Annotated in this window: 109 protein-coding genes and 2 pseudogenes (1 of these 111 cut by a window edge); 53 read left to right on the top strand and 58 right to left on the bottom strand. The window is 70.9% G+C overall.

Annotation, left to right across the window (positions count from 1 at the left end; genetic code table 11):
• The 3 genes from H8B08_RS00550 to H8B08_RS00540 all read right to left on the bottom strand — a co-directional run.
• Positions 1-122: the 5' portion of a hypothetical protein gene (locus H8B08_RS00550; RefSeq protein WP_187448283.1), read on the bottom strand. Its footprint begins 223 nt before the window's first position; 122 of the gene's 345 nt are visible here — the first part of the coding sequence; it begins with the start codon at positions 120-122; its stop codon lies beyond the left edge, outside the window.
• On the bottom strand, positions 119-397 hold the full coding sequence (locus H8B08_RS00545; protein WP_187448282.1) for a DUF2312 domain-containing protein: 279 nt from the start codon (positions 395-397) through the stop codon (positions 119-121). Before H8B08_RS00545 ends, H8B08_RS00550 begins: the two co-directional genes overlap by 4 nt.
• Positions 398-508: 111 nt before the next feature.
• On the bottom strand, positions 509-2,254 hold the full coding sequence (locus tag H8B08_RS00540) for a DUF885 family protein (RefSeq protein ID WP_187448281.1): 1,746 nt from the start codon (positions 2,252-2,254) through the stop codon (positions 509-511).
• 196 nt (positions 2,255-2,450) lie between these two features.
• Between H8B08_RS00540 and H8B08_RS00535 the strand changes: the two genes are divergently transcribed.
• Together H8B08_RS00535 and H8B08_RS00530 are read left to right on the top strand one after the other, a co-directional pair.
• The gene (locus H8B08_RS00535; RefSeq protein WP_187448280.1) at positions 2,451-2,633 is read left to right on the top strand and encodes a hypothetical protein; all 183 of its coding nucleotides are present in this window, start codon (positions 2,451-2,453) and stop codon (positions 2,631-2,633) included.
• Between the two features lie 123 nt (positions 2,634-2,756).
• Positions 2,757-3,320, top strand: a complete 564-nt coding sequence (locus H8B08_RS00530; RefSeq protein WP_187448279.1) for a PH domain-containing protein — start codon at positions 2,757-2,759, stop codon at positions 3,318-3,320.
• Between the two features lie 4 nt (positions 3,321-3,324).
• On the opposite strand, the gene H8B08_RS00525 is transcribed toward H8B08_RS00530, so the two are convergent.
• The 3 genes from H8B08_RS00525 to H8B08_RS00515 are packed head-to-tail and all read right to left on the bottom strand — an operon-like array spanning position 3,325 to position 4,969.
• A complete protein-coding gene (locus H8B08_RS00525) occupies positions 3,325-4,107 on the bottom strand; it encodes a sulfite exporter TauE/SafE family protein (RefSeq protein WP_187448278.1) in 783 nt (260 codons plus the stop codon).
• A gap of 2 nt (positions 4,108-4,109) precedes the next feature.
• Positions 4,110-4,640 carry a rhodanese family protein gene (locus H8B08_RS00520; RefSeq protein ID WP_222934242.1) on the bottom strand — a complete coding sequence of 177 codons (531 nt, stop codon included), beginning with the start codon at positions 4,638-4,640 and terminating at the stop codon, positions 4,110-4,112.
• Positions 4,641-4,642: 2 nt separating this feature from the next.
• Positions 4,643-4,969 carry an ArsR/SmtB family transcription factor gene (locus H8B08_RS00515; protein WP_370545364.1) on the bottom strand — a complete coding sequence of 109 codons (327 nt, stop codon included), beginning with the start codon at positions 4,967-4,969 and terminating at the stop codon, positions 4,643-4,645.
• 63 nt (positions 4,970-5,032) lie between these two features.
• Between H8B08_RS00515 and H8B08_RS00510 the strand changes: the two genes are divergently transcribed.
• Positions 5,033-5,899, top strand: a complete 867-nt coding sequence (locus H8B08_RS00510; RefSeq protein WP_187448275.1) for an MBL fold metallo-hydrolase — start codon at positions 5,033-5,035, stop codon at positions 5,897-5,899.
• Here H8B08_RS00510 and H8B08_RS00505 read toward each other — a convergent pair.
• The gene (locus tag H8B08_RS00505) at positions 5,889-7,691 is read right to left on the bottom strand and encodes a cation:proton antiporter (RefSeq protein ID WP_187448274.1); all 1,803 of its coding nucleotides are present in this window, start codon (positions 7,689-7,691) and stop codon (positions 5,889-5,891) included. The genes H8B08_RS00510 and H8B08_RS00505 overlap by 11 nt on opposite strands.
• A 183-nt stretch (positions 7,692-7,874) precedes the next feature.
• On the opposite strand from H8B08_RS00505, the gene H8B08_RS00500 reads away from it, so the two are divergent.
• The 4 genes from H8B08_RS00500 to H8B08_RS00485 all read left to right on the top strand — a co-directional run bounded on the left by H8B08_RS00500 (position 7,875) and on the right by H8B08_RS00485 (position 14,437).
• Complete coding sequence (locus H8B08_RS00500) at positions 7,875-10,004, top strand: M13 family metallopeptidase (RefSeq protein WP_187448273.1); 2,130 nt, start codon at positions 7,875-7,877, stop codon at positions 10,002-10,004.
• Between the two features lie 237 nt (positions 10,005-10,241).
• The gene (locus H8B08_RS00495) at positions 10,242-12,368 is read left to right on the top strand and encodes a M13 family metallopeptidase (RefSeq protein ID WP_187448272.1); all 2,127 of its coding nucleotides are present in this window, start codon (positions 10,242-10,244) and stop codon (positions 12,366-12,368) included.
• Between the two features lie 109 nt (positions 12,369-12,477).
• On the top strand, positions 12,478-13,584 hold the full coding sequence (locus tag H8B08_RS00490) for a helix-turn-helix domain-containing protein (protein ID WP_187448271.1): 1,107 nt from the start codon (positions 12,478-12,480) through the stop codon (positions 13,582-13,584).
• 37 nt (positions 13,585-13,621) lie between these two features.
• Positions 13,622-14,437, top strand: a complete 816-nt coding sequence (locus H8B08_RS00485) for a CPBP family intramembrane glutamic endopeptidase (protein WP_187448270.1) — start codon at positions 13,622-13,624, stop codon at positions 14,435-14,437.
• 268 nt (positions 14,438-14,705) lie between these two features.
• Here H8B08_RS00485 and hisS read toward each other — a convergent pair whose 3' ends face one another.
• Together hisS and pgi are read right to left on the bottom strand one after the other, a co-directional pair.
• Complete coding sequence (gene hisS, locus H8B08_RS00480) at positions 14,706-16,193, bottom strand: histidine--tRNA ligase (RefSeq protein WP_187448269.1); 1,488 nt, start codon at positions 16,191-16,193, stop codon at positions 14,706-14,708.
• Between the two features lie 214 nt (positions 16,194-16,407).
• The gene (pgi, locus tag H8B08_RS00475) at positions 16,408-18,021 is read right to left on the bottom strand and encodes a glucose-6-phosphate isomerase (RefSeq protein WP_187448268.1); all 1,614 of its coding nucleotides are present in this window, start codon (positions 18,019-18,021) and stop codon (positions 16,408-16,410) included.
• Positions 18,022-18,123: 102 nt separating this feature from the next.
• Between pgi and H8B08_RS00470 the strand changes: the two genes are divergently transcribed.
• On the top strand, positions 18,124-18,576 hold the full coding sequence (locus H8B08_RS00470; protein ID WP_187448267.1) for a hypothetical protein: 453 nt from the start codon (positions 18,124-18,126) through the stop codon (positions 18,574-18,576).
• A 4-nt stretch (positions 18,577-18,580) separates the two neighbouring features.
• Here the strand turns inward: H8B08_RS00470 and H8B08_RS18980 are convergent, their stop codons facing one another.
• Both H8B08_RS18980 and H8B08_RS00465 read right to left on the bottom strand, forming a co-directional pair.
• Complete coding sequence (locus H8B08_RS18980; protein ID WP_255500601.1) at positions 18,581-18,709, bottom strand: hypothetical protein; 129 nt, start codon at positions 18,707-18,709, stop codon at positions 18,581-18,583.
• Positions 18,706-20,829, bottom strand: coding sequence for a protein-disulfide reductase DsbD family protein (locus H8B08_RS00465; RefSeq protein ID WP_370545363.1), 2,124 nt, complete (start codon positions 20,827-20,829; stop codon positions 18,706-18,708). The genes H8B08_RS18980 and H8B08_RS00465 overlap by 4 nt, the downstream gene beginning before the upstream one ends.
• Before the next feature lie 212 nt (positions 20,830-21,041).
• On the opposite strand from H8B08_RS00465, the gene H8B08_RS00460 reads away from it, so the two are divergent.
• The gene (locus H8B08_RS00460) at positions 21,042-21,413 is read left to right on the top strand and encodes an acyl dehydratase (protein WP_187448605.1); all 372 of its coding nucleotides are present in this window, start codon (positions 21,042-21,044) and stop codon (positions 21,411-21,413) included.
• A 60-nt stretch (positions 21,414-21,473) separates the two neighbouring features.
• Here H8B08_RS00460 and H8B08_RS00455 read toward each other — a convergent pair whose 3' ends face one another.
• Together H8B08_RS00455 and H8B08_RS00450 are read right to left on the bottom strand one after the other, a co-directional pair.
• Positions 21,474-22,256 (bottom strand): SapC family protein, encoded by a 783-nt coding sequence (locus tag H8B08_RS00455; protein WP_187448266.1) that lies wholly within the window; start codon positions 22,254-22,256, stop codon positions 21,474-21,476.
• Positions 22,257-22,468: 212 nt separating this feature from the next.
• Positions 22,469-24,454 (bottom strand): TonB-dependent receptor, encoded by a 1,986-nt coding sequence (locus tag H8B08_RS00450; RefSeq protein ID WP_187448265.1) that lies wholly within the window; start codon positions 24,452-24,454, stop codon positions 22,469-22,471.
• Between the two features lie 97 nt (positions 24,455-24,551).
• Here H8B08_RS00450 and H8B08_RS00445 point away from each other — a divergent pair, with 97 nt between their 5' ends.
• Positions 24,552-25,037, top strand: coding sequence for a Fur family transcriptional regulator (locus H8B08_RS00445; RefSeq protein WP_187448264.1), 486 nt, complete (start codon positions 24,552-24,554; stop codon positions 25,035-25,037).
• Positions 25,038-25,170: 133 nt separating this feature from the next.
• The gene (locus H8B08_RS00440) at positions 25,171-26,073 is read left to right on the top strand and encodes an alpha/beta fold hydrolase (protein ID WP_187448263.1); all 903 of its coding nucleotides are present in this window, start codon (positions 25,171-25,173) and stop codon (positions 26,071-26,073) included.
• Here the strand turns inward: H8B08_RS00440 and H8B08_RS00435 are convergent, their stop codons facing one another.
• The 6 genes from H8B08_RS00435 to H8B08_RS00410 form a co-directional block, all read right to left on the bottom strand.
• On the bottom strand, positions 26,074-26,994 hold the full coding sequence (locus tag H8B08_RS00435; RefSeq protein ID WP_370545362.1) for a thioesterase family protein: 921 nt from the start codon (positions 26,992-26,994) through the stop codon (positions 26,074-26,076).
• Positions 26,995-27,054: 60 nt separating this feature from the next.
• Positions 27,055-27,993 (bottom strand): magnesium transporter CorA family protein, encoded by a 939-nt coding sequence (locus H8B08_RS00430; RefSeq protein ID WP_370545361.1) that lies wholly within the window; start codon positions 27,991-27,993, stop codon positions 27,055-27,057.
• The gene (locus H8B08_RS00425; protein ID WP_187448261.1) at positions 27,959-28,564 is read right to left on the bottom strand and encodes a CHAP domain-containing protein; all 606 of its coding nucleotides are present in this window, start codon (positions 28,562-28,564) and stop codon (positions 27,959-27,961) included. Before H8B08_RS00425 ends, H8B08_RS00430 begins: the two co-directional genes overlap by 35 nt.
• 76 nt (positions 28,565-28,640) lie before the next feature.
• On the bottom strand, positions 28,641-29,270 hold the full coding sequence (locus H8B08_RS00420; protein WP_187448260.1) for a CHAP domain-containing protein: 630 nt from the start codon (positions 29,268-29,270) through the stop codon (positions 28,641-28,643).
• A 77-nt stretch (positions 29,271-29,347) separates the two neighbouring features.
• Positions 29,348-30,442, bottom strand: a complete 1,095-nt coding sequence (locus tag H8B08_RS00415; protein ID WP_187448259.1) for an acyltransferase — start codon at positions 30,440-30,442, stop codon at positions 29,348-29,350.
• 80 nt (positions 30,443-30,522) lie between these two features.
• Complete coding sequence (locus tag H8B08_RS00410; RefSeq protein WP_187448258.1) at positions 30,523-30,954, bottom strand: hypothetical protein; 432 nt, start codon at positions 30,952-30,954, stop codon at positions 30,523-30,525.
• Positions 30,955-31,039: 85 nt separating this feature from the next.
• On the opposite strand from H8B08_RS00410, the gene H8B08_RS00405 reads away from it, so the two are divergent.
• Positions 31,040-31,462, top strand: a complete 423-nt coding sequence (locus H8B08_RS00405; protein WP_222934241.1) for a hypothetical protein — start codon at positions 31,040-31,042, stop codon at positions 31,460-31,462.
• A 9-nt stretch (positions 31,463-31,471) separates the two neighbouring features.
• On the opposite strand, the gene H8B08_RS00400 is transcribed toward H8B08_RS00405, so the two are convergent.
• Positions 31,472-31,972 carry a COG3650 family protein gene (locus H8B08_RS00400; RefSeq protein ID WP_187448256.1) on the bottom strand — a complete coding sequence of 167 codons (501 nt, stop codon included), beginning with the start codon at positions 31,970-31,972 and terminating at the stop codon, positions 31,472-31,474.
• A gap of 26 nt (positions 31,973-31,998) precedes the next feature.
• Entirely contained in the window at positions 31,999-32,469 is a 471-nt protein-coding gene (locus tag H8B08_RS00395; protein WP_187448255.1) for a hypothetical protein, read from the bottom strand.
• A gap of 75 nt (positions 32,470-32,544) precedes the next feature.
• Here H8B08_RS00395 and H8B08_RS00390 point away from each other — a divergent pair, with 75 nt between their 5' ends.
• The gene (locus H8B08_RS00390) at positions 32,545-33,669 is read left to right on the top strand and encodes a DNA cytosine methyltransferase (protein ID WP_187448254.1); all 1,125 of its coding nucleotides are present in this window, start codon (positions 32,545-32,547) and stop codon (positions 33,667-33,669) included.
• Between the two features lie 34 nt (positions 33,670-33,703).
• Positions 33,704-34,033, top strand: a complete 330-nt coding sequence (locus H8B08_RS00385) for an SMR family transporter (protein ID WP_187448253.1) — start codon at positions 33,704-33,706, stop codon at positions 34,031-34,033.
• Positions 34,034-34,040: 7 nt separating this feature from the next.
• Here the strand turns inward: H8B08_RS00385 and H8B08_RS00380 are convergent, their stop codons facing one another.
• On the bottom strand, positions 34,041-35,519 hold the full coding sequence (locus H8B08_RS00380) for a CYTH and CHAD domain-containing protein (protein ID WP_255500620.1): 1,479 nt from the start codon (positions 35,517-35,519) through the stop codon (positions 34,041-34,043).
• A gap of 122 nt (positions 35,520-35,641) precedes the next feature.
• A complete protein-coding gene (gene glmM, locus H8B08_RS00375) occupies positions 35,642-36,994 on the bottom strand; it encodes a phosphoglucosamine mutase (RefSeq protein WP_187448251.1) in 1,353 nt (450 codons plus the stop codon).
• A 179-nt stretch (positions 36,995-37,173) separates the two neighbouring features.
• On the opposite strand from glmM, the gene glmS reads away from it, so the two are divergent.
• Entirely contained in the window at positions 37,174-38,988 is a 1,815-nt protein-coding gene (gene glmS, locus H8B08_RS00370) for a glutamine--fructose-6-phosphate transaminase (isomerizing) (protein ID WP_187448250.1), read from the top strand.
• A 9-nt stretch (positions 38,989-38,997) separates the two neighbouring features.
• Here the strand turns inward: glmS and H8B08_RS00365 are convergent, their stop codons facing one another.
• Both H8B08_RS00365 and H8B08_RS00360 read right to left on the bottom strand, forming a co-directional pair.
• Positions 38,998-39,273, bottom strand: coding sequence for a hypothetical protein (locus H8B08_RS00365; RefSeq protein WP_187448249.1), 276 nt, complete (start codon positions 39,271-39,273; stop codon positions 38,998-39,000).
• A gap of 18 nt (positions 39,274-39,291) precedes the next feature.
• Complete coding sequence (locus H8B08_RS00360) at positions 39,292-39,624, bottom strand: hypothetical protein (protein WP_187448248.1); 333 nt, start codon at positions 39,622-39,624, stop codon at positions 39,292-39,294.
• A gap of 141 nt (positions 39,625-39,765) precedes the next feature.
• Here H8B08_RS00360 and galU point away from each other — a divergent pair, with 141 nt between their 5' ends.
• Complete coding sequence (gene galU / locus H8B08_RS00355; protein ID WP_187448247.1) at positions 39,766-40,644, top strand: UTP--glucose-1-phosphate uridylyltransferase GalU; 879 nt, start codon at positions 39,766-39,768, stop codon at positions 40,642-40,644.
• A 45-nt stretch (positions 40,645-40,689) separates the two neighbouring features.
• Here the strand turns inward: galU and H8B08_RS00350 are convergent, their stop codons facing one another.
• Together H8B08_RS00350 and H8B08_RS00345 are read right to left on the bottom strand one after the other, a co-directional pair.
• The gene (locus H8B08_RS00350) at positions 40,690-41,868 is read right to left on the bottom strand and encodes a sensor histidine kinase (protein ID WP_187448246.1); all 1,179 of its coding nucleotides are present in this window, start codon (positions 41,866-41,868) and stop codon (positions 40,690-40,692) included.
• A 112-nt stretch (positions 41,869-41,980) separates the two neighbouring features.
• On the bottom strand, positions 41,981-42,412 hold the full coding sequence (locus H8B08_RS00345; protein ID WP_187448603.1) for a MarR family winged helix-turn-helix transcriptional regulator: 432 nt from the start codon (positions 42,410-42,412) through the stop codon (positions 41,981-41,983).
• 121 nt (positions 42,413-42,533) lie between these two features.
• Between H8B08_RS00345 and H8B08_RS00340 the strand changes: the two genes are divergently transcribed.
• Positions 42,534-42,959, top strand: coding sequence for an organic hydroperoxide resistance protein (locus tag H8B08_RS00340; RefSeq protein WP_187448245.1), 426 nt, complete (start codon positions 42,534-42,536; stop codon positions 42,957-42,959).
• A gap of 123 nt (positions 42,960-43,082) precedes the next feature.
• Complete coding sequence (locus H8B08_RS00335) at positions 43,083-44,306, top strand: NAD-dependent epimerase/dehydratase family protein (RefSeq protein ID WP_187448244.1); 1,224 nt, start codon at positions 43,083-43,085, stop codon at positions 44,304-44,306.
• Here the strand turns inward: H8B08_RS00335 and H8B08_RS00330 are convergent.
• The gene (locus tag H8B08_RS00330; RefSeq protein ID WP_187448243.1) at positions 44,303-44,914 is read right to left on the bottom strand and encodes a TetR/AcrR family transcriptional regulator; all 612 of its coding nucleotides are present in this window, start codon (positions 44,912-44,914) and stop codon (positions 44,303-44,305) included. The genes H8B08_RS00335 and H8B08_RS00330 overlap by 4 nt on opposite strands.
• Before the next feature lie 58 nt (positions 44,915-44,972).
• Positions 44,973-45,629 (bottom strand): TetR/AcrR family transcriptional regulator, encoded by a 657-nt coding sequence (locus H8B08_RS00325; RefSeq protein WP_187448242.1) that lies wholly within the window; start codon positions 45,627-45,629, stop codon positions 44,973-44,975.
• A 306-nt stretch (positions 45,630-45,935) separates the two neighbouring features.
• On the opposite strand from H8B08_RS00325, the gene H8B08_RS00320 reads away from it, so the two are divergent.
• Together H8B08_RS00320 and H8B08_RS00315 are read left to right on the top strand one after the other, a co-directional pair.
• Positions 45,936-46,142 (top strand): twin transmembrane helix small protein, encoded by a 207-nt coding sequence (locus tag H8B08_RS00320; protein ID WP_163261333.1) that lies wholly within the window; start codon positions 45,936-45,938, stop codon positions 46,140-46,142.
• The gene (locus H8B08_RS00315) at positions 46,142-46,720 is read left to right on the top strand and encodes a cob(I)yrinic acid a,c-diamide adenosyltransferase (protein WP_187448241.1); all 579 of its coding nucleotides are present in this window, start codon (positions 46,142-46,144) and stop codon (positions 46,718-46,720) included. Before H8B08_RS00320 ends, H8B08_RS00315 begins: the two co-directional genes overlap by 1 nt.
• Positions 46,721-46,723: 3 nt before the next feature.
• On the opposite strand, the gene H8B08_RS00310 is transcribed toward H8B08_RS00315, so the two are convergent.
• Positions 46,724-47,026: a hypothetical protein gene (locus H8B08_RS00310; protein ID WP_187448240.1), complete on the bottom strand. Its 303-nt coding sequence runs from the start codon at positions 47,024-47,026 to the stop codon at positions 46,724-46,726.
• Between the two features lie 164 nt (positions 47,027-47,190).
• Here H8B08_RS00310 and H8B08_RS00305 point away from each other — a divergent pair, with 164 nt between their 5' ends.
• Both H8B08_RS00305 and H8B08_RS00300 read left to right on the top strand, forming a co-directional pair.
• Positions 47,191-47,940: an electron transfer flavoprotein subunit beta/FixA family protein gene (locus H8B08_RS00305; protein WP_187448239.1), complete on the top strand. Its 750-nt coding sequence runs from the start codon at positions 47,191-47,193 to the stop codon at positions 47,938-47,940.
• Entirely contained in the window at positions 47,940-48,884 is a 945-nt protein-coding gene (locus H8B08_RS00300; RefSeq protein WP_187448238.1) for an electron transfer flavoprotein subunit alpha/FixB family protein, read from the top strand. Before H8B08_RS00305 ends, H8B08_RS00300 begins: the two co-directional genes overlap by 1 nt.
• Before the next feature lie 62 nt (positions 48,885-48,946).
• Here the strand turns inward: H8B08_RS00300 and H8B08_RS00295 are convergent, their stop codons facing one another.
• On the bottom strand, positions 48,947-51,205 hold the full coding sequence (locus H8B08_RS00295) for an MHYT domain-containing protein (RefSeq protein WP_187448237.1): 2,259 nt from the start codon (positions 51,203-51,205) through the stop codon (positions 48,947-48,949).
• Between the two features lie 168 nt (positions 51,206-51,373).
• Positions 51,374-54,349 carry a TonB-dependent receptor domain-containing protein gene (locus H8B08_RS00290; protein WP_370545360.1) on the bottom strand — a complete coding sequence of 992 codons (2,976 nt, stop codon included), beginning with the start codon at positions 54,347-54,349 and terminating at the stop codon, positions 51,374-51,376.
• Positions 54,350-54,683: 334 nt separating this feature from the next.
• On the opposite strand from H8B08_RS00290, the gene H8B08_RS00285 reads away from it, so the two are divergent.
• From H8B08_RS00285 to H8B08_RS00230, 13 genes and pseudogenes are all read left to right on the top strand, one after another.
• The gene (locus H8B08_RS00285; RefSeq protein ID WP_187448236.1) at positions 54,684-55,562 is read left to right on the top strand and encodes a 3-hydroxybutyryl-CoA dehydrogenase; all 879 of its coding nucleotides are present in this window, start codon (positions 54,684-54,686) and stop codon (positions 55,560-55,562) included.
• Entirely contained in the window at positions 55,559-56,197 is a 639-nt protein-coding gene (locus H8B08_RS00280) for a phthalate transporter (protein ID WP_187448235.1), read from the top strand. Before H8B08_RS00285 ends, H8B08_RS00280 begins: the two co-directional genes overlap by 4 nt.
• Before the next feature lie 92 nt (positions 56,198-56,289).
• Complete coding sequence (locus H8B08_RS00275) at positions 56,290-56,625, top strand: hypothetical protein (RefSeq protein WP_187448234.1); 336 nt, start codon at positions 56,290-56,292, stop codon at positions 56,623-56,625.
• A gap of 24 nt (positions 56,626-56,649) precedes the next feature.
• Complete coding sequence (locus tag H8B08_RS00270; RefSeq protein WP_187448233.1) at positions 56,650-56,937, top strand: hypothetical protein; 288 nt, start codon at positions 56,650-56,652, stop codon at positions 56,935-56,937.
• Entirely contained in the window at positions 56,937-57,257 is a 321-nt protein-coding gene (locus tag H8B08_RS00265) for a hypothetical protein (RefSeq protein ID WP_187448232.1), read from the top strand. The genes H8B08_RS00270 and H8B08_RS00265 overlap by 1 nt, the downstream gene beginning before the upstream one ends.
• Positions 57,258-57,387: 130 nt before the next feature.
• Positions 57,388-58,191, top strand: coding sequence for a hypothetical protein (locus tag H8B08_RS00260; protein WP_187448231.1), 804 nt, complete (start codon positions 57,388-57,390; stop codon positions 58,189-58,191).
• A gap of 134 nt (positions 58,192-58,325) precedes the next feature.
• Positions 58,326-58,517: pseudogene (locus tag H8B08_RS19495) on the top strand (response regulator transcription factor); the annotation flags it as partial.
• A 169-nt stretch (positions 58,518-58,686) separates the two neighbouring features.
• Positions 58,687-58,908, top strand: a complete 222-nt coding sequence (locus H8B08_RS18975; RefSeq protein WP_255500599.1) for a hypothetical protein — start codon at positions 58,687-58,689, stop codon at positions 58,906-58,908.
• Positions 58,909-59,038: 130 nt separating this feature from the next.
• A complete protein-coding gene (locus H8B08_RS00250; protein WP_187448229.1) occupies positions 59,039-59,713 on the top strand; it encodes a hypothetical protein in 675 nt (224 codons plus the stop codon).
• Positions 59,714-59,804: 91 nt separating this feature from the next.
• Positions 59,805-60,239 (top strand): hypothetical protein, encoded by a 435-nt coding sequence (locus H8B08_RS00245; protein WP_187448228.1) that lies wholly within the window; start codon positions 59,805-59,807, stop codon positions 60,237-60,239.
• Positions 60,236-60,676, top strand: coding sequence for a hypothetical protein (locus H8B08_RS00240; protein ID WP_187448227.1), 441 nt, complete (start codon positions 60,236-60,238; stop codon positions 60,674-60,676). Before H8B08_RS00245 ends, H8B08_RS00240 begins: the two co-directional genes overlap by 4 nt.
• The gene (locus H8B08_RS00235) at positions 60,673-61,134 is read left to right on the top strand and encodes a hypothetical protein (protein WP_187448226.1); all 462 of its coding nucleotides are present in this window, start codon (positions 60,673-60,675) and stop codon (positions 61,132-61,134) included. Before H8B08_RS00240 ends, H8B08_RS00235 begins: the two co-directional genes overlap by 4 nt.
• Positions 61,131-61,577 (top strand): hypothetical protein, encoded by a 447-nt coding sequence (locus H8B08_RS00230; protein ID WP_187448225.1) that lies wholly within the window; start codon positions 61,131-61,133, stop codon positions 61,575-61,577. The genes H8B08_RS00235 and H8B08_RS00230 overlap by 4 nt, the downstream gene beginning before the upstream one ends.
• 1 nt (position 61,578) lies before the next feature.
• Here the strand turns inward: H8B08_RS00230 and H8B08_RS00225 are convergent, their stop codons facing one another.
• Positions 61,579-62,172, bottom strand: coding sequence for a TlpA disulfide reductase family protein (locus H8B08_RS00225; protein ID WP_255500598.1), 594 nt, complete (start codon positions 62,170-62,172; stop codon positions 61,579-61,581).
• 31 nt (positions 62,173-62,203) lie between these two features.
• Here H8B08_RS00225 and argH point away from each other — a divergent pair, with 31 nt between their 5' ends.
• From argH to H8B08_RS00205, 4 genes are read left to right on the top strand one after another with little or no spacing between them, the layout of a single operon-like run.
• The gene (gene argH / locus H8B08_RS00220) at positions 62,204-63,628 is read left to right on the top strand and encodes an argininosuccinate lyase (RefSeq protein ID WP_187448223.1); all 1,425 of its coding nucleotides are present in this window, start codon (positions 62,204-62,206) and stop codon (positions 63,626-63,628) included.
• Positions 63,625-63,909: a lipoprotein gene (locus tag H8B08_RS18970; RefSeq protein WP_163261465.1), complete on the top strand. Its 285-nt coding sequence runs from the start codon at positions 63,625-63,627 to the stop codon at positions 63,907-63,909. Before argH ends, H8B08_RS18970 begins: the two co-directional genes overlap by 4 nt.
• Positions 63,906-65,186, top strand: coding sequence for a diaminopimelate decarboxylase (lysA, locus tag H8B08_RS00210; protein WP_187448222.1), 1,281 nt, complete (start codon positions 63,906-63,908; stop codon positions 65,184-65,186). The genes H8B08_RS18970 and lysA overlap by 4 nt, the downstream gene beginning before the upstream one ends.
• 13 nt (positions 65,187-65,199) lie before the next feature.
• On the top strand, positions 65,200-65,928 hold the full coding sequence (locus H8B08_RS00205) for a DUF4175 family protein (protein WP_187448221.1): 729 nt from the start codon (positions 65,200-65,202) through the stop codon (positions 65,926-65,928).
• Here H8B08_RS00205 and H8B08_RS00200 read toward each other — a convergent pair.
• On the bottom strand, positions 65,868-66,404 hold the full coding sequence (locus tag H8B08_RS00200; protein ID WP_187448220.1) for a phosphoribosyltransferase: 537 nt from the start codon (positions 66,402-66,404) through the stop codon (positions 65,868-65,870). The genes H8B08_RS00205 and H8B08_RS00200 overlap by 61 nt on opposite strands.
• A complete protein-coding gene (locus H8B08_RS00195) occupies positions 66,397-67,365 on the bottom strand; it encodes a DUF3426 domain-containing protein (RefSeq protein ID WP_187448219.1) in 969 nt (322 codons plus the stop codon). The genes H8B08_RS00200 and H8B08_RS00195 overlap by 8 nt, the downstream gene beginning before the upstream one ends.
• A 57-nt stretch (positions 67,366-67,422) precedes the next feature.
• On the opposite strand from H8B08_RS00195, the pseudogene ftsE reads away from it, so the two are divergent.
• The 5 genes and pseudogenes from ftsE to H8B08_RS00170 form a co-directional block, all read left to right on the top strand.
• A pseudogene (gene ftsE, locus H8B08_RS00190) lies at positions 67,423-68,157 on the top strand (cell division ATP-binding protein FtsE); the annotation flags it as partial.
• A gap of 116 nt (positions 68,158-68,273) precedes the next feature.
• Positions 68,274-69,170, top strand: coding sequence for a cell division protein FtsX (locus H8B08_RS00185; protein WP_370545359.1), 897 nt, complete (start codon positions 68,274-68,276; stop codon positions 69,168-69,170).
• The gene (locus H8B08_RS00180; protein ID WP_187448217.1) at positions 69,167-69,796 is read left to right on the top strand and encodes a YdcF family protein; all 630 of its coding nucleotides are present in this window, start codon (positions 69,167-69,169) and stop codon (positions 69,794-69,796) included. Before H8B08_RS00185 ends, H8B08_RS00180 begins: the two co-directional genes overlap by 4 nt.
• A gap of 8 nt (positions 69,797-69,804) precedes the next feature.
• Complete coding sequence (locus tag H8B08_RS00175) at positions 69,805-70,515, top strand: 1-acyl-sn-glycerol-3-phosphate acyltransferase (protein ID WP_187448216.1); 711 nt, start codon at positions 69,805-69,807, stop codon at positions 70,513-70,515.
• Between the two features lie 82 nt (positions 70,516-70,597).
• Positions 70,598-71,302 (top strand): glutathione S-transferase N-terminal domain-containing protein, encoded by a 705-nt coding sequence (locus tag H8B08_RS00170; protein WP_187448215.1) that lies wholly within the window; start codon positions 70,598-70,600, stop codon positions 71,300-71,302.
• 204 nt (positions 71,303-71,506) lie between these two features.
• Here H8B08_RS00170 and hisC read toward each other — a convergent pair whose 3' ends face one another.
• From hisC to H8B08_RS00155, 3 genes are read right to left on the bottom strand one after another with little or no spacing between them, the layout of a single operon-like run.
• Positions 71,507-72,622 (bottom strand): histidinol-phosphate transaminase, encoded by a 1,116-nt coding sequence (gene hisC, locus H8B08_RS00165; RefSeq protein ID WP_370545358.1) that lies wholly within the window; start codon positions 72,620-72,622, stop codon positions 71,507-71,509.
• 9 nt (positions 72,623-72,631) lie between these two features.
• Complete coding sequence (locus H8B08_RS00160) at positions 72,632-73,336, bottom strand: chorismate mutase (protein WP_187448214.1); 705 nt, start codon at positions 73,334-73,336, stop codon at positions 72,632-72,634.
• A gap of 3 nt (positions 73,337-73,339) precedes the next feature.
• Positions 73,340-74,380, bottom strand: a complete 1,041-nt coding sequence (locus tag H8B08_RS00155; protein ID WP_187448213.1) for a DUF2125 domain-containing protein — start codon at positions 74,378-74,380, stop codon at positions 73,340-73,342.
• 93 nt (positions 74,381-74,473) lie between these two features.
• On the opposite strand from H8B08_RS00155, the gene H8B08_RS00150 reads away from it, so the two are divergent.
• Together H8B08_RS00150 and H8B08_RS00145 are read left to right on the top strand one after the other, a co-directional pair.
• Positions 74,474-75,628, top strand: a complete 1,155-nt coding sequence (locus tag H8B08_RS00150; RefSeq protein WP_187448212.1) for an iron-containing alcohol dehydrogenase — start codon at positions 74,474-74,476, stop codon at positions 75,626-75,628.
• On the top strand, positions 75,625-76,044 hold the full coding sequence (locus tag H8B08_RS00145) for a thioesterase family protein (protein WP_255500597.1): 420 nt from the start codon (positions 75,625-75,627) through the stop codon (positions 76,042-76,044). The genes H8B08_RS00150 and H8B08_RS00145 overlap by 4 nt, the downstream gene beginning before the upstream one ends.
• A gap of 106 nt (positions 76,045-76,150) precedes the next feature.
• Here the strand turns inward: H8B08_RS00145 and H8B08_RS00140 are convergent, their stop codons facing one another.
• On the bottom strand, positions 76,151-78,976 hold the full coding sequence (locus H8B08_RS00140) for an ATP-dependent DNA helicase (protein WP_370545357.1): 2,826 nt from the start codon (positions 78,974-78,976) through the stop codon (positions 76,151-76,153).
• Between the two features lie 126 nt (positions 78,977-79,102).
• Here H8B08_RS00140 and H8B08_RS00135 point away from each other — a divergent pair, with 126 nt between their 5' ends.
• A complete protein-coding gene (locus H8B08_RS00135; protein WP_222934255.1) occupies positions 79,103-81,565 on the top strand; it encodes a ligase-associated DNA damage response DEXH box helicase in 2,463 nt (820 codons plus the stop codon).
• The gene (pdeM, locus tag H8B08_RS00130) at positions 81,565-82,299 is read left to right on the top strand and encodes a ligase-associated DNA damage response endonuclease PdeM (protein ID WP_370545356.1); all 735 of its coding nucleotides are present in this window, start codon (positions 81,565-81,567) and stop codon (positions 82,297-82,299) included. Before H8B08_RS00135 ends, pdeM begins: the two co-directional genes overlap by 1 nt.
• Positions 82,300-82,310: 11 nt before the next feature.
• On the opposite strand, the gene H8B08_RS00125 is transcribed toward pdeM, so the two are convergent.
• The 4 genes from H8B08_RS00125 to H8B08_RS00110 form a co-directional block, all read right to left on the bottom strand.
• Positions 82,311-82,763 carry a DUF3429 domain-containing protein gene (locus H8B08_RS00125; protein ID WP_187448210.1) on the bottom strand — a complete coding sequence of 151 codons (453 nt, stop codon included), beginning with the start codon at positions 82,761-82,763 and terminating at the stop codon, positions 82,311-82,313.
• Positions 82,763-83,530, bottom strand: coding sequence for a TIGR02186 family protein (locus H8B08_RS00120; RefSeq protein WP_187448209.1), 768 nt, complete (start codon positions 83,528-83,530; stop codon positions 82,763-82,765). The genes H8B08_RS00125 and H8B08_RS00120 overlap by 1 nt, the downstream gene beginning before the upstream one ends.
• A 10-nt stretch (positions 83,531-83,540) precedes the next feature.
• A complete protein-coding gene (locus tag H8B08_RS00115) occupies positions 83,541-84,461 on the bottom strand; it encodes a sulfite exporter TauE/SafE family protein (RefSeq protein ID WP_187448208.1) in 921 nt (306 codons plus the stop codon).
• Positions 84,462-84,525: 64 nt separating this feature from the next.
• On the bottom strand, positions 84,526-87,129 hold the full coding sequence (locus tag H8B08_RS00110) for an SEL1-like repeat protein (protein ID WP_187448207.1): 2,604 nt from the start codon (positions 87,127-87,129) through the stop codon (positions 84,526-84,528).
• A gap of 234 nt (positions 87,130-87,363) precedes the next feature.
• Between H8B08_RS00110 and H8B08_RS00105 the strand changes: the two genes are divergently transcribed.
• On the top strand, positions 87,364-87,567 hold the full coding sequence (locus H8B08_RS00105) for a hypothetical protein (RefSeq protein WP_163261068.1): 204 nt from the start codon (positions 87,364-87,366) through the stop codon (positions 87,565-87,567).
• Here H8B08_RS00105 and H8B08_RS00100 read toward each other — a convergent pair.
• Positions 87,551-89,239, bottom strand: coding sequence for a phosphatidylglycerol lysyltransferase domain-containing protein (locus H8B08_RS00100; protein ID WP_187448206.1), 1,689 nt, complete (start codon positions 89,237-89,239; stop codon positions 87,551-87,553). The genes H8B08_RS00105 and H8B08_RS00100 overlap by 17 nt on opposite strands.
• A gap of 122 nt (positions 89,240-89,361) precedes the next feature.
• Here H8B08_RS00100 and H8B08_RS00095 point away from each other — a divergent pair, with 122 nt between their 5' ends.
• Positions 89,362-89,859, top strand: coding sequence for a pyridoxamine 5'-phosphate oxidase family protein (locus H8B08_RS00095; RefSeq protein ID WP_187448205.1), 498 nt, complete (start codon positions 89,362-89,364; stop codon positions 89,857-89,859).
• A 4-nt stretch (positions 89,860-89,863) separates the two neighbouring features.
• Here the strand turns inward: H8B08_RS00095 and H8B08_RS00090 are convergent, their stop codons facing one another.
• Genes H8B08_RS00090 through H8B08_RS00080 form a run of 3 tightly spaced genes read right to left on the bottom strand, consistent with a single transcriptional unit; the run spans position 89,864 to position 92,484 of the window.
• Positions 89,864-90,313: a DUF421 domain-containing protein gene (locus H8B08_RS00090; protein ID WP_187448204.1), complete on the bottom strand. Its 450-nt coding sequence runs from the start codon at positions 90,311-90,313 to the stop codon at positions 89,864-89,866.
• A 9-nt stretch (positions 90,314-90,322) separates the two neighbouring features.
• Positions 90,323-90,832 (bottom strand): hypothetical protein, encoded by a 510-nt coding sequence (locus tag H8B08_RS00085; protein ID WP_187448203.1) that lies wholly within the window; start codon positions 90,830-90,832, stop codon positions 90,323-90,325.
• 50 nt (positions 90,833-90,882) lie between these two features.
• The gene (locus H8B08_RS00080) at positions 90,883-92,484 is read right to left on the bottom strand and encodes an FAD-dependent oxidoreductase (RefSeq protein ID WP_187448202.1); all 1,602 of its coding nucleotides are present in this window, start codon (positions 92,482-92,484) and stop codon (positions 90,883-90,885) included.
• 129 nt (positions 92,485-92,613) lie between these two features.
• Here H8B08_RS00080 and H8B08_RS00075 point away from each other — a divergent pair, with 129 nt between their 5' ends.
• Positions 92,614-94,887, top strand: a complete 2,274-nt coding sequence (locus tag H8B08_RS00075) for an ATP-binding protein (protein ID WP_187448201.1) — start codon at positions 92,614-92,616, stop codon at positions 94,885-94,887.
• A gap of 19 nt (positions 94,888-94,906) precedes the next feature.
• Here the strand turns inward: H8B08_RS00075 and cyoD are convergent, their stop codons facing one another.
• From cyoD to H8B08_RS00045, 6 genes are all read right to left on the bottom strand, one after another.
• Positions 94,907-95,341, bottom strand: a complete 435-nt coding sequence (gene cyoD, locus H8B08_RS00070) for a cytochrome o ubiquinol oxidase subunit IV (RefSeq protein ID WP_187448200.1) — start codon at positions 95,339-95,341, stop codon at positions 94,907-94,909.
• Positions 95,338-96,030 (bottom strand): cytochrome (ubi)quinol oxidase subunit III, encoded by a 693-nt coding sequence (locus H8B08_RS00065; protein ID WP_187448199.1) that lies wholly within the window; start codon positions 96,028-96,030, stop codon positions 95,338-95,340. The genes cyoD and H8B08_RS00065 overlap by 4 nt, the downstream gene beginning before the upstream one ends.
• The gene (gene cyoB, locus H8B08_RS00060) at positions 96,027-98,045 is read right to left on the bottom strand and encodes a cytochrome o ubiquinol oxidase subunit I (protein WP_187448198.1); all 2,019 of its coding nucleotides are present in this window, start codon (positions 98,043-98,045) and stop codon (positions 96,027-96,029) included. The genes H8B08_RS00065 and cyoB overlap by 4 nt, the downstream gene beginning before the upstream one ends.
• Positions 98,046-98,963, bottom strand: coding sequence for a ubiquinol oxidase subunit II (gene cyoA / locus H8B08_RS00055; RefSeq protein WP_222934239.1), 918 nt, complete (start codon positions 98,961-98,963; stop codon positions 98,046-98,048).
• A 127-nt stretch (positions 98,964-99,090) separates the two neighbouring features.
• Positions 99,091-100,557, bottom strand: a complete 1,467-nt coding sequence (locus H8B08_RS00050) for an ATP-binding protein (protein ID WP_187448197.1) — start codon at positions 100,555-100,557, stop codon at positions 99,091-99,093.
• Positions 100,554-101,288: a response regulator gene (locus tag H8B08_RS00045; RefSeq protein ID WP_187448196.1), complete on the bottom strand. Its 735-nt coding sequence runs from the start codon at positions 101,286-101,288 to the stop codon at positions 100,554-100,556. The genes H8B08_RS00050 and H8B08_RS00045 overlap by 4 nt, the downstream gene beginning before the upstream one ends.
• 165 nt (positions 101,289-101,453) lie before the next feature.
• On the opposite strand from H8B08_RS00045, the gene H8B08_RS00040 reads away from it, so the two are divergent.
• Positions 101,454-102,071, top strand: a complete 618-nt coding sequence (locus H8B08_RS00040; protein WP_187448195.1) for an EF-hand domain-containing protein — start codon at positions 101,454-101,456, stop codon at positions 102,069-102,071.
• A gap of 162 nt (positions 102,072-102,233) precedes the next feature.
• On the top strand, positions 102,234-103,703 hold the full coding sequence (locus H8B08_RS00035) for an amino acid permease (protein WP_187448194.1): 1,470 nt from the start codon (positions 102,234-102,236) through the stop codon (positions 103,701-103,703).
• Positions 103,704-103,788: 85 nt separating this feature from the next.
• On the opposite strand, the gene H8B08_RS00030 is transcribed toward H8B08_RS00035, so the two are convergent.
• The 5 genes from H8B08_RS00030 to H8B08_RS00010 all read right to left on the bottom strand — a co-directional run bounded on the left by H8B08_RS00030 (position 103,789) and on the right by H8B08_RS00010 (position 108,969).
• Entirely contained in the window at positions 103,789-104,187 is a 399-nt protein-coding gene (locus H8B08_RS00030) for a DUF6491 family protein (RefSeq protein WP_187448193.1), read from the bottom strand.
• 34 nt (positions 104,188-104,221) lie between these two features.
• A complete protein-coding gene (gene mnmD, locus H8B08_RS00025) occupies positions 104,222-106,006 on the bottom strand; it encodes a tRNA (5-methylaminomethyl-2-thiouridine)(34)-methyltransferase MnmD (protein ID WP_187448192.1) in 1,785 nt (594 codons plus the stop codon).
• 65 nt (positions 106,007-106,071) lie between these two features.
• Positions 106,072-106,320, bottom strand: a complete 249-nt coding sequence (locus H8B08_RS00020) for a hypothetical protein (protein WP_187448191.1) — start codon at positions 106,318-106,320, stop codon at positions 106,072-106,074.
• Between the two features lie 323 nt (positions 106,321-106,643).
• On the bottom strand, positions 106,644-107,525 hold the full coding sequence (gene motA / locus H8B08_RS00015; protein WP_187448190.1) for a flagellar motor stator protein MotA: 882 nt from the start codon (positions 107,523-107,525) through the stop codon (positions 106,644-106,646).
• A 112-nt stretch (positions 107,526-107,637) separates the two neighbouring features.
• Entirely contained in the window at positions 107,638-108,969 is a 1,332-nt protein-coding gene (locus H8B08_RS00010) for an LGFP repeat-containing protein (protein WP_187448189.1), read from the bottom strand.
• Positions 108,970-109,174: the final 205 nt, after the last annotated feature.

Below are 109,174 nucleotides of genomic sequence, written 5' to 3'. Positions count from 1 at the left end.
AATTCATCCTCCCACTCGGAGAGGGTGACGCCCGCCTTGTCGGCGGTGCGCTTGGCCTTGGCCAAAGCGCGGAGGGCGGCCCGTCGGGCCGCCGCCTTCCGGTCGGGAAGCTTTCGCTTCAAAGGCCCCCGATGGCGGACAGGTAGAGGTCGACCAGCGCCTCTTCTTCCTGCCGCTTGACCTTGTCCTGCTTACGCAGGCGGATGACCTTGCGCATGATCTTCACGTCGAAGCCTTCGCCCTTGGCCTCGGCGAAGACCTCCTTCATGTCGTTCATGACGGCCTGCTTGTCTTCTTCCAGCCGCTCGATGCGCTCGATGAAGGACTTCAGACGGCCCTGCGCGGTCGCGGTCAGGACGTCGGGATCGGAAGCGGCGGCGGAAAAGACGTCGTCCATCGAGAGATACTCCGGGAAGAAATTCGCGCGGACGCTACTCATCGAACGGACGCCGCTCAACCGCGCCGCCGCCGCAGGCTGCGGACTCGTCGCCGCAGCCTGTGGATAACCCTATTTCTTGCGCTGTTCGGCGATCCAGGCCTCGACCGAGGCGCGCAGCGCCGGCAGCGGCACGACCCCGTCCTTCAGCACCACCTGGTGGAAGGCCTTCAGGTCGAACTTCGGGCCCAGCGCGGCTTCGGCCTGCTTGCGGAGCGCGAAGATCTCCAGCGCGCCGGAGTCGTAGGCGGTCAGCTGGCCCGGCAGCACGGCGATGCGGTCGATGGTGTCCAGCGACTCCTCGTAGGTGAAGCGGCCGGACTCGGCCATGTAGCGCGCCGCCTGTTCGCGGCTCCAGCCGTACAGGTGCACGCCCGGATCCACCACCATGCCGCGCGCCGGCCACAGGCGCCGGCTGACGGCGGCGTAGGGGTTGTCATAGACGCCCGCCTCCTCCGACAGGGCCTCGGCATAGCGCGCCCAGCCCTCGACGAAGGCCGAGTTGAACGACATGCGGGTGAAGTCGTTCGACGGCGTCGAATAGGCGGTGGCGATCTGCATGTGGTGGCCGGGCCAGCCCTCGTGCACGGCTGTGATGGCCGCGCCGCCGCGGGTCTCGCCCTGCCAGTTCTCCGACTGGATGCGGTAGGTGGCGGTCTTGGCCATGTCCGGCGAGGCTTCGTAGTGCGAGCTGACCCCGGTGCCGCGCTGGTAGCTCTCCATCGGCTTCACCTCCATCACCTGCGGCGGCATGCGCTCGAACAGGACGGCGGTCTTGGCGCGGGACGCGTCGACGGTCGCGCGGGTGTAGGCGATCAGCTCCTCTTCCGAGGCGAAGTGGTTGTCCGGGGCCTCGCGCGTCCTGGCCACGATGGTCGCCAAGTCGTCCGAGCCGTAGAGTTTACGCCCCATGGCCTTCACGGTCGCCAGGTTGGCGGCGACGGTCTTCTGGCCCAGCTCGAAGACCGCCTTCGGGTCGCGGTCGAGGGTGGTGTAGGTGCGCAGGAAGGCCCGGTAGCAGGGCACGCCGTCCGGCAGGGCCGACAGGCCCAGGCTCTCGCGCGCCTGCGGCCGGTATTCCTTGGACAGGTAGTCGCTGTAGCGCTTCAGGGCCGGGTTGATCCTGTCGGTGATGACCTGGCGCATGGCGGCCTGGAAGGCCGGGTCGGCGTCGTGGGTGGCCAGCACCCAGAACGGCGACTTCTCCGGATCGGCGGCGATCATGCCGTCGACCTGCTTGACCACCCGGTCGACCACCGACTTCGGCGCCGAATAGCCGTGGGTCAGGCCGGTCTTCAGGTTGGCGATCTCCGTGTCGGCGAAGGCCGGGAGCGAGCCCCAACGCTGCAGGGCCTGGGCGCGCAGCTCGTCCGTGCCCAGCGGCTGCAGGGCGGCGATGCGCGCCATGCCCGTGTGCCAGCCGAACATGTGGTTCACGTCCCACCACTCGGTGTGGCAGACGCGCATGTCGCGGCCCGCCTCCAGCTGTTCCTTCAGGCCGGCGTAGGTGACGAGCGACGGGGACCCGGCCAGGGCGCGGGCGTCGATCCGCGTCAGCTTGGCCAGCAGCTCGTCCTCGCTCTTCTCGTAGGCGGCGAGCCCGGCCGGCGAGCGGTCGACGAAGCGGGCGTGGCTCTGGACCGGCAGGCCGGAGAAGTAGGAGACGGTCGGGTCGGTCTGCAGCTGCAGCTTCACCCAGGCGTCGGCCAGCGCCTCGACCTCGGCGGCGGCGCCCTTGGCCGGTTCGGCGGCGCTGGCGGCCAGCGGCGCGGACAAGGCGGCGGTCGCGGCCAAAACGGTCAGGAATACGGTCTTCATCAGGCGCCCCTCCCCGGGTTCGAACGACCGAGGTTATCCGCGCGAACCCAAGGCGCAAATGAAGTTTCGGAAAGCTCCACGCCCTGGCTGCGACGCCCTGCCGCGGCGCTCCGCCCCCGTCGGCGCCACGAAGTCGCCACATCCCCGCCGCCTCATAGTTAAGGCGTACACAAGCTTACAGTCGGGGAAGCGTCCAATGTCCCAGCACAACATCGTCGGCAGCGAAGCCTTCAACACCGAGCCGGTGCTCTACGTCCGCGTGCTCAAGGCCCGCCGGACGTCGTGGGGCGGCGTGGTCAGCACCCTGCTCGCCGGCGGCGGTCTCGTCGTCGCCGCGGCCTTCGCCGCTGCTTATTTCGGCCAGACCTTCGGCGTCTGACCGGGTTCCGATTTCAAGGAACCTTGCTCCGGCGTCGGATCAGCCCCCCGGCGCCGGAGGCTCTTTCCGCTCCAGTCCGCAAAGGTTAACGTCCCGGCCGAACGACGTTCGGAAGGTGACGCCATGGCGGAAACGAACACCGAGGCCGCGACCGCCGGCGTGAGCGCGGCCCCGGCCGTGACCGCGACCGGCTATCTCGCCAAGGTCCTGGGCAAGGACGAACGCGTTCTGATGATCGTGCGCCGCCACTGGCTGGTGGGGGTCTCCAAGACCGCGCTGTGGGTCGGACTGACCTTCGCCGCCCTGATCCTGGCCGCGGTCCTGCTGGTCCAGAGCCCACGCAGCCCCGCCTTCCTGGCCGCCCTCGTGGCGGCCCTGCTGCCCGCCGTGCTGTGGCTGTGGGAGTGGCTGAGCTGGCGCAACCACATGTACGTCATGACCGACCGCCGCGTGCTGCAGCTGAAGGGCGTGCTCTCCAAGGACGTGATCGACACCCTGCTGGAGAAGTTGAACGACGTGAAGTCGCGCCAGTCGCTGTGGGGCCGCATCTTCGGCTACGGCGACATCGAGATCCTGACCGCGTCGGACGTCGCCATCAACAAGCTGCGCACCATCACCGACCCCCTGCAGTTCAAGCTGGCCATGCTGGAGGCGAAGGACGCGCTGGAAATGGATCACCACGCCTGAGCCGTCACATCCCGGACAGCGCGCGCCAGGCGACGTAGCCGGCCACGATCAGGATCAGCCCTGCGAACAGGGTCCGCCCCAGCGCGGCCCGCGCGCCCAGCGCGTCGGCCGCCTTCAGGCCCGCCGCGCCACCGGCCACGCCGCCGACCAGGAACCAGCCGACCACCGGCCACAGCACCAGTCTGGAGGCCGCGTAGTTGGCCGCCGTCGACATCCCGAACAGCGAGACCGAGACCAGGCTGGACGCCGCGGCGTTGGCCAGCGTCATGCCGGCCGCGGCCATGAGGCCCGGGACGATCAGAAAGCCGCCGCCGATGCCGAAGAAGCCGGCCGCGAAGCCCACGACGAGCCCGGTCGGGGCCAGACGCGCGGCCAGCCCGGGCGTGATGCGCACGGCCGGGTCGCCGCTGTCGCCGCGCTTGCGCAGCATGGAGACCGCGACGGCCGCCATGGCGACGGCGAAGAACAACAGCAACAGCTGGCCGCCGACCTGCTTGGCCAGGCTGGACCCGGCCAGCGCGCCGAGCAGGCCCGAGACGCCGAACACGGCGGCGCAGGGCCACTTCACCCGCCCGCCGCGCCAGTGGCCGACGAGGTTGACCAAGGCGTTGACCGCCACCGCCGCGCTGGAGGTTCCGATCGCCACGTGCGGGTTCGTCACGCCGACAAAGTAGAGCAACAGGGGCGTGGCGAGGACCGAGCCGCCGCCGCCGAACACGGCCAGCAGCAGCCCGACCAGCGCGCCCGAGACGACGGTCGCGCTGGCGGACCACACTGTGAGGTCCATGCTCAGGCCCCCGCCGCCCGGTTCCAGGGCGCGAGCTTGAGCAGGTTGGCCATGCCGCACCAGCCGCTCAATCCGGCGAAGGTCAGTCCGGCGCCGACGAAGGCCGACAGGCCGAAGAAGCCGGGATGCACGAGGAAGCCCAGGACCACCCCGGTCAGCACCAGGGTCCCCGCCGCGATCTGCACCTGACGCATGATCTCGAGCGGCGCCTTGCGGTCGGCGGCGACGGGCAGGCCCGCCTTCTTCCAGGCCTCGATGCCGCCCTCCAGCACGAAGGCCTGGCCGGCGACGGCCGCGGCGAGGCGATCGCAGTGGGCGGTGGTGCGGCCTCCGGATCGGCAGTGGAAGACCACCTCCCGTCCGCCGTCCAACGCGGCGGCGGCCGTTTCGAAGGCGGACAGCGGGGCGGAGACGGCGCCGGCGATGCGCTCGCGCGCCCGCTCGTCGGCTTCGCGCACGTCCACCAGGGTGATCGTCCCGGCCTTCAGCTTGCGGGCGACGGCGGCGGGATCGAGCGGCTTCAGGGACGACATACTCACTCCGTGGGACAGAAGATTTCGGCGAGGGTCCCGATCACCCGCAGGGCCGCCGGGTCGGCGATCCGGTAGAAGATGGACTGGCCCTGGCGGCGGACGTCCACCAGCCCTTCCTCCCGCAGCACCGCCAGGTGCTGCGACAGGGCGGATTGGGACACGTCGAGTCGCTGTTGCAGCGCGCCGACGGACAGTTCACCGTCGCCGAGCAGGCACAGGATCATCAGCCGCCGCTCGTTCGACAGCGCGCGGAGCAGCTTGGCGGCGGCTCCGGCGCTGGCCTCGAAGCGGGCGCGGTCTAAGGAAGCGTGATCGAGCATGAGCCGCATATATAAGAGATTGCTAATTTAGCAATAGCTAATATGTAGGGCGTGCGCATAGGAGCCCCCGCCATGTCCCCTGACGTCCAAGGTTTCTTCGACAAGCGCACCTCGACGGTGACCTACCTGGTGTCCGACCCGGCGACCAAGGCCGCGGCGGTGATCGACCCGGTGCTCGATTTCGACGCCAAGACCGGCAAGGTCTGGCGCGAGTCGGTCGACGCGGTGCTGCAGGCCGCCGACGCCCAGGGCCTGAGGATCGAGCGGGTGCTGGAGACCCACGCCCACGCCGACCACCTGTCCGGCGCCCAGGTGCTGAAGCGCGCGACCGGCGCACGGCTGGGGGTCGGCGGACGCATCACCGAGGTGCAGAAGACCTTCGCGCCGGTGTTCGGGGCCGGCGACGTGGCCGGCGACGGCTCGGCCTTCGACGACCGCTTCGCGGACGGCGAGACCTTCCGGCTGGGCGAGCTGGACGTGAAGGTGATGCACACGCCCGGCCACACGCCGGCCTGCGTGACCTACGTGACAGGCGACGCCGCCTTCGTGGGCGACACGCTGTTCATGCCCGACTACGGCACCGCCCGGTGCGACTTCCCCGGCGGCGACGCGCGCACGCTCTACCGCTCGATCCGGCGCATTCTCGACCTGCCGCCGCAGACGCGGGTCTTCGTCGGGCACGATTATCCGTCGGGCGCGGGGCGCGAGGCCCCAGCCTGGGAGACGACGGTCGCCGCCGAGAAGTCGGGCAACAAGCACGTGGGCGGCGACGCGCCGGAAGACGCTTTCGTGCAGATGCGCACCGAGCGCGACGCCACGCTGGATCCGCCGGCGCTGCTGATGCCGTCGCTGCAGGTGAACATCCGCGCCGGCGCCCTGCCCCCGGCCGAGGCCGACGGGCGCACCTACCTGAAGACGCCGCTGAAGATCAGCCTGTAGAGCGGCGCGGCTCGCGCGCCCGCACCGCCCGGGTCTCGCGCTTGTCCGGCGCGCTCTCCTGGAACAGCTTGCGGAACTCGTCGCGCTTCTCGTGGATCGAGGCGATCACCAGGCCCATCGGCTTGCCCAGGTCGACCAGGGTGTTCTCGGCCAGCTGCAGGCTGGACTCCACCGTCTCCGGCACCGCGTCGGTCGCGCCCAGCTGGTACAGTCGCGCGGCGTGGCGCGCGTCGCGGGCGCGGGCGATCAGGGTGACGTCGTGGCGGGCGGCGCGGACGGTCTGCACCACCTCTTCCACCTTGCGCGGCGCGTCCATGGTCACCACCACGGCGGCGACCTTGTCGATGCCGCAGCGGGCCAGGAATTCGGCCCGGCCGGCGTCTCCGAAATAGACGCGCTCGCCGGCCTTGCGCGCCTCGTCCACCAGCTTGGCGTTCAGGTCGACAGCGGAGAACTCCACGTCGTGCCGGCTGAGCATTTCACCCACCAGCCGCCCGACCCGCCCGTAGCCGACGATCAGCACCCGTCCTTCGCCGTGCTCGAGGTCTTCCGCCGCTTCGTCGATCTGGTCCTGCGGCGCAGGGGTCCGCACGGCCAGGCGCTCGGCCGCCCAGGCGAGGGCGGGCACGGCGAAGAAGCTGAGGGTGGCGCCGATCAACACGGCGCGCTCGAAGCCCGGGTCGACCAGGTGATGGTCCAGCGCGCTGTTCAGGATGACGAAGGCGAACTCGCCGGCCGGGCCCAGCACCATCGCCGTCTCCAGCGCGATGCGCGGGGGCAGGCGGAACGCGCGCGCCACGCCGAAGATGGAGACGATCTTCAGGGCGGTCAGGCCGACCGCCACGCTGAGGATCACCACCGGCTCGGCCAGCACCACGTCCAGGTCCAGCCGGATGCCGACCGAGACGAAGAACATGCCGAGCAGCAGCCCCTTGAACGGCTCGATATTGACCTCGACCTCGCGGCGGAACTCGGTCTCGGCCAGCAGCAGGCCGGCGACGAAGGCGCCGATCGCCATGGACAGGCCGCTGACGGAGGCCGCGACGCCGGCGCCGATCACCACCAGCAGGCAGGCGGCCACGAACAGTTCCTGGCTCTTCGATCCGGCCACCAGCTGGAACAGGGGCCGCAGCACCAGCCGGCCGACCGCGACGATGACCGCCAGCGCGAGCGCGGCGGGGGCCAGGGTCAGCAGGCCGGTCAGCCAGGAGGCGCCGTTGCCGGCCTCCATGCCGCCCAGCACCGTCAGAGTGACCAGGATCGGCGCGACCGCCAGGTCCTGGGCCAGCAGCACCGAGAAGGCCGCGCGGCCGACCCCGGTGTGCAGCCGCTTGCGCTCGGCCAGCACCGGCATGACCAGCGCGGTGGAGGACAAGGCCAGGGCCAGGCCCAGCGCCACCGCGCCGGCTGGCGGCTGGCCCAGCCCCCAGGCGCACAGGCCCAGCAAGCCGCCGCACACCACGACCTGGGCCATGCCGAACCCGAACACCAGCCGGCGCATGGCCCGCAGGCGCTCCCACGAGAGCTCCAGCCCGATCATGAACAGCAGGAAGACCACGCCGAACTCGGCGAACACCCGGATCTCGTCGGCGTCCGAAATGGTGATGGCCGAGATCCAGGGATTGTCGCCGGCCAGCCGGCCCAGCCCGTCGGGGCCCAGCAGCACGCCGGCGAGCAGGAAGCCCAGCACGGGGCTCAACTTGAAGCGATGAAACAGCGGCACGACGATGCTGGCCGCGGCCAGGAAAACGAGTACGTCCTTGTATTCCTGGGGCGCCACTTCCGTCGGCATACGTTCGACCACCTCTCGCCTGAGTTCCCCGCGACTCTAGCGTGGAGTCATGGCGGAAAGTTCACAGACGGAGCGTAGTTCGCCGAGCGCCGCTCGAACATGACAGAATTTTAAGATGCGGTTGGAGCCGCCTGCTCCACAGTCGCGCCAGTCTTTCGAGAACAAGGCGAAGAAGAAATTCCGATGAAGAAGTTCCTGCTCTGCGCCGCCGCCCTGGCGGCGCTGGCGGCCGCGTCTGCCGCGCAGGCCCAAGACCGCGTCTGCCTCGACTCGGTCTGCGACAAGGTCTCGCTGTTTGGCGTCGCCGCCGACGCCGCCGCCCCGGCCGGCTCCGGCTGGACCAGCACCGAAGCGCCGAAGTACGGCACGTGGGGCTTCGACACCGCCGGCATGGACACCAGCGTGAAGCCCGGCGACAGCTTCTTCCGCTACGCCAACGGCAAGGCGCTGGACGCGCTGGTCATCCCGTCGGACCGGTCGACCTACGGCTCGTTCCCGCTGCTGCGCGAACTCTCCGACAACCGCCTGAAGGTGCTGGTCGAGAAGGCCGCCGCGGACACCGGCGCCGCGGCCGGCTCGGACCAGGCCAAGATCGGCGCCCTCTACAACAGCTTCATGGACGAAGCGCGCATCCAGCAGCTGGACGCAGCTCCGCTGGCCAAGGACCTGGCCGCGATCCGCGCCCTGAAGACCAAGGCGGACGTCGCCCGCTCCATGGGCGCCTCCAACGCCGGCTTCGGCCGTTCGTTCTTCGGCGTCGGGGTCTCCGAAGACGCCAAGGATCCGGAGCGCAACACGCTCTATGTCGTCCAGTCGGGCCTGGGCCTGCCGGACCGCGACTACTACCTGAAGGACACCTTCGCCGATAAGAAGACCGCGTACGAAGCCTATGTCGCGCGCATGCTGCGCAACGTGGGCTGGGAGAACGCCGGCCAGGCCGCCAAGGACATCGTCGCGCTCGAAACCAAGATCGCCGAGGCCAGCTGGTCGCGGATCGAGAGCCGCGACCGGGACAAGTCCTACAACCCGATGACCGTGGCCGAACTGGAGAAGTACGCCCCGGGCTTCCCGTGGCGGAGCCAGCTGGCCGCCGCCGGCCTCGGCAAGGTCGACAAGGTGGTCGTCCGCCAGAAGACCGCCCTGCCGAAGATCGCCCAGATCTTCGCGGACACCCCGATCGAGACCCTGAAGGCCTGGCAGGCCTTCCACACCGTCGACCAGGCCGCGCCGTACCTGTCCAAGCGCTTCTCGGACGCCCAGTGGGAGTTCCGCTCGCACACCCTGCAGGGCGCGCCGGAACAACGCTCGCGCGCCAAGCGCGGCGTGTCGTTCGCGGAAGGCGCGATGGGCGAGGCCATCGGCCGTGAATACGTCGCCGCGTACTTCCCGCCGGAATCCAAGGCGAAGATGGAGAAGCTGGTCGCCGACCTGAAGTCGGCGCTGAAGACCCGCATCGAAACCAAGCTCGACTGGATGAGCCCGGAGACCAAGGCCCAGGCGCTCGACAAGCTCTCCAAGTTCGGCGTGAAGATCGGCTATCCGTCCAAGTGGCGCGACTATGCCGGCCTGAGCGTCGACGCGTCCGACCTCTACGGCAACGTGCTCCGCTCCAGCGCCTTCGAGTGGGCCGAGGACGTGGCCAAGCTGGGCAAGCCGGTCGACAAGGAAGAGTGGGGCATGACCCCGCAGACGGTGAACGCCTATTACTCGTCCACCCGCAACGAGATCGTGTTCCCGGCCGCCATCCTGCAGCCGCCGTTCTTCGACCCGAACGCGGACATGGCCGTGAACTACGGCGGCATCGGCGGCGTGATCGGCCACGAGATCGGGCACGGCTTCGACGACCAGGGCCGCAAGTCCGACGGCCACGGCGTGCTGCGCGACTGGTGGACGGCCGAGGACGCGGCCAAGTTCAAGGCCCAGACCGACCGCTTCGGCGCCCAATACGACACCTACGAGCCGCTCCCGGGCGCTCACGTCCAGGGCGGCCTGACCATGGGCGAGAACATCGGCGACCTGGCCGGCATCACGCTGGCGCTCGACGCCTACCACGTGTCGCTGAACGGCGCGGAAGCCCCGGTGCTGGACGGCATCACCGGCGACCAGCGCGTGTTCCTCGGCTGGGCCCAGGTGTGGCGCTCGAAGTCGCGCGACGACGCGCTGAAGCAGCAGGTCGTCTCCGACCCGCACTCGCCGGCCGAGTTCCGCGTGATCGGCCCGATGCGCAACGTCGACGCCTGGTACCAGGCCTTCGGCGTCCAGGAAGGCGACAAGTACTACGTGAAGCCGGAAGAGCGCGTCCGGATCTGGTGATCCGGCGGGCACAGGCCTGACGAAACGATACGGGCCGGAGCGGGAACGCTCCGGCCCTTTTTCGTGACTATCGCCAAATTTTCGCCCGAGGCCGGCGAGAAACTTGTTGGAAGGCCACCGATCTGGCGACTGCCGCCGAGCGGCTGGCGAACATGACAGAATGTTAAGGGACGGCTTGGGGCTTATGCTTCACAGTCGCCGCCAGTCTTTCGAGAATAAGGCGAGGAAGAAATTCCCATGAAGAAGCTCCTGCTCTGCGCCGCCGCCATGGCGGCGCTGGCGGTCGCGTCCGCCGCGCAGGCCCAAGACCGCGTGTGCCTGGACTCGGTCTGCGACAAGGTCTCCCTGTTCGGCGTCGCCGCAGACGCCGCCGCCCCGGCCGGCTCCGGCTGGACCAGCACCGAAGCGCCGAAGTACGGCACGTGGGGCTTCGACACCGCCGGCATGGACACCAGCGTGAAGCCCGGCGACAGCTTCTTCCGCTACGCCAACGGCAAGGCGATGGACGCTCTGGTGATCCCGTCCGACCGCTCGCGCTACGGCTCGTTCGACCTGCTGCGCGAACTGTCCGACAACCGCCTGCGCGTGCTGGTCGAGAAGGCCTCGGCCTCCGGCGCCGCGGCCGACACCGACCAGGGCAAGATCGGCGCGCTCTACAACAGCTACATGGACGAAGCGCGCATCCAGCAGCTCGACGCAGCCCCGCTGGCCAAGGACCTGAACGCGATCCGCGCGATCAAGACCAAGGCCGACATGGCCCGCTCGATGGGCGCCACCAACGGCGTGTTCGGCGCGTCGTTCTTCAACGCCTACGTCGACGCCGACGGCAAGAACCCGACCATGAACGCCCTGTACCTGTTCCAGGGCGGTCTGGGCCTGCCGGACCGCGACTACTACCTGAAGGACACCTTCGCGGACAAAAAGACCGCGTACGAAGCCTACGTCGCGCGCATGCTGCGCCAGGTCGGCTGGGAGAACTCGACCCAGGCCGCCAAGGACATCGTCGCGCTGGAGACCAAGATCGCCGAGGTCAGCTGGTCGCGCATCGATCGTCGCGACGACGACAAGACCTACAACCCGATGACCGTGGCTCAGCTCGAGAAGTACGCCCCGGGCTTCGCCTGGCGCGAGTATCTGAAGGCCGCCAGCCTGCAGAAGGCCGACCGCGCCATCGTGTCGGAAAACACCGCCTTCCCGAAGATCGCCAAGATCTTCGCCGACACCCCGATCGAGACACTGCGCGCCTGGCAGGCCTTCCACACCGTCGATCAGGCCGCGCCGTACCTGTCCAAGCGCTTCTCCGACGCCCAGTGGGAGTTCCGCTCGCACACCATGTCGGGCGCGCCCCAGCAGCGCGCCCGCGCCAAGCGCGGCGTGAGCTTCGCCGAGGGCGCCATGGGCGAGGCGCTCGGCCGTGAATACGTGGCCGAGTACTTCCCGCCGGAATCCAAGGCGAAGATGGAGAAGCTGGTCGGCGACCTGCGCTCGGCCCTGCGGACCCGCATCGAGACCAAGCTCGCCTGGATGAGCCCGGAGACCAAGGCCCAGGCCTTGGCCAAGCTCGACAAGTTCGGCGTGAAGATCGGCTATCCGTCGAAGTGGCGCGACTATTCGGGCCTGACCGTCGACGGCTCGGACCTCTACGGCAACGTCGTCCGCTCAGGTAAGTTCGAGTGGGCGTACAACGTCGAGCGCTTGGGCAAGCCGGTCGACAAGGAAGAGTGGGGCATGACCCCGCAGACCGTGAACGCCTACTACTCCTCGACCCGCAACGAGATCGTCTTCCCGGCCGCCATCCTGCAGCCGCCGTTCTTCGATCCGAACGCCGACATGGCCGTGAACTACGGCGGCATCGGCGGCGTGATCGGTCACGAGATCGGCCACGGCTTCGACGACCAGGGCCGCAAGTCGGACGGCGACGGCGCGCTGCGCGACTGGTGGACGGCTGAGGACGCGGCCAAGTTCAAAGCCCAGACCGACCGCTTCGGCGCCCAGTACGACAGCTACGAGCCGATCCCGGGCAGCCACGTCCAGGGCGGCCTGACCATGGGCGAGAACATCGGCGACCTGGCCGGCATCACGCTGGCGCTCGACGCCTACCACGTGTCGCTGAACGGCGCGGAATCGCCGGTGCTGGACGGCATCACCGGCGACCAGCGCGTCTTCCTCGGCTGGGCTCAGGTGTGGCGTGGCAAGTACCGCGACGACGCCATGAAGCAGCAGGTCGTCTCCGACCCGCACTCGCCGCCGGAGTTCCGCGTCATCGGCCCGATGCGCAACATCGACGCCTGGTACGACGCCTTCGGCGTGAAGGAAGGCGAGAAGTACTACGTGAAGCCGGAAGATCGCGTCCGGATCTGGTGATCCGGGCAGGCTCAGCCCGACGAGACGAGAAGGGCCGGGGCGGCGACGCTCCGGCCCTTTTTCTTTGTCCGCGGCGCCCGTATGCACGAAGGACGGGAGGCGGACGGCTTTGCAAGATCTCGACGTCATTCTGCGCGTGGGCGGCGCGGGCGTGCTCGTCGCCGTCGCCCTGCTGCTGCTGTCCTATGCGCCGCGCGAGCGGCTGTTCCGCTACTTCCTGCCCTTCGCGCTGGGGCTGGCCGGCTTCCTGGGGGTCAACACCCCCGACGACGCCCTTGAGGCCTCGGGACTGGTCCTGAGCGTCGCGCGCGTCTTCAGCGGCAACGCCGTCATCTTCCTCTGGTGGTTCTGCCTTGCGGTGTTCGACGACGACTTCCGCCTGGGCCCGGTGGAGCTCGGCGGCGGCGCGGCCTGGTTTGTCCTGTTCCTGCTGGACCGCGGCTATCTCGGAAGCGGCCTGGAAAACGTCGACCTGTCCTGGCTGCTGATCGGGCTGGGCTCGGCCATGCTGGCGAACCTGGCCTGGCGCATTCTTCGCGGCCTCGAGGGCGACCTCGTCGAGGGCCGCCGCCCGGCGCGGGTGGTCGTGCCGATCGCCGTCGCCGGCCTTGTGCTCACCGATTTCGCGGTCGACGCCTTCCTGGGCTTCAGCTGGATGCCGCACTGGTTCACCCTGGCCCAGAACGCGGCGATCCTGCTCATCGCCGTGCGCTTGGCGCACTGGCTGCTGCGCGCCAATCCCGAGGTCCTGACGCGCCGCCCCGCCGCCACCGCCAGCAGCCCGGCGCCCGTCGCGGCGCCTGCGCCCGCCGCCACGGGTCCGGACGCGCGCCTGCTGCGCCGTCTGCACGCGCTGACGGAGGTCGAGCAGGTCCACCTCGACCCCGAGCTCGACTTCGCGGGCTTCGTCCAGCGCATGGACGCGCCCGAGCCGGCGGTTCGGCGCCTGATCAACCAGCAGCTGGGCCACCGCCACTTCCGTAGCTTCCTGAACGCCTGGCGCGTCGCGGCGGCGAAGCGGGCCCTGCTCGATCCGGCCCTGGCCGACGAGAAGATCGCCTCGCTGGCCTTCGACTCCGGCTTCGCCTCCCTGGCCTCCTTCAACCGCGCCTTCAAGCTGCAGGAAGGCCTGTCGCCCAGCGACTTCCGGGCGCGCGCGCTGGCCTCGGCCGCCGACGGAAATCGTGTTTTGAGGAGCGATCCCGCCGGGATCTGAGGAGCCCCGGCGCGGCGGCCGCGTCTACCGGTCGGGCATGACGACGATCTCCCTCACTCCTCCCGCCTCGACCGGCCGCCGCTGGCTGGTCGCCCTGGCCGCCCTGGCGGTCTTCATCCTGGTCGACAGCATCGGCCTGATCCCCTTCGGCGCCGTCGCGGGCGATTTAACCGGCGTGGCCCGCACGGCGGCCCTGGCCGTCGTCGGCTACGGCCTCTACCTGGCCCTGCCGCTGGCCCTGGCCGCGGCCCTGTTCGGCCCCAGGGCCGCGCCGGGCGCCCTGGGCCTGAACGGGTCCGTCCTTGCCGGCATCGCCGTCGGCGTAGCAGGGACCGCCGTCATGCTGGCCGGCTTCGCCCTGACGGCGCCCTACACGCCGCCGGAAGACCCGTTCAACATCCTGATGCGCCGGGCGCTGCTGCCGGGGATCGCCGAAGAGATCCTCTACCGCGCCCTGCTGTTCGGCTTCCTGTTCCGCTTCGCCCGCTGGGGCTTCTTGCCCGCCGCCCTGGTCGGCGCGGCCTTCTTCGGCGCGGCCCACCTCTACCAGGGCGACACGCCGACGGCGGCGCTGGAGGCGTTCCTGATGACCGGCCTCGGGGCCGTCTGGTTCGCCTGGCTTTATGCCGAGTGGCGCTTCAACCTCTGGGTCCCGATCGCCTTCCACGTGCTGATGAACGGCATGTGGGAGCTGTTCACGTTCGATGAAGCGGCTTTCAGCTCCGCCACGGCGAACGCCCTGCGCCTGGCCGTCATCGTCGTCTCGGTCGTGATCACCGTCGCCGCCGCCCGCCGCCGCGGGGGACGCGTCGTGTGCGGCAAGGCCTGGCTGTGGGGCGGCCCCGCCGACTAGCGACCGCCCCCAAGTTTTGACAGTTTTGTCAATTTAATCTGCACAAAAGAAAGGCCCGCCGCGAGGATCCTCGCGGCGGGCCTTTGCTCTCATTGGAGCGGGCGTTTCCTCCCCGAAACGCCGGAGATCTCGTGCGACTGCGCGCTCGTTGATCTCACGCTGGATACATAAAGCGGTCAAAAAACCGCCATGTCAATCGCCTGCTAAGGCTGTTTCTGCCTCATTCCGTACATGATCAGCGATTAGTTTGCCATATTTGACAAACGCGTCAATTTTGGACGATCCGTCGCACGGTTTCGACCAGGTCGGCGCGGGCGACCGTCTGCTGGCCCGGGCGGGACTCCCGCCATTCCCGGTTGTCGGCCAGGTTCGACGCCAGCTCGCGGCCGAGGTCGAGGTCCTTCACCGTGGCCGTGCCGGCCGCCAGCTCGTCGCCTCCGATGATCACCGCGGCCGGGGACATGCGCCGGTCGGCGTACTTCATCTGCGCCTTCATCCCCGAGGCGCCGAGGTAGACCTCGGCCGGAATGCCGGCGGCGCGCAGCTCGGCGGCGACGGCGAAGTACTCGGCCATGGCCGACTGGTCGAAGACGATCACGACCACCGGCCCGCGCGCGTCGCGCTCCTGGCGGCCTTCCATCAGGGCGATGGCGCGCTGGGCGGCGACCAGGCGGCTGACGCCGAAGGACAGGCCGGTGGCCGGCACGCGCTGACCGGTGAAGCGGGCGACCAGGTCGTCATAGCGGCCGCCGCCGGCGACCGAGCCGAACCTCACCCGCTCGCCACGCTCGTCGACCGTGTCCAGGGTCAGCTCGGCCTCGAACACCGCGCCGGTGTAGTACTCCAGGCCGCGCACCACGGCCGGATCGAACAGGGCGCGCTCCTCGGCCACGCCCATGCCCTTCAGCGCCGCGTCCATGCGGGCCAGCTCGGCGAGGCCCTCCGCCCCTTCGGCCGAGCCGCCGACCACCGGATCCAGACGGTTCAGAGTCTCGGCCCGCGAGGCGCCGACGCCGGCCTGCACGAAGCTGAGAACCGCCTCGATCGCCTTGCCGCCCAGGCCCGCGCCCTTGGTGAAGTCGCCGGATTCGTCCAGACGCCCCTTGCCCAGCAGGTCGCCGACGCCCTTGAGGCCCAGGCGGTCCAGCTTGTCGACCGCGCGCAGCACGATCAGGCGCTGCACCGGGTCAGTGATCTCGGCCTGGCTCATCAGGCCGTTCAGCAGCTTGCGGCTGTTGATCTTCATCACCGCCGAGCCGGCCGGCAGGCCGGCGGCCTCCAGCCCCTCGACGCCCAGCGCCACGATCTCGGCGTCGGCCTCCGGGCGGTCCGAGCCGACCGTGTCGGCGTCGCACTGCAGGAATTCGCGGTAGCGGCCCGGCCCCGGCTTCTCGTTGCGCCACACCGTGCCGAAGGCGTAGCGGCGGAAGGGTTTGGGCAGGCCGTCCCAGTTCTGCGCGGCGAACCGGGCCAGCGGCGCCGTCAGGTCGTAACGCAGCGCCATCCACTGCTCGTCGTCGTCCTGCAGGGCGAAAACGCCCTCGTTCGGACGATCGCTGTCGGGCAGGAATTTGCCGAGCGCGTCGGCGTACTCGAACGACGGGGTGTCCAGCGGCTCGAAGCCGTAGCGCTCATAGACCTTCGACACGGCGTCCAGGATGCGCCGCTCGGCGCGCAGGTCGCGGGCGCGGCGGTCCTGGAAGCCGCGGGGCGAGCGGGCTTCGGGGCGGAAATCGTCGGCGGGTTGGTCGGTCATGGGCGCTCGTCGTCGTTCGGGGAGGAAGTTCGACGGATGGCGCTTCGGCTCAAAGCCCCATCCGCTTTGGGCGGGGGCTCGGCCTTCGGGTCCGGCTTGCTTTAAGCCGCGCGACCCCGGCCCGCGCCCTCCGCAGAGGTCGGGTGGTGGTGGTGCGCGTGATGGTGCGAGCTGCGGATCACGCCGGGGCTATAGCCCACCGGGGCGCGGACGGCTAGCCGCGCCGAAGTCGCGCGATCAGGGCCGTGGTCGACGGATCGTGCGGCTGGGCGGGGCCGCCCTCCAGCTCCGGCAGGATCCGGCCGGCCATCACCTTGCCCAGCTCCACGCCCCACTGGTCGAAGCTGTTGATCCCCCAGACCACGCCCTCGACGAAGGTCTTGTGCTCGTAAAGCGCGATCAGGGCGCCCAGGCGCTCCGGGCTCAGACGATCCAGCAGGATGACGGTCGAGGGCCGATCGCCGGGGAACACCCGCTGGGGCGCCAGCACGTCGATCTCGGCCGCGCTCACGCCCTTGGCCCGCAGCTCCGCGCGCACCTCGGCCTCGCTCCGGCCGACCATCAGCGCCTCGGCCTGGGCCAGGACGTTGGACAACAGCTTGGCGTGCATGCCCGGCGCGCCCTCGCTCGCCTCGGCGACGGCGATGAACTCGGAGGGCACCACGTCCGTGCCCTGATGGATCATCTGGAAGTAGGCGTGCTGGACGTTGGAGCCCTCGTCGCCGAACACCACCGGCGCGGTGCCGTGCGCGACCGGACGGCCGTCCTTGCCGATCCGCTTGCCGTTCGACTCCATCTCCAGCTGCTGGAGGAAGGCGGCGAGCCGGCGCAGGCGATGCGCGTAGGGCACCACCGAGCGGGCGCGGCGGTCCAGGCCGTCGCGGTTGTAGACCTGGGCCAGGGCCAGCAGGGCCGGGGCGTTGCGCTCCAGCGGCGTGGCGTGGAAGTGGGCGTCCATGGCCCGCCCGCCGTCGAGGAAGCCCTGGAAGGCGTCCCAGCCCAGCGCCACGGCCGCCGAGAGGCTGACCGCCGACCACAGGGAATAGCGGCCGCCCACCCAGTCCCAGAAGCCGAACACCCGCTCCGGCGCGATGCCGAAGGCGCCGGTCCTGTCCAGCGCGGTGGAGACGGCGGCCAGGTGCGCCTTGGCCCCCTGCTCGCCCAGCGCGGCGCGCAGCCACTCGCGCGCGGCCTCGGCGTTGGCCAGGGTCTCCTGAGTGGTGAAGGTCTTGGAGACGATCACCACCAGGGTCTCGGCCGGATCGAGGTCGGCGCTGACCAGGGCCAGCTCCGCGCCGTCGACGTTGGCCACGAAGCGCAGGTCGATCTGGGGCTTCAGCGGGCGCAGCGCGTCCCACAGCAGGCGCGGGCCCAGATCGGAGCCGCCGATGCCGATGTGCAGGATCGAGCGGAACGGCCGCCCCGTGGCGCCGCGGATCTCGCCGGAGCGCACGGCTTCGGTGAAGGCGCGCATGCGGTCCAGCACCGCCTGCACCGCCGGGCCGACCGCCTCGCCGGCGGCGCGGAAGCCGTCCTCGACGCGGGCGCGCAGCGCCGCGTGCAGGACCGAGCGTCCCTCGGAGGTGTTGATCGGCTCGCCCGCGAACATGCGCGCGCGGGCTTCCTCGACACCGGCCGCGCGGGCCAGGTTCACCGCCGCGGCCAGGCCGTCGGTCGACCAGGGCTGCTTGGACAGGTCCAGCGTCAGGCCGGCGGCCTCGACCGTCAGACGGTCGAGGCGGTCGGGCTCCTGGCGGAACAGTTCAACGATGGGCGTGCGGGTGTCGGCCGCGCGCTTCAGGCGGGCCCAGGCGTCGGGGAGGCTCATGGGGCCATTCATGCACGCCGTTATCCGAGGCGCCAGTAGAAGCGCGACGTTAAGGAGCCGGCGCTAAGGTTCCCGCGTCCGCACGTTTTTCGGAGCCGCCCGATGTCCTGCGCCCTCGCCCTCGCCGCCGCCCTGGTTGCGACCGACCCCGCCGCCGCGGCGACCCCGGCGCCCCCGCCCGCCTCGCTGGCCACCGAACCGCTCTACGCCGAGATCATCGCCCGCGCCGAGGCGCTGCACGACGAGGTCGCCGCGTTTCGGGGCGCCGGGGTGAAGGGCGCGCCGAAGCCCTGGCCGGGCCTGGCCGGGGTGAAGGCCCAGGCCGCCGCCCTGTCGGAACTGGACATGAAGGGTCACCGCGACCTGGCCGCGCGAGCGGTCGACGGCGACCTGAAGTGCATCCTCAAGGGGATCTCCGAGGACCTGTCGCGCAAGATCGAACAGTTGGAGACCGCGACGACGGGCGCGGACCAGGACGCGGCCCTGTCGGACCTGATCTATCTGCTGGACGACAATTCGGGCGTGCTGCTGGCCCCGCTCAAGCCGCCGGTCTGAGCGACTACGAGGAGCCCAGCAGGGCCGCCGCCAGGGCGGTCAGGCCGAGCGCGAACAGCACGCCGGCGGCGCGACGGATGCGCGGGCGGTAGGGCGACAACGGCGTCGAACGCACGACTCTGGGCTTGATCACGCGGCCCCCTCGAGCGCGTCGATCAGCGCCCCTTCAGTCAACAGTTGCGGCAGCACCACCGGCTCGGCTTCGCCGGAGCGGTACAGCAGGTAAAGCGGCACGCCCGAGCGGCCCTGCTCGGCCAGGGCGGCGGCGATGACGTCGTCGCGACGGGTCCAGTCGGCGACCATGTAGACCACGCCGGTCCGGGCGAAGGCGGCCTTCACCGGGCCGGCCTCCAGCACCCGCTCGTTCACCTTGCAGGTCACGCACCAGTCGGCGGTGAAGTTGACCAGCACCGGGCGGCCCTCGGCGCGCAGCCGGGCCAGGCGCGCGGGCGCGAACGGCTCGGACGGCGTGGCGGTGGCGGCCGCTTCGGCGGGCGTCGCGCTGGGTTCGGCGGCGGCGCCCCAGACGCCCAGGAATATGGCAGCGGCGAAGGCCACGCCCGCTCCGCCCAGCGGCAGGAGGGCGCGGCGGCCCTGGGCGTGCTGGGCCCGGCCGTAGAGGTGCAGCGCCAGGGCCAGCGCCAGCGCCGCCCCGAACAGGAAGGCCAGGCCGAAGTCGCCGCTCTGGCGCGCGAACACCCAGGCCATCCAGGCGGCCGCGGCGTACATCGGGAAGGCCAGCAGCCGGCGGAGCGCATCCATCCACGGCCCCGGCTTCGGCAGGCGGCGCAGCAGGGCGGGCGAGAAGCTTAAGCCCACGAACGGCAGGGCCAGGCCCAGGCCCAGCGCCGTGAACACCGCGAAGGTCAGCACCGGCCCCTGGGCCAGGGCCGCGCCCATGGCCGTGGCCATGAACGGCGCGCTGCAGGGGGCGGCGACCACCACGGCGAGCGCGCCGGTGAAGAAGGCGCCCAGCGCGCCCTCGCGGCGCTGCAGGTCCGCGCCGGCGCCCTGGACCGAGGTCCCGAGCTCGAACACGCCCGACAGGTTCAGCGCCACCGACAGCATCAGCAGCGACAGGAAGGCGGTGGCCCACGGCGACTGCAGCTGGAAGCCCCAGCCGACCGCCTGGCCGGCCGCCTTGGCCGCGATCAGCACCCCGGCGAGCGCCAGGAAGGTGACGACCACGCCGGCCAGGAAGACCAGGGCGTCGCGCCGCGCCGCGCCGGGCGCATGCGCGCGCTCGGCCAGGTGCGCGGCCTTCATCGACAGCACCGGGAAGACGCAGGGCATCAGGTTCAGCAGCAGGCCGCCCAGCAGGGCGAACAGCACCGCGGTCGCGACGCCGAGCCCCGCGCGCGGCGCGGCGGTCGCGCCCGCCTGGTCCGCGCTCGGCGCCGGGCCTTTCCCGGCGGCGATGGCCGGGGCGGCGCCCGGAACCGCGGTGATCTCCCAGGCGCCGGCCTTCGTGGCCAGCACGCCCGCGATCGGGCCGGTCACCCCGGTGAAGCGCGCGTCCGGCTTCAGCGTCAGGGTCAGCCCCTCGGGCCCCCGCTCGATGGTCTGTTCGGCGGCGTGGGCGATCACCCCGCGCTCGTAGGGGAAGAAGTAGGCCCCGGCGGCGTCGGCCCCGGTCAGCGGCCCGCCCCAGGCGGCCAGCTTCAGCGACCCGTTCTGCAGCTGCACGGCGGCATGCAGGCCGGCCGGCTTGGGCGCGGCGGCGAGGGCGTCGGCCACGGCCTGGCCGAAGGTCGCATCCGGCGCGGCCGGGCCCTCGGCGACCTTTACGTCCAGCGCCAGGTCGGCCTGTTCCGGCACGCACAGGGTGTCGCTGCACACGAAGAAGTCCGCGTGCGCCGTCAGGTGCGCGACGTCGCCCGGCTTGGCGTCGGCCGGAACCTGCAGCGGCGTGGGCAGCAGCACCTCGCCGGTGAAGCCGTAGCTCATCAGCTGCTGGGTGCGGATCCGTTGCGGGGCCGGCCACAGGATGTCGCCGGCGCTCCAGCCCTCGGGCAGGGTCCACTTGATCTCGGTCGGGCCGCCGGCGTCGCCTTCGTTGCGCCAGTAGCTGTGCCAGCCGTCGTCCAGCTTCTGGCGCAGCGCCACCCACACGGTGGAGCCCGGCGTCGCGGTCGCCGACATCGGGGCCAGCTCGGCCTCCATGTGGGCCGTGCGCACAGGTTCGGCGCGCGCTGAAAGCGCGCCCGCCAGCGTCGCCGCCGCCGTCACCGCCGCAAGCACCCGTCCGATCACGTCAGGCCCCAAAACCGTCGATAGCTCGACGGCTATATGGCGCGGTTCAGGGCGGAAGGACAGACGACACGGCGCCGTGCGACCTTTCGGAGCGTTGAACCCCGCCAGGCCCGCGACGCCGGGGATTTTCGCGGCCGGGCTCGACACGGGCGCGGCAGGAGCCAAGATGCCGCGCCTGCCGCCTGGAGGAACGCTCGGTGGACTTCGACGAAATGACGATCGGCCAGGTCGCGCCGCTGGGCGCCATCGCGGTCGACGAGGCCGCGGTGGCCGACTTCGCACGCCGCTTCGTGCCCGGCTGGGAGGTCGAAAGCGGCGTCCCGGACGCCATGATCTATGCGGTGTGGACCAAGCTGGAGGCCGACGCCTCGCCGGCCTGGGGGCCGCACAAGCGGCTGGCCGTCGACGCCCTGCGCTGGGCGCGCAACCCGCCCGCCGGCGAACTGCTCCGCGGGCGGATGACCGTGCTGGGCAAGGACAAGGTCGGGGACAACAAGGGGGTGGTCATCGCCCAGCACGACCTGGTCGACGAGGCGGGCCGGCTGGTCTTCTCCTGCCTGACCCGCTCCGTGTTCGCGCGCTAGATGCAAAAAGGGCCTCCCCGACGGGAAGGCCCTTCAGCGTCCGAACTCTGAAGTCGGGACTTAGGCGTTGGCGGCGGTCGGCGCGGCGCGGCTGACGGCCAGGGCGATCAGCTTGTCCCAGCCCAGCAGCGACACCAGGTGGGCGTAGATCTGGCCCAGGGCGCCGTTGTCGCGCAGCTCGGCCAGCTTCTCGATCGGCAGAGCCTTCAGCTTGTCTTCCGAGACGGCGAAGTACTCGGCGATCTTTTGCGGCTGGCCCGGGGTGCCGTCCGGGTTCTGCGGGGTGAACACCGCCTCGCGGACGTCGAACAGGTCGAGGTCCGACAGCAGCTTCACGAAGCTTTCCGTGCGCTGACGCTCGGTCTCGAAGTCCGTGCAGAACTGCATGGCGTTCTTGGTGTAGGCCGACGGCTCGCCATTCTCGAAGAACGGCACGTCCGGCTTGTCGGACACGAACGGCGCGTTGCGGTCCACGCACAGGATCATGCGCTGCTGCTGGTCGTCGTTGGCGAACACGAACGGATAGCGGCGCACGAAGGCCGGGATGTAGGCGTCCATGCGGAACTCGCCGTCGGCGGTGACGAACAGGTTCTCGCCCTGGCGCAGGCCCATGACCGCGATCGGCGACTTCGCGTCGCCCACGAACACGATCGGGTAGGACAGCGAGGCCGGCGCGAACTCCGTGACGGTCAGCGGCACCACGTGCGTCTGGGTGACGAAGCCGTACGGCTTGGCCGTCCGGTTGACGCCGAGCGCGCCGTGCAGCTCGGGATTCAGCGGCTCGGGCTGGCCGTAGAAGAGCACGTTGCCGGTGAGCGCGCCGGCGGCCTGGGTCTGTTCCATGGGACTTTGTGTTCGAAGAATGGCGTAAGGTCGGACTTCGTAGCGGAAGGATCGGCCGGCGGCAACGAAGGTCGCGCCGCGAGCGACCCTAGAGCCTTCCCGTTTCGAATGGGGACCATTCGAAACGGATCAGAAGGCTCTGACTCTTTGGATTAGAGCGCGATGGGTCGCTGAGACCGGCGTCCACTTTCAGCTATCGCGCTCCAGGTCGATCAGAACCGGTAGCTCAGCCCGACGCGCAAGTTGCGGCCCGGCAGGGGCGCGATGTCCTTCAGGAACGAAGCCGCCTCGCGCGCCTCCTCGTCGTTGAGGTTGTGCACCTCCCCGAACAGCACGACCGAATCCGACAGGTTCACCGACCCGGACAGGTTGACCATGGTGTAGGCGTCGGTCGGCAGCTCGAACTGGGCGACCCGGTCCTGCTCGCCGGCGTGGTGGACCTCCAGCGCCGTCTGCCAGCGATCCGTCTCGTACTTCACGCCGACCGTCGCCGACCACGGCGGAATGCGGGCCGGCGGGCCGACGTCGGTCTCGCCGTGCACGTAGTCGCCGGCGCCTGTCAGCGACACGGTCCGCTCGCCGTCGGTCCAGACCCGCCAGGTCATGTCGGTTTCCAGCCCGTAGAAGTCGGCGCCGAGCTGCTGGTACTGGAAGATCTGCAGGCCGGTGTCGGCGTCCACCACTCCGGTCGGCACGGCGTCGATGAAGCCGTCGTAGCGCGCGCCGAACAGGTGCAGGTCGGCGTCGAAACGGTCCGAGACGTAGTGGACCGCCGCCTCGACCGAATTGGCGATCTCGGTGTCGAAGGTCGGGTCGCCGACTTCGAAGGAGGCGGTCGCGACGTGCGGGCCGTTGGCGAACAGCTCGACCTCGGTCGGGGCGCGTTCGTTGCGCGCGAGGGTCAGCCCGAGATAGAGCCCCGTCGCGGGCCGGAAGAACACCCCGCCCGAGGCCGAGAAGTTGGTGAACTCCCGGTCGGCGACGATGCTGTCCAGCTCGCGGCGGTCCAGGCGCACGCCCGCCTCGAAGCCCCAGGCCTGATGGTCGAGCCGCTGGACGGTGTAGATGCCGGCCTCGTCGATGACGGTGGCCGGGACGAAGGCCTCCTCGCCGATGGCGTCGAAGTCGCGGTGCAGGGCCTGCAGGCCGACCGCGCCGTTCCAGCCGCCGCGGGCCTTCTGGACGGCTTCGGCGCGCGCCTCCCAACCCGTGGACAGGAACTCGGTGCCGACCTCGCCGTCCTCCAGCTCGGTGTGCTGATAGTCGGCGTAGCCGGCCGCGCCGGTGAACTTCTCGAACGGGCCGAAGCCGACGTCCAGCTCGCCCTGGGCGTCGTAGCGGGTCTGCTTGAGGTCGATCTTGACGTCTTCCTCGGCGACCGTTCCGTAGCGGCTGTTCGTCTGCGTCACCGCCGCGCCGACATAGCCCAGACCGGTAATGTAGGACGCGCCGGCGCCGTACTCGCTCACGCGCGAGCGGCTGTTCAGCACGATCGACGGGCCGACCCGCGGCACGCCCAGCTCGTTGGCCAGCTGCTGCGAGATGGCCGGGCCGGGGATGTTGTAGTCGTCGGTCTCGCGGTGCATGGCCTCGGCGCCGACCACCCACGGGCCCTCGCCCACCTTGACCGCGCCGCCGACGCTGCGGCCGTTGTCGACGCTGGAGACCTGGGTCGCCAGGCGCCCGTCGGCCAGGCCCTTGGCCGGCTCGCTGGGCACGCGGTCGTCGATGATGTTGACCACGCCGCCGATGGCCGAGCCGCCGTAGGCCAGGGTCGAGGGGCCGCGCACGACCTCCACCCGCTTGGCCCCGGAGGGATCGCTCGCGACCTGGTGGTCCGGGGAGACGGAGCTGGCGTCGATCTGGCCCAGGCCGTTGGTCAGCACCTGCACGCGCGGGCCCGACAGGCCGCGGATCACCGGCCGGCTGGCGCCCGGGGCGAAGGCCGTGGAGCGCACCCCCGGCATGCCGGCGACCAGGTCGCCCAGGCCGACCGACGGCGCGACCGCCAGGTCCTTCTCGTCCAAGACGTCGACGTTGGCGGTCATCGCCTGCTCGGCGACGCCGATGCGCGAGGCGGTGACCACCACCTCTTCGACATTGTCCGACTGGTCCTGCGCGAACGCGGGAGCCACGGTGACGCCGGCGCTCAAAGCGGTGACGGCGACCCCGAACAGGGCGATCCGACAGCTGCGCATCAAACGTTCCTTCCTGCGAAGCTGGAAGTGTTATGAAATAACATTACATCCGGTCAAGTCTGTTGCAGGGCGCGCGGCGCACAGGTAGCCAAGATTCATGGACCACCGCTGTGAACACGTCGCCGCAGGCCGGGTCGGCCTGACCGGCGCGGCCCTGGCCCAGGCGCTCGACCAGGCCGGGTCGCGCTGCGATTCGGGCGGCCAGCGGCTGACCGCGCCGCGTCGTCGCGTGCTGGAGCTGCTGCTCGAGGCGGAAGGCCCGGTGAAGGCTTACGACCTGATCGCCGCCTTCGGCCCGGACGGCGAAGCAGCCAAGCCGCCGACGGTCTACCGGGCGCTGGAGTTCCTGGAGCGCCAGGGCTTCGCCCATCGAATCCAGAGCCTGAACGCCTACGTCGCCTGCCGCCTGGGCGCGGACATCCACGCCGCGGCCTTCCTGATCTGCGACTGCTGCGGCGCCACGCGCGAGATCGAGCCGGCCGGCGCGGACGTGCTGGTCGCCTCGGCCGGGCGCGACGGTTTCGTGGTGGCCAACCTGACGGTGGAGGCGCACGGCCTGTGCGCCGCCTGTCGCGCGAGCTGACTTGCGCCCGGAGCGCGATAGCTGAAAGTGGACGCCGGTTTCAGCGACCATCGCGCTCTAACAAAGGTTCTGGCGCTGGAAAGCCGGTTTCCTGCTTCCTAGCTAACAGTCAACGCGCATTTCGGAGTACGGCATGGACGCCGCCCGATTTCAGGAACCCCGGCGCCGGATGATTCCGATCCGCAGCCCGTGGGGCGACGGCGAGATGGCCGTGCTGGATTTCGGCGATCCGGGCCGGGCGGTCGACGTGGTGTTCCTCCACGCCAACGGCTTCAACGCGCTGACCTACCGCTCCATCCTGGCGCCGCTGTCGGCGTCGCTGCGCATCGTCGCCCCCGACCTGCGCGGCCACGGCGCGACCCGCCTGCCGGCCGAGCCGCGCGGGCGAAGGAGCTGGGACGACTACCGCGACGACCTCGGCGCCTTGCTGGACGTGCTGGGCGGCCCGCCGGTGACCCTGGCCGGCCACTCCATGGGCGGAACCGTGGCCCTGCTGGCCGCGGCCAAACGCCCCCAGCGCGTGTCGAACCTGGTGATGTTCGATCCGGTGATCTGGTCGCCGCTGCAGAGCGCGCTGATGCACCTGCCGGGCGCTCAGACCCTGGGCCGGGCGCGCGCGCCGATCGCCCTGGCCGCAGCGCGCCGGCGCGCCGTGTTCGACAGCCGCGCCGACGCCTTCCAGGCCTACAAGGGCCGCGGCGCCTTCAAGACCTGGCCGGATACGGTGCTGGCCGACTACGTCGCCGGCGGTTTCGTGGAGCGGGCCGAAGGCGGGGTCGAGCTGGCCTGCTCGCCGGAATGGGAGACCTCGAACTTCGTCTCCCAGGCCAACCGCCCGTGGAAGGCGCTCGGCGCCCTGGAGCGGCCGGTGCGCATCCTGCGCGCGCCGCACAGCGTCACCTGCCATGTCGGCGACGCCGCAGCCTTCCGGCGCAAGCATCCGCACGCCACCGTCGAGACGGTGGAGGGATCGCACTTTTTCCCGATGGAACGGGCCGACCTGGTCCGCGACGCCGTCCTCGACGCCGCGGTCTGATTACCAGCCGATCCCCGGCACGAGCCTGGATTCCATCTGGGCGCGCGCGGCCGGGCCGAACGGGGCCAGCTTGCGTGCCTTGAGGTCGAGGCCGGCGGCGACCGCCTCCATCACCGCCCAGGGCTCCCCGCCGACCGGATCCAGCAGCCAGTCGAACCGGCGCGTGGTCTTCTCGGCCACCTCGGCCAGGCCGGCCCGCACGCAGACCTGATCGCCCGCCCGCGGCAGCCGCTCGAACACGAAGCGGCACTCCAGCATCGCTCCACCGCTGGGGCCGGCGTCCGCGGCCGAGGCGTCGAACACGCCCGACAGCAGGTGCCAGGCGGCGTCCGACACGCGCCCCATGAGCGCCTCCGGGCGGGCGCGGCCGAACACGTCGCAATCGCCGGGCCGGACCAGGCCGCGCGCCACGACCGGCAGGCCCAGGCGGTCGGCCTCGGCCCATGAGGCGCTCAGGGCCGCCGGCGCAGGCCCCACGCCGCGGGGCTCGGCCTCGGCCGGACGCGCCACGCGCAGGGCCTCGGCCGCGGCGCGCACCCGCCCCGACCAGGGGAAGGCGCGCCCCTCGGCGGCGGTGACGTGGATCGCGCGCGTGGTGATCGCGGCGCAGGGCTGGCCGGTCAGGCTGTGGGTGAGGATCTGGACGGCGACGAGATCGCTCTCGCCCAGCTCCAGCACGCCCGCGGTCATGTGCAGGGGCGCGCCGACCTGGGCCTCGCGCAGGAAGCGCACGTGGTGCTCGCGGATCAGCAGGGTGGCTTCGGCGTGGGGCGAGAAGGCGTCGGGCATGCCCAGCGCCGCGGCCAGGCCGGCCAGGCCTTCGTAGGCGCGGGCGAGATAGAAGCGCACGTTCAGGTGCCCCATCTCGTCGCATTCCCAGGCGTCGACTCCGCCGCGCCAGACCTCGATCGCCCCGCTCACGCCGACCTCCACCGAAAAGCGCGCGGACTGTGGGCCGCTTCGCCGGCCGGGTAAATCGCTTCAGAGCCAACCTTTGCGGTGGAACCACCACAGCGGCGCCACCGCCGACACGACCATCAGGACGAGCACCGTCGGATAGGCCGCAGCCGAGTGCAGCTCGGGCATGTGCTCGAAGTTCATGCCGTAGATCGAGGCGATCAGGGTCGGGGGCAGGAAGGCCACCGCCGCCACCGAGAAGATCTTGATGATGGCGTTCTGCTCGATGTTGATCATGCCCAGCGCGGCGTCGAGCAGGAAGGTGATGTTGCCGGCCAGATAGGCCGAGTGCTCGATCAGCGACTGCACGTCCCGGGCGGCCGTCCTCAGGCGGTGGCGGGCCTCGACGCTCTTCTCGACGTCGGCGGACAGGGCCGCGAAGCTGGCCATGCGGGAGAGCGTCGCCAGGCTGTCGTGCACCTTGGCGTTGGCGTTCTGGTTGCGCCCCAGCCGGGTCAGGATCTGCTCGAAGCTGGTCGGCCGCCGACGCCCGAACACGGTGCGCGAGATGTCCTCCACCTCGGCCGAGGTGCGCTCCAGATTGTCGGCGGTGCGGTCGACGATGGCCTCGAACAGGCCGACGAAGGTGTCCACGCCCGACTTGCAGGGTTCGGCCTGCCGCTCGAGGTTGGCGACGAAGGTCTTGAACGAGCGCGGCTCGAAATATCGAATGGTCACCAGCCGCCCGCCCGTCAGGACGAAGGTGATCGGGCCCGAGGCCGGCACTTCCGCGTCGACGTTGTAGAGCACGGTTGCGGTCATGTAGGTCGCGCCCTCGTCCAGATAGGCGCGGCTCGAGGCCTCGATCTCGGCCATGTCCTCGCGGGTCGGCAGGGGCACGCCCAGCGCCCGTTCGAGCGCGACGTCTTCCTCGGCGGTCGGGGCGAAGAGATCCAGCCAGACCGCGTCGGCGGGCAGGCTCCAGCCTTCAACCGTCGGATCCACCAGGACGGGCTCCGCCACGCCCGCTCGAACCACCTTCAACATGCGGAACCCCGGTCTCGACGCTGCGGACGGGAGTTGGATAGATGAAGCCGTAGGTGGGGTAAACGCTCCCGCCCAGGTTCCCGGCCGGCTTGTACCAGACCTTCACCCGGCTCCAATCGCCGGCCGGCGAGACGTCCACCATCGTCACGCCCTCCTCGATCTTGCCGCGGCTGCCGCCCCAGTTGGCGTGGCTGACCAGGACGATGCGGTCGGTCAGCACCTGGGTGACCACCGCCACGTGGCCGAGGCGAGCGCCCTTGAACGGCTGGAAGACCAGGACCGCCCCCGACCTGGGCTCGGGGCCGCGTTGATACTTCGCCTTCGCCTGGGACCACCAGGTCCAGGCTTCACCGCGCAGTTGGATGCCGGACTTCTGGCGCGCATAGGGGACGCACTCCCACCAGCTGCGCGAGCCCGGCTCAGCGGCCGGCGGCGGCTGGGCGCGGGCGGACGGGGGGGCGGATCGGGGGATGGGGGACGGGGGCGGCGGGGCGGCGCAGGAAGCCGCCGCGAGCACGCCCAGCACGATCAGGGCGGACGCCTTCATACGCGTACTCTCGGACCCGCAGGGAACGTCCGAGCGTCGGATTGGTGGCGAGAGGCGGGATCCGCCTATCGGCGGATCAGGTACCCGACTTGGCGAGGGCGGCCTTGACCGCGTCGTCCTTGGCGGCGGCGGCCGGCTTGCCCGGGGCCGCCTTCACCGCGGCGTCCTTCGCGGCGACCGGCTTGGCGGCGTCCTTGCCCGCCGGACCGGAAACCTGGGCCATCACCTGGGCGGCCGCGTCCTTGGCCGACTGATAGATGAAGCCGTAGGTCGGATAGACGGTCGAGCCGAGATCGCCGGTCGGGTCGTACCAGACCTTCACCTTCGACCAGTCGCCCTTCTCGGAGACGTCCACCATGGTGACGTTCTCTTCGACCTTGCCGCGGCTGCCGCCCCAGTTGGCGTGGGTGACCTGGACGATCCGGTCGGTCAGCACCTGGCTGACCACGGCCACATGCCCGCGGGTCATCTTGCCGTAGGGCTGGAAGACCAGCACGGCGCCCGCCTGCGGGGTGATTCCGGTGGCGTAGTGGGCGGAGGTCGCCTGCGTCCACCAGGTCCAGGCGTCGCCGAAGATCTGGATGCCGGAGAACGTCCGCGCGAAGGTCACGCACTGCCAGTAAGGATCGGCGTGCGCCGTCCCCACGCCGGCCGTGCCCAGCACGACGGCGCCCGCAGCAACGGCTCCCGCGATCTTCTTCAGCATTCTTCCGGCGTCTCCCCGCCTCGGATCGGAGTCGGATAACCGATAACCGGCAAAGGTTGAAGACCCGTTGTCGCGCTTCAGGCGAGCGCAGGAACCTCCGCTTCGCCCCGGCGGCGATCGGCGAAGGCGCGCATGGCCGCCCGCGCCGGCTTCTCGACCAGGTGGTAGGAGATCATGGCGATCAGCGGAATCGCCGCCACGACCGCAAGCCACACAGGCAGCGGCAGGTGCTCGTCGCCGAGGCCCAGCAGACGCGCGGCGCCGTTCACGGCCAGCAGCTTCCACGGCACGCAGACCATGTAGACCGAGTAGCTGACCTCGCCGAGATAGACGAAGGGCTTGGCCGACAGCACCCGGCCCGCGGCCCCCTTCAGCCCCGCCAGGCCCAGAATCAGCATGCCGAACCAGGCCACGATCAGGGCGTCGGCCAGCTGCAGGGCGGCGCAGGTCACCACGCCGATCAGGGCCGCGGCGCTCAGCAGGGTCGCGGTCGCCGGGCGGCTGGTCGCGCCGGCGCGCCAGGTCAGGTAGACGGCGCAGCCATAGGCGAAGCAGGGCACGATCCGAAGCGCCCCCCAGGCGATGGTCGCCTGGGTCAGCGGGAAGCCGGCCAGGCGCTCGAACCCGGCGTAGAGCAGAGCGATCAGGGCCCAGGCGGCGGCCATCGCCAGCTGCGGCCGGGCGCGCAGGCGCCAGGCGGCCCAGGCGAAGGCGGGGAAGGAGAGATAGGCGAACCACTCGGCCGAGATCGACCAGGAGGGGTGGTTCCAGCCGGCCTGCGGGGCGAAGCCCCAGGCGTGAACCATCAGCAGGTTGGCCGGCAGCGATTCCCAGGACAGCACGTTGGCGTCCACGCCGAAGCCGGCCAGGGTCGCAGCGCCGGCCAGGGCGCCGACGCCCAGCAGGGTGGCCAGATGCAGCGGATAGACCCGCGCCAGCCGCGCCCACAGGAAGCCGCCGTACTTGAACCGGCCCTCGCCCGCCGCCTCCAGATAGACGTGGCAGAGGATGAAGCCGGACAGCACGAAGAACAGCTCCACCCCCAGGTAGCCTTTGGCCACCACGCCCGGCGTGAAGTCGACGGCCAGCTTCGGCCAATAATGGAACAGCACGACCCAGAGCGCCGCCAGGAAGCGCAGCGACGTCAGGGGCTTCAGGTGTTCGGCCGTCATCGGCGCGCGTCCTTGTGTCGAAACGGGTCCGCTCGCGCGGACCAGCTTCGCTCACAGCACGGGCCGTGCCGACAGCCGGTTCAGCGCTTCAGGATGCTGTCGATCCGGCTGTCGACGAGGCCGCCGTCGTTGAGGATACGGTCGATACGACTGTCGGAGGACGCCGGGGCCGCGGCGCGGCGCTTGCGCTTGCGCGGCCGGTCCGGGTCCCACTCGCGCGAACCGCCCTGGGCGCGCATCACCATGGCCGTGATCAACGCGCCCGCGGCGGCGGCGGCCAACATCGGATAGAGCGCGCCCAGGCCGCCGCCGACGATGGCTTCAAGGTCGGCCGCGATCCGGCGGCCGGCCGCAGAGGAGTTCAGATAGATCGACCACGACTGGGTCAGGGATCCCATGCCCAGGTACGAGAGAACGACAGCGGTGCAGGAGATGAAGAGGGCGCCGGCCCGGTTGTGGACGCACAGGCCCACCAAAGCTCCGAACACGGCGACGGCGATAGTGATCCACATGGGTCCACGAGCCTCGGTTACTACGCCCGAGCGTGGACCTGTCGCGGTGCAGGAAGCGTTAAGGTCCGGAGCCGAAAGGGTCGAAATGATCGACGAACTCATCACCCAGGGCGCGGCCCGGACCGGCCTGTCGGAAGCGCAGGTGCGCGCGACCCTGGCGGGCGCGCTGGGGCTGCTGCGCAAGCACGCCGCGCGCGACAAGCTGGACCTGCTGTTCGCTTCCGTCCCGGGGGCCGAGGCGCTGGCGACCTCGCCGGCCGGCCAGATGAAGTCGGGCGGCGGTCTGTTCGGCGGCCTGATGAAGAGCGCCGGCGGGGTGTCCGGGGCGGCCATGGCCGACGCCATGGGCATGCTGGATCGGCTCAAGCGCGACGGCGTCGAGCGCAGTCACCTCAAGGTGCTGATGCCGGTCGCCCAGGACTGGGTGCGCGCGCGCAGCGGCCGCGACCTGCTGCGTGAAACCCTGGAGAGCGTGCCGGGCGTGGGGGCCCTGCTGGCCGGGCGCTAGCGGCCCGGCTCAGCGCACTTCGCCGCTTTCGCCCGAGCGGGCCAGGGCCGCCGTCGACGCGGCGCAGCCCTTCAGGGTCTCCTTGGCCATCGTGACCACCGCGTTCAGCGGATAGGTGCGGTCGCTCATGCCGTCCGAGCACGGCCCGGGCGTGAGGGTCAGGGTCAGGTCGCGCCCGTCGGCGGTGCGTCCGGCGAACACGGCTTGCGCGGCCTGGGCCGTCAGCTTCGGCGACGGGGCCTCGGTCTTCGGCCGGTCGGGACCGGTCAGGGCCATGCCGGCCGCCGTGACGTCCAAACCCCAGAACGGCTCGGTGCCGATCGCCCGCAGCGGCTGGCCCAGGTCGATCCCGGCCAGGCTTGCCGCGACCGGGGCCGGAGCCGGGACGGGCGCCGCCGTCTCGGGCGGGGCGGAGGCCGGCTCGACCGGCGTGGACGGGCTTTCGTGATCGCTGCAGGCGCACAGCAGAAGAACCGCGCCGATGCCGGCGATGGACGCGCGAACGGTCAAGACACCCTCCCTGGAGAGGCGCGCCGCTATCGGCTGCGCCAGCTGCTTTCAACGACGAACTGGCGGGGACCGGCGCAGCCGTTCATGACGTCGCCGGCGAAATTGATCTTGGCCGTGAGCGGATAGGCCCGCGAGCTCAGGCCGTCGGTGCAGGGCCTGGCGACGATCTCCACCTTCAGCGGCGTGCCGACGTCGGCCGTGGTCTCCCAGACCGCCTTGGCCCCCATCAGGACCGGGCCGGGATTGGGCGCGAACAGTTCAGGCCGGTCCAGCCCGGCCATGCGCATGCCGCCCGGGCGGATCTCCAGCCCCCAGAACGACTGGACGCTGATGACGTTGAGCGGCGCGTTCATGTCGACACCGCCCAGCACGATCTGGCCCTTGCCGCGGGTCGGCGGCAGCACGTCGCCCTTCTCGGTCGTGTCCCGCTTCACCGGGGAGCAGGCGCCGAGCGCCGCGACCGCGAGCAGGCAGGAAATCAACAGCCGAGGTTTCATGAGGCGCAACATGCCTCAGCCGCGGATCGGGTCAAGCTGGCGGCGGGTCGCTCCCGACTCGCGTAAGCTGGCGCGATGAACGCGCGCGTCCCCCTCGCCTTCTATGAATTCTTCGCCGGCGGCGGCATGGCCCGGCTGGGCCTCGGGCCGGCCTGGGCCTGCGCCTTCGCCAACGACTTCGACCCTAAGAAGGCGGCCGCCTACCGCGCCAACTTCGAGGCCGAGGACCTGCGCCAGGGCGACGTGTGGGCGCTGAGCGCCGCCGACCTGCCCGGCCGCGCCGACCTCGCCTGGGCGTCGTCGCCCTGCCAGGACCTCAGCCTCGCTGGCGCTCGGGCGGGCCTGGACGGCGGCCGCTCGTCGGCCTTCTGGGGGTTCTGGAAGCTGGTCGAGGAACTGGGCCGCGAAGGCCGCGCGCCCCGCGCCGTGGTGATCGAGAACGTCACCGGGCTTCTGACCTCGCGCCAGGGCGCGGACTTCACCGCCTTGTGCGAAGCCCTGGCGCGCGAGGGCTACCGGTTCGGCGCGATGGAGGTCGACGCCGGCCTGTGGCTGCCGCAGTCCCGCCCGCGCGTGTTCGTGGTGGCCACGCGCGAGCCCTGCCCCATGGGGCGCCCCGGCGCCTTCCACGGCCGCAACGTCATGCAGGCCTTCGAGCGCCTGCCCGATACGCTGAAGGCGGCCTGGGTGTGGTGGGGCCTGGACGCGCCGGCCCGGCGCAACGCCGACCTCGGCGCCGTGCTGGAGCCGGACGCCGCGGTGACGTGGCTGGGCGAAGCGGAGACCGCGCGCCTGATCGAGCTGATGAACCCGGTTCACCGCGCCAAGGTGGACGCCGCGCTGGCCGCCGGCGGCCGTCAGGTCGGCGCGCTGTACCGCCGGGTCCGGGTCGAGCACGGCGTGCGCGCCCAGCGCGCCGAGGTGCGCTTCGACGGCCTGGCCGGATGCCTGCGCACTCCGGCCGGCGGCTCGTCCCGCCAGTTCATCGTCGTGGTCGAGGACGGCCGCGTGCGCGCGCGCCTGCTGACCCCGCGCGAAGCGGCGCGGCTGATGGGCCTGCCCGACGACTACCGCCTGCCGGCGGCGACCACCGCGGCGCTGAAGGTGGCCGGCGACGGCGTGGCCGTGCCGGTCGTGCGCGCCCTGGCCGCCCAGGTGCTGGAGCCGCTTCTGTCGGGCGTCGCCGCCGAAGCCGCCTGAGGAACCCGCCCGGAGCCCCGGTCGCTTGAGCTCGATGAGCTATCTCTTTCTCGCCCTGGCCATCGTCTGCGAGGTGGCGGCCACCTCGGCGCTGAAGGCGTCGGAGGGCTTCACACGCCTGGGACCGTCCGTGGTCGTCGTCATCGGCTACAGCGCCGCCTTCTGGCTGCTGTCGCTGACGCTCAAGACCGTCCCGGTCGGCGTCGCCTACGCAATCTGGAGCGGGGCCGGGATCGTGCTGATCGCGATCATCGGCGCGGTCCGCTTCCGCCAGACGCTGGACCTGCCGGCCGTGGCCGGCATGGTCCTGATCATGGCCGGCGTGCTGGTGATCAACCTGTTCTCGAAATCCACCGTGCGCTGACGGCCGCTCAGAGGAACAGCTTCCGCACCGCGAAATCACGGGCGGCGTTTTCACCGGCCTTCAGCAGGTTGCGCCCCTCGCGGGCCCGGCGGGCGGCGATGGCCCCGGCCGCGAAGGCGGCGCCGGGCGCGGCCCCCTCGCACAGGCCGCGCACCAGCTTTCCCTGCGCGGAGACGTCGTTCATCTGGCCCAGGGCGTCCTGCACCGGCTTCAGGGCGGCGATGAAGTCCCGGGCGCGCTTGCGCCCCTTGCCGCCCGCCGCGAGGCTGCCGAAGAACTCGGCCCCGTAGCGCAGCTTCTTGGCCTGGATGCGCACCCGGTGGCGCGCCTCGGGCGTCAGCTTGTGCAGCTGCGGCCCGCGCTTGCGCAGCTTCTTGCGCCGGCGTTTCAGCTCGTCGGCCGCCAGCTCGAGCACCGGCCGCTGGGCCGCGGGCGTGTCGCGCCAGGCCCCGGCGTGCAGCCAGGCCAGGATGTCGAAGGTCAGGCGCACGAAAGACGCGTCCGCCAGGGCGGCGACCGCGGCGTCGTAGGCGGCCTCGCGCCGGCGCAGGAAGGCCGCGTTCAGCGCCTCCATCTCTTCCGGCTCGGCCCCGTCGGCGTGGAGCTCGCTCTCGAACACGTCCAGGTCGCGGGCGTCGCCGAGCGCGCTCGCGACCCGACGCATCTCGTCCTTCAGGCGGATGGATTCCAGGTCGGTGAACTGGGCCTTGAACAGCGACATGGCCGCCCGCAGCCGGCGTAGCGCCACCCGCGCCTGGTGTACGGCCTCGGGCGCACGCTGCTCGCGCACCAGGCGTTCGTTGCGCAGCAGGTGCAACAGGCAGTTGGCGCCGATGGCGGTGAAGGCCTCGGCCGCGCTCATTTTGCGGTCCAGTTCGAGGGGCGCCGCCTTGGCGAAGCCCTGGCCGTCGCCGATCAGCTCGTAGCCGGCCTCGGACTTGGCGCGGACCGCAAGGCGCAGGGGCACGTCGTCCAGCAGGCGCCGCGCGACCTTCAGCAGGTCCTCCTCGCGGCCCTCCTGCAGTTCCAGCTCCACTTCGATCAGCGGGGTGCGCAGGCCCGGCGCCTCGACGTGGCCTTCGTCCAGGGTGACTTCGAGGCGCGTGCCGCCCTCCTCCATCACCCGCGCCGCCCGCTCGATCACCACGGTGAAGCGCGGCTCGAGCTCGGGCGCCTGGCCGTCGCCGGTCAGCTTGCGCACCAGGTCGCCGCCCGGAAGGCTCAGGTCCGGGGTCTCGCCCTCGATCGGGGCCTCCCACTCGCAGCGCTCGAACAGGCCCGCGCGCGCCGCCTTGGTCTCGGCCTTGATCGTCTGTACCCGGCCGCCGTTCACATGGCGCACGCGCAGGCTGACGCCGGCGTGGTGCAGGGCGTTGTCGGCGGTGTCGAAGTAGGTCGACGACAGCCGCTTGGCCGGCTCCGCCCCCGCGAACAGGGCGTGGCCGCGCAAGGCCGCCAGCTGGCCGGGCGCGACCTCCAGCTTCAGTTCGGTTTCACGCGGCGCGGACTCGGAAATGGCGGTCTCTCCCGGGCTGGGAAAGAGAACTTACACCGCCCCCGCAGGCGCTTCCAAATCAGCTGGACGCTCCGTGACCGGACGAAAACTGGTCAGGCCGCAGCCTTCTTCACCGCGCCGACAATGTCCTTGACCACCTGCGAGACGAGCTTTTCGTCGTCGCCCTCGGCCATGATGCGGATCAGCGGTTCCGTCCCCGAGGCGCGCACCACCACCCGGCCGGTGCCGTTGAGGCGGGCCTCGGCGTCGGCGATGACGTCCTGGACCGACTTGGTCTCCAGCGGCTTGCCGCCGGCGAAGCGGACGTTCTCCAGCTTCTGCGGGACCGGGTCGAACTGGCGGGCCAGCACGCTCATGGGCACGTCCGACTGGACCAGCACGGCCAACACCTGCAGGGCCGACAGCAGGCCGTCGCCGGTGGTGGAGTAGTCGTGCAGGATGACGTGGCCGGACTGCTCCCCGCCCAGGTTGAAGCCGCCCTCGCGCATGCGCTCCATGACGTAGCGGTCGCCGACCCTGGTGCGCTCCAGGCTCAGGCCGCGGCCGGCCATGAAGCGCTCGAGGCCCAGGTTGGACATGACGGTGGCGACGACGCCGCCGCCCTTCAGCAGGCCGTCCTTGGCCCAGGCCCCGGCGATGATGGCCATGATCTGGTCCCCGTCGACCACGTGGCCCTTCTCGTCGCAGATCACCAGCCGGTCGGCGTCGCCGTCCAGGGCGATGCCGATGTCGGCGCGGTACTTCTTCACCGCCTCGGCCATGGCGTTGGGGTGGGTGGAGCCGCACTCCTCGTTGATGTTGCAGCCGTTCGGCGTCACGCCGATCTCGAACACCTCGGCGCCCAGCTCGTACAGAGCGGTCGGGGCGACCTTGTAGGCGGCGCCGTTGGCGCAATCGATCACCACGCGCAGGCCGTTCAGGTTCATCTTCTTCGGGAAGGTCGCCTTGGCGATCTCGACGTAGCGCGCCTGGGCGTCGTCGATGCGCTTCACCCGGCCCAGCGACGAAGGGGCCGCCAGGCCTTCCTGCAGGCCCTCGTCCATGTGCTTCTCGATCTTCAGCTCCATGGCGTCCGACAGCTTGTAGCCGTCCGGGCCGAACAGCTTGATGCCGTTGTCCTGGTAGGAGTTGTGCGAGGCCGAGATCATCACGCCGAGGTCGGCGCGCATGGAGCGGGTCATCATCGCCACCGCCGGGGTCGGCAGCGGGCCGAACAGGCGCACGTCCATGCCCAGGCTGGTGAAGCCGGCCACCAGGGCCGGCTCGATCATGTAGCCGGACAGGCGGGTGTCCTTGCCGATCACCACCAGGTGGCGGCGCTCGTCGGTGGAGCGGAACAGCTTGCCGGCCGCCAGGCCCACGCGCAGCGCCACTTCGGCGGTCATGGGATGCTTGTTGGCCTGACCGCGGATGCCGTCGGTGCCGAAGTAAGCGCGTTGCGTCATCAGGAGGTCTCGTAGGCGGCGCGAAACTTTGCGAAATGGAGATTTAAGTGCGCCGCCGTTTGCGAATGCTAAAGGCGTCGTCGCGGACCTGGTCCGCGCTTCCATAAACCACGACGCCCGCCGCCGGAAAAGCGCTTCCGCTCCGGGCGTTAAAGCGTAACCAAAAGCGGATCCAGCTCATGTGCGGCATCATCGGCATCTCCGGCGTCAGCGCCGTCGCGCCTCGCCTGATCGACAGCCTGAAGCGGCTGGAATACCGCGGCTATGATTCCGCCGGCGTGGCGTCCCAGGCCGACGGCGCGATCGAGCGCCGCCGCGCGCCGGGCAAGATCCGCGCGCTGGAGGCCGTGCTGGCCGAGCGTCCGCTGCCGGGCGTGGTCGGCATCGGCCACACCCGCTGGGCCACCCACGGCGCCCCGAACGAGGCCAACGCCCACCCCCACCAGGCCGGGCGCGTGACCTTGGTCCACAACGGCATCATCGAGAACTTCGCCGAACTGAAGGCCGAGCTGCAGGCCGCGGGCCGCACCTTCACCAGCGACACCGACACCGAGGTCGTGGCCCAGCTGGTCGACCAGCGCGTCCAGGCCGGCGACGAGCCCCTGGTCGCGCTGAAGACCGTGCTGGACCGCCTGCACGGCGCCTACGCCCTGGCCGTTCTGGTCGAGGGCTATCCGGACCTGGTCATGGGCGCCCGCCGCGGCAGCCCGCTGGTCGTGGGCTGGGGCGACGGCGAGATGTTCATCGGCTCCGACGCGCTCGCCGTCGGCCCCTTCACCAACCGCGTGACCTACCTGGAAGAGGGCGACTACGTCGCCGTCGACCGCGACGGCGCGCAGATCTTCGACGCCGAGGGCCGCCCGGCCAATCGCGCCATCACCGTCGTCTCCGCCTCGGCCGCCCTGGTCGAGAAGGGCGCCTACCGGCACTTCATGGAGAAGGAGATCCACGAGCAGCCGGACAGCGTGCAGCACACCCTGTCGGCCTACGTCGATCCGGTGGCAAAGCGCGCGCGCGCGCCCGGCGACTTCGACTTCACCGCCGTCGACCGCATCCAGGTGGTCGCCTGCGGCACCGCCAACTACGCCGCCCAGGTGGCCCGCTACGCCTTCGAAAAGTGGGCCGGCCTGCCGGTCGACGTCGAGATCGCCTCGGAATTCCGCTACCGCGAGCCGGCGGTGAGCGCCGGCACGCTGGCGCTGGCCGTCTCCCAATCCGGCGAGACCGCCGACACGCTCGCCGCGCTGCGCTGGTGCAAGGCGCAGGGGCTGAAGACCGCCGCCCTGGTCAACGTGCACGAGAGCACCATGGCGCGCGAGGCCGACGCCATGTGGCCGACCTGGGCCGGGCCCGAGATCGGCGTGGCCTCGACCAAGGCCTTCACCGCCCAGGTCTCGGCCCTGCTGGCCCTGGCCGTCGCCGCCGGCGTGCAGCGCGGCCGCATTGGCCGCGAGCAGGAGGTCGAGTTCGTCCAGCACCTGATCGAGGCCCCGCGCCTGATCGCCGAAGCGCTCGCCGCCGACGCGCCCATCCGCCAGGTCGCCCACGATCTCGCCAAGGCCCGCGACGTGCTCTACCTCGGTCGCGGCGCCATGTACCCGCTGGCCCTGGAAGGCGCGCTGAAGCTGAAGGAAATCAGCTACATCCACGCGGAGGGCTACGCCGCCGGCGAGCTGAAGCACGGCCCCATCGCCCTGGTCGACGAGGAGACCCCGGTGGTGGTGCTGGCGCCCACCGACGAGCTGTTCGACAAGACCGCGTCCAACCTGCAGGAGGTCGCCGCCCGCGGCGGCCGGGTGATCCTGCTGACCGACGCCAACGGCGCAGGCGCCCAGGCCACCACCCGCGTGGTCGAGGTCCCGGCCTGCCACCCGCTGGTCGCACCGCTGGTCTTCGCCGTGCCGATCCAGCTCTTGGCCTACCACACGGCCGTCCAGAAGGGCACGGACGTCGACCAGCCGCGCAACCTGGCGAAGTCGGTCACCGTCGAGTAAGCGCGAGCCTTACTGCGGCGGCGTCGGCGCGTTCTTCCCCGGCGGCGTGGCCTCGCCCGCGGGCGGGGTCGCCGGCTGGATCGGCGGCGGCGTGGTCGACGGCGCCGCCTCGCCGGCCGGCGGCACGGCCGAGGTGTCCGGATTGGGCGCGGCTGGCGACGGCGCGCCGCCCGCGTCCGGAGGCATGGCCGCGGCGGTCTTCTCCGCCTCCTTCGCCGGCTGGTTGCAGGCCGCGAGGCCGAGCAGGCTCGCGGCCGCCGCAGCGGTCAGGACGGTTCGACGCATCAGGATCTCTCCTTCTCGTTATCCGGCGGGGGCGGCCTTCTTGGCGGCCTGCGGCGCCGTGGCCGATTCCGGCAGCGGCGCGGGCTCGAACGGTTCCGTGTAGGCCCCCTTCGGCAGGGGCGGCAGGTCGGACGCCTTCATCTCGGCCGCCTGGACCGCGTCGATCGGCCGGCCGTCGGGGCCCAGGCCGTTGATTTTCGAGGCACGCGCCGCGTCGGGGGCCGGCATGGCCGCGTTCACCTTCGCCTTGACCGGCTTTTCGGCCTTGCCGCCTTGGCCGCACGCGGCCAGGGCCAGCGCCCCCAGCACGGCGGCGGCGGCAAACGCTCGGCGAACGATATTTTCCGACATGACACGAGTCCGTGAAGCTGATGGGTTAAGGGCTCGCGGCAAGGCAACGAGCCCGAGGGACAGGTGTTCCCGCATCTCGCGCTTGGCGCAACAGCTCAGCCGGCCTAATCGTGCAGCCCGGCAATTCGATCAGGAGCCTTCATGGGTCGCGTCCGCAAAGCCGTTCTCCCCGTCGCCGGCCTCGGCACCCGCGTGCTGCCGGGCACCAAGACGGTGCCGAAGGAACTGCTCAACGTCGTGGACCGGCCGATCCTGTCCTACATCGTCGAGGAGGGCCGCAAGGCCGGCATCGAGCACTTCGTCTTCGTCACCGGCCGCAACAAGGCGGCGATCGAGGACTACTTCGACCATGCGGTCGAGCTGGAGGCCCAGCTCGAGGCCAAGGGCAAGACCGAGTTGCTGGAGCAGCTGCGGGCCGAGCTGCCCAAGGCCGGCGAGATGAGCTTCGTGCGCCAGATGCAGCCGCTGGGCCTGGGCCACGCGGTCTGGTGCGCGCGCGACGTGATCGGCAATGACCCGTTCGCGGTCATCCTGCCGGACGTGATCGTCGACGCCGAGCCCAACTGCCTGGCGCAGCTGGCCGACGCCTTCGAGCGGACGGGCGCCAACATCATCGGCGTCGAGCAGGTCCCGGAGAACGAGACCCACAAGTACGGCATCGTCGCTCCGGCCGAGCGGGACGGGCGGCTGGTGAAGATGAGCGGCATGGTCGAGAAGCCGAAGCCCGGCACGTCGCCCTCGAACCTAGCCATCTCCGGCCGCTACATCCTCACGCCCCAGATCTTCGAGGAACTGGCCCGGCACGAGCCCGGCGCAGGCGGCGAGATCCAGCTGACCGACGCCATGGCCCGGCTGATGGCCCGCCAGGCCTTCTACGCCTACGAGTACGAGGGCGCGACGTACGACTGCGGCGACAAGATCGGCCTGCTGCGCGCCAACGTGGCGCTGGCGCTGAAACGTCCCGACCTGGGCGAAGCGGCGCGGGCGGCGGTGACGGCGGCGCTCGCCGGAGCGGTTTGAGGCGGCCCGACCGCGGCCGCAAGCGGTATCGGCCGCTTGCGCCAATCACTCCACGAGGGGGAACGTCAGACGCACTTCCGTGCCCGCGCTGGAGCTGTCGACCTCAATCCGGCCGCTGAGCTGGTTGGCGAGCAGCTCGACCAGCTTCAGCCCCATCGCGCCGGTACGCTTGTCGCCCATGCCCTGGCCGTTGTCCCGCACCGCCAGCATCGCATCCTTGGTGCCGACGTCGCTCACGAAGCGTACGGACAGCGAGGGCGACGGATGCCCCTTTACCGCATACTTCAAAGCGTTGGTCAGGAGCTCGTTCAGGATCAGGCCCATCGGCACGGCCCGATCGGCCCTCAGCTCCAGCGGCTCCAGGTCGCGCTCGATCCGCAGCTCGCCTTCAAGGCTGCGCTCCATGCTGAGGCAAAGCGCGTCGATGTAATCGGCGGCCTGGACGTGCGTCGAGCCGCCCTCCCGGAAGGCGAGCTGATCGTGGGCGAGCGCGACGGCCGTCACGCGCTCCATCACGTCGGCCAGATCGGCCCGCGCCTGGTCGTTGGCGGCCTTACGGCTCCGATTGGCGAGGATTGCGAGGATCAGCTGGAAGTAGTTCCGGACCCGGTGGTTCTGCTCGCTGAGTAGGGTGTCGGCCTGGCTGACCCGCTTGGCGAGCCGCTCCGCGGTGTGCTCGCGCTCCGACTGCGCCTGGCGGTGTCGGACCGCCAGCGCCAGGATCATGGAGCAGGCCATCAGAAAACATTCGTCGTCGTCGTCGAAGGCGTCCGGCTCCGGCGCGTCCAGTTCGAGCACCCCCCAGACGACGCCGTTGACGCCGATAGGCGCATTGAGCAGGGACACGATGCCGTGCTCCTTGAGGACCTTCGAAGGCCGGAAGCCGCCCTCCTCCAGCAGGTTGCCTATGCTGACGGTGGCGCGGGTCTGAAACGCTCGCCCCGGCGGCGACATCATGTCCGACCCCAGTCGGGCGTGTCCGACCACACCTTCCCGCCAACCCCGGCCGGCGACCATCAGCAGGTCGCCCTTGTCCGCCCGGTATTGCAGGACCTTGGCGTGGGAGACGCCTACGGCGCGGGCCGCGTGTTCGCAGGCCAGATCCAAAAGGCGCTGCAGGTCCGTGGACTCGGCCGCGACCCGCGCGAAGTCGACCAGAATGGTCTGATGGCATCGCACCTTGGCGAGCGAGGCGGCGGCCATGGAGCTGCGACTGTCGGGCATGTCCCCTACCGGACTGGTCAAGGGCAACCCCGGCCCGCACGCCATGTTCCCGCGCCAGACCGCACGGGCCGCTACGGCGTCAGCGGACCGCCCCGGACGTGACGGCCCGCCGTCACCCCAGCTGCGCGATCAGGCCTTCGAGGTCCGCCTTCAGACGCTCGAAGACGGCCGGGCTCATGTCCAGCCGGGCGGCCAGCTGCAGGGGCACCGCCTCGGCCCGTACGCGCAGGTCGCGGCCGGCCTCGGTCAGTTCGACCACGAGCACCCGCTCGTCCCCGGGCGAGCGGGTGCGCTTGACCAGTCCGGCGGCCTCGAGCCGCTTCACCAACGGCGTCAGTGTGCCTGAGTCCAGCTTCAGGCGACGGCCGATCTGGCCCAGGCTGGCGCCGTCGCCTTCCCACAGCACCAGCATGACCAGGTACTGCGGATAGGTCAGGCCCAGCGGCGCGAGGTAGGGCCGATAGGCCTTGGTCACGGCGTTGGACGCCGCGTACAGCGGAAAGCACAGCTGGCGATCCAGCTTCAGGGCCTCGGCGGGCTGCAGGTCCGACACGATTTTTCTCCTTCCCGCGACGATACCGTCCCCGCTCCCTCTTGCGAACGATCGATCGACTTACAATTATATTGTGCACAATTGAATTGCTCACAAGCACGGAGCCCCGAACATGAGCACTCAGGTCCTGTACCGCGCCAAAGCCACCGCCGTCGGCGGCCGCGACGGCCGCGCCGCTTCCGACGACGGCCGCCTGGACGTCGCCCTGTCCCGTCCGGCCGGCCTGGGCGGCGACAACGGTCCAGGGACCAATCCGGAGCAACTGTTCGCGGCCGGCTACGCGGCCTGCTTCGAAGGCGCCCTGCGCTTCGTCGCCCACCAGCAGGGCAAGGCGCTGGGCAAGGCGCAGGTGAGCGCCGAGGTCGGCATCGGCCCGCGCGCGGCCGGCGGCTTCGGCCTGGAGGTGGCGCTGACCGTCGACCTGCCCGATCTCGACCGCGACGCCGCGCAGGTCCTGGTCGACGCCGCCCACCAGGTCTGCCCCTACTCCAACGCCACGCGCGGCAACATCGACGTGAAACTGGCCTTGGCCGCCTAAGCCCCAAGCCCCGCCGTCGCCCGACGGCGGGGCCTCTTACCGCGCCGCTCGGGAACCAGCGTTCTTTCACCGCGCTTGTGCATGCGCTACGCCAAGCACAGCGGTGTCAGGGACGGGTGGACGATGCGGGTTCTCATCCTGGGCGGCGACGGGTTCTGCGGCTGGCCGACGGCGCTTCACCTGTCCGCGCGCGGATGGGAGGTGGCGATCGTCGACAACCTGTCGCGCCGGGCCATCGACAACGAGCTGGAGGTCCAGTCGCTCACCCCGATCCGCCCCATGGGCGAGCGGATCGCCGCCTGGCGGGAGATTTCCGGCCGCAGCCTCGGCTTCCACAACCTGACGCTTGGCAAGGATTACGACCGCTTCCTGGCGCTGCTGAAGGAGTGGCGGCCGAGCGCCGTCGTGCACTTCGCCGAACAGCGGGCCGCGCCCTACTCGATGAAGTCGGCGCGCCACAAGCTCTACACCGTCGACAACAACCTCAACGCCACCAACCACGTGCTGGCGGCGATCGTGGAGAGCGGCCTGGACATCCACCTGGCCCACCTCGGCACCATGGGCGTTTACGGCTACGGCACGGCCGGCCTGAAGATCCCGGAAGGCTATCTGACGGTCACGGTGGAGACGGACCTCGGCCCGCAGGACCAGGAGATCCTGTTCCCGGCCAACCCCGGGTCCATCTACCACATGACCAAGACCCAGGACGCCCTGCTGTTCCAGTTCTACGCCCGCAACGACCGCGTCCGGATCACCGACCTGCACCAGGGCATCGTCTGGGGCACCCAGACGGCCGAGACCCGCCGCGACGAGCGGCTGATCAACCGGTTCGATTACGACGGCGACTACGGCACGGTGCTGAACCGGTTCCTGATGCAGTCGGCGGTCGGCTATCCGCTGACCGTGCACGGCACCGGCGGCCAGACCCGGGCCTTCATCAACCTGCAGGACACGGTGCGCTGCGTGGAGCTGGCGCTGAGCCACCCGCCCAAGCGCGGCGAGCGGGTCGCCATCCTCAACCAAATGACGGAATCGCACCGGGTGCGCGACCTGGCCGAGCTGGTCGGGCGGATCGCCGGCGCGGAGGTCGCCTACGTCACCAATCCGCGCAACGAGGCGGACGAGAACGAGCTGGTGGTCGAGAACCGCAAGTTCCTGGGCCTGGGCCTGGAGCCGATCACCCTGGAGGACGGCCTGCTGGCGGAGGTGACCGAGATCGCCGGCCGCTACGCCGAGCGCGCCGACCTGTCGAAAATCCCATGCGTGTCGCACTGGAACGCCGAGCGCGCGGCGGCGGCGGAGGCGGCGACGCGGCCGCACCTGGCGGCCGTGGAGGGCGGCGCCTAGGCCGAAGCCTTGGCCTCCACGCCCTCGAACAGCAGGGCCAGCTGCCGCTCGGTCAGGGCCGACAGCGCCTCGGGCGTGAGCTTCTCGTAATAGGCCTTGCGGTAGTTGCGCACGTAGACCGCGAACAGCATCTCGGAGAACAGGTCGAGGTCGGCGTCGGTGCGGATCTCGCCCGAGGCCTGGCCCTGCTCCAGGGCGGCGCGGAACAGGCCGAGCAGCCGGCCGTGGCGCTGGTTGCTCTCCTCCTCGATGCGCGCGGGCCAGCCGTGCGAGGCGCCGAGGTGGGAGATCATCAGCTCGAGCTGGCGGGATTCCACGCCGTAGGCGATCGACATCAACGAGGCGATGCGGTCGCGGGTCGAGCCCTTCAGGTATGGCGAGATCTGCTTGAGCTCGCTGAACAGGGCCTCGAATTTCTCGAACAGGATGTGGTTGAAAATGTCCACCTTGCTTTCGAAGGTGGTGAACACGCTGCCGACCGAGACGCCGGCGCGTTCGGCGATCATGCGGATGGTCGTCTCTTCGTAGCCGATCTCTTCGAACAGCTGACGCGCAGCCTCGACGACCTTCTCGCGGGTCGCCCGCTTCTGCGCTTCCCTGACGCCCATCAATTTCCTCCGCGGACAGCACTGGGGCCGGCGCGTCCTCCGCGCCGGCCCCGGCTGTTTATTTGGTTCTCAGCCCCGCGAGGACAAGCTCGATCTGATCGGCCAGTCGGGCCCGCAGGGTGTCCAGGCCCCATTCGTCGTAAACCGCACGACGATAGTTGGCCAGATATCCGTCCCATAGGGTCTCGGAAACCAGGCGCACGTCGAACTCGGCCTGGATCTCACCGGCGCGGGAGCCGTCGCGCAGCGCGTCACCGACAATGCCCAGCAGCACCTTGGCGGCGGCGCGGGCGCGGAGCTCCGCGTTCAGCGGGCGCAGCCACGACTGGGCGATGATCGCCTGCATCAGCGGCAGGTGCTCCAGGTGGTACTCGTAGCCGGCCGAGAACACCGACAGCAGCTTGTCGTTGACCGGGGCTTCGACGGCGGCGGCGGCGCGCATGCGCTCGGCCACCCGCTCCATGTCTTCCATCAACACCGCTTCGAAGAGGTCGGACTTGTCCTCGAAGTTGGCGAACACCGCGCCCGTCGACATGCCGGCGTGCTTGGCGATGTCGCGGATCGTCGAGGCTTCGTAGCCGCGCTCGGTGAAGAGCTGGCGGGCGGCCTCGAGCACCTTTTGGCGGGTGCGGATCTTGGACAGGACACGCCGGTTGGTGGTCACCGGGGCGACCTCGACCGGCTCGTAGGGAACGCGAACGGAAGTTTGCTTCATTTCACCTGCGCCGAGCGACAGAGCCGCCCGCTCATCGAACTTGTTCAACCAATGACGGGCTCGTCGCCCGACCCGAGTCGGATAATGACATTTCGTTGCTGGAAAGGGATGTGTCCAGAGGTCGCAGGTCGCCGAACAGTGCAATTAAATGGCGAGCGACGCCGTTGTGCCAAGTTGGCTGAACTTGCTCGGCGAAATTCGCACGCACGCCCCCTCCTCCTCGTCGCGCGCCGTTGTCGACGGGAAATCGGGCGATTCAATGCCCTCGGCTCCCCATCGGGGGCCAAATTGCTCTAGGGTCGACCCATGGAGACCTTGTTCAACGTCCTGATTCCGCTCGCCCTGCTGGCGGTCACCGCAACCCTGGGGTGGGGAATCTATTCGCTTTATCGCGGCGGCGAGTACGCCCGTTCGCGGTCCAACAAGCTGATGCGGCTGCGCGTGGCGCTGCAGGCGGTGGCCATCATCATCCTGGTCATCGCCTTCTGGTGGCGCAAACAGACCGTCGGCTGATGGTCACCCTGAACCGCATCTACACGCGCACCGGCGACAAGGGCGCGACCCGCCTGGCAACCGGCGAGCCGGTCGCCAAAACTGACGCGCGCGTGGAGGCCTACGGTTCGGTCGACGAGACCAACGCCTGCGTGGGCCTGGCGCGCCTGCACGCCGGCGCCGACGGCTGGCTCGACGCGGCGCTCGGCCGCATCCAGAACGAGCTGTTCGACCTCGGGGCCGACCTGGCCACGCCCGACCGCGGGAAGGATCTGGGCTGGGCGCCGCTGCGCATCCTGGCCGGCCAGGTCGAGCGGCTGGAAAACGAGATTGACGAGATGAACGCCGACATGGCGCCGCTGGACAGCTTCGTGCTCCCGGGCGGGTCCGCGCTCGCCGCCCACCTGCATCTGGCCCGCACCGTCAGCCGCCGGGCCGAACGCGAGGCCGTGCGTCTGGCCGGGACCGAGGGCGAGGCCATCAACGCCGAGGCGCTGAAATACCTGAACCGGCTGTCGGACTGGTTCTTCGTCGCCTCGCGCCGGGCCAACGACAACGGCGCCGCCGACGTGCTGTGGAAGCCGGGCGCGACGCGCTAGGCGTCAGTCCTTCTTGGCCGCCGCCTCTTCCGCCTGGACCTGCGCTTCGCGCTTCAGGCCGGACTTGGCGCGGGCGGCCTCGACCTGCTCGGGCGTGCGCTTGGCGCCGACCGGGCGGCCGGTGACGTCGGACAGGAACACCGGACGCGCGCAGGTGCGGCTGGCGTTGTCCCACCAGGCCTCGGCCTCGGCGCAGGCCTTGGCCGGGCGCGCCCAGAACCACTGGTACGCCCAGACGCCGGCCACGCCGACGCCGAACAGGACCAGGAAGATCACCTTCATGCGGTTGATGAGACGGTCGTTCATGCTCCGCTCTATCTAGCCGCCGAACACGGTTTGCAAGTCGCAGAGCGCCGCTTCCCCTGCGTTACGTTGACAGCCCCCGCCGCCCTCGCCACTTTGCGCGCCGCCTCGCGGGCGCGACCTAATCGCTGCGCCCCGCCTCCCCAATCCTAAGGGCGCAAGCGACCATGAAGGTTCTGGTCCCGGTCAAACGGGTGATCGATTACAATGTGAAGGTCCGGGTGAAGCCGGATCAGTCCGGCGTCGACCTCGCCAACGTGAAGATGTCGATGAATCCCTTCGACGAGATCGCCGTCGAAGAAGCCGTCCGGCTGAAGGAAAAGGGCGTCGTCTCCGAGATCGTGGTGGTCTCGGTCGGGCCGACCCAGGCGCAGGAAACCCTGCGGACGGCCCTGGCCATGGGCGCCGACCGCGGCATCCTGATCCAGTCGGACCAGGACGTGGAGCCGCTGGGCGTCGCCAAGCTGCTCAAGGCCGTGGTGGCCGAGGAAGCGCCGCAGATGGTGCTGATGGGCAAGCAGGCGATCGACGGCGACAACAACGCCACCGGCCAGATGCTGGCCGCCCTGCTCGACTGGCCGCAGGCCACCTTCGCCTCGAAGGTCGAGATGAGCGGCGACAAGGCGGCGGTCACCCGCGAAATCGACGGCGGTCTGCAGACCCTGTCGGTGGCCCTGCCGGCGGTGGTGACCACCGACCTGCGCCTGAACGAGCCGCGCTACGCCTCGCTGCCGAACATCATGAAGGCCAAGAAGAAGCCGATCGACGTGAAGTCGCCGGCCGACTACGGGGTCGACGTCTCGCCGCGCCTGAAGGTTCTGAAGGTGACCGAGCCGGCCAAGCGCCAGGCCGGCATCAAGGTCGAAGGGGCCGCCGACCTGGTGGCCAAGCTGCGTAACGAAGCGGGGGTGCTGTAATGGCCGTTCTCGTCATTGCCGATCACGACAACGCCCACGTCCGCGACACCACGCATAAGACCGTGACCGCCGCCAAGGCGCTGTCGAACGACGTCGACGTGCTGGTGCTGGGCCAGGGCGCCGAGGCCGCCGCGGCCCAGGCCGCCAAGATCGACGGCGTGCGCAAGGTGCTGGTGGCCGAGAGCCCGGCCCTGGGCAAGATGATCGCCGAGGCGGTCGAGGCCGCCATCGTGCCGATGATGGGCGGCTACGACGCCGTCCTGACCCCGGCCACCTCGGCCGGCAAGAACTTCGCCCCGCGCATCGCCGCCAAGCTGGACGTCAGCCAGATCTCCGACATCGTCGAAGTGGTCGACGGCTCGACCTTCGTGCGCCCGATCTACGCCGGCAACGCCATGGAGACGGTGCAGTCGAACGAGGCCAAGAAGGTCATCACCGTGCGCACCACCGCCTTCAAGGCGGCCGGTGAAGGCGGCTCGGCCCCGGTCGAGAAGCTGTCGGGCGGCGAAAGCGCGCCGAAGACCGACTTCGTCGGCGAGGAGATGGTGAAGTCGGACCGCCCGGAACTGGGCGCGGCCAAGATCATCGTCTCCGGCGGCCGCGCCATGGGCTCCGCCGAGGAGTTCAACAAGGTGCTCGAGCCCCTGGCCGACAAGCTGGGCGCCGCCGTCGGCGCCTCGCGCGCGGCCGTGGACGCCGGCTACGCGCCGAACGACTACCAGGTCGGCCAGACCGGCAAGGTGGTCGCCCCGTCGCTCTACATCGCCATCGGCATCTCGGGCGCCATCCAGCACCTGGCCGGCATGAAGGACTCCAAGGTGATCGTGGCGATCAACAAGGACGCCGACGCGCCGATCTTCCAGATCGCCGACTACGGCTGGGTCACGGACTACAAGACCGCCGTGCCGGCCCTGATGGACGAGCTGAGCAAGCTCGGCAAGTAAGCCGTCGGTCAGATCCGACCTTCGATCAGCCGCGCGCCGCCAGGCGCGCGGCTGATTTCGTTTCAGCGACGCGCCAGAGCGCCGATCCGCGCCAGCAGCACCTCGGCCTCGAACGGCTTCTGCAGCAGCCGGCCCCGGTCCAGCCCCGGCGGCAGGGCCTCCAGATCGGCGTAGCCGGTCAGGATCAGAACCGGCGTGCCGGGCCGGACCGTCTCGATCGCCTCGGCGGTCTCCAGCCCGTTCATGTCCGGCATGGCGAAGTCGACCAAGACCACGTCCGGCGCGGGCCCGTCGCGCAAGCGCGCCAGGGCCTCGGCCCCGCAGTCCACCGCCGACACTTCGCAGCCGGCCTCCGTCAGAAGCGCGTTCACGTAACGGCGCACATCGGCGTCGTCGTCGACGACCAGGATCCTGAGCCCCGCCACCGAGGCCGACGGGGCGGGCGTCGCGGTCTCATCCCGCGCCGGCGCCTCCTCGGCCTCGGGCAGGTAGATGCTGACCTTGGCGCCCTGCCCGGCCGCGGTCTCCACCCGCACCCCGCCGCCCATCTGCTTGGCCAGGCCCAGCACCTGGCTGAGGCCCAGGCCCGAGCCCTTGCCCACCGGCTTGGTGGTGAAGAACGGCTCGAACACCTTGCCGAGCACCTCGGCCGGCATGCCGGTGCCGGTGTCGAGCACGCAGACCACCACGTAGCGGCCCGGCTCCGGCGCATGCGGGTCGACCTGCTCGGACACCTGCAGGGTCGAGGTCGAGACGGTGAGCACGCCGCCGCCGGGCATGGCGTCGCGCGCATTGATGGCCAGGTTGAGCACCGCCAGCTCCAGCTGGGTCGGGTCCGCCTTGGCCGGCGGCAGGTCGGGCTTGAGCTCGATCTCGATGCGCACGCCGCCGCCCAGCGTGCTGGTCAGGAGGTCGCGCATGCCCTCGATCATGGCGTTGACGTCGACCGCACGGGTCTCCAGCCGCTGGCGACGCGAGAAGGCCAGCAGCTGGGCGGTGAGCTTGGCCCCGCGCTGGGCGCCTTGCAGCGCGTTGTCGAGCAGCCGGCGAACCCCCTCGTCGTCGACCCGCTTCAAGGCCATGGACACGCTCCCCATGACCGCGGTGAGCAGGTTGTTGAAGTCGTGGGCGACGCCGCCGGTCAGCTGGCCGACCGCCTCCATCCGCTGCGCCCGGCCCAGCGCCGTCTGCGCCTGCATGGCGGCGGTGACGTCCTGGAAGGTGACGACGCCCAGCACGACCTGCCCGGCCTCGTCGCGGATCGGCGCGGCGCTGACCTCCAGGTTCACGACCTCGCCGTCGTCGCGCCGGTAGAGCTGGTGCTCGCGATCCACGCGCTCGCCGGCCACGGCCCGGGCCAGGGCGTGCTCTTCGCCGGTGAGCGCCCGGCCGTCCGGGTGCAGGCTGGCGTACTGCGCATAGTCCGCGGGCGTCGCGGCGCGGATCACCGAATGGCCCATCAGCCGGGCCGCCTCGGCGTTACCGTAGCGGATCGCGCCGGACGGGGCTTCGGCCACCAGCACGCCGAACGGCATCTGTTCAAGGATGGCGCGCAGCTGCTGCTCGCTGCGGCGCAGGCTCTCCGCCTCGCGGTCGGCGGCGGCCTTGCGGCTGCGGTCCACGACCGCCGCGGCCAGCGCCGCGCCCAGCAGCACGGTCGTGCCGCTGGCCACCGCGAGCGCCAGGGCCAGCCGGTCCAGGCCGCCCTCGCCGGGCGCGGCGCCGGGCAGCAGGGTCGCGGTCATGCCGGCCATGCCGGTGAAGTGCATGCCCGCGATCGCCAGCCCCAGGATCAGGGCGGCCGCGGCCTGCCGGCCGAATCCGTCCTCCCGGCCGAGCGACCTCAGGGCCAGGGCCGAGGCGCCGGCGGCGATGCCGTAGGCGGCCAGCACCATGACCGGATCATGGCTCAGGCGCAGCGGCGCCTGCACCGCGGCCACGCCCATGTAATGCATGCCGCAGACCGCTCCGCCCATCAGCAGGGCCGCGAGCCCGACGCCCCAGCGGCTCAGGTGCAGCCGCACGAGGGCGTAGAAGCCGCCGAGCGCGGCCACGATGGCGAGCAGCAACGACAGCGCTGTCAGGTCGACGCGGTAACGGACCGGCGTGCCCGGATCCCAGCCCAGGGTCGCGATGAAGTGCATGGACCAGATCGACAGGCCCAACGCCACCGCCGAGCCGATCAGCCACAGCCGCGCCCGCCCCCGCTCGGCGCCGCTGCGACGCCGGAACAGGTCGAGCGCGGTCCAGGCGCCCAGCACGGCGACCGTGATCGAAAGCAGGACGAAAACCGGGGCGTGCGCCCCCAGATGACCGGGCATAAGCGTGCAGGCCTTGCGCTGCGGCCGGATATTGAGCGGGCCGCCCGACGGAGTCGAGGTCGGCCGCAGAAACGAAAGCGGCGGGCCTTTCGACCCGCCGCTCCGCTCTTTCCGAAAAGGACGGCGGGCCGAAACCCGCCGCCAGGTCTGATCCGATTTCAGTCGGGCTCAGAAGGACTTGCTGACGTTCACGAAGACCGTCCGGCCCACGTAGTCGTAGCCGCTGTAGAGCGGGGCGTTGCCGACCCGGCTGTAGGCGCCCGACGAGATCATCGGCGGCTCCTTGTCGCCGATGTTGCGGATGCCCACGGTCGCGGTCCAATCGTCGGCCGAATACTGGACCGACGCGTTGTGGGTCCAATAGTCCGGTACGTCGAAGTCGTACGCCGTCGTCGCGCGGTTCAGGCCGAAGTAGTCGTAGCTCTGCATGTCGTCGATCCACTCGACGCCGTAGCGGAACTTGACCTTGTCCAGGGCGTAGGTCGCATCGAAGGTCCCGGTGAATTCCGGGTTGCCGATGGTGCCGTTGACGTCGTCCATCGGGTCGTCGGCGAACAGCTTGCTGGACTGGTCGAGGTACTGGGTGACCTGGGCGTTCAGGCGCAGGCTGCCCGGACCGATGTCCTTCACCCAACGCAGGTTGTAGTCGATACCCTCGACGTTCTGCGTGGCGATGTTGGTGTACTGGTCGTGGACGACGAGCTTGGCGCCTTCGCCCCGCTCCTCGATGAACCGGCACCAGCCGCCGCCGGCGCGGAACTCCGGGTCGTTGTAGCAGAGGTCGAGGATCGCGGCTCCGCCGACGCGGCTGACGCCGTTGTTGATCTCGATCTTGTAGTAGTCGACCGCGAAGGCGAACTCGCCGAAGGCGTCCGGCAGCTCGGGCTGGAGGATCAGGCCGACGGTGAAGTTCTTCGAGGTCTCGGCTTCCAGGCCCGCGCCCGCGCCGCCTTCCGACAGGACGGTGACGCCGGAGGTGGCCTTGAAATCGGTGTCGCCGAGTTCAGCGTGGCAGTTCGCGTAGAGGAACGAGTCCGGGGCGGCCTCGGTGCCGTATTCCGAGCACGGGTCGTACGACTGATCCAGGAAGCCGCTGGTGGCCCCTTGGAACTGCTCGAACAGCGCCGGGGCGCGGAACGAGGTGCCGTAGGTGGCGCGCAGCGACACGGCCGGGATCGGCGTCCACACCCCGCCGACCTTGTAGGTCGAGTCAGAGCCGTAGGAGTCGTAGTTCGTGTAGCGGCCCGACACGTTGAGGGTCAGGTCGTGGGCGAACGGCAGGTCGCGCAGGATCGGCACTTCCAGTTCGCCGTAGACTTCCCACACCGAGTCTTCGCCGCGGGTGGGCTCCGACGAGGTGAGGTTCAGCAGGTTGCCCTGCTGGCTGTGGATCGACGGGGTGTCGTCGATCTCGGCCTTGCGGTACTCGACGCCGAAGGCGCCCATGACCGTGCCGGCCGGCAGCTCGTACAGCGGGCCGTCGATCGCGGCCGACAGCACGGTTTCGTCGTACTGGGTGTTGCCCACGACGTTCTGGAAGACGTAGTTCTTCCAGTCGGCCGGGAGAGCGCCGCCGACCACCGCCGGAGTCAGAGCCGGAGCGGCCACGCAGGCCGGGTCCGCGTCACGGCAGGCGAAGACCCCGCCGCCGATGTCGACCACGTCCAGCGACTTCGACAGGCGATCCTTCAGGAACGACATCATGGAGTAGTCGGCGTCGGAACGCGAACGCGTCACCGCCACGTCGTAACGCCAGTCGTTCAGGAACAGGTCGCCGCGAATGCCGGCGGTGCCCTTCCAGAAGGTGACCGACTGCGAGCTCTGGTCCAGGCCGGCGCCGATGAAGGCGCGCACGCCGACGTCTTGGCCGTTGCTGATCTCGGTCGGGCCCATGGCGGTGCTGCCGGCCAGTTCGGCCGGGATCAGCGGGCTGCCCTTCATGTAGTCGAGCGCCAGCTGGCGGTAGCTGGCCTGCGTGGAGTCACGCTGGTTGATCAGCACTTCGCCGTAGACTTCGGCGTTGCCGAGCGCGTGCAGGTCGTAGCCGCCCTTCAGGTAGGCGGTCTTCACCTCGACCGGCGAGATCAGCGACTCGCCCAGCATCTCGTCTTCGAAGGTGTCGCGGACGTTGACGTTGACGCCGGTGCCGCCCACGCCTTCCCAGCCGACGAGGCCGGTGGTCACCGACGAATTCGGCCGCCAGCGGTTGAACTGGGTGACGCTGCCCGGCGCGCCGGCCGCGCCGACGCCGGCCATGTTGCTGGTGCCGATCGTGTTGATCGTCACGCCGTTCGAGCCGGTGCCGGTGATCGGATAGCACTTCGGCCGGCCGGTGGCCGGGTCGATGAAGTCGGTCACGCCGCCGGTGGCGCGGTTGATCCGGTGATCGGTGTTGCAGCGGGTCCAGTCGCGGTCGGCGAGGGTCAGGTCCTGCCGCTCGTAGAACTCCAGAGAGCCCGACAGATTCCAGCGGTCGCCCATGAGGCCGCCGGTGACCGACAGGCGGGTCTGCTCGCCGCCGCCGTTGGTCGGCGCGTTGTACTGGCCTTCGACCGTCACGCCTTCGAACGGCTTGCGGGTGATCACGTTGATCACGCCGGCGATGGCGTCCGAGCCGTAGACCGACGAGGCGCCGTCACGCAGCACCTCGACGCGGTCGATCATGGCGCTGGGCAGCACGTTCAGGTCGGCCGAGCCGACCGAGCCGCGCGAACCGGCCGGGGCCACCCGGCGACCGTCGATCAGCACCAGGGTGCGACCGGCGCCCAGGCCGCGCAGGCCGATGGTGTTGGCGCCCGGACCGCCGTCGGTGACGTAGCCGCCGTAGGCGTTGTTGATCTGCGCCGAACCGCCCGTGACCGCCGTGCCCTGCAGGGCCGCCGTGGTCGAGCTGTAGCCCGCCAGGGTGGTCTCTTCACGGGTCATGATCTGGATCGGCGAGGGCGAGTTGAACGTGTCGCGACGGATGCGCGAGCCGACGACGATCAGCTCCTCCACCGCGGGGTCGCTCGCCGCTTCGCCGGCGGTCGCTTCGGTTTGCTTGGCCGGGGCCGGGGCTTCCTCGCTCTGGGCCCATGCGGCGCCCGCGCCGCCCGTAACCATAAGCGCCGCCGAACACAGCAGCGCGCTACGCCACACCTTCACTCTTACTCTCCCTACGCAGCCCCCGCCGCGCCATGGGCGGTGCTTTAGGGGAGGTGCGCGGGAAGTGCGGAGCTTGAAATGTTAGATTTCAAACAATTGGGCGAGCGCGTGTCGCCAGGGCAACAAATTTGCGACACACCGCCAAAAAGGGTCGGAAAACCGCCCGCTTTCGCCAAATTCGAGTCCAAGTTGGTGAAAAATTCGAGGGAAATTGCTTTGGCGCAACCAATGCAGGCGCGCACGGCCCGATATGGCCAGGACCCGTCGGTGTGCTAGGTTCCGCCAGCGCGGCGGCGGGCTGCCACCGCACTGCACAATTCGAGGCGTAGGCTTGATGACGGATATCAGGACGGTCGGCGTGGTCGGCGCCGGCCAGATGGGATCGGGGATCGCGCACGTCTGCGCGCTGGGCGGCTACGACGTGCTGCTCAACGACGTGGCGCTCGAGCGCGTCGAGGCCGGCCTGGAAACCGTGCGGCGCAACCTCGCCCGCCAGGTCGCCAAGGGCGCCATCGACCAGGCCGCCATGGACGCCGCGCTGAAGCGCATCCGCCCGGCCCCGGCCGGCGACGACCTGCGCGACGCCGACCTGGTGATCGAGGCCGCCACCGAGGACGAAGAGACCAAGAAGGCGATCTTCCGCAGCCTGACGCCGTACCTGAAGCCCAGCGCGTTGCTGGCCTCCAACACCTCGTCGATCTCCATCACCCGCCTGGCCGCGTCCACCGACCGCCCCGGCAAGTTCCTCGGGCTTCATTTCATGAACCCGGTGCCGCTGATGAAGCTGGTGGAGATCATCCGCGGCATCGCCACCGACGCCGAAACCTACGAGACCGCCGTCGCCTTCGCCCAGTCGCTGGGCAAGACCACGGCCAACGCGGAGGACTTCCCCGCCTTCATCGTCAATCGGGTGCTGATCCCGATGATCAACGAGGCGATCTTCACCCTCTACGAGGGCGTGGGCACGGTCGAGGCGATCGACACCGCCATGCGGCTGGGCGCCAACCACCCGATGGGTCCGCTGGAGCTGGCCGACTTCATCGGCCTCGACACGGTTCTGTCGATCATGAACGTGCTCTACGACGGCCTCTCGGACAGCAAGTACCGCCCCTGTCCGCTGCTGGTGAAGTACGTCGAGGCGGGCTGGCTGGGCCGCAAGGCCGGCCGCGGCTTCTACGACTACCGCGGCGAGAAGCCGGTCCCGACCCGGTGAAAATTCCCGGCCTCACCCGCGTCGACTGGCGCGAGGATCCCAAGCTGTGGGTGCCGGTCGCCTGGGCGGCCGGCGTGGCCTGGCCGGGGGTCGTGCTCACCCTGCTGATCTTCCCGCCCTCCGCCCGCGGCGGCGGCTTCGTCAGCGACTGGCGTTTCACCGCCCTGATCGAGGCGGCCGTGGGCATGGCGCTGGCGCTGTACCTGCTGGCCCGCGAGCGTCAGCGGGAACAGACGCCGCGCACCCGCCTGGGGGTGGTGATCCGCTTCCTGGTGTACGGGACGGTGTTCTCGGTCGGGGCGCAGGTCCTGCTGGCGCTGATCGTGGCCCCGTTCGCGCCGCCGCCGGGGGCCGGCTTCTTCCAGACCGTGGGGTCGATCAAGACCACCCTCTGGTTCTTCGTTTTCGCCCTGCCCGGCTCGGTCGCGGTCGGCTTCAGCTACGCGCTCTGGGCCGGGATCATGGCGGCGCTGATCGCCTTCGCGCCGCGCCCGCTCAGCCTGAAGCCGCGCCCGACCGTATTCGAGACCTTCGACGTTCCGGCGCCGCCGACGCCGCCCGCGCCGGCGCCCGAACCGACCCCGCCGGCCCCGGAGACCGAGCTGGAAAAGGCGCTGCGCCCGGAACCTCTCTGAAACTCACGGAAGGCTCACGAATTCGTGTGATCGGCTGCAACCCGTGCCGCCTCACGGCGTTTTGATCGCGGACCCGACAGGAGCCGTCCCCCATGCTGAAGATCTCCGTGACGCCCGTGGCCGCCGCCTTGCTGCTGACGACCGGCGCCCTGGCCGCCTGCCAGCGCCAGGAAACGCCCCCCGCCTCGCAGGCCCAGGTCGACGCCGCCCAGGCCGACGCCGCCGCGGCCCGCGCCGAGGCCGCCAACGCCAACGTCCAATCGCAGGCGGCCCAGGCCGGCCAGCAGATCGAGAACGCCGGCGCCAACGCCGCCGCCGAAGTGAGGCAAGGCGCCGCCGAGGCCAAGCAGGACCTCTCGGAAAGCGCCGAGAAGGCCCGCGAGAACGCCGCGGAAGCCAAGTCCACCACCGATTCCACCAACCGCTGATCCAACCCTGACCCGGAGATCGTCATGACCTTCAAGAACGTCCTCACCCTCGGCGCCGCACTGGCGCTGGCCGGCGGCCTGGCCGCCTGCGGCGAACGCAAGGAAAAGGCCGAGACCGGCACCTCGGAAGCCGAAGTGTCGACCAGCGCGCCCACCTCGCAGGTGAGCGACCAGCAGCTGGAAGCCGCCGCCGCCCAGGCCGCCGCCGACGCCAGCGCCACCACTCCGGCCGCGCCGCCGGCCACCACCACGACCACCACGACCACCCCGCCGCCGGCGAACGGCGCCACGCCGGCCGCCCCGGCCCACTGATGCGGACTGCGTCCTCCGCGCTCGCGCTCGCCGCCGCCCTGGCGTTGGGCGCGGGCGCCCTGGCCGCCTGCGAGAAAAAGCGGGAAGCCGAGCCGGCGCAGGTCCGGACCGACGGACAGACGGTCCAGACCGAAGGCTCGTCCTCCGCGATCGATGAGGCGCAGGTGAAGGCGGCGGCGAAGGACGCGGCGGCGCAAGTGGCCGCCGGCGCCACCGCCGTGGCCGAGGGCGTCAAGGAAGGCGTCAAGGAAGGCCACAGCCAGGCCAAACAGGAACTGCGGGAAGACGAGGCGGCCTCCGCCGCCGCGCCCAGGTCCTGAAAGTGTGAACCGTGCGTCCGGCCGGCCGTCGTTCCCGACGGCCGGCCTTTTTCGCGCGCGCGATGCGAACGACTTGCAACCGCAATCACCGCCGCTATTGTCCCGCCGCACGCTTCAGGAGACCGGCGACATGAGCACGACCTTCCGCCCCCGCGTTTGGACCTCGATGGGCGCCGCCCTGGTGCTGGGCGCCGGCGCGCTGGCGGGCTGCTCGGGCGAGGCCGGCGACAAAGCCGCCGAGACCGCGCCGGGCGCCGCCAACACGGCCGCCGTCGGCGAAGGCGGCGAGGGCGAAGGTGAAGGCGGCGCCGCCGTCGCCTCGGCCGCCGGCGAGAGCGGCGAAGCGGGCGCCAGCGACGCCTACGCCGCCATCCCGGCCGCCAGCCGCACCGCCCTGCGTCTGGCCCAGGTGAAGGGCTTCTTCCTCGTCGCCCAGGCCGCCGCGCCGGCGGAGGGCCAGGAGGCCGCCGCCGCCCTGATCGGCCAGGGCCTGCTGGAAGCCTACGACCCCGCAGCGGCCGAGCTGAAGGCGGCCGGCGTGGACGAGGCGGCCCTGCGCGCCGCCGCCCAGAGTGGCGATCCCGCCGCCATCAAGAAGGCCATCGCCACCCTCGACGCCGCCTCGAAGAAGGCCGGCGGCGACCAGGCCGCGGTCGCCAGGGGCATGACCACAATCGCCTCGGGCCTGTACCAGCACGCGATCGTCGACGGCGCCGTCGACCCGGTCGAGTACCAGCACGCCTACGGCGCGGCCCTGGCCGCCAAGGCCGTGGTCGACGCCGATCCGAAGCTGGCTTCGGCCCGCGACGAGATCGCCGGCCTGGTCAAGCTGTGGCCGTCGGCGACCGCTCCGGAGGATGCGGCCAAGGCCCCGGCCACCGGCAAGGTGCTGGCCCAGGCCTCGCGCGTCGAGCTGGCCCTCTCCGGCGCCTGACAAGGAAAACTTAGGTTTCGCACGCCCGCGGTCGACGATCGCGGGCGTGATTGTTTGCGCGGAAACCGGTTTCGCACGCCTGGAACTCGTGTAAAGCTCAGCCTCGGGGAAAGGTCCGAGTGCGGCATAGAGTCATGCGCGAGGCCATTGGCGTAGGGGAATTGGGCATCGAACGGCTGACGCCGCGCGAACGCGAATGCCTGCGATTGGTCGCCCAGCACCTGCGCTCGAAAGAGATCGCGCGCCGCCTCAACATCTCTCAGCACACGGTCGACGCCCACCTGAACGAGGCGCGCCGCCGGCTGGGCGCCGCGACCCGGCGCGAAGCGGCGCTGATGCTGCTCCTCGCCGAGGGAGGATCCCCCCTCCCCGCCCTCCTAAAAGAGGTGGGAGGCGAACCGGGTGGGATGGCGCCGGTCGTCCCGATCGCGTCCGATGCCCTCGAGTACGGGGGATTCAATGGGCGCTATGTTGAGGATCAATCCGAGCCGGCCGATGCCGGCGTGGACCTGGGACGAGCTGGAGGAAGAGCTGACCCGGCTCGCCGCCAGCCCGGCGCAGCGGGCGATGGTCGAGCCGCTGGTGTCGGCGGTGGCCAAGCGGACGGCGGTGCTCTCCGCCAGCGCGACGTTGCGGGAAATTCTCTGTCTGGCGACGGTGATCGCGGACGAGTCGTTCGAGCCGGTGCTGTCGGACGAGCCGATCGAGACGATCTGAGCGGGGCGCTGAGCGCGCTGGCGCGCATGGCCGTCCTGGCCATCGGCAGCGCCTTCCTGCTGGCCGGCGTGCTGCTCGGCGCCCACCAGGTCCTGGTCGTGATGCAGACCTGGAACGAGGGCGGCCTGCGGTGAGCGTCGACGTTCCGCCCGAGCGGGGCGCCGACGTCCACTCGCTGGTCCGCCTGCCGCCAGCCTGGGCCGCGGCTGAACCTCAAGGGTGGTTCGCGCTCAGGGCGGGGCTGTTCAGCCTCCTCGCGACCGCCGCGCTCGACGCGTTCAGCCACACGTTACCCCCTGGCTACCAGCTGCTTTGGGCGGTCGAGACGAGCTTCATGCTGGCGGCCGGCGCGATCGCGCTATGGCTGGGCGACCGGCCGGCGCGCCTGATCGGGCCTGCGCTCATCCTTAGTGAAATCGCTCAGACGTTCTTGCAGTCATTGGGCGCCGGCTACCGGTCGACGACGTTCACATTGGCTAAGCACAGTCACCTCTTGATCGGGGTCGCTTTCCTCCTGACCCTGATCGCAGTCGCCCTGCGCTGGCCTCGGCCGTGGCTTCTAGCGGCTTGCGCTTTCCAACTGGCCCTCGTCGCCACATTCGTCGCCGCCATGCTGGACCTCAGCATCCGCCCACTGGCGTTTGTGACAGCGGCGAACACATGGATGCTCCTGGGCGGCGTCGCCCTCCTGTGGGGCGCCTTCAGCGCCCGAGCACATTGCATCGACGCCGCTGCGCAGGCGTCGCGCCCTGGCCGGCTGGCGGGTGCCGGCCTCGCCCCGACGCGGAACGCAGGCGTCCTGTGACCCAGTTCCAGTACCACCTTCTGCTGGCTGCAGTGCTCGTGTGGGGCACGGTCGAGGCGTCGCGGATGCACCGCGCTAGCGAGGCGGCGGCGTGACCCACGCGCAGTATCAGATCCTGTTCGCCGTCGAGTGGATCGTGTGGGCCGGCGCAGTGGGCTTCGCGCTCTGGCGCGGCGACATAATCGTGCGCCTGGCGGGGCTTCTTCAGTTCGCGGCGACCGGCGGCATGGCGATCGCTTTCAAGCTGGGCGCCCCGACGGCGCTCTGGGCCTGGGTCGACGCGATCGGATTCGTGCCCCTGCTGCTGCTGGCCCTACGCCGCCCCAGGCCGTGGCTGATCGGCAGCGCCGCCTTCCAGCTGACCACCGTCGCCACCCATGTCGCACGGACGCTGGACGAACGCATCGAGACCACGGCCTACGTCACCGCGCTGAACACCTGGTGGATGCTGCAGCTGGCCGCGCTGGTCTGGGGCACGGTTGAGGCGATGCGACGCCGGACGACCGACGCGGAAGCCGCCGCGTGAGCGCCGCCCCGTCCGAACTGGCCCTGTGGGCGGCCTGGCTGGCCGCCATCGGCTTCGCGCTCTGGCGCGGCGACGGTTTCGTGCGCGCGATCGCCTGTCTCTACTTCGCCGCCACCGCCGCGGCGGTGGCGGCCCTGGCCTTCGGCGCGCCGCCGGCGATCTGGGGCTTCGCCGACATCGTCGTCCTGCCCGTGCTGGCCTGGGCGCTGCTGCGCCAGCCGCGGCGCTGGCTGGTCTGGGCCTGCGCCTTCGAACTGGTGACGGTGGCCACCCACGTCGCCTGGGCGCTGGACCGGCGCATCGAGGACCAGGCCTATTCGGCCGCCATCGACCTGTGGTGGGTGCTGGAGCTCGCCGCCCTGATCTGGGGCGCGGCCGGGTCGCGGCGGCCGGGCCAGACCTCCGACGGCTTCGCACCCGAAACGAGCGTCGCGTGACCCGTCTTCACTACGCCCTGATCGCCGGCGCGGAGTGGAGCCTCTGGGCCGTGGTCCTGGCCTTCGCGTTCTGGCGCGGCGACCGGCTGACCCGGCGTTTCGCCGCGATCATGTTCCTGGGCCAGCTCGCCGCGACCCTGCCCTTCCGCCTCTTCGACCTGCCGCGCTGGTGGTACGGCTTGGTCGACGCCGCCTGCCTGGCCCTGATGATCGCCGCGACCGTGCGCGAGCCGCGGCCCTGGGCGGTGTGGGCCTGCGGCTTCCAGCTGGCCGCGGTGGCCACCGCCGGCGCCTACGCGCTGGACCGCGACATCGGCCCCCTGGCCCTGGCCACCGCCGTCAACATGTGGTGGCTGCTCACCATCGCCGCCCTCGCCTGGGGGACGGTCGAGGCCGTGCGCCGCGCGCCGGCGAAAGCCGCCTCGACCCACCCGGAGCCCGAGCGGGCGGACGCGTGAGCACGCTGCAATTCCAGATTCTCGCCGTCGCCGTGTGGGGCTTCTGGGCCGGCTGCCTGGGCCTGGCGCTGCGGCGCGGCGACCGCCCGGTCCGCCTGTTCGCCGCCACCGCCCTGACGTTCTTCCTGCTCGCCCGGATCGCCCGCTGGCTCTGGCACGGCCCGGCCGTGTGGTCGACCTGGGCGGACGCCGCCATCCTGGTCCCCATGCTGGCGATCGCCCTGCGCTGGCCGCGCCGCTGGCTGGTCTGGGCGTGCGCCTTCCAGTTGGCCACCGTCGCCACCTACGTCGCCCACGCCCTGGACCGTTCGATCGGCGCCCTCGCCTACGCCACCGCCGTCAACCTCTGGGGCGTGCTCGGCCAGTGCGCGCTGCTCTACGGGACCTTCGAGGCGGACCGCTGGCGGCGCGCCCGGAGGGGGACGCTCGTCGGAGTCCCCTGACCTACTTCAGCAGGGCATCGAACAGCTTGTGCGCCTCGGCGCTGTTCCAGTCGGACTCGCCGCTGAGGCGCGCCACCTCGCGGCCCTTGGCGTCCAGGATCAGCGTGGTCGGCATGCCCATCACGCCCAGGTCGTGCGGCAGGGCGAACTTGGGGTCGTGGTACAGCGGCAGCGGCGCGTGCACGTCGATGAAGCTCTTGGCGTCGGCCACGTCGCGGTCGACGCTGACCGGCACGACGATCAGCTTGTCGGCCGGATAGGCCTTCTGCAGGGCCGCGAGCGTCGGCATCTCGGTCACGCATGGGGCGCACCAGGTCGCCCACACGTTCACCACCGTCACCCGGCCCTTGAAGTCGGCCAGGGAAACCGGCTTGCCGTCGCGGTCGTTGAAGTTCACCGCGGGCACGGGCTTCGTCTGGGCGTGCGTCTCCAGCTTGGCCAGGGTCCCGACCGCGTAGGGCGCCAGGGGACCCTGGGTCTTGTCCAGGGCGTCGGCCGCCTGATCTTTCAATTGCACCGCTGCGGAATCCGGGCGGGTGAGGTAGAAGGCGCCGCCTGCGAGCGCCGCGACCACAACCACGGCGGCCGCGATCATGATCGCCGTCTTCTTCCCCGAGCCTTCGCCCATGACCGACCCTTCCGACCTCGTCTCCCCGGACCGCGCGCCTTCGGCGGGCCAGAGCCTTTGGGGCGGGCGGTTCTCCGCGAAGCCCGCCGACCTCATGCAGGCGATCAACGTCTCCATCGACGTGGATCGCCGGTTGTGGGCGCAGGACCTGCAAGGCTCGCGCGCCCACGCGGCCATGTTGGCCGCCACGCAAATCATTTCAAGACAAGACGAACAGGCGATCCAACAGGGACTCGACCGGATCGAGGAAGAAATCCGAAGCGGGGCCTTTCCGTTCCGCACGGAATACGAAGACATCCATATGAATGTCGAGGCCCGTCTTCGCGAACTGATCGGGGCGGCCGCCGGGCGGCTGCACACCGCCCGCTCGCGCAACGACCAGGTGGCCACCGATTTCCGCCTCTGGGTGCGTGAAGCGTGCGACCGCACGGTGGGCCAGATTCAGGCCCTGCAACGCGCGCTGCTGGCCAAGGCCGAGGCCCACGCCGACGCCCTGATGCCGGGCTTCACCCACCTGCAGCCGGCCCAGCCGGTGACCTTCGGCCACCACCTGATGGCCTATGTCGAGATGTTCGGCCGCGACGCCGGCCGCTTCGCCGACGCGCGCCGGCGCATGAACGAGAACCCGCTGGGCTCCGCCGCCCTGGCCGGCTCGCCTTTCCCGATCGACCGGCACATGACCGCCGAGCGGCTGGGCTTCGAGCGACCGACCGCCAACTCGCTGGACAGCGTCTCGGCCCGGGACTTCGCGCTGGAGGCCCTGTCGGCCGCCTCGATCTGCGCCGGCCACCTGTCGCGCCTGGCCGAGGAGATCGTGATCTGGGTGACGCCGCAGTTCGGCTTCGTGAAGCTGTCGGACGCGTTCACGACCGGCTCCTCGATCATGCCGCAGAAGCGCAATCCCGACGCCGCCGAGCTGGTGCGCGCCAAGACCGGCAAGGTCATGGGCGCCCTGGTCGGGCTGTCGACGGTGATGAAGGGCCTGCCGCTGGCCTATTCGAAGGACATGCAGGAGGACAAGGCCGGGGTGTTCGACGCCTTCGACTCCCTGGAACTGGCCCTGCTGGCCATGGCCGGCATGGTCGCCGACCTGGAGCCGGTGCGCGAGCGCATGGCCGCCGCCGCGGGCGCGGGCTTCTCCACCGCCACCGACCTGGCCGACTGGCTGGTGCGCGAGCTGAACCTGCCGTTCCGCGACGCCCACCACGTCACCGGGGCCGCGGTGAAGCGGGCCGAGGCCCTGGGTGTGGGCCTGGAGGCACTCCCCCTGGCCGAACTGCAGAGCCTGCATCCCGGCGTCACGGAAGACGTGTATAAGGTTCTTTCCCCCGAGGCCTCCTGCGCGAGCCGGACCAGCTACGGCGGAACCGCGCCCGTCGGGGTGCGGGCCCAGATCGCGCGTTGGAAGGAAGCCTTGTCATGAGCCTGCGTCTGATCGCCCTGGCCTCGGTGGCCGCTCTCGCCCTGGCCGGTTGCGGCAAACGCGGCCCGCTGGACCAGCCGCCGCCGATGTGGGGCGACAAGGCCAAGGCCGACTACGAGGCGCAGCAGGCCGCCAAGAAGGCCGCCAAGGCCGAGAAGCGCGCGCCCAGCGCCAACGCTCCGCTGCCGGTCGATCCGGCCCAGACCAACGCCAAGATCCGCCAGGCCCCCGTCGAGGGCGGCCCGACGGACCCCTACAAGGGACCCGGCCAACCCCAGTGAACCACTTCCAAGTTCGCGACGGCGAACTCTGGTGCGAAGGCGTCAGACTGGCCGACCTCGCCCGCGAGGTCGGCACGCCGTTCTACGTGTATTCCTCCGCCACCCTGTCGCGGCATTTCGAGGTGTTCCGCGACGCCCTGGCCGCGCACGCGGATCAGCTGGGCGACCCGCTGGTCGCCTTCGCGGTGAAGGCCAACTCGAACCTGTCGGTGCTGGCCACCCTCGCCCGTCTGGGCGCGGGCGCGGACACCGTCTCCGAAGGCGAGATCCGTCGCGCCCTGAAGGCCGGCGTGCCGGGCGACAAGATCGTCTTCTCCGGCGTCGGCAAGACCGACGCCGAGCTGGCCTTCGCGCTGGAGGCCGGCGTCTACCAGATCAACGTCGAGGCCGAGCCGGAACTGGTCCGCCTGGCCCGCATCGCCGCCGACAAGGGCGTGCGCGCGCCCTTCGTGGTGCGGGTGAACCCCAAGGTCGGGGCCGGCGGCCACGCCAAGATCACCACCGGCGGGGCCGGCGACAAGTTCGGGGTCGACGCCGAGGAGGCGCTGCGCCTTTACGCCGAGGCGGCCGCGACGCCGTCGCTGCGGCCGCTGGGCCTGGCCTGCCACATCGGCAGCCAGATCACCGACCTGGGCCCGCTGGAGGCGGCCTTCGGGGTCATGCGCGGCCTGGTCGAGCGCCTGCGCGGCCAAGGCCTGGAGGTCTCGCGCCTGGATCTCGGCGGCGGCCTGGGCGTGCCCTACTTCAACCAGCAGGAGCCGCCCTCGCCGGAGGCTTTCGCCGCCATGGTCGCCCGCACGGTCGGGGGGCTGGACGTGCGTTACGTGTTCGAACCCGGCCGGATGATCGTCGCCAACGCGGGCGTCCTCGTCTCCCGTGTGATACATATCCATGGTCGCCCGGACGGGGGGCGGCGCTTCCTGGTCCTCGACGCGGCCATGAACGACCTGATGCGGCCGGCTCTCTACGACGCCTTCCACGACATCCGCCCGGTGCGGGTGCGCGAGGGCGCGTCGAAGCTGGCCTACGACGTGGTCGGTCCGGTGTGCGAGACCGGCGACACCTTCTCGCGCGACCGCGAACTGCCCGAAGCGGCCGAGGGCGACCTGGTCGCCTTCATGAGCGCGGGCGCCTACGGAGCGGTGATGGGGAGCGAGTACAACACCCGTCCGCTCGCCCCTGAGGTGTTGGTGCGTGAGGGACAGTGGTCGGTCGTGCGACGCAGGCCGACCTACGACGAGATCTTCGCCCGCGAACCCGCGGCCGCCTGGCTCTAACGCAAAAGGACCCATGCCGCAGGACCTGGAACCCCGATCGAGAGCGCGCCTGACCCGGGCTTTGCTGCTCGCCCGGGCGGTCCTGCTTTGGGAGCGGTCCGGCGCGGTGTGGACGCCGCTGGCGCTGGCCGCCGCCCTGGTCGCCGTGGCCGGCCTGTGGGGCGTGTTCCAGGCCGTGCCGGCGGGCTTCTCAGGCTACGCCTTCGCCGCGCCGTTCCTGATCGCCGCCGTCTTCGCCGTGCGCGGCGCGCTTCGCGTGCGCTGGCCCACCCGCGAGGAGGCACGGGCGCGCATCGAGGCGGATTCGCGCCTCGACCACGATCCGCTCTCCGCGCTCGAGGACGCGCCGGCCACCGGCGACGAGGCCCTGTGGGCCCTGCACCGCGCCAAGTCCGCCGAGGCGGTGCAAAAGCTGCGGCCGCTGCGGATGCGCGTCGGCCTCGCCGCCGCCGATCCCTACGCCCTGCGCTATGCGCTGGGCCTGGCCGCGGCGCTGGGCCTGTGGGCCAACGGCGTCGAGAGCGCCGAGCGCGCCTCGCGCGCCTTCGACCCGGGCGTGCGCATGGCCCGCGACAGCGGCGTGCTGGTCAGCACGGCCGCCGGCTGGACGGCCTCGACGGTGCAGCAGATCGTGGCCGGCCTGTCCGGCGCCGAGCGCCCGATGCTGGTGAAGGCCGAGGTTCAGTCCAGGGCGCAGATCGACGGCAGGCCGCGCATCTTGCCGGCCGAATCCAGGCCGTAGCCGACCAGGTAGCGGGCCGGGGCCTCCCAGGCCACGAAGTCGGGCGTGACGGCCCGTTCCGCCGGCCACGGCTTGCGCGCGAACACCGCGGTCAGCACCTCCTGCGCCCCCGCCTCGCGCACCGCACGCACAGCCTCGGCCAGGGACAGGCCGGAATCGAACACGTCGTCCATCAAGAGCACGCGCCGCCCGGTCACCGGCCGCTGCAGGTGGGCGCGCACCTCGACGCGGCCCTTCGAGACCATGCCGTCGCCGTAGGAGGCCAGCCACAGGGCGTCGAAGCGCAGCAGCCGGCCGCGGCGGGCCAGGGCGCGGGTCAGGTCGGCCGCGAACCACAGGCCGCCGGTCAAAAGGCAGACGGCCACGGTCTCGTCGTCGACGCGCGGGGCCAGGGCCTCGGCCAGCGCCTCCACCTTGGAGACGACCTCGGCCTCGCCGAGCAGGATTTCGGGGACGTCGCGCGTCGGATCAGCCATGCGGCGCGGATAGCGCCGGAGCGGCCACGGAGTCGAGGGCGTAAGGATCGGTGGCGGGCAGCGGGCGGGCTTCCACCGGGCGGGGCAGGGCCACGCTGCGCGCCGGGCGCAGGCCGGCGTCGGCCATGTGCATCTGCTGGCCCGCGGGCCTGGCCGCGGCGACCTTGCCGTTCGGCGCGGCCGGGGCCTTCGGCGTCTGAGCGGCGGGTTTGGCGTGCTTTTGAACCTGCGGCTTGGCCGGTTTGGCCGGCTTCGGCGGGTGGTGCAGATCCAGTGCGAAATTCAGGTTCACGTCCGCGGCGGTCGCGTCAGGATCGGCCAGGGCGACCGTGAAAGGCTGGGCCACCCCCGGCGCGACGGTCGCGACGGAGACCTTCACCACACGGGTCGAAATCTTCTTGCCGGCCTTGTCCAGCAGATCCACGCGGATGGGCGGAGCCGAAACCGTTTCGTTCTCGATGTTGCGGACCACGCCGCTCACAATCCAGGCCGGCAGGCCGTCGGCGGCCGGCGTCGTCTTCACCTGCTCGAACTGCAGGCCGGTCGGGTTCACCGGCACGCCCACGGCGGCGTAAGCCCCCGCGGCGCTCGGATACATCTTCACCACCGGCACGCGGAAAAGGTAGGCGGCCGCGAACATGCCCACGAAGCACGAGGCCAGGCCGGCCCAGACCACGCCGGCGACGGCGGCCTCGCGCATCTTGCGCTTCTGCTGCTGGCGGGCGCGGAAGGCCTTGGGCAGCTCCGGCGCGGTCGGCTCGACGTCCTCGTCGGACTTGAACGACAGCGGCTCTCGGGCGATCGCGCCCTCCTCGGCCGAGGAGGTCAGTTCAAGCGGTTCTTCGAGCTGGGCGCGCCAGGCCGAGCCGCAGCTGGCGCAACGCACCGTGCGCCCGCCGGGTCCGATGCGGTCGTCGTCGACAAAATAGCGCGTTGAGCAAGCGGGACAGGTCAATATCATGGCGCGAATCGGAGGTTTGAACCGCCTCCCGTCGAGGTCTCCGATCTTTCGGCCCGTATGTCCCGGAACACTGCCGCCTCCATTTCCGCCGCCGAAGCGGCCGGGCAGTCAGAAGCCCCGTCCACCGGTCCTGTCGTACGTTTCGAGAACGTCGGCATGCGGTACGGCCGCTCGCCTGAAGTCCTCAAGGACGTCGCGTTTACCTTGGCGCCGGGCTCTTTCCACTTCCTTACCGGGGCTTCCGGGGCGGGGAAGTCGTCGCTGCTGAAGCTGATTTACCTCGCTCACCGCCCTTCGCGCGGGCGCATCGAGCTGTTCGGCCACGACGTGGAGAGCGCCTCGCGCAACGACCTGCCGTTCCTGCGCCGGCGCGTGGGCGTGGTGTTCCAGGAATTCCGGCTGCTGGACCACCTGTCGGCCTTCGACAACGTGGCCCTGCCGCTGCGTATCGCCGGCGCCAAGCCCGACGAGTACCGCGACGACGTGGCCGAGCTTTTGACCTGGGTCGGCCTGGGCCAGCGGCTTTGGGCCATGCCGCCGACCCTGTCGGGCGGCGAGAAGCAGCGCCTGGCCATCGCGCGGGCGGTCGTGAATCGCCCCGACCTGCTGCTGGCCGACGAGCCGACCGGCAACGTCGACCACGAAATGGCGCTGCGCATCCTGCGCCTGTTCGTGGAGCTGAACCGGCTGGGCACCACCGTGCTGATCGCCAGCCACGACCAGGATCTGGTGCGCCGCTCGGGCATGCCGGTTCTGCACCTCTACGACGGCAAGCTGACCCGCCACTCCGGCGAGGCGCGGGCCGAACCGCGCTCCACGCGCCCCGCCCCGCGCGACGAAACGCCGCAGGCGGACGAGCAGTCGGAATTCGACCTGGGCGACGAGAACGACTTCGGGGAGGACGAGGCTTGAGCGTCGCCACCGAAGATCCGATGGCCCGCTGGAAGCCGGCCCCGCTGCTGCCCCGCGACGAGGAGCGGGAGTTCTCGCTGCACTTCGTGGTGGCCGTGCTGTGCTTCCTGGCCTGTCTGGCCGCGGTCGCGGCCATCGGCGCCGACCGGGCGGCCAGCGGCTGGGCCCGCGACATCCGCGGCGAGGCGACCGTGCAGGTCCGTCCCAAGCTGGGCGAGACCGGCTCCACCGCCGCCGCCCGCGCGGCCGAGACCCTGGCCGGGGTCAAGGGCGTGACCGAGGCCGCCGCCCTGGAGAAGGAAAAGGCCGAGGAGCTGCTGAAGCCCTGGCTGGGCGACGCCGTGCTGGACGACCTGCCGATCCCGCACCTGGTCACCGTGCGCCTCGATCCGAAGGCGCCGGCCACCGCCGCCGACCTGCACCGCGCCCTGTCGGCGGCCGGCATCGACGGCGACGTCGACGACCACGCCCGCTGGCTGCGCGACGTGGAGCGGGCCGCCGGCCTGGTTCGCTGGATCGCCTTCGGCGTCTTCGTGGTGGTGGCCGCCGCGGCCGGCGCGGTCGTGGCTTTCGCGACACGGGCCGGCATGGCCGCGCAGAAGGACGTGGTCGAGGTCCTCCACCTGTCCGGCGCGCGCGACGAGTTCATCGCCCGGGTGTTCCAGACCCGCTTCGGCCGGCTGGCCTTCGAAGCCGGCGCAGTCGGCGCGCTGGCGGCCATCGTGGTCGCCCTCGCCCTCAAGCTGCTGGGCGGCCAGAACGGCTTCACCCCGGCCCTGCCGCTCAGCTGGTGGGACGTCACGGCGGTCTCGCCATGTCCGCTGATCGCGGCTACGGTGGCGGCCCTGGCTGCGCGGTTAACCACGCTGCGCCTCCTGAGGGGATGGGAATGAAGAGCCTGGCCGCCGTGGCGATCGTGGCGTTGATCTGGCTTGCGGGTCTCCTGGCCTTCGCGGAGCGGGTGCAACGCTCCACGCCCGCCGACGAGCCGCCGCAGGGCGACGGCGTCGTCGTCCTGACCGGCGCCTCGGACGAGCGCATCGTCGCGGCCATGCACCTGCTCGAGCAGGGCAAGGGCCGGCGCCTGCTGGTCTCCGGCGTGAACCGCGAGGTCACCCGCGGCGAGCTGCGCGCGGTGACCCGCGCGCCGGCGCGGCTGTACGACTGCTGCGTGGATCTGGGCTTCGAGGCCGCCGACACCATCGGCAACGCCCAGGAGATCGCCGCCTGGGCCCGGGCCAAGAACTTCACCGACCTGGTGGTGGTCACCTCCGACTACCACATGCCCCGCAGCCTCCTGGAGATCCGCGGGGCCATGCCCGAGGCCCAGCTGGTGCCCTACGCCGTGCGCACGCCCTCGCTGGACACCCGTCGCTGGTGGCGCTCGGCCACCGGCGCGCGGCGCATGACGGTGGAATACTGCAAATACCTGGTCGTTCTGGTGCGCGAGGCGGTTCTCAGCCTCGGCGACGGGAATGAGAAGAACCAGGCCGAGGCGTCGCCGGCCGCGACTGCGTGAGCTAATCCTTGCTGGTTGTGCGTTCCCTGCTGTTCATGGCGTACCTCTACCTGTCCATGGTGTTCATGGGCGTGGTGATGTCGCCGTTCCTGCTGGCCCCCCGCCCGGTCGCCATGCGGCTGGTCCAGGGCTGGGCCCGCTCGGTGCTGGGCGCGGCGCGGATCCTCTGCGGCATCAAGGTGGAGGTGCGCGGCCTGGAGCACCGCCCGAGCGGCGCGGCCCTGATCGCGGCCAAGCACCAGGGCATGCTCGACGTCATCGCCCCCTTCACCTTCCTGGACGATCCCTGCTTCGTCATGAAACAGGAGCTGCTGAACCTCCCGTTCTTCGGCTGGTACGCCAAGAAGCTGCGCATGGTCCCGGTCGATCGCTCGGCCCAGGCCGCGGCGCTGCGCAAGATGGTCAACGACACCAACGAACGGCTGCAGGACGTCCGCCAAGTCGTGATCTTCCCGGAAGGCACCCGCACCGAGCCGGGCGCCGAGCCCGACTACAAGCCGGGCGTGGCGGCGCTGTACCGCGACCTGAACTATCCCTGCGAGCTGGTCGCCACCAATTCCGGCCTCTGCTGGCCGGCCCACGGCTTCATCCGCAAGCCGGGGACCGTGGTGTTCGAATTCCTCGAGCCCCTGCCCGCCGGCCTCAAGCGGGGCCAGTTCATGAGCGAGATGCAGACCCGCATCGAAGCGGCGTCGACGAAGCTGCTGACGGAGGCCTGACAGCCTTCGTCCGACCCGGCCAGGCCGCTTGCAGCTTGACCTTTAATCGCCATCTGAGCGGTCCCGTAGCGAGGAGCGCCCGATGGACCACCTCTCCAGCTTTCCGATCACGCAGAGATGGCCGGCAAAGCATCCCGATCGCCTGCAGCTCTACAGCTTGCCGACGCCGAACGGGGTGAAAGTGTCGATCATGCTGGAGGAGATCGGCCTGCCCTACGAGCCGCACCTCGTGGACATCGGCAAGAACGAGAGCTGGACGCCGGAATTCCTCTCGCTAAACCCCAACGGCAAGATTCCGGCGATCATCGATCCCGACGGGCCCGGCGGCAAACCCCTGGGCCTGTTCGAGTCAGGCGCCATTCTGCTCTACCTCGCCGAAAAGACCGGGAAGCTGCTGCCGTCCGATCCGGTGGGGCGGTACGAGACCCTTCAGTGGGTGTTCTGGCAGATGGCCGCCGTCGGGCCGATGTTCGGCCAAGTGGGCTTCTTCCACAAATTCGCCGGCCGCGAGTACGAGGACAAGCGCCCGCTGGAGCGCTACCGCGCCGAATCCGAGCGGCTGCTCCGACTGCTCGAGACCCGGCTGCAGGACCGGCAGTGGATCATGGGCGACGACTACACCATCGCCGACATCTCGGTGCTGGGCTGGGTGCGTAACCTGGTCGGGTTCTACGGGGCCGGCGAGCTCGTGCACTACGAGCAGCTGAAGGCGGTCCCCGACTGGCTGGAGCGCGCCCTTGCCCGTCCGGGGGTGCAACGCGGCCTGACGATCCCGGCGCGGGGCTAGTCCGGCCGGAGCCTCTCTCCTCCCCTGTGAAGCGCAGCGGAACGGGGGAGGGGGACCGCCCGAAGGGCGGTGGAGGGGGCGAAAAAGCCTCCATCCCGATGCGAACCTTTGAACAAACAAAAGGGGGCGCACCTCGCGGCTCGCCCCCTCCACCACGCTACGCGTGGTCCCCTCCCCCGCTCTGCGGGGGAGGAGATACTTCGCTTAAGTCGCCGCGAACTCGGACAGGGCGTCCAGCAGCGCCCGGTTCTGGTCTTCGGTGCCGACAGTGATGCGCAGGCAGTCGGTCAGGCCGTAGCCGCCGACCGGGCGCACGATCAGGCCCTTGGACTGCAGGTACTCGTCGGCCGCCTTGGCGTTGCGCTTCGGGTCGGGGAAGCGGACCAGCACGAAGTTGCCGGCCGAGGGCATGACCTCGAAGCCGAAGCCGCGGATGGCCTGGGCCAGGCGCGGGCGCCATTGCAGAACCAGCTCCTTCGACGCCTTGACGTGATCGTCGGCCGACAGGGCGGCCAGCGCCGCTTCCTGGGCCGGGACCGAGGCGTTGAACGGCAGGCGGATGCGGTCGACCGCGGCGGCCACCGAGGCCGGCGCGTAGGCCCAGCCGATGCGCAGGCCGGCCAGGCCGTGGATCTTCGAGAAGGTGCGGGTGACGACGACGTTGTCGGCGTTGCGGGCCAGCGGCAGCGAGGTCTCCCAGTCGGGCTCGGCCACGTACTCGGCGTAGGCCTCGTCGATCACCAGCAGGACGTGGGCCGGCAGGCCTTCGTGCAGGCGGCGGATCTCCTCGCCGGAGTTCCACGACCCGGTCGGGTTCGACGGGTTGGAGACGTAGACGATCTTGGTGCGCTCATCGACCAGCTTCAGCAGCTCGTCGACCTCGACCCGGTAGTTCGGTTCGGGGGCCAGCTTGATCTCGGCCTGGTTGGCCTTGGCGCTGATCCGGTAGGCCAGGAAGCCGTACTGGCCGGTGACGATGTTGTCGCCGGGCTCCAGGTAGGTCTGGTTGATCAGGGCGAAGATCTCGTCGGTGCCGGCGCCGAAGATCAGGCGCTCCTGCTCCAGGCCCATCTTCGAGGCGACCGCCTCGCGCAGGCGGCTGGCGCGGCCTTCCGGGTAGATGAAGATGTTCTGGGCGGCGGCGACGTAGGCGTCGCGGGCGGCCTGCGAGGCGCCCAGCGCGTTCTCGTTCGACGACAGCTTGATCGGCTCGGCGACGCCTTCGATCTTCGACTTGCCGCCCACGTAGGGCGCGATGTCCAGGATGCCCGGCTTCGGCGCGGGCTGCGCCGTTTTCGGGGCAGGGGTCATGGTGTTCATACGCGTCGCTCAGAGATCGAATGGGGAGGGCGCGGCGCCGATCACGCCGGAAAGCCGACCAGGCGCGCGGGCGAGCCTGGCGTCTTCAACCTGCACATAGCCCGCCAGGGCGAACAGCTTCAACCCGCCGGCCGCGCTGACGAGCCTTCCGGCCAATCCGTCGCGCCCCAAAGCCTCCTCGATCGTCGCCGGGCTGGCCGCCGCATCGGTGACCCAGAAGGTGTCGTCGCCGCCCGAAGGCTCCAACGCCACGTCGCCGACCGCCAGCGCTCCGGCGTCGCCGTCGGCGGCCAGTTCCGGAAGCGCCGCGAACACCTTCAGCTTCGGCTCGGCCAGCAGGCGCAGCCACCAGGGCGTGGTCGCGTCCAGCGCCAGCACGCCCACGACGCCCGCCGCGCGCGCGGCGCTGAGCGCGTCCTCCGGCTTCTGCACCACCTTGAGCGGCGAGCCCGGGAAACGGGCGGCGGCCAGTTCCAGCGCCTGGGTCCCGCCCCACACCGCCACGCCGACCGGCCGGGCGGTCTCGGCCATCAGGGCGCGCCAGAGCCGCAGCACCAGGCGTGAGGTCGCGGCCGGGCGCGGCTGGTCCAGCAAGGCGCGCAGGACGATCGCCTCCTCGTCGGGGCGCAGGCCGCGGCCTTCGGCGCGGGCGGCGGCGACGCGGGCGTCGACCAGGCGCAGGATCTGGGCGTCCAGTTCGGCGAGGTCCGGCATGGGTCAGAACACCTTCGGGGCGGGCGCGAGGCGGAACGGCCCGACGCGGGTGTCGCCCCCGGCGAATTCCAGCAGCAGGCGCATCTCGCCGCCGCGATCGCCGCGAAGGGCGGCGACGCCGCTGGCCGCCACCGAGGCCGCCGCGGCGGCGCGGCTGTCGACCTGCGGCGCGCGGCCCAGCGCCGCCATGGCTGCGGACGCGTTGTGCAGCTCCACGACCAGCGGGCCCTGCAGGCGCCCGTCCTGGCCCACGGTCAGCCGGTTGCTGGAGGCCACCGCCTTGGAGGTCCCGGCGGTCAGCTCGCCCTTGAGGTTGGTCAGGGCGCCGCCCACCACGCTCCAGGCGCGCACGGCCTGGGCCCAGTTGTCGCCCGAGAAGCGTTCGGCGTTGGTGATCTGGCTCTCCCAGATGGTGGAGAACGGCCGCTCGCCCAGGATGTCGCCGAAGGTGCCGCCGGCGCTGGCGCGGCCGTCGGCGATCTCGAATCGGGCCTCGGCGTCGGTCTGCGACCCCTTGCGCGGGCGCAGCTCGAACGCGACCTTGCCAGCCCCGGCCAGTGGGAAGCGCTCGGCCCCGGCGGCGGGCGTGAACACCGGCTGCAGCAGCTCCAGCGCGAGATGCGGCGACGGCGCGCTGCGCGGAACGGTGACGCTGGCCCGGATCGCCTGGCCGGTGATCCGCACGTCGCCCTTGGCCCCGCGGGTCAGGGTCAGGCCCTCGGGCGCGGCCAGCACCCAGGTCCGCAGCGCATAGGTGTTGGCCTCGGCGTGCAGGCGCGGCATGGCCACCGCGTGGCCGGACGGGGCGGCGATCTTGACGTTCTGCATCTGCACGAAGGTGCGGAACGGCCAGCCGCTGACGCGGCGGTCGGTCCAGCTGACCTGGTAGCCGCCGCGGCGCAGGTTCGCGACCTCGGCGTCCATGCCGGTCTCGAGCTTGTGGGCGACCACGAACCACCAGACGGACCACGCCGCCAGCAGCACGCCGACGATGGCGAACGGCAGGATCAGGCCGAGCTTGCTGGATTTGCGTTCGACGGACATGGCGGTGGGCTCGCTGAAGCTTGCGTCGATATAGAGACCGCGGGTCGGATTCGCAGCTAAATGGAACGCGCGACGGGGAGAGAGCGGCCAGGAATGAGCAATTTCGTGTTCGAGACCACGCCCCGGATCGTCTGCGAGGACGGCGCGGCCGCACGCCTCGGCCAATTCGCCCGCGAGCTGGGCGCGCGTCGCGTGCTGGTGGTCACCGACCGCGGCCTGGTCGAGGCCGGCGTGGTGCGCCCTGCCCTCGAAGGCCTGGACGCGGCCGGCGTCGAGGCGGTGCTGTTCTCCGACGTGCTGGCCGACCCGCCCGAGGCCGCGGTCGAGACGGCGGTGGCCGCCGCCCGCGCGGCCGGCGCGGAAGCGGTGATCGGCCTGGGCGGCGGCAGCTCGATGGACACGGCCAAGCTGGTCGCCCTGCTGGCCTGCGCGAAGCAGGGCCTGCCGGAGATCTACGGGATCGGGCTGGCGAAAGGCCCTCGCCTGCCGCTGATCCAGGTCCCGACCACCGCCGGCACCGGCTCGGAAGTCACCCCGATCGCCATCGTCACCACGCCGACCGACGAGAAGAAGGGCGTGGTCTCGCCCCTGCTCTATCCCGACCTCGCGGTGCTGGACGCGACCCTGACGCTGGGCCTGCCGGCGGCGGTGACGGCGGCGACCGGCATCGACGCCATGGTGCACGCCATCGAGGCCTACACCTCGAAGCACAAGAAGAACCCGGTGTCGGACAGCCTGGCGCTGCGGGCTCTTCGCCTGCTGTCTGAGAACATGCGCGCCGTGGTGAAGGACGGGACCGACCTCGCGGCGCGCCGCGCCATGCTGCAGGGCTCGCTGCTCGCCGGGATGGCCTTCGCCAACGCGCCGGTCGGTGCTGTGCACGCCCTGGCCTATCCGCTGGGCGGGCGGTTCCACGTCCCGCACGGCCTGTCGAACGCCCTGGTCCTGGCCCCGGTGCTCGAGTTCAACCTGCCGGCCGCCGAGACGCTCTACGCCGAGCTCTACGAGGCGGTCGCCCCGGCCGCGCCAAAGCGCACCAGCAACCTGGCGGCGCGCGACTTCATCGAGACCATGGCGGGGCTCGTCGCGGACATGCCGATGGCCCAGCGCCTGCGGGAAGTCGGCGTGACCGAGGCCGACCTTCCCGACCTGGCCAAGGACGCCATGAACGTGCAGCGCCTGCTGGTGAACAATCCGCGCGAGGTCGCCTACGAGGACGCGCTGGCGATCTATGGAGTTGTGCTTTGAGCGCGCGCGACGGCTACCGCCAGTACGTGACCATCGACACGCGCTGGATGGACAACGACGTCTACGGCCACGTGAACAACGTGGTCTACTACAGCTTCTTCGACACGGCGGTGAACCGCTGGCTGATCGAGCAGGGCGTGCTGGAGCCCGCGACCAGCCCGGTGATCGGCCTGGTGGTCGAGACCGGCTGCCGCTTCGCCAAGTCGCTGTCCTTCCCCGACCGGGTCGAGGCGGGTCTGCGCGTGGCGAAGATCGGGACCAGCAGCGTGCGCTACGAGGTGGGACTGTTCCGCGCCGGCGATCCGGAGCCGGCGGCGGAGGGGCACTTCGTGCACGTCTACGTGGATCGCGAGACGCGCCGGCCGACGCCGGTGCCGGCGGACATGCGGAAGGTGCTGGAGGGCTTGCTGGTCTGAGGGCCCGAAAACCTCGTCCTTCGACAAGCTCAGGATGAGGTTTTCTACTGCGCCTCAGTAGCCCTCATCCTGAGCTTGTCGAAGGACGAGGGCGGGCCAGCCTTCCTCAGAGCGCCAAGAACTCCCGCGCCCCCTCCACCGCCTCGACCAGGCCGACGCGCTCGACCGTGATCCCCTCCGGCAGGCTGGCGAACAGCCGCGTGGGCGCAGCGGCGTCGAGCATGACGAACACGCCCTTGTCGTCGGCGCGGCGGATCAGCCGGCCGAAGGCCTGGGCGATGCGGGCGCGGGCGATGGCGTCGTCATAGGCCTTGCCGCCGAAGCGCTGGCGGCGCGCCTTGTGGAGCAGGTCGGGGCGCGGCCAGGGCACGCGGTCGAAGGCCAGCAGCCGCAGCGATCTCCCCGGCACGTCCACCCCGTCGCGCACGGCGTCGGTGCCCAGCAAGCAGGAGTGCTCCTCGGCCCGGAAGATGTCGACCAGGGCGCCGACCTCCAGCGGATCGACGTGCTGGGCGTAGAGCGGCAGGCCGGCCTTGGCGAGCGCCGGCCCCAGCAGTTCGTACACGGAGCGCAGGCGGCGAATGGCGGTGAACAGGCCGACCGCCCCGCCGCCGGCGGCGATGAACAGCTCGCGCATGGCGGCGGCCATCTGGCGGGGGTCGTCGCGGCCGATGTCGTTGACCACGAACACCTTGGCCTGTGAGGCGTAGTCGAACGGCGAGGCGACCTTCAGCTCGCGCGCGGGCTCGGGCAGGCGGGCCGAACCGGTGCGCATGCGGGCCAGCTCGAACGGATCGTCCAGCGCCGGGTCCGACAGGGTCGCAGAAGTGATCATCACCCCGTGGGCCGGAGCGATCACCGCCGCCTCCAGCGGCACGGTCGGGTCGACCCAGTGACGGCGCAGGCCGGCGTCGATCACCCGGCCGAAGGCGTATTCGGCCGAGAACCAGTCGACGAAGTCCGGATCGTCCTCGACGCCCTCCTCCTCCAGCCCCTTCAGCATGGAACGCCAGGCCGGCAGGGTCATGCGGGCGCGTCTGTCGAGCCCACGCAGCGAGCCCTCGATGCGGGCGCGGTCGGCGCCTTCCAGCTCGGCCGCCTCGTCGTCCAGCAGGTCTTCCAGCGCGCGGGCCAGGGCCAGCAGCGGCGCCTCGACGGCGGCGAGCGCGCGGGCGGCGGCGGGCGCGGCGGCGGCCACCGCGTCGGTGATCGGACGGGCCGAGCACTCCATGCCGAGGTCGCCGCCCCTGGGATCGGCGCGGGCGCGCAGCTGGTCCAGCGCCGCGGCCAGCAGGGTCTCGATCGGGCCGATCGGATTGATCTCGCCCGACGGCGGCGCGATGCGGCCCGACCAGCCCTCGCCCGGCAGGGCGGCGGCGGCGCGGATCACCTGGCTGAGCGCGTCGCGCGCGTCGTCGCGGTGGGCGACCAGTTCGCCCAGCCGCTGCTCCAGCCCTCGTCCGCGACGGCCGCGTCCCTCGGGACCGCGGATCCAGCGGCGAAGTTCGGCGGCCTCTTGGCCGGACAGGCAGGCGGAAAACGCGCTGTCGGCGGCGTCGAAGAGGTGGTGGCCCTCGTCGAAGACAACGCGTTTCAGCAGCGTCGTCTCGACGTCGGTCTTCAGGCCGCGCGCGGCGCGGGCCCCGTCGAAGGCGGCCTGGCTCAGCACCAGGGCGTGGTTGGCGACCACCAGGTCGGCCCGGCGCGAGGCGCGCACGGTCTTCTCGACGAAGCAGGTGCGGTAGTGCGGACAGGCCGCGTGCACGCACTCGCCGCGCCGGTCGACCAGGTTGGCCGGCGAGACCTGGGCCGCGGCGCCGACCGCGAACAGGGTCGGCAGCCAGGCCGGGAAATCGCCGCCGGTCATGTCGCCGTCGCGGGTGGCCAGCACCCAGCGGGCGACCAGGCCCACGCCGATCGGATCAGCGGTGCCCAGCGCCGAGGCCTGGGCCATGTCCTGGAAGTTCAGCAGGCAGAGGTAGTTCTCCCGCCCCTTGCGGACCACCGCCTTGCGCGCGCGCACCTCCGGGTCGGGCCACAGGGCGCGGGTCTCGCGGTCGATCTGGCGCTGCAGGGCGCGGGTGTAGGTCGACACCCAGACCGACGGGCCGTTCTTCTCGGCCCACAGCGAGGCGGGGGCGAGATAGCCCATGGTCTTGCCGACGCCCGTGCCGGCTTCGGCCAGCAGCACGCGCGGGGCGCCCTCGCGGTCGCGGGGCATGAAGGCGTAGGCGGCCTCGGCGGAGAAGTCCGCCTGGGACGGGCGGGCCTCGTCCAGGCCGGCGCGATTCAGCAGTTCCTGCAGCCGCCCGCGCGCCTGGTCGGCGTCGACCGGCATGGAGCCCGGCTCGCCCAGCGGCGCCTGGTCCTCCCACTCCGGCAGGCGGGTCCAGACGTCGACACCGGAGCCGCGGTGGCGGCGCTCGCGGATCGGTCCGGACCGGAGGGCCCCGGCCGCCCGCGTGGCCCATCCCCAGCCGGCCCGGCCCAGGGTCTCGGCCAGCTGCAGCGCCTCTTCGCGGTTCGGCCAAGGGCTGGCGGCCAGTTCCTCCAGCAGCACCCGGCAGGCCTCGCGTAAGGCGCTCGCCTGGGCCTCGGCCCCGACCGGCTCGGGCATGCCCAAGGCGAGCGCCAGGCCGGCGGCCGAAGGCGCGCAGAACCTGGCCGGCCGCACGAAGGCGAAGAGCTCCAGCGCGTCGAGGATGTCGGGGGTGCGCCCCGGCGCGGCCAGGCCCAGCCGGCGCGCCGTCAGGCCCGCATGGGCGACGATCACCGGCCCCGTCGTGAACAGCCGCTCCGCCTGCGAGCGCGGCAGGGCGCGCGCGCCGTCCGCGTCGGCCACGGCGCCGGCCCCCGGCGGCACGGCCAGGCACGGCGGCAGCTCGAGCGTCAGCGGCTCGGCCGGAACAGACAGGGCGTCGTCGGGACTCACCCGCCTGAAATAGCCGTTCCGCCCGTGAAACGGAACGGGAACAGCTATATATGCGACACCCTCTCCCCCGCTGGGAGGAGAGGGCGGGGTGAGGCGCGTCTAGCGGGGAGAGGGTTTCAGGTGGCGTTGGTCGAGCCGGCCGCAAATCAGCTGAGCCTCCCCCCACGCTTCGACGCCTGGTTCGCGTCGCGCGGTTGGCGGCCCAGGCGCCACCAGCTGGAGATGGTGGAGCAGGCGCGCGCGGGACGGCACGCCCTGCTGATCGCACCGACCGGCGGGGGCAAGACCCTGGCCGGCTTCCTGCCCAGCCTGATCGACCTGACCGAACGGCCCAGGCCCAACACCCCGCGCGGCATCCACACCCTCTACCTCTCGCCGCTGAAGGCGCTGGCGGTCGACGTCGAGCGCAACCTGATGACGCCGGTGCGCGAGATGGGCCTGGCGGTGACGGTGGAGTCGCGCACCGGGGACACGCCCGTCTCCAAGCGCCAGCGCCAGAAGGTGCGCCCGCCCGACATCCTCATGACCACGCCCGAGCAGCTGGCCCTGTTCTGCGCCTGGGAAGGCGCGCGCGAGTGGTTCGCCGACCTGCATACGGTGATCGTCGACGAGATCCACGCCATCCACGGCTCCAAGCGCGGCGACCTGCTGAACCTGGGCCTGGCGCGCCTGCAGAGCTTCGCGCCGCGCATGCGCCGGGTGGGGCTGTCGGCGACGGTCAACGACCCGGACATGCTGCGCCGCTGGCTGGCCCCGATCGACCACGGGCCGGCCGAATTGGTGCTGGGCGATCCCGGCGCGCCGCCGGTGGTCGACGTGCTCTATTCGCAGGGTCACGTGCCGTGGAGCGGCTGGACCGCGCGCCACGCCATGGACGAGGTCTATGCGGCCATCAAGAGCGCCAAGACGGCGCTGATCTTCGTCAACACCCGCTTCCAGGCCGAGCTGGCCTTCCAGGCCCTGTGGGAGATCAACGACGAGAACCTGCCGATCGCGCTCCACCACGGCTCGCTGGCGGCCGAGCAGCGGCGCAAGGTCGAGGCGGCCATGGCCCGCGAGGAGCTGCGCGCGGTGGTCTGCACCTCGACGCTCGACCTCGGCATCGACTGGGGCGCGGTCGACCTCGTGATCCAGCTGGCCGCGCCCAAGGGCTCGGCCCGCCTGATCCAGCGCATCGGCCGGGCCAATCACCGGTTGGACGAGCCCTCGCGCGCCCTGCTGGTCCCCGCCCACCGCTTCGAGGTGCTGGAATGCCAGGCCGCGCGCGAGGCGGTGGCCGAGAACGACCTGGACGGCGATCCCGAGCGACTGGGGGCCCAGGACATCCTGGCTCAGCACGTCATGGGCGTGGCCTGCGGCGAGGCCTTCCGGGCCGATGATCTGTATGCGGAGGTTCGCACCAGTTCGCCCTATCGCGACCTGAGCCGCGAGGACTTCGACCGGGTGCTCGATTTCGTCTCGACCGGCGGCTACGCGCTGCGCACCTACGACAAGTTCAAGCGGGTGATCCAGACCCGCGAGGGCCTGTGGAAGGTGCGCAACGGCGAGATCGCCCAGCGCCACCGCATGAACGTGGGCGCGATCGTCGACATCCCGATGATCAACATCCGCGTCTCGGGCGGGCGCGGCGGCGGGCGCAAGGTCGGCGAGATGGAGGAGAGCTTCATCGAGCAACTGGCGCCGGGCGACACCTTCCTGTTCGCCGGCGAGGTCTGGCGCTTCCAGGGGGTGGAGGGCATGGACGCCTTCGTCACCCGCGCCCCGCCGGGCGCCGACCCGCGCGTGCCCAGCTGGGGCGGCTCGAAGTTCGCCCTGTCGACCTATCTGGCGCGCCGCGTGCGCCGGATGATCGCCGACCAGAAGGGCTGGCCCAAGCTGACCGGCGAGGTGCGCGAGTGGCTGGAGATCCAGCGCCTGCGCTCGGTCATTCCGTCCGAGGACGAAATGCTGGTCGAGACCTTCCGCCGGGGCTCGCGCCATTACCTGGTCTGCTATCCGTTCGACGGGCGGATCAGCCACGGCACCTTGTGCCAGCTGCTGGCGCGGCGGCTGGAGCGACTGGGCAAACAGCCGCTGGGCTTCGTCGCCAACGACTACGCTCTGGCGATCTGGGGCATGCGGCCGCTGGACGACCTGGATTTGGACCAGCTGTTCCAGGAGGACATGCTGGGCGACGACCTGGAGGCGTGGCTGGACGAAAGCGTGATGATGAAGCGCGCCTTCCGCCAGTGCGCCGTGCTGGCCGGCCTGATCGAGCGGCGCTTCCCCGGCCAGGAGAAGAGCGGCCGGCAGGTCACCTTCTCCACCGACCTGGTCTACGACGTGTTGCGCAAGCATCAGCCCGACCACCTGCTGCTGCGCTGCGCGCGGGCGGATGCGGCGACGGGCCAGCTGGACGTGGCGCGCCTGGCGCGGCTTCTGATCCGGGTGAAGGGCGCCATCCGACACGTCGAGCTCAAGCGTGTGTCGCCCTTCGCCGTGCCGGTGCTGCTGGAAATCGGTCGCGAGCCCGTGCCCGGCGCGGCGGCCGAGGCCATACTGGAAGAGAACGCGGCCGAGCTGATCGCCGACGCGATGGAGTTGGATTAGTGAGCCTGGCCGAGCCGATCCGCTACGAGACCGATCCCGCCCCGCGCCGCGCGGCCTGCGGCGGCGTGGTGGTGCGCGTGGCCGGCACACGGGCGACCCTGCGCGGCTCCGGCGCCCTGTGGCTGGCCGCCTCGCGCACCCTGGTGGTGGCCGACCTGCACTTCGAGAAGGGCTCGGCCTACGGCGTGCGCGGCCAGCTGCTGCCGCCCTACGACACGCGCGCGACGCTGGACCGATTGGAGCGCGAGGTCGAGGCTCTGGCCCCGGCGACCCTCGTGTTCCTGGGCGACAGCTTCCACGACGGCCGGGCGGAAGCGCGTCTGGCCCGCGACGACGCCGCCCGCATCGCCGCCCTGGCGTCCACGCGCACCCTGGTCTGGGCGGTGGGCAACCACGACGCCGACGGTCCGGTCGAGCTGCCCGGCGAGGTCGTCGACGACCTCTCGGTCGAGGGCCTGCTGCTGACCCACGAGCCCCGCCCCGGCCGCGCGCCCGGCGAGGTGGCGGGTCACCTGCACCCGTGCGCCAAGGTGGTGCGCTACGGCCGAAGCGTCCGCCGGCGCTGTTTCCTGACCGACGGCGAGCGGTTGGTTTTGCCGGCCTTCGGCGCCTATGCGGGCGGGCTGAACGCGCTGGACCAGGCCTTCGCCGGCCTGTTCGCCCGCTTCCCGCTGGTCGCGGCGCTGGGCGAGCGCGTGCACGTGCTGGGGCCGGAGGTGTTGTCGGGGGACTGACCCCGGCCCGCTCACATCGAAATCGCCTGCTCCAGCGCCACGGCCAGGGCGATGGCCGCGCCCAGGGTCAGCGGCGTGCGCAGGCGGCGGTACCAGGCCGGCGTGTCGAGCGGCGCGTGGACCTCGCTGGCCCACTGCAGCAGGAAGGCGACGGTGAAGCCACCCAGTTGCCAGGGCGCGGTCAGGAACGGCAGGGCCAGAAGCGCCCAGCCGACGAGCGGCGGCGCGGCGGCCAGGGCCAGACCGCTCCAGCGCGGCTGTTCGCGGGTGATCTCCGCGCCGCAGCGCACCCCGCCCAGGAAGGACAGCACCGCGGTCGAATAGGTCAGCAGGGTCAGAAGCGCCGGTCCGGCCAGGTTCGGCGCGCCCATGGCGTAGACGCCGGCGGCGATCGGGAACGGCAGCAGGGCCAGCCATCCCAGGACCAGGGCTATGGCCGGCGCGCGGCCTTGCATGGCGGTCATCAGCCTCTCCTGAACAGGCTCGACGCGACCCAACCGGTGGCCAGGGCGATCGCCACCGCGGCGAAACCGTACAGCCAGCCGGCCCGATGCGCGAAATTGAAGATCCAGCGCTCGATGCCGACCTTCTCCACCGTCAGGGTGCGGGTGCGCATGGAGACCGGCTCGCCGTCCTGGAACAGCCAGACCTCGGTCTCGTAGCGGCCGATCGGCGCCTCGGTCGGCAGCCTCACCTCGGCCCGGAACAGGCCGGGGTCGACGAAGCGCACGCCGTGCGGGTCGGTGTCGTACAGCCGGGCCCGCTCCTTCAGCCGGATCACCGCGCGGCGCCAGTCGAGGTAGTCGCCGCCCAGCCGGCTGACCACCACGTCCTTCACCCCGAAGCGGGTCTCCACCCGCGCCTCCTCCGGCGCCTCGATCTTCAGGTGGTCGACGCCCAGGCCCAGCCGGCGCAGGGTGCCGAAGTCGGCGATGTCGGACAGCGGCCGGGTGCTGGCGGCCATGTAGAAGCCGGGCGCGCCCTCGAACACCACCGGGCGGCTGTTCAGCCACACGCCGGCCACGCGCGTCTTGCGCACGAGGCGGACGGGCCGCTCGGGCCCGCGCACCACCACCACCACGTCGCTAGGCCGGCGCTGGGGATCGAACACCCCGCCGTACAGCACGATCGCCGCGCCGCGGAAGCTGGACGTCACCTTCACATCGCCGGCGGTCAGGGCGGCCGAGATGTGCGGCTCTTCGGCCGGCGGAAGGGGAACGACCGGGATCATTTCGGCCCCATTATTTCGGACCGGGGGCGAAGGCGAACGGATCGGCGGGCGGCACGAACAGGGTCAGGCCCATCTGCACGCCGACCAGAAGAACGATCAGGGCCAGCACGGCGCGCAGCTCGTCCGCCCGGAACTTGCCCGAGACGCGCGCGCCCAGCTGGGCGCCGACCACGCCGCCGAACAGCAGCAGGCCCGACAGCACGATGTCGACCGTCTGGTTGCGGCCGGCCTGCAGGACGGTGGTGATGGCGGTGGTGATGATGATCTGCAGCAGGCTGGTGCCGACCACCACGCGCGCGCGCATGCGCAGCAGGTAGACCATGGCCGGGACCAGCACGAAGCCGCCGCCGACGCCCATGATGGCGGACAGGACCCCGACGCCGACGCCCAGCAGGGCCGGCGGGATGACGCTGACGTAGAGGCGCGAGCGCGGGAAGCGCATGCGCCACGGCAGGGCGTAGAGCCACATCGGCCGGCGGTTGGCCTGGCGCTTGGGCGGCTCGCCGCGACGCCTGCGGATGATCGTGCCCAGGCTTTCGGTCAGCATCAGCCCGCCGACCACGCCCAGGAAGATCAGGTAGGACAGGGCCACCACCAGGTCGGCCTGGCCCATCAGGCGCAGCCAGCGGAACAGCTCGACCCCGACGTAGGCGCCCAGCGCGCCGCCGGCGGCCATCACCGCGCCCATGCGATAATCGACCGCCTTCTGACGGCTGTAGGAGACCACGCTCGACGCCGACGAGGCCACCACGTGGTTGGCCTGGCTGGCCACGGCCACGGCCGGCGGCACGCCCATGAACACCAGAACCGGGCCCATCAGGAAGCCGCCGCCGATCCCGAACAGGCCGGAGATGAAGCCCACGACGGCGCCCAGCGCCACCAAGAGCGGCGCGTTCACCGAGACTTCGGCGATGGGCAGGTAAATGTCCAAAGGGGCTACGCTTTCGCGCTACGGATCAGTCGCCAGCCTTCCTTGCAAAGGCCGGGCCTTAGCGTCAACGCGCCGCGATCTCGACAGGTTCGTTGGCCGGGCGGAAAGCGGCCGCTTCCCGCTGCCCGCGACGGCGCTGATCCAGGCTCAGCTCGGTTTCCAGCTCGTCGGCGCGGGTCTCGGCCTGGGCGTCGCGATAATGGGCCCCGACCAGGAACCACTTGTAGGCCTCGACCGGATCGCGCTGGTCGGCCAGGGCGTCGTACATCAGGCCAAGGTTGTAATAGCTGTCCTTGTAGCCCAGCTCGGCGGCCTTCTTGAACCAACCGATCGCAGCCTGCGTGTCCCGCGGACCGCCGATCCCGTTGGCGTAGTAGGTGGCCAGCGCGTGCATGGCGGTGCTGTAGCCGCCCTTGGCGGAGCGTTCGGTCCAGCGCCGCGCCGCCGCCGGGTCACGCTCTTCGATCACGTCGGCGAGGTGGTACTGCGCCTCGGGCGAGCCGAGATTGGCGGCGCGCTCAAGCACTTCCATCGCGCGCGGATCCTTGGCCGTCAGCATCGCCTTCGCGTCGGCGTAGGTCTCTTCGGCCTTGGTTGTGTCGGCGGCCGGCGTCGTCTCGATGTTCAGCCCCGGCGCGGTGGCGACCGCGGCCATCAGCGGCGTGGAGGCGGCGGCCGCGGCGCTCGCGGCGGCCGCGTCCTCGTTGGTCTCGGAAGCGACCACCTGGTAGGCGACCACGCTGCTGGTCAGGGTGGCGGCGACGGCGGAGGCCAGCAGGGCCTTCTTCACCGTCGAGGACTCGCGGCGGCGCTCCTTCTCGACCCGCTCCTGCAGGCGGTTCTTGGAGCCCAGCTTCAGGCCGCTGAGACCACCGCCGCCCTCGACGTTGCGCACGCCCAGGCGCGCGGCGGCGCGGGCGGCCTCGATGGCTTCGCGGGTGGAGACCGGCGGACGGGCCGGCGCGGCCTCTTCCTCGTCCGGGAACGGCTGGGCGGCCTGAGGGGTCGGGGCGGCGACGAACTCGTCCTCGGCGGCGAAGTCGTCGAAGCCGGTCAGCGGCGTGCGCACGTCGCCGGCCGGGGCGAACGGATCCTCGCCGAATTCCGGCGCGACGTCGTCGCCGAAACCGGTCTGCGGGGCGTCGAAGATCGGGTCGAAGCCCATGTCCGAGCCGGCGGCGGCCGGGAAGGCGGCTTCCGGCTCCGGGGCCCAGACCGGCTCTTCCGGCTCGGGACGGCGACGGCGGGCCTGCTGGTCCAGCTGCGCCTCGATCTTCAGGCGCGCTTCGTCGAGCAGGCGGGCCGTGCGTTCTTCGCTTTCACGGATGCGCTCGGCGATCTCGCCGGACACGCGCTCGTAGCGGGCCTCGACCTTGTCGGCGAGGCGGCCGACCCGTTCGCCCACGTCGTCGGACTGCAGCGCGGCGCGGCGTTCGGCGTGGGCCAGCTTCTCGGTGAAGCGCTCGGAGATGCGCGCGATCTCGGCGCCCAGGCGCTCCAGGGCTTCGCCCTGCCCGCCCTCGACCTTGCGCAGCCGGCCTTCCATGGCGTCGGCCAGGCGCTGCACGTCGGCGCCCGCCTTCTGGACGGCGGCGGCGCTGGTGGTCTCCACCCCGACCATGCGGCGGTTCAGGTTCTGGCCGATGCGCAGGACCTCGCGGCCCATCTGCTCGACCGCCTTGGCCGAGCGCTTCTCGGAGGCGCCGACATGGGCGGCCAGGTCGCCGACGGCGCGCTCCAGCTGTTCGAACCGCCCCCGGGAGGCGGCTTCGTCGATGCGGCGGATCAGGTCCGAACGGGCGTCTTCGACCTTGCGCGACAGGTCGCCGGCCAGGTTTTCGAGGCGCGCGTCGCGCTCGGGGTCCATGCGGCCCTCGGCCGAGCGCAGGCGCGCGTCGAGGTGGGCGAAGGAGGTCTCCAGCGTGCGCAGGGCGCCGGCCGTCTGGGACTCGGCGCGCTCCAGGCGCTCGGCGATCTTGGCGACCGCGCCCTCGATCAGGGTGGCGTCGCCGGCGCGCTCCTCGGCCTCCAGCCGGGTCAGCCGCCGCGTCACGCCGCCGACGTTCTCGCGCACTTCGGCCAGCGAGGCGCGGGTGCGGGCCTCGCCCTCGTAGAGCTGGTTGGCGATCTTGCCGAGCGCGCCTTCGAGCGCCTTCAGGGCTTCGGTCGAACGCAGGCCGCCCTGGGTGTCGCGCTCCAGGCGGCGCAGACGGTCGTTGCTGTCGCGCGCGTCGCCCAGCAGTTCGCCCAGCTTTTCGGTGTGGACGGCCTGGCCGGCCTCGGCGTCCTCGAGACGCCCCAGGAGGCCGTTGACCGCCTGGCTGACGCCGCTGATGGCCAGCGTCGAGCGGCGCTCGGCCGCTTCGATGCGGGCGGTCAGGGCTTCCAGCGCCAGAGCGATATTGCCGCCCGCGGCGGGCTCGTCTTCAAAACCCTGGAATTCGTAGGCGTCGTCCAGCCGGCGGCCGCGCGCGCGGCGGTCGAAACCAGCGTAGGCGACGGTGCGGCGCGGCAGCGGAGTGACGTTGTCCTCCTCGCCGTCGCCTTCCAGAATCATCTGGTTCAGCCACTCGCCGAGCGTCATGCCGGAGCGCCGGGCGAGATCCTTGGCGATCTCGCGCGCTTTCGGGTCGATCCCCTTCACACTCCAGGGCGCGCCCGCGCTCATGGCGTGATTCCCTTCCCAGCCGACACCTTGGACTACCCGCCCAAGTCTGGGGTGTAAACGAACTGTTAACCCCAACATGTGGGGTCCGCCCAAATCTCCTGTGGACGATTCGCACGACCCCAGGCTCAGTCAGCGCTGCGTCGGTTAAGTCATGGTTAAGCGTTAACGCGCGGCTTAACGCCCGCCTAAGCTTCGCGGCTTGCTAAGGACCGGCGCGCAAGCCATGTGAGCGGCATGAGTTGGACCGCCACCCTCGTCAGTTTAGCCGCCGCCCTGGCGATAGCGACCTTCTGCGGCTGGCGCGGGGCGCAGGCGCCGAACCTGATCCGCGGCCCGCGCCTGGTGCCCTACCGGCTGATCATGGTGCTGTCGTCGGCCTGGATCATGCTGATGCTGGTCCACGTCGTGAACCTGCTGGGCTTCACGACGGGGCGCTGACCCGCTCGCCTTCCTTGGGCGCTTCCTTCGGCTTCGGCCGCCGGGCCAGGCCCGCCACGCCGCCGGACGACAGCAGGGCGACGTCGGCCATCAGCAGCGGGATCGCCCACTTGCGCGCCGCCGCGACGTAGCGCGGCTGCCAGAGCGGGTCGTACTTGTCCTTGAAGCGCCGCACACCCTGGAAGTTGTAGAAGTCCTCGCCCTTCTCGAACACGAAGCGGCCGATGCGCGACATGGTCGGGGCCAGCGGATGGTCCGACAGGCCGGCCAGCGGCGCGCCGCCGAACTCGAAGACGGTGTAGCCCTCGTTCTGGGCCCACAGCAGCAGCTCCACGAACAGGTAGTCCATGACGTTGCGCGGCGCGTCTTCGGTGTAGCGCATCAGATCCATGGCCAGGGACGAGCGCTCCGCCGTCGGCCACAGGCTGGCGAAGGCCACGACGCGGTCGTTCTGGCGCACCAGGGCGCAGGGGAATTCGGACAGGTAGCGCGGATCGAAGCCGCCCAGCGAAAAGCCCTTCTCCCCGCCGGCGTGCATGTCCAGCCAGGCGTCGGAGATCTGCTTCAGCTCCGGCATCAGCGGGGCCACCGCCTCGGCCGGGATCACCTCGAAGCTCGCGCCGGCCTCGGCGACCTTCTTCCAGCTGTGGCGCAGGTTGCCGCGGCGCCGCCCCGCCACCGAGAAGTCGGCGAGCGGCATGATCGCCGACTCCCCGATCTTCTGCAGGGAGAAACCCATGTCGATGAAGTCGGGCAGCAGGTCCGCGCCGACGTTGTAGAAGCCCGGCCGCGCGGCGTGGGCGTCGGCCATCTCGCGGAACCGCCACATCAGCTCGGCGCGCTCGGAGCGCAGGCCCACCGGCCCGCCCACCGCGATCCACGAATGGCCGCGAACGCCGAACATCAGGAAGCTCTTGCCGCTGTCGGAGAACAGGAAGCGCTTGTCGCCCAGCAAGGCCAGGTTGGCGTCCGGCGAGGCGTCCTCGGCGGTGGCCAGCACCGCGCGCACGCGGGTGAAGTCCGGGTCGTTCTCGCCCATGATCGGCGGCGTGGCCGGGGTGGCGGCGAGGCGCCAGACGCCCAGGGCCAGCAGCAGCACGCCGGCGCCGACGGTGGCGCGCAGGGCCCGGCCGGCCTCGCCGCTGGCGTCGGCCATCACCCGCCACCACAGGTCGTCGGAATAGGCCACGTGCTTGAACGACCACCAGGCCAGCAAGCCCATGCCGGCCACCAGCAGGGCGGCGGAGACCATCCAGCCCGGGGTGATCTCCATGCGCGAGACCGCGGCGTGGCGGGTGAAGGCGGGCCGCGCGACCAGCAGGAAAGCGACCAGCGCGACCAGCACCGCGGTCTCTTCCCAGTTCACGCCCTTCAGCAGGGTGACCACGCCGGCCACGACGGCGACGGTGACCGAGGCGGCCCAGGCGCCGTCCAGGCGCCGCTTCAGCCCCCAGGCCAGCAGCACCAGAACCAGGCCCAGCAGGCTGGAGACGAAGTGGCCGAGGTTGATCACCTCGGGCGGCAGTTGCCGCAGCAGCCAGGCGAAGCGCTCCACGGGACTGGGCGTCGCGCCCGACGCCATCAGCATCACCCCGGCAGCCAGGGTGAAGATAGCGGTCAGGGTGGGCGCGACCGCCAGAAAGGCGGGGCGATATTCTCTGATCAGGCGCATGCGGGGCCGAAGCAGTCGACGACCCGCGAGTTATAAGCGGCTTCCTGCGCCGAAGGCATGCGGAACCTCGCCGGAGCGAACCCCGTTCCCGCTGGAGCCTTCCCGAGCGACAGGAGAGCCCCATGGCCGAGGCCTTGTATCCGGCGGAAGTCGAAGTCCGGCTCTGGAAAGCCCTGGAGGACACCAAGGTCGGCATGCTGGGCGTCGCGGGCGAGACCGTGCGGCTGCAGCCGATGACCGCCTTCTGCGATCCGAAGGGCAATCTGATCTGGTTCTTCGCCAGCCGCAGCGCGGACCTGACCCACTTGGTCGGCGACGGCGCCGCCGGGGTGTTCAGCCTGGTGTCGGACGACCACGAGCTCCACGCCTGCCTGACCGGCGACCTGACCACGCGCTTCGACCGCGACGTGATCGACCGCTACTGGAACGGCACGGTCTCGGCCTGGTATCCGAAGGGCAAGGACGACCCCGACCTGGTGCTGCTGGCCTTCCGGCCCGACCACGCCGAGGTGTGGATCTCCAAGCGTGGGCCGGTGAAGTTCGGCTGGGAAGTGGCCAAGTCCAAGCTGACCGGCACGCGCCCGGAATGGGGCCAGCACGCCCGGCTGCACCTGCACTGAAGGCCTACTTCTGATCCTTGGGGATCACGTTGATCCCGCCGGACACCTCCAGCACGGCGTATTTGATCTGATCCAGCCGCTCGAGGCCCTGCTTCTCGCGGGCGGCGTGCAGGATGTCCTCGACCCCGACCCGCGCCTTGCGCATCTCGCGCTCCAGCAGACGGCCGTCGGCCACCAGCACGGTCGGCACGCCGTCGACCAGCTTCTCGACGAAGCGCGAGCGGTCCTTCAGCAGCGAAAGGGCGATGTTCAGGAAGATCAGGGTGGAGATCACCAGCACGCCGTTGGTGACCGAGAAGTCGTCCCCGATCATCGCGTTCTGGGTGGCCTCGCTGATGATCAGCAGCAGGACGAAGTCGAACGTGGTGATCTGACCCAGGGCGCGCCGGCCGGCCACCCGGAAAAGCAGCATCAGGACGAAGTAGACGGCGGCGGCGCGCAGCACGGAGTCCATGGGCGGACCTCAGGGAAACACGAAGGTCGAGATCTCGACCCGCGGCTCGCCGCGCAGGCCGACCTCGGCGCGAATCGGAAAGCCCGGACGCCGCGGCCGCAGGTGCAGGGTCACCCGCTGCTCCGCCTGCCCCGGCCCCGGCTCGAAGTCCAAACTGACCCCGCCCCGGTGCGGACGCTGGGCGACCGGCTCCGGCTGGATGCTCTCGATCAGGAAATCACGGGAGAAGTCGCCGTCGATCTCGACCGTCGCCCGCCGATCGCCCCGCACCCGCAACTCCAACTCGTCGGCCGATTCCATGCGCGCGAACCGCGGATAGTCGACGCTGAGTCCGCCTTCGGGCGTGCGCGTCTGGGCGCGGCTGAACGGTCCGTTTCCGAACACCCCCGCCACCGCGGCCAGCAGGAGCAGCAGCATGATGGCCCAGCCGACCCGCTCCGCGGTCCAGGCGACGTCCTGGAAGCCGGGATCCTCGTCGATCTCGAGGTCGCCGTGCTTTTGGAGGACTTTCTGGGCCATCGCCGTTCCGCCTGTTCAGGGGCAGAACAGCCCAGCCGGAGGCCGGTTCCTCAGAGCGGAGGCGGCGTGCCCGCGGGCCGCTGGCCGGGCTCGCGCTTCAGCGTGCCCTCGACCTCCAGCTCGTGGCGGGCCTCCTTGGCGTCGCCCAGCGCCTGCACGGCCGGCCCGTTCAGGACCTGGCCCTCCACCGAGAACTGCGAGCCGTGGCAGGGGCAGTCCCAGCAGCCCTCGAAACCGTTCCAGTGCACCACGCAGCCCATGTGGGTGCACACGGCCGAGCGCACGTGCAACGCGCCCTCCATGTCGCGGTAGGCGGCCACCTTCTGGTTCTTCACCGCGACCACCGCGCCCTCGCCGGGCGGGATCAGCTCCACCGAGTTCAGCACCGCCGGCATCAGGTGCTCGGCGACGCCCTTCATCATCGGGACCTGTTCTTTGATGTAGCCGCCCAGCCCCCGCGCGCTGGCGCGGGCCGGGGCGTAGACCTCGGCCCAGTCGCTGTGCCGGCCCATCATCATGTCACGCAGGATCAGCGAGGCGGCCACGCCGGTGGTCATGCCCTCGCCGCTGTCGCCGCAGACCAGATAGACCGCGCCGTGGAAGTGGGGGCTGACGCCGATGTAGGGCACGTGGTCGTAGGGTTCGTAGACCTGGCCGGACCAGGCGTAGAGCACCGGCCCCATCTGCGGCCAGCGGGCCCGCGCCCAGCTCTCCAGCCGGCGGATCCGCTCGGCCCCGTCGTCGGCCTCGCCGGTGTGGTGGTCCTCGCCGCCCACGATCAGCAGGTCCTCCTTCGCGCCCGGCTGCAGCCGCACATAGTGGTAGGCCGGCCGCTGGGTGTCCCACAGGAGCACGTCCGGCGCGCCGCCCTTCGGCACGGCCGCGGCCAGGGCGTAGGTGCGGTAGGGCGCCTCCTTGGTGTGGATCGGCGACTTCAGGTGGAAGGGCGTGTTGGTGGCCACCACCATCTGGCGCGCGGTGATCACAGCCCCGCTCTGGGTGTGCGCGCGCAGGTGGCCGTCCTGGTTGGCGAGGTCGACCATCGGGGTCTCGTCGCACAGGCGTGCGCCGCGGCGGCGCAGAGCCTCGACCAGGCCGGCCATGTACTTGGTCGGATGGAAACGGGCCTGGTTCGGGAAACGGATGGCCGCCTCGCTCAGCCAGGGCAGCGCGCCCGGCTCCAGCAGCTCGGCGCCGGTCAGGCCCGCCTCGCGGGCGGCTGGAACCTCGCGCGCCAGCTTCTGCCGATCGCCGGCCGAAGCGGCGACCAGGAAGGCGTCGACCCGGGCGAAGTCGCAGTCGATCCCCTCCTCCGCGCAGATCGTCTCGATGCGGTCGATGGCGGCGGCCTGGCTCTCGTAGTATTGGCGCGCGCCGGCCCGGCCGCGCTTGGCGATCAGCTCGCTGAAAAAGTCGTCGCTCTCGGCGCACAGGTGGGCGGTGGTGCGCGCGCTCTGGCCGCGGGCGAAGCGGCCACGGTCTACGACCGTGACCTGGCGGCCTTCGCGCGCCAGTTCGTAGGCGGTCGACAGGCCCGCTATGCCCGCGCCGATCACCAGCACGTCCGTGTGCGCGTCGCCGTGCAGCGCGCCCAGACGCGGGGCCGGCACCTCCATCCACAGCGACCGGCTGCGTTCCTGCTCGACGTTCATGGCGACCTCCGCACTCCGACGGAAGCTTGAACCGAAGCCGGTCGGACGGGTTCCGGGCGCCTCCATGTTCGACGAACAGAGGAATTTTACTTTTTGGGTGGAGGCTCTCGCCCGAGCTTGGAGACCCTTTTGCCCGGACTGACGCCGATCGCCCTGACCGCGCCTGCGGCGACGCTCACGGTCGTCGCGCTGCTTTGCGGCGCGGCGTGCCTGAGCGCGCTGCGCATCCTGGCGCGCGCACGGCTGGCGACGGGGTCGTTGAAGGCCACCTGGATCGCCTATGCCGGAATCGCCGGCGGGGTCGGCGCCTGGGCCGTGCACTACGCCTTGCTGCTGGGCGGCCACGGGCTGGCGAGCGGTTACGAGGCGTCCGCCACCGGAGGGTCGCTGTGCCTGGCGGTCGGCGGCATGACCGCCGCCTTCGCCGTCGTCGCCCTGACCGCCAGCGTCGAAGCCTTCATCGCCGCGGGCCTGACCGCAGGCGTGGCGGTCGCCGGCAGCTGCTACCTGGGCCTGTCCGGCGCGGTGGTGGACGGCGAGCTGGTGTTCCACCGCGCGGCGGTGATTTTGTCGGTGCTCGCGGCCGCCGGCCTCTCCACGCTGGCCCTGTTCGTCGCGGGGCGTTCGCAGAACTTCTGGCGCCAGCTGGCCGGCGCGGTCCTGCTGGCCTCCGCCCTGATCCTCACCGCGCGGCTGAGCCTGCAGAGCGCCTGGGTCGACCTGAACGGGCCGGCGGCCAATTCCGACGCCCTGCTCGACGACCTGGCCCTGCGCATGGTGGTGATCGGCTTCTGCCTGCTGGTCGTGGTGGGCGGCGCCGGCTCCAGCATCATCTACGCCCGCTCCAAGCAGTCCGCGGCCGAAAAGCTGCGCGCGGCCATCGAGGCCCTGCCGGCGGGCCTGGGCTTCTACGACGCCGAAGACAGGCTGGTGGTCTGGAACCGCCAGTACGCCGAGATCGCCGGCCCCTGCCGCGACCTGCTGGCGGTCGGCGCGCCGTTCAGCAAGCTGCTCGAACGCGACCTGGCGAAGGGCAACTACCGCGACGCGCTGGGCCGCGAGGAGGCCTGGCTGGCCGAGCGGCTGGCCGGCCGCGCGCGCGGCGACTCCACCGAGGAACAGCAGCTGGCCGACGGCCGCTGGCTGCGGGTCGAGGACCGCCGCACCGCCGACGGCGGCGTGGTCACCATCGGCGTCGACATCACCGATCTGAAGCAGAACGCCGAGACCCTGGCCCGCGCCCGCGAGGAAGCCGAGGCCGCCAACCGGGCCAAGAGCGAATTCCTGGCCAATATGAGCCACGAGATCCGCACGCCGCTGAACGGTGTCGTGGGCGTGGCCGACGTGCTGGCCGGCACACGGCTGGATCCGCGCCAGGCCGAGATGCTGGACGTGATCCGCTCCTCGGCGCGCACGCTGGAGCGGCTGCTGTCGGACGTGCTGGACCTGGCCCGGGTCGAGTCCGGCCGGCTGGAGGTCGAGGCCCACCCGTTCCACCTGGGCGAGGCGGTCCGCTCGGTCGCCGGCCTGAGCGAGGCGCACGCGCACGAGAAGGGCGTGGCGCTCAAGGTCGAGCTGCCCCCGGAGGCCGACCGCCGCGTGGTCGGCGACGTGGTGCGGCTGAAGCAGATCCTGACCAACCTCGCCTCCAACGCCGTGAAGTTCACCGACGCCGGCGAAGTCGTCATCGCCGTCGAAGCGGTCGGCCCCGGCGCCTGGCGGCTGTCGGTGCGCGACACCGGCGTCGGCTTCGACCCGGCCGCCAAGGACCGGGTGTTCGGCCGCTTCCAGCAGGCCGACGGCTCCATCACCCGCCGCTTCGGCGGCACGGGCCTGGGCCTCAGCATTTCGCGCCAACTGGCCGAGCTGATGGGCGGCGAACTGGACTGCGACTCCGTCCCGGGCGAAGGCTCGACCTTCTTCCTGACCCTGACCCTGCCGGAGGCGCCGGCCGAGGCCGAGCCGCCCGCCGCCGAACCCGTCGCGACCGAGCCGGAAGCGCGGCCCATGCGGGTCCTGCTGGCCGACGACCATCCGACCAACCGCAAGGTGGTGGAGCTGATCCTGGCCGGGGCCGGGGTCGAGCTGATCTCCACCGAGAACGGCGCCCAGGCGGTCGAGGCCTTCCAGGCCGGCCGCTTCGACGCGGTGTTGATGGACATGCAGATGCCGGTGATGGACGGGCTGTCCGCCACCCGCGAAATCCGCCGTCTGGAGGCGCAGAGCGGCGCGGAGCCGGTGCCGGTGGTGATGCTGACCGCCAACGCCCTGCCAGAGCACGTCGAGGCGGGCCGCGCCGCCGGCGCGAACCGGCACCTGTCCAAGCCGATCACCGCCGCCGGCCTGATCGCCGTGCTCTCCGACCTGGCCGACGAGGCCGAGCGCCGGCGCGAGGCGGCCTAGAGCCCTTCGCCAGTGGATTCTAGAACGCCGGCGGGACCGTGGACGGCGCCGACGGCGGCGCCATGTGCCCCATCGCCTCCGGCGGGGTCGGGGCCATGTAGTGGTGCATGTTGACCATGATCCAGATCGAGCCGATCACCAGCAGGCCGACCATCATCACGCCGAAGGCCAGGGCCAGCACGTTGTTGGTGTTGTCCGGTCCGGTGGTGATGTGCAGGAAGAACACCAGGTGGACGCCCATCTGGGCGATGGCCAGCACGATCAGGGCGACCGGCAGGGACGGCCCCCAGACCAGGCCGAGCGCCGGCAGGATGAAGGAGCCGACGGTCAGGATGGTCGCCAGCGCCAGGCCGATCGAATAGTTCATCACCCAGTGGCCGGCGCTCTCGGGCGGCTCGTCGCCGGGCGCGTGGTCGTGCTCCAGGTCGTGGGGATCGTAGTCGAGCTCGCTCATGTGGCGGCTCCCATCAGATAAACGACCGTGAACAGCGCGACCCAGATGATGTCCAGCGCGTGCCAGAACAGGTTGAAGCAAAGCAGGCGGTGCTGGACCATCCGGCTGAAGCCCTTGGCCTGCACCTGGGCCATCATGGTCCCCAGCCACAGCAGCCCCACGAACACGTGCGCGCCGTGCAAGCCGACCAGGCTGAAGAAGGCGCTCAGGAAGGCGCTGCGCTGGGGCGTGGCGCCCTGGGCGGCGAAACCGATGAACTCGTCGATCTCGAGATAGAGGAAGGTGGCGCCGAGGAGGCCGGTGATCAGCAGGAAGATCTGCGTCCACAGGCGGTTCTTGGCCACCGAGGCGGCGAAGGACAGGCCGCAGACGAAGCTGGACAGCAAGAGGCAGCCCGTCTCGATCGCCACCCGCGGCAGCTCGAACAGCTCCCGCCCGGTCGGCCCGCCGGCCGTGGCGTTCATCAACACCGCGTAGGCGGCGAAGAACGCCGAGAACATCACGATGTCGCTGAGCAGGAAGATCCAGAAGCCGTAGCCGACGATGATGCGGCTGTTGGCGGGACCGGTCTCGCCGTGGCCGGCGCCCATCACCGGGGCGCCCTCGCCGTGGCCGCGGTGGCCCAGCCGGTGAGGGTCTTCGCGGACGCGCCGGACGGCTTCGACGCTGGCGGGGACGATGTCGCTCATGCCGGCTTCCCCTGTTCGCGGGCGACGCGCTCCAGGATGGCGCGGCGCGCGGCCCGGCGGGCGCGGTCGATGCGGGCCACTTCCTCAGCCGGGATCTCGAACTCGTGGATGTCGCGCCAGGCGAACCAGACGAAGCCGGCGAAGGCGCAGACCAGGCCCAGGATCACCAGCCACCAGATGTGCCAGATGAGCGCGAAGCCGGTGACGGAGGCGAAGAAGGCGGTGATCACGCCGACCGGGCTGTTCAGCGGCATGTGGATCGGCTTGTAGACCGGCTCCGGCCCCAGGCGCTGGGTTTCGATGGCGCGGGTCTTGATGCCCCAGTAGGCCTCCTCGCCCTCGACGTTGGGGATGACGGCGAAGTTGAACATGGGCGGCGGCGAGGGCGTGGCCCACTCCATCGAGCGGCCGTCCCAGGGATCGCCGGTGACGTCGCGCAGCTTGTCGCGGTCGCGGATGCTGACCAGCAGCTGGATCACCTGGCAGACCACGCCGACCACCAGGATCGCCACCCCGGCCACCGACACGTAGAGCATCGGCGCCCACTCGGGGTAGTTGATGTGTTGGAGCCGCCGCGTCATGCCCTGCAGGCCCAGGACGTAGAGCGGCGTGAAGGTCACCCAGAAGCCGACGAAGGCGAACCAGAAGGCCGCCTTGCCCCAGCCCGGGTGCAGGCGGAAGCCGAACGCCTTCGGGAACCAGTACTCGAGCGCCGCGAACACCGCGAACACCACGCCGCCGATGATCACGTTGTGGAAGTGGGCGACCAGGAACATGGAATTGTGGGTCACGAAGTCGGCCGGCGGGATGGCCAGCAGCACGCCGGTCATGCCGCCGATCACGAAGGTGACCAGGAAGCCCATCGACCACAGCATGGGCACCTCGAACCGGACCCGGCCGCCGTACATGGTGAAGATCCAGTTGTAGATCTTCACCCCCGTGCCGACCGCGATCACGCTGCTGGCGATGCCGAAGAAGGTGTTCACCGCCGGGCCGGCGCCCATGGTGAAGAAGTGGTGCAGCCACACCATGCAGGAGACCACCACGATGAACAGGGTGGCGGCGACCATGGAGCGATAGCCGAACAGGGGCTTGCCCGAGAAGGTCGAGAAGATCTCCGAGAAGATGCCGAAGGCCGGCAGCACCAGGATGTAGACCTCGGGGTGTCCCCAGGCCCAGATCAGGTTCACGAACATCATCTGGTTGCCGCCAGCCTCGTTCGTGAAGAAGTGGAACCCGAAGTACCGGTCCAGGGTCAGCATCGCCAGGGTGGCGGTCAGGATCGGGAAGACGGCGACGATCAGCAGGTTGGACGCCAGCGTGGTCCAGCAGAACATCGGCATGCGCAGGTAGCTCATGCCTGGCGCGCGCATCTTCAGCACCGTGGTGACCAGGTTCACCCCGGTCATCAACGTGCCTATCCCGGATATCTGTACGGCCCACAGGTAGTAGTCCACGCCGACCCCGGGCGTGTAGGTCGTCTCGCTGAGCGGCGGATAGGGCAGCCAGCCGGTGCGCGCGAACTCGCCGACGAACAGGGAGACGTTGACCAGGAGGGCGCCGGCCGCGGTCAGCCAGAATCCGACCGAGTTCAGCGTCGGGAAGGCGACGTCGCGCACCCCCAATTGCAGCGGCATGACGTAGTTCATCAGGCCGATGACCAGCGGCATCGCCCCGAAGAAGATCATGATCGTCCCGTGGGCCGAGAAGATCTGGTTGTAGTGCTCGGGCGGCAGGTAGCCGGTGGACTCGCCGATCGCCGCGGCCTGCTGCGTGCGCATCATGATCGCGTCGGCGAAGCCGCGGATCAGCATGACCACCCCCAGCAGGATGTACATGATGCCGATGCGCTTATGGTCGACGCTGGTGATCCACTCGTCCCAGATGTAACGCCAGTGGCCCTTGGCCACGACCCAACCGATCACGCCCAGCAGGATCAGGACGACCACCACCGAGGTGATCATCGGGATGGGCTCGTGCAGCGGGACGGCCGCCCAGGACAGCTTGCCGAACATCTAGTTCTCCCCGGAGGCCGGCGTCGTCTCGCGCCCGTATTGCGCCACCGGGCCCGGGCCGGGCGGCGCCTGACGGGTGGCGATGACGTTGAACAGGTCCGGCTGCACCGCGCCGAAGGTGAAGGGCCTGGTGTCGCGGCTCTGGCGGGTCAGCCCGGCGTAGGTTGTCTGGTCGAGCACCGGCCCCGCGCCGCGCGTCGACGCCACCCAGCCCGCATACTGGTCGGCCGGCAGGCTGCGGACCCTGAAGGTCATGTCCGAGAAGCCGTCGCCGCTGAACTGGCCGGAAATGCCGCGGAACTCGCCGGGCTGGTCCGCCTGCAGGTGCAGCTGCGAGACCATGCCGTTCATGGCGTAGATCATCGACCCCAGCTGGGGGACGAAGAAGGTGTTCATCACGCTCGACGAGGTGATCGAGAAGTGCACCGGCCGTCCGGCCGGGATCACCAGCTCGTTGACGGTGGCCACGCCCTCTTCGGGGTAGATGAACAGCCAGCGCCAATCCAGCGAGACGACCTGGACCTCGACCGGCTTCTGGTCCGATTCCAGCGGCCGGAACGGATCGAGCCGGTGCGAGCCGATCCAGATCTCGCCGCTCAGGAACATGATCACCAGGATCGGGATGGCCCAGACCACCGCCTCGATGCGTCCCGAGAACGACCAGTAGGGCAGGTACTCGGCCTTGGTGTTCGAGGCCCGATAGCGCCAGGCCATCCACAGGGCCAGCAGGATGGTCGGGATCACGATGAACAGCATGATCAGGGTCGCGTCGACGATGATCTGACGGTTGCCCTGGCCGACCGGCCCCTTGGGATCCATGACGCCGCCGGCGCAGCCGCCCAGCAGCAGGGTCGCGACCGCCGCCGCGGCCGAGACGGCCCCGCTAGCGCCTGGTTTGCAGGAGGGGATGAGTTTCACCGCACGCGCCCGCTAAGCCTCTACTGAACCGGGGCGGACGTGAAAACGCACGCGGCCCTTCAAGCGCGCCGAACCGGCGCGGGCCGGGGTTCGTTCCTTCGAGGGTCAGGCGGAGCCCTGGAGGCCGTTAGGCCAGCGGCAGTTCCGCCCGCGCGCTCAGGCCGCCTTCGGGGCGGTTGGCCAGGCGGATGTCGCCGCCGTGGGCGCGGGCGATGGAGCGCGCCACCGCCAGACCAAGGCCGACCCCGCCGGTGTCGCGGCTGCGCGAGGGCTCGACCCGGTGGAAGGGTTCGAACACCCGTTCCAGCTCGGCCTCCGGCAGGCCGGGGCCGTCGTCCTCGACGGTGAGCACGGCCAGCCCGTCCTCGACGCTCAGGGTCACGCGGGCGGCGGCGCCGAACTTGGCGCCGTTCTCGACCAGGTTGGCCAGCATCCGGCGCAGGCCGACCGGATCGCCGAAGACCGTGGCGGCCTCGGCGTTGGTCAGGCTCGCGGCCACGCCGGTCTCGGCCAGGTCGTCGACCACGGCGGCGGCCAGGGCGGCGAGGTCCAGCGGCGCGCGGGTCTCCCGCACGGTCTCGCCGCGCACGAAGGCCAGGGCCTGGCTGATCATGCCGTCCATCTCGGCCACGTCGGCGGCCATCTTCTCGCGCGCTTCCTCCGGCGCCGCCTCCAGCCGGAAGCGCAGGCGCATCAAGGGCGTGCGCAGGTCGTGGGCGATGGCCGCGATCATCGATGTGCGCTCCTCCAGATAGGCGCGCAGCTTGTCCTGCATGTCGTTGAAGGCGGCCGCGGCGGCGCGCACCTCGGCCGGGCCGTCGGCGGCCATCGGCGGGGCCTTCGGGTCGGCGCCCAGCCGCTCGGCCGCGTCGGCGAAGGCGCCGATCGGGCGGGTCAGGCGACGCGCCAGCAGCCACGCCAGAGGCGCGGCCAAGAGCGCGCTCAACCCGAAGCCCAGCAGCACCTGCCGCTGCCATTCGCTCAGCCACGGCGTGGCCGGCTCGACCACCAGCCAGCGCCCGTCGGCTCGCTGCAGGGCCGCGGCGAAGGGCGGGAACAGCAGCCGGTCGGTGAAGATCTCCAGCCGGCCCGGCTTGGGGCGTACCACCGCCGGGCCGTCGCCGGTCCAGGTGAAGGGCGCCGGCGCGGGTTCGCCCGCGCGCGCCTCCGGGGCGGTGCGGACGATCACCACCTCGCGGCGCTCTCCGCGCCCGACAAAGCCGGCGTGCAGGCGGTGGACGCGGCGCAGGTCGGGACCCAGGCGCACGTCGGCGCGCACGCTCTCGGGCCGCACACCCAGCTCGCGGGCCAGGGCCCGGGCGATCTCCGGCTCGATCAGGTCGGCGTGCGCGTCCGCTTCAAAGGCGGGCGGGGCGTCCTGCACGCGCACGTTCAGCCGCTGGCCGTTGCGGGCGGTGACCTCCTCGCCGCGCAGCGCGCGCGCCGCCTCGGTCACCGAGAAGCCGGCCGGCGGCGGCTCGGGCAGGTTCAGCACCACCCAGGCGTTGACCGCGCTGGCGGCCGCCAGGATGACCAGCACCAGGCCCAGCACCTGGGCGAACACGGGGGCGGAGGACAGGCGCAGGCGCGTCATCGGCGCGCCACCTCGGCGACGAACATGTAGCCTTCGCCGCGAATGGTGCGGATCAGGTCGGCGCCGGAGCCGTCGTCCAGCTTCTTGCGCAGTCGACTGACCTGCACGTCCACCGCGCGGTCGAACGCCTCGCTGGTCGGGCCGCGCGCCAGGTCCAGCAGCTGGTCGCGGCTGAGCACCCGCATGGGGCGCTCCAGCAGGGCGCGCAGCAGGTTGAACTCGCCCGACGACAGCTGGACGTTCAGGCCTCCGGGTGAGCGCAACTCGCGGCGCACCAGGTCGAGGCGCCAGCCCAGGAACTCCAGCCCCTGCGCGCTGGCGGCCGTCTCGGACGCCGGCTCGCCGCGGCGGCGCAGAACGGCGCGCACCCGGGCCAGCAGCTCGCGCGGATTGCAGGGCTTGGGCAGGTAGTCGTCCGCGCCCAGCTCGAGCCCGACAATGCGGTCGGTCTCCTCGCCCATGGCGCTCAGCATGATCACCGCCGGCCTCGCCCGTCCCGCCAAGCGACGGCAGATCGACAGGCCGTCCTCGCCCGGCAGCATCAGGTCCAGCACCACAAGGTCGGGGCCGAAGGCGGCCAGCTTGCGGTCCATCTCGATCGCGTCGGCGGCGGCGTCGACGCCGTAGCCGTGCCGTGCCAGGAATTCGGCCAGCACGTCGCGCACGCCCGGATCGTCGTCCACGATCAGCACGCGCGCGCCCGCCGCGACTTCCGCCGGTCTCGCCTCCATCCCCGTTCCATGCCCCGCGATCGTCTCGTGTGGATTTCAAGCGTGAAACAAATCGGGGGAAAAGCCGCGAATGCGCGCAGGCCGTGGAAATAACGGCGCAATACCGACCTGCTCCACTCCTCCCGACGCGGGCTTCGACCCGCCGCACATCGGGAGAGACCTCGGATGAAACTGACCCTCGCTCTGGCCGGGCTCGGCCTGGCCCTGGCCGCCACCGCCGCCTCGGCCGACGAGCCCGCGCCGAAGGTGCAGGTCGAGCGCCACGTCATGGTGATCGGCGACGGCGCCGGTCCGGGCAAGCTGGACAAGAACGGCGACGGCGAAATCACGCGCGACGAGTTCATGGCGCCCCACGCCGACATCTTCGCCCGTCTGGACGCCGACAAGAACGGCAAGCTCTCCAAGGCCGAGCTCGAGAAGGGCGCCAGCTGGACCAGCGAGGACGGCTCTGAGCGCCAGGTGTTTATCCACGGCCCGGGCGGTCCGGGCGGCCCCGGCGGTCACGGCCCGATGATGTTCATGGGCGGCCCCGGCGGTCCGGGCGGTCCCGGCGGCCCGGGCGAGCGGCGCGTCGAGATCATCCAGCTCGACCACGCCGGCCACGGCCCGGGCGAACTGGACGCTGACAAGGACGGCAAGGTCTCCTTCGAGGAGTTCGCCGCGCCGATGAAGCAGGCGTTCGAGGCCATGGACGCCGACAAGTCGGGCTTCCTGGAGGAGGGCGAGCGCGCCAAGGGCCCGATGCGCTTCGAGAAGCGGGTCGAGAAGTCCGAGACCAAGTAAGGCCCTGAGGCGCTCCGCGTTTCGCCAGGCGTCGGAGCGCCTCTCTTTCCCCGCAACGAAGCGCAATACGCGAACCGGCTTCACCGTAGGCCCCGGCTGGGCCTAGATTGCCCCCGAACCGGCGCGGCCTGCGCCGAGAAGAACAAAGTACTCGGGGGAACCATGGCGTTCTGGAATCGGACCAAGCCGATCGACACGGCGCACGAACAGGAAGGCGCGCATCAGCTGCGCAAGACGCTCAGCTGGCCGCACCTGGTGGCGCTGGGCGTCGGCGCCATCGTCGGCACCGGCATCTACACCCTGATCGGCACCGGCGCGGGCCTGGCCGGCCCGGGCGTCATCCTGTCCTTCGCCATCGCCGGCGTCGTCTGCGTGTGCGCCGCGCTGGCCTACGCCGAAATGGCGACCATGATCCCGGCCTCGGGCAGCGCCTACACGTACACCTACAGCGTCCTGGGCGAGCTGCTGGCCTGGATCGTCGGCTGCAGCCTGATCCTGGAATACACCGTGGTGTGCAGCGCCGTGGCGGTCGGCTGGGCCGGCTACGCCAACGGCTTCCTGGAGTCGGTGGGCGTGCACCTGCCGACCTGGCTGTCGACCGGCTGGATGGCCGACCACCACTTCGGCGAGACCTTCGCCTTCGATCCGAACAAGGGCCTGATCAGCCTGCCGGCGGTGTTCATCAGCATGGCGGTCGCCGGCCTGCTGGCGCTGGGCACCCGCGAGAGCGCCACGGTCAACAGCGTGCTGGTCCTGTTCAAGATCGCCGCCCTGGCCGTGTTCGTGGCCATCGCCCTGCCGCACTTCGACCCGGCCAACTTCCAGCCGTTCATGCCGAACGGCTTCCTGGCCCATGACGGCGTCCGCCCCGACGGCACCACCGGCAAGGTCGGCGTGATGGCCGCCGCGGCGATCATCTTCTTCGCCTTCTACGGCTTCGACGCGGTCTCCACGGCCGCAGAGGAGACCAAGAACCCCAAGCGCGACCTGACCATCGGCATCGTCGGCTCCATGGCCGTCTGCACCGTGCTCTACATGCTGATCGGCGCCGCGGCGCTGGGCGCCATGCACTTCGACGACTTCGCCAAGAGCACCGAGCCGCTGGCCCTGATCATGCGCACCCTGGACCAGCCGATGGCCGCCAAGATCGTGGCGGGCGCGGCGGTGGTGGCCCTGCCGACCGTGATCCTGGCCTTCATGTACGGCCAGAGCCGGATCTTCTTCGTGATGGCCCGCGACGGCCTGCTGCCCCATGGCCTCAGCAAGGTCAGCGCCAAGACCGGCACGCCGGTGGTGATGACCTTCGTGACCGCCATCGTGGTGTCGGTGATCGCCGGCGTCTTCCCGCTGGGCGAGATCGCCTCGGTCGCCAACGCCGGCACGCTGGCCGCCTTCATCGCCGTGGCGGTGAGCATGATGGTGCTGCGGGTCAAGGATCCGAGCCGTCCGCGCGTGTTCAAGGCGCCGCTGCCCTGGGTGATCGGTCCGGTCGCCGTGCTGGGTTGCCTGTACCTGTTCACCAGCCTGAGCGCCGTCGCCCAGAAGGCGTTCTTCATCTGGAACGGCATCGGCTTGGTCGCCTACTTCGCCTTCGCCATGTGGAACAGCCGGCTGGCCAAGCAGGCCGCCTGACCCGGGCGACCGCCGCAAAAGACTACGGCGCGGACCGCAAGGCCCGCGCCGTTTTCGTTTCAGGACCCCGCTACAGCTCGAGGAATCAGGGCTTGTCCTTCAACGCCTTGATCTCGTCCTCGGTCAGCTTGCGCATGGCGCGAACCGGGCAGACGTCGGGGCCCATGCCCTGCTGCGGCACGATCAGGTCGAGGTCGATGCCTTCGCACACGAAGCTGCCGCCGCGCGCGCGCAGGCCCAGGCGCTGCGACCAGTCGACGTTCGGGCAGCGCCCGAGCATCTGCAGCTCGAACACGTCCTTGGCGCCGGTGCGGACATAGACCTTGTCCTCGCCGTCGGCGGAGAAGTTGCGCACCTGGTCGGTGTGGAAGCAGGCCCGCTTGGGCTTGGCCTCGGCGGAGGCCGGCTTGGCCCCGTCGGCCGCGCAGGCGGTGGCGACGAGCGCTCCCAAGGCGGCGGTGAGCACGAGAAGCTTATGACGCATGCTGGTTTCCCCTAGGTCCCCACCCTGCGGGAGATCATAGGTCTTCCAGCTTCACCGTGGAAGCGAACCGCGACGCCTGCAACCGCCCGGCCAGATCGGCCGGCAGGGGCGAAGGCGCGCCGCAGGCGAGGGCCGCGACGTGCTCGGCCAGCAGCGGCGCGGCCGCGAAGCCGCGCGAGCCCAGCCCGCCCAGCATGAACAGCCCCTCGCCCACCGCGCCGCACACGGGCAGGCGGTCGGGGGTGACGGCGCGCACCCCGGCCCGGCCGCTCAGGCCCGCGGCGGCGCTGGCCTGGGCCAGGGCGGGCAGAACCCGCGACAGGGTCTCCAGATTGCGCTTGTTGTCCGCCGTGGCGGCCGAGGTTGCGGCCTCGCCGCGGTCGTGGGTGGCGCCGAACAGCACGCCCGTGCGGGTCGGGGCCGCATAGCCGCCCCAGGCGACCGCCGAGCCGATCCGCACGCCCTCGGCGACGGTGACCTGGCCGCGAACGGGGGACAGAGGCGCGTCGACCAGAGCCGCGCCGGCCCAGCCGCCGGCCAGGCAGACGGCCTCGGCCTCGGCGATCACGCCGCCGGCGGCGTCCAACAGGCGCCAGACGCCCTCGACCTCTTCCAGGCGGGCGACCTCGGCCGTGATCCGCGGCGCGCCCGCCGTCCAGGCGCGCACGACCGCGGCCGGCTCGACCGTCAGGGCGTCGCGCAGGAACAGGCCGCCGCGCGCGACCGGCTCGCCCAGGCGCGCCGAGGCCGCCTCCGGGGTCAGGCGTTCCACCCCGCCCTCCGGCCACAGGGGCTGCTCGGCGATGCGGTCGAACCGCGACGCGTCGCGGTCGGTGTTCTCCAGTTGGACCACGCCGCGGGCGATCACCGCGTCGTCGCCGTAAAGCTGGCCGGCCCGCTCGAAGGCCTGGGCGTAGAAGGCGGCGATCGGGCCGCCGCCCGCGTCGAAGCGCGGGGTGACCAGGGCGGCCGGATTGCCCGAGGCGCCGGGCGCGCCGGCGTCGACCAGGGTCGGCGTCACGCCCAGCGCCCTGAAGGCGCGGACCAGCGAGGCCCCGGCGATGCCGCCGCCGACCACCGCCACGCGGGCGGGCGCGGCGGCCGGCTGGGGCGCGCCGGCGAACACGGCTTCCAGCCGCTCGCGCTTGCGGCCGTGGCCCGGGCGTTTGGCGATCTCGATGCCCTGGGCCTGCAGGCCCCGCCGCACGGCGCCCGCCACGGTGAAGGTCGCGGCGCGCGCGCCCGGGGCCGAGCGGGCGGCCACGGCGGCCAGCACCTCGTCGCGCCACATGTCCGGATTGGTGGAGGGCGCGAAGCCGTCCAGGAACCAGGCGTCGGCCTTGCCCGACCAGGCCGCCAACGCCTCGGCCACGTCCATCACCGCCAGGTCCAGCGTCGCGCCGAATTCGGGCAGGTCCACGCGGTGGAAACCTGGCGTGCGCGCGGGCCAACGGTCCAACAGGGGCGCGGCGACCTCAGCCAGTTCGGGCCAGCGAGCGTGGGCGCGTTCGGCCTCCTCGCGGCGGATCGGGAAGCCTTCGATGGAGAAGATGTTGAGCCGGCCGCCCTCGGGGCGCTCGCGCCGCCACAGGTCCAGCAGGGCCAGGACGTTCAGGCCGGTGCCGAAGCCGAGCTCGCCGACGGTGAACTGTTCGCGCCCGGCCCAGGCGTCGGGCAGGCCGCAGCCGGCCAGGAAGACCGCGCGGGTCTCGGCCAGGCCGTCCTCGGCCGAGAAGTAGACGTCGCCGAACCGGCCGGAACGCGGGGCGCCGTCGTCGGACCAGACCAGGTCGGGATCACGCGGAGGGGCGGAAGACATCACACCAAAACAAAAGGGCCGCCCCGAAGGGCGGCCCTCGATCTCAAACCCGTGAGGGTGAAAGATTACTGCTTGGCAGCCGGGGCTTCGGCAGCGGCCGGAGCGGCAGCGGCGTCGGCGGCCGGAGCGGCAGCGGCGTCGGCGGCCGGAGCAGCGGCGTCAGCGGCCGGAGCAGCGGCGGCGTCGGCGGCCGGGGCTTCAGCGGTGGCTTCGGCGGTCGGCTCGGCGGCGGCCGGAGCTTCTTCTTTCTTTTGGCAAGCGGCGACCGACAGAGCGGCGATGGCGACGGTGGCGACGACGAGCTTACGGATCATGTTCCCAGGTCCCTTCAGAAGGTTAAGAGCGCCAGGATGGGAATCCCGTGCTCCAGCTACCGAATATCGCGAGTTCCATCACACTCGCAAGAGGCGATTTCACGGATGCGTGATTGCGGCGCAGGTTGTTGCGCGTTTCCTTCGCCCGTTGCGGGACTATGGCGAAATTCGGGAAGCGTCCTCAATCCGCCTGTCCCGACGAAAGTCGGGACCCAGATTCATCCGCGACGTCGGCGGGCTTCACCTGGACCCCGACTTCCGTCGGGGCACACGGAGAAACAGGGCCAGCCATTTCTCCGCGATCCGGCCAGGGAAGACGGGGGTTAAGCCGCCTGGGCCACGTCCTGCGGCTGGGCGTTGAGCGCCTCTTCCAGCTCCAGGAAGCTGGGCTGGACGGGCGAGGGCACGTGGCCGCGGCCGATCTCGACCGAGATCTGGGCGGCGTTGCCGTGCAAGTGGGCGACCAGCACCGCCTGGATGATCTTGTAGACCGAGCCGTCCTCGTCGACGACCTCCTTCAGGCGCGTGGCCATCGGGCCGACCAGGCCGTAGGCCAGGAACACGCCCAGGAAGGTGCCGACCAGAGCGCCGCCGATCATGCCGCCCAGCACTTCCGGCGGCTCGGTGATCGAGCCCATGGTCTTCACCACGCCCAGGACGGCGGCGACGATGCCCAGCGCCGGCAGGGCGTCGGCCAGGTTCTGAAGGGCGTGGGCCGGGGCCTGCGCCTCGTGATGGTGCTTCTCGAGCTGCTTCTCCATCGCGTCCTCGACCTGGTGGGGATCCTCCAGGTTCATGGTCATCATGCGGATGGTGTCGCAGATGAAGTCGACCGCGAAGTGGTCCTTCATCACCTTGGGGAAGCGGGTGAAGATCGCGCTCTCGTGCGGGTTCTCGATGTGGCTCTCCAGGGCGATGACGCCCTTGGCCTTCATCGTCTTGGTGAGCACGAACATCAGCGAGAGCAGGTCGCGATAGTCGCTGCCCTTCCACTTCGGGCCGGCGAAGACCTTGCCGAAGCCGCCCATGGTGGCCTTGAGCGTCGAGGTCTTGTTCGAGATCAGGAACGAGGCGACGCCGGCGCCGCCGATGGCCATCATCTCGTGCGGCAGGGCGTGCATGATCACGGCCATGTTGCCGCCGGAGATGATGTAGCTGCCGAACACCATCGCGAACAGCACGACGATGCCGATGATCTGGAACATGGGAACGGCCCGAGCTTAGGTTCGCCGGCGACCCTGCCCGTTAATCATTAAGGGGCGGTTGCGCCCGAAGGGGCGGATCGCGACGGCGACCCGCCCCGCCGGTTCGGCGCGGTCAGCGCACGATCGGCCCCTGCTCGGCGCCGTCCACGCCGTTGAGACGCAGGGTGCTCCCGTCGACGACGCAGGCGTTCACCCGCCAGCTCTGCGGGATCTGGCTCATCAGCGGCGACAGCCGGTTTAGGGACGCCCGTGCGCCCGGGACCGTGAACCGGTGATCCTGAGCCAGGGCGCTGGTGAAATCGCGGCCGGTGACGGCGGCCTGCACGGCGTGGAGCGCCAGGGCGATGTCGCCGGTGTAGTTCTGCGAATCCAGCCTGACATTGCTAGGCCGTACGGTGGACGGCCCCAGCACCACGGGCGCGCCGCCGTTCAGCGGAATGCGGATCGTGGTCACGGCCTCGAGGTCGAAGTCGAGCGAGAACTCCGGATCGCTCCAGGCGCCGAACGCCGACGGCGTGGTCACGTGGAACAGGAAGGTGTTGCCCGGCAGGACGGTGCGCAGGCGCAGCGTGTCGTCGCAAACCGACACCACTTCGGCCCGGAAGCTGCAGGCGGTCGACAGCTGCATGCGCGCGTCGGAGCGGATGCTGAAGCCGCGCATTTGGGGATTAGCCTCGGCGCGGATCAGCTGTTTGGCGGCTTCGTTCGCCACGCCCCGGTTCCTCAGCCACTCCGCGCAGACCGCGTTCTCGCTGAGGAAGTTGGAATCGCCGCCCAGCCGCCGCCCGTTGACCGCGACGTCCATGCCCGTCACCAGCACGGCCCCGAAGGATTTGGGCAGGGCCAGCGCGTCGACCGCCGCGCCGGACTTGACCACCTTCACGCCGGTGTCCGGCGCCCACAGGATGTAGCCGCGCTCGAAGTTGCTGCGCCGGTACTTGCCGTCCTGGAACTCGTCGCTGGTGGGATAGCCGAGCTCGCCCCGCTCCCAGCCGCCGCGGGCCCAGGCGTCGCGGATCAGGCCGTAGACGGCGTGCGCGCCGGTCTGCGGCGTCCAGTAGATCGACGACTCCGGCCGCCCGGGCGCCTGCATGGCGCGGAAGTGGTTGTAGCGGCCGCGCCCGTCCGGCGTCGTCCGCTCGTCGGTGATCGGATAGCCGAACTCCGTGCGCCCGAGCTCCCAGTGCTTGAGCGCGATGGCGCCCCAGACTGCGTAGGCCTCGCCGATTTCCGGGTGCCAGTAGATCACGCCTTCCTTGAACAGGTGGTAGCGGCCCCCGTAGGGCGCGTCCGTCTCGTTGCCGATGGCCGGCCCGAGCGCGCCGGCGGGGCCGCGGAGCGCGGCGTACTTCTCGCCGATCCGGCCGTACGGTTGAGCGGCGAAGGCCGCGCCCGACGTCAGGCCGAGCACGATCAGCGCCAACAAAAGCAAAGCTCTTCTCATCACAGTCCCCCGGTTGGAGCTTTCCGCCGGGCGAGCCGGCGGGGATTTGAGCGGTTGTTACGGGCTCAGCGCCGCAGGGTCGGGCGGTCCACCGGCGGCAGCGGCTGCGGGTTCAGCGCCGCGGGATTGTCCACCGGCGGCAGCGGCTGCGGGTTCAGCGCCGCGGGATTGTCCACCGGCGGCAGCGGCTGCGGGTTCAGCGCCG

This window comes from Caulobacter sp. 17J80-11 (assembly GCF_014349105.1).
Lineage (GTDB): Bacteria > Pseudomonadota > Alphaproteobacteria > Caulobacterales > Caulobacteraceae > 17J80-11.
The sequence above is the reverse complement of the archived record's forward strand: the minus strand, read 5'-3'. Positions and strand labels throughout refer to the sequence as shown.

What these genes read in the sequence shown, in the direction of transcription:
- H8B08_RS00275 (WP_187448234.1), top strand. Translation starts at nt 56,290, where the DNA reads ATGCTGAAGATCTCCGTGACGCCCGTGGCCGCCGCCTTGCTGCTGACG.
- H8B08_RS00360 (WP_187448248.1), bottom strand. Translation starts at nt 39,624, where the DNA reads ATGTCGGAAAATATCGTTCGCCGAGCGTTTGCCGCCGCCGCCGTGCTG.
- motA (WP_187448190.1), bottom strand. Translation starts at nt 107,525, where the DNA reads ATGTTCCAGATCATCGGCATCGTCGTGCTGTTCGCGATGGTGTTCGGC.
- glmS (WP_187448250.1), top strand. Translation starts at nt 37,174, where the DNA reads ATGTGCGGCATCATCGGCATCTCCGGCGTCAGCGCCGTCGCGCCTCGC.
- H8B08_RS00090 (WP_187448204.1), bottom strand. Translation starts at nt 90,313, where the DNA reads ATGGACTCCGTGCTGCGCGCCGCCGCCGTCTACTTCGTCCTGATGCTG.
- H8B08_RS00050 (WP_187448197.1), bottom strand. Translation starts at nt 100,557, where the DNA reads ATGACGCGCCTGCGCCTGTCCTCCGCCCCCGTGTTCGCCCAGGTGCTG.
- H8B08_RS00425 (WP_187448261.1), bottom strand. Translation starts at nt 28,564, where the DNA reads ATGAAGGCGTCCGCCCTGATCGTGCTGGGCGTGCTCGCGGCGGCTTCC.
- mnmD (WP_187448192.1), bottom strand. Translation starts at nt 106,006, where the DNA reads ATGTCTTCCGCCCCTCCGCGTGATCCCGACCTGGTCTGGTCCGACGAC.
- H8B08_RS00265 (WP_187448232.1), top strand. Translation starts at nt 56,937, where the DNA reads ATGCGGACTGCGTCCTCCGCGCTCGCGCTCGCCGCCGCCCTGGCGTTG.
- H8B08_RS00485 (WP_187448270.1), top strand. Translation starts at nt 13,622, where the DNA reads ATGACGACGATCTCCCTCACTCCTCCCGCCTCGACCGGCCGCCGCTGG.
- H8B08_RS00200 (WP_187448220.1), bottom strand. Translation starts at nt 66,404, where the DNA reads ATGGCTGATCCGACGCGCGACGTCCCCGAAATCCTGCTCGGCGAGGCC.
- H8B08_RS00365 (WP_187448249.1), bottom strand. Translation starts at nt 39,273, where the DNA reads ATGCGTCGAACCGTCCTGACCGCTGCGGCGGCCGCGAGCCTGCTCGGC.
- H8B08_RS00470 (WP_187448267.1), top strand. Translation starts at nt 18,124, where the DNA reads ATGTCCTGCGCCCTCGCCCTCGCCGCCGCCCTGGTTGCGACCGACCCC.
- H8B08_RS00260 (WP_187448231.1), top strand. Translation starts at nt 57,388, where the DNA reads ATGAGCACGACCTTCCGCCCCCGCGTTTGGACCTCGATGGGCGCCGCC.
- H8B08_RS00395 (WP_187448255.1), bottom strand. Translation starts at nt 32,469, where the DNA reads ATGAAACCTCGGCTGTTGATTTCCTGCCTGCTCGCGGTCGCGGCGCTC.
- H8B08_RS00310 (WP_187448240.1), bottom strand. Translation starts at nt 47,026, where the DNA reads ATGAACGACCGTCTCATCAACCGCATGAAGGTGATCTTCCTGGTCCTG.
- H8B08_RS00390 (WP_187448254.1), top strand. Translation starts at nt 32,545, where the DNA reads ATGAACGCGCGCGTCCCCCTCGCCTTCTATGAATTCTTCGCCGGCGGC.
- H8B08_RS00535 (WP_187448280.1), top strand. Translation starts at nt 2,451, where the DNA reads ATGTCCCAGCACAACATCGTCGGCAGCGAAGCCTTCAACACCGAGCCG.
- H8B08_RS00520 (WP_222934242.1), bottom strand. Translation starts at nt 4,640, where the DNA reads ATGTCGTCCCTGAAGCCGCTCGATCCCGCCGCCGTCGCCCGCAAGCTG.
- H8B08_RS00330 (WP_187448243.1), bottom strand. Translation starts at nt 44,914, where the DNA reads ATGGGCGTCAGGGAAGCGCAGAAGCGGGCGACCCGCGAGAAGGTCGTC.
- H8B08_RS00125 (WP_187448210.1), bottom strand. Translation starts at nt 82,763, where the DNA reads ATGACCGCCATGCAAGGCCGCGCGCCGGCCATAGCCCTGGTCCTGGGA.
- H8B08_RS00120 (WP_187448209.1), bottom strand. Translation starts at nt 83,530, where the DNA reads ATGATCCCGGTCGTTCCCCTTCCGCCGGCCGAAGAGCCGCACATCTCG.
- galU (WP_187448247.1), top strand. Translation starts at nt 39,766, where the DNA reads ATGGGTCGCGTCCGCAAAGCCGTTCTCCCCGTCGCCGGCCTCGGCACC.
- H8B08_RS00415 (WP_187448259.1), bottom strand. Translation starts at nt 30,442, where the DNA reads ATGACGGCCGAACACCTGAAGCCCCTGACGTCGCTGCGCTTCCTGGCG.
- H8B08_RS00085 (WP_187448203.1), bottom strand. Translation starts at nt 90,832, where the DNA reads ATGGCCCAGAAAGTCCTCCAAAAGCACGGCGACCTCGAGATCGACGAG.
- H8B08_RS18970 (WP_163261465.1), top strand. Translation starts at nt 63,625, where the DNA reads ATGAGCCTGCGTCTGATCGCCCTGGCCTCGGTGGCCGCTCTCGCCCTG.
- H8B08_RS00445 (WP_187448264.1), top strand. Translation starts at nt 24,552, where the DNA reads ATGGACCACCGCTGTGAACACGTCGCCGCAGGCCGGGTCGGCCTGACC.
- H8B08_RS00080 (WP_187448202.1), bottom strand. Translation starts at nt 92,484, where the DNA reads ATGAACGTCGAGCAGGAACGCAGCCGGTCGCTGTGGATGGAGGTGCCG.
- H8B08_RS00545 (WP_187448282.1), bottom strand. Translation starts at nt 397, where the DNA reads ATGGACGACGTCTTTTCCGCCGCCGCTTCCGATCCCGACGTCCTGACC.
- H8B08_RS00515 (WP_370545364.1), bottom strand. Translation starts at nt 4,969, where the DNA reads ATGCGGCTCATGCTCGATCACGCTTCCTTAGACCGCGCCCGCTTCGAG.
- H8B08_RS00505 (WP_187448274.1), bottom strand. Translation starts at nt 7,691, where the DNA reads ATGCCGACGGAAGTGGCGCCCCAGGAATACAAGGACGTACTCGTTTTC.
- argH (WP_187448223.1), top strand. Translation starts at nt 62,204, where the DNA reads ATGACCGACCCTTCCGACCTCGTCTCCCCGGACCGCGCGCCTTCGGCG.
- H8B08_RS00225 (WP_255500598.1), bottom strand. Translation starts at nt 62,172, where the DNA reads ATGATCGCGGCCGCCGTGGTTGTGGTCGCGGCGCTCGCAGGCGGCGCC.
- cyoB (WP_187448198.1), bottom strand. Translation starts at nt 98,045, where the DNA reads ATGTTCGGCAAGCTGTCCTGGGCGGCCGTCCCGCTGCACGAGCCCATC.
- H8B08_RS00525 (WP_187448278.1), bottom strand. Translation starts at nt 4,107, where the DNA reads ATGGACCTCACAGTGTGGTCCGCCAGCGCGACCGTCGTCTCGGGCGCG.
- H8B08_RS00350 (WP_187448246.1), bottom strand. Translation starts at nt 41,868, where the DNA reads ATGCCCGACAGTCGCAGCTCCATGGCCGCCGCCTCGCTCGCCAAGGTG.
- H8B08_RS00030 (WP_187448193.1), bottom strand. Translation starts at nt 104,187, where the DNA reads ATGCGTCATAAGCTTCTCGTGCTCACCGCCGCCTTGGGAGCGCTCGTC.
- H8B08_RS00305 (WP_187448239.1), top strand. Translation starts at nt 47,191, where the DNA reads ATGAAGGTTCTGGTCCCGGTCAAACGGGTGATCGATTACAATGTGAAG.
- hisS (WP_187448269.1), bottom strand. Translation starts at nt 16,193, where the DNA reads ATGACCGACCAACCCGCCGACGATTTCCGCCCCGAAGCCCGCTCGCCC.
- H8B08_RS00405 (WP_222934241.1), top strand. Translation starts at nt 31,040, where the DNA reads ATGATCGACGAACTCATCACCCAGGGCGCGGCCCGGACCGGCCTGTCG.
- H8B08_RS00450 (WP_187448265.1), bottom strand. Translation starts at nt 24,454, where the DNA reads ATGCGCAGCTGTCGGATCGCCCTGTTCGGGGTCGCCGTCACCGCTTTG.
- H8B08_RS00530 (WP_187448279.1), top strand. Translation starts at nt 2,757, where the DNA reads ATGGCGGAAACGAACACCGAGGCCGCGACCGCCGGCGTGAGCGCGGCC.
- glmM (WP_187448251.1), bottom strand. Translation starts at nt 36,994, where the DNA reads ATGACGCAACGCGCTTACTTCGGCACCGACGGCATCCGCGGTCAGGCC.
- H8B08_RS00045 (WP_187448196.1), bottom strand. Translation starts at nt 101,288, where the DNA reads ATGGAGGCGAGACCGGCGGAAGTCGCGGCGGGCGCGCGCGTGCTGATC.
- H8B08_RS00065 (WP_187448199.1), bottom strand. Translation starts at nt 96,030, where the DNA reads ATGAGCGACATCGTCCCCGCCAGCGTCGAAGCCGTCCGGCGCGTCCGC.
- H8B08_RS00100 (WP_187448206.1), bottom strand. Translation starts at nt 89,239, where the DNA reads ATGCGCCTGATCAGAGAATATCGCCCCGCCTTTCTGGCGGTCGCGCCC.
- H8B08_RS00180 (WP_187448217.1), top strand. Translation starts at nt 69,167, where the DNA reads ATGAAGAGCCTGGCCGCCGTGGCGATCGTGGCGTTGATCTGGCTTGCG.
- H8B08_RS00205 (WP_187448221.1), top strand. Translation starts at nt 65,200, where the DNA reads ATGCCGCAGGACCTGGAACCCCGATCGAGAGCGCGCCTGACCCGGGCT.
- hisC (WP_370545358.1), bottom strand. Translation starts at nt 72,622, where the DNA reads ATGAACACCATGACCCCTGCCCCGAAAACGGCGCAGCCCGCGCCGAAG.
- H8B08_RS00105 (WP_163261068.1), top strand. Translation starts at nt 87,364, where the DNA reads ATGAGTTGGACCGCCACCCTCGTCAGTTTAGCCGCCGCCCTGGCGATA.
- H8B08_RS00325 (WP_187448242.1), bottom strand. Translation starts at nt 45,629, where the DNA reads ATGAAGCAAACTTCCGTTCGCGTTCCCTACGAGCCGGTCGAGGTCGCC.
- pgi (WP_187448268.1), bottom strand. Translation starts at nt 18,021, where the DNA reads ATGAGCCTCCCCGACGCCTGGGCCCGCCTGAAGCGCGCGGCCGACACC.
- H8B08_RS00315 (WP_187448241.1), top strand. Translation starts at nt 46,142, where the DNA reads ATGGTCACCCTGAACCGCATCTACACGCGCACCGGCGACAAGGGCGCG.
- H8B08_RS00420 (WP_187448260.1), bottom strand. Translation starts at nt 29,270, where the DNA reads ATGCTGAAGAAGATCGCGGGAGCCGTTGCTGCGGGCGCCGTCGTGCTG.
- H8B08_RS00500 (WP_187448273.1), top strand. Translation starts at nt 7,875, where the DNA reads ATGAAGAAGTTCCTGCTCTGCGCCGCCGCCCTGGCGGCGCTGGCGGCC.
- H8B08_RS00160 (WP_187448214.1), bottom strand. Translation starts at nt 73,336, where the DNA reads ATGCCGGACCTCGCCGAACTGGACGCCCAGATCCTGCGCCTGGTCGAC.
- H8B08_RS00010 (WP_187448189.1), bottom strand. Translation starts at nt 108,969, where the DNA reads ATGAGAAGAGCTTTGCTTTTGTTGGCGCTGATCGTGCTCGGCCTGACG.
- H8B08_RS00540 (WP_187448281.1), bottom strand. Translation starts at nt 2,254, where the DNA reads ATGAAGACCGTATTCCTGACCGTTTTGGCCGCGACCGCCGCCTTGTCC.
- cyoD (WP_187448200.1), bottom strand. Translation starts at nt 95,341, where the DNA reads ATGAGCGAGCTCGACTACGATCCCCACGACCTGGAGCACGACCACGCG.
- H8B08_RS00340 (WP_187448245.1), top strand. Translation starts at nt 42,534, where the DNA reads ATGAGCACTCAGGTCCTGTACCGCGCCAAAGCCACCGCCGTCGGCGGC.
- H8B08_RS00095 (WP_187448205.1), top strand. Translation starts at nt 89,362, where the DNA reads ATGGCCGAGGCCTTGTATCCGGCGGAAGTCGAAGTCCGGCTCTGGAAA.
- H8B08_RS00035 (WP_187448194.1), top strand. Translation starts at nt 102,234, where the DNA reads ATGGCGTTCTGGAATCGGACCAAGCCGATCGACACGGCGCACGAACAG.
- H8B08_RS00155 (WP_187448213.1), bottom strand. Translation starts at nt 74,380, where the DNA reads ATGTCCGTCGAACGCAAATCCAGCAAGCTCGGCCTGATCCTGCCGTTC.
- H8B08_RS00385 (WP_187448253.1), top strand. Translation starts at nt 33,704, where the DNA reads ATGAGCTATCTCTTTCTCGCCCTGGCCATCGTCTGCGAGGTGGCGGCC.
- H8B08_RS00270 (WP_187448233.1), top strand. Translation starts at nt 56,650, where the DNA reads ATGACCTTCAAGAACGTCCTCACCCTCGGCGCCGCACTGGCGCTGGCC.
- H8B08_RS00440 (WP_187448263.1), top strand. Translation starts at nt 25,171, where the DNA reads ATGGACGCCGCCCGATTTCAGGAACCCCGGCGCCGGATGATTCCGATC.
- H8B08_RS00335 (WP_187448244.1), top strand. Translation starts at nt 43,083, where the DNA reads ATGCGGGTTCTCATCCTGGGCGGCGACGGGTTCTGCGGCTGGCCGACG.
- H8B08_RS00300 (WP_187448238.1), top strand. Translation starts at nt 47,940, where the DNA reads ATGGCCGTTCTCGTCATTGCCGATCACGACAACGCCCACGTCCGCGAC.
- H8B08_RS18975 (WP_255500599.1), top strand. Translation starts at nt 58,687, where the DNA reads ATGCCGGCGTGGACCTGGGACGAGCTGGAGGAAGAGCTGACCCGGCTC.
- H8B08_RS00195 (WP_187448219.1), bottom strand. Translation starts at nt 67,365, where the DNA reads ATGATATTGACCTGTCCCGCTTGCTCAACGCGCTATTTTGTCGACGAC.
- H8B08_RS00320 (WP_163261333.1), top strand. Translation starts at nt 45,936, where the DNA reads ATGGAGACCTTGTTCAACGTCCTGATTCCGCTCGCCCTGCTGGCGGTC.
- H8B08_RS00510 (WP_187448275.1), top strand. Translation starts at nt 5,033, where the DNA reads ATGTCCCCTGACGTCCAAGGTTTCTTCGACAAGCGCACCTCGACGGTG.
- H8B08_RS00110 (WP_187448207.1), bottom strand. Translation starts at nt 87,129, where the DNA reads ATGAGCGCGGGCGCGCCCTGGAGTGTGAAGGGGATCGACCCGAAAGCG.
- H8B08_RS00040 (WP_187448195.1), top strand. Translation starts at nt 101,454, where the DNA reads ATGAAACTGACCCTCGCTCTGGCCGGGCTCGGCCTGGCCCTGGCCGCC.
- H8B08_RS00460 (WP_187448605.1), top strand. Translation starts at nt 21,042, where the DNA reads ATGACGATCGGCCAGGTCGCGCCGCTGGGCGCCATCGCGGTCGACGAG.
- H8B08_RS00410 (WP_187448258.1), bottom strand. Translation starts at nt 30,954, where the DNA reads ATGTGGATCACTATCGCCGTCGCCGTGTTCGGAGCTTTGGTGGGCCTG.
- H8B08_RS00170 (WP_187448215.1), top strand. Translation starts at nt 70,598, where the DNA reads ATGGACCACCTCTCCAGCTTTCCGATCACGCAGAGATGGCCGGCAAAG.
- H8B08_RS00020 (WP_187448191.1), bottom strand. Translation starts at nt 106,320, where the DNA reads ATGATCCGTAAGCTCGTCGTCGCCACCGTCGCCATCGCCGCTCTGTCG.
- H8B08_RS00455 (WP_187448266.1), bottom strand. Translation starts at nt 22,256, where the DNA reads ATGGAACAGACCCAGGCCGCCGGCGCGCTCACCGGCAACGTGCTCTTC.
- H8B08_RS00295 (WP_187448237.1), bottom strand. Translation starts at nt 51,205, where the DNA reads ATGCCCGGTCATCTGGGGGCGCACGCCCCGGTTTTCGTCCTGCTTTCG.
- H8B08_RS00150 (WP_187448212.1), top strand. Translation starts at nt 74,474, where the DNA reads ATGAGCAATTTCGTGTTCGAGACCACGCCCCGGATCGTCTGCGAGGAC.
- H8B08_RS00495 (WP_187448272.1), top strand. Translation starts at nt 10,242, where the DNA reads ATGAAGAAGCTCCTGCTCTGCGCCGCCGCCATGGCGGCGCTGGCGGTC.
- H8B08_RS00285 (WP_187448236.1), top strand. Translation starts at nt 54,684, where the DNA reads ATGACGGATATCAGGACGGTCGGCGTGGTCGGCGCCGGCCAGATGGGA.